104 protein-coding genes and 1 other RNA gene (2 of these 105 running past the window's edge) are annotated in these 115,343 nt (G+C 63.8%); 52 read left to right on the top strand and 53 right to left on the bottom strand.

What is annotated here, in order from left to right; all coding sequences use genetic code 11:
- Positions 1-409, top strand: the final stretch of a protein-coding gene (gene mgtE / locus H6955_05655; GenBank protein ID MCP5313019.1) for a magnesium transporter. The gene continues 1,031 nt to the left of window position 1, outside the view; 409 of the gene's 1,440 nt are visible here — the last part of the coding sequence; its start codon lies off the left edge, out of view; it ends in the stop codon at positions 407-409.
- 157 nt (positions 410-566) lie between these two features.
- Positions 567-1,259, top strand: a complete 693-nt coding sequence (locus H6955_05660) for an OmpA family protein (GenBank protein MCP5313020.1) — start codon at positions 567-569, stop codon at positions 1,257-1,259.
- 49 nt (positions 1,260-1,308) lie between these two features.
- Here the strand turns inward: H6955_05660 and H6955_05665 are convergent, their stop codons facing one another.
- The gene (locus tag H6955_05665; GenBank protein ID MCP5313021.1) at positions 1,309-2,781 is read right to left on the bottom strand and encodes a PLP-dependent aminotransferase family protein; all 1,473 of its coding nucleotides are present in this window, start codon (positions 2,779-2,781) and stop codon (positions 1,309-1,311) included.
- Between the two features lie 130 nt (positions 2,782-2,911).
- Between H6955_05665 and H6955_05670 the strand changes: the two genes are divergently transcribed.
- The gene (locus H6955_05670; protein ID MCP5313022.1) at positions 2,912-3,115 is read left to right on the top strand and encodes a DUF1127 domain-containing protein; all 204 of its coding nucleotides are present in this window, start codon (positions 2,912-2,914) and stop codon (positions 3,113-3,115) included.
- Positions 3,116-3,139: 24 nt separating this feature from the next.
- Here the strand turns inward: H6955_05670 and hypD are convergent, their stop codons facing one another.
- The 4 genes from hypD to H6955_05690 all read right to left on the bottom strand — a co-directional run bounded on the left by hypD (position 3,140) and on the right by H6955_05690 (position 6,334).
- A complete protein-coding gene (hypD, locus tag H6955_05675; GenBank protein ID MCP5313023.1) occupies positions 3,140-4,225 on the bottom strand; it encodes a hydrogenase formation protein HypD in 1,086 nt (361 codons plus the stop codon).
- A gap of 260 nt (positions 4,226-4,485) precedes the next feature.
- Positions 4,486-4,695 (bottom strand): DUF2061 domain-containing protein, encoded by a 210-nt coding sequence (locus H6955_05680; GenBank protein MCP5313024.1) that lies wholly within the window; start codon positions 4,693-4,695, stop codon positions 4,486-4,488.
- Positions 4,696-4,790: 95 nt separating this feature from the next.
- Positions 4,791-5,681 carry a DMT family transporter gene (locus H6955_05685; GenBank protein ID MCP5313025.1) on the bottom strand — a complete coding sequence of 297 codons (891 nt, stop codon included), beginning with the start codon at positions 5,679-5,681 and terminating at the stop codon, positions 4,791-4,793.
- Positions 5,682-5,707: 26 nt separating this feature from the next.
- Complete coding sequence (locus tag H6955_05690; protein MCP5313026.1) at positions 5,708-6,334, bottom strand: TetR/AcrR family transcriptional regulator; 627 nt, start codon at positions 6,332-6,334, stop codon at positions 5,708-5,710.
- 73 nt (positions 6,335-6,407) lie between these two features.
- On the opposite strand from H6955_05690, the gene H6955_05695 reads away from it, so the two are divergent.
- Complete coding sequence (locus H6955_05695; protein ID MCP5313027.1) at positions 6,408-7,055, top strand: AhpC/TSA family protein; 648 nt, start codon at positions 6,408-6,410, stop codon at positions 7,053-7,055.
- Between the two features lie 59 nt (positions 7,056-7,114).
- Here H6955_05695 and H6955_05700 read toward each other — a convergent pair whose 3' ends face one another.
- On the bottom strand, positions 7,115-9,001 hold the full coding sequence (locus H6955_05700; GenBank protein MCP5313028.1) for a DEAD/DEAH box helicase: 1,887 nt from the start codon (positions 8,999-9,001) through the stop codon (positions 7,115-7,117).
- Between the two features lie 145 nt (positions 9,002-9,146).
- Here H6955_05700 and H6955_05705 point away from each other — a divergent pair, with 145 nt between their 5' ends.
- The 3 genes from H6955_05705 to H6955_05715 all read left to right on the top strand — a co-directional run bounded on the left by H6955_05705 (position 9,147) and on the right by H6955_05715 (position 12,864).
- Positions 9,147-9,620 carry a hypothetical protein gene (locus H6955_05705; GenBank protein MCP5313029.1) on the top strand — a complete coding sequence of 158 codons (474 nt, stop codon included), beginning with the start codon at positions 9,147-9,149 and terminating at the stop codon, positions 9,618-9,620.
- Between the two features lie 93 nt (positions 9,621-9,713).
- Positions 9,714-10,895: a Na+/H+ antiporter NhaA gene (gene nhaA, locus H6955_05710; protein MCP5313030.1), complete on the top strand. Its 1,182-nt coding sequence runs from the start codon at positions 9,714-9,716 to the stop codon at positions 10,893-10,895.
- Between the two features lie 148 nt (positions 10,896-11,043).
- Positions 11,044-12,864 (top strand): hypothetical protein, encoded by a 1,821-nt coding sequence (locus H6955_05715; protein MCP5313031.1) that lies wholly within the window; start codon positions 11,044-11,046, stop codon positions 12,862-12,864.
- 60 nt (positions 12,865-12,924) lie between these two features.
- On the opposite strand, the gene H6955_05720 is transcribed toward H6955_05715, so the two are convergent.
- Entirely contained in the window at positions 12,925-13,263 is a 339-nt protein-coding gene (locus H6955_05720) for a hypothetical protein (GenBank protein MCP5313032.1), read from the bottom strand.
- Positions 13,260-14,693 carry a cation:proton antiporter gene (locus H6955_05725; protein ID MCP5313033.1) on the bottom strand — a complete coding sequence of 478 codons (1,434 nt, stop codon included), beginning with the start codon at positions 14,691-14,693 and terminating at the stop codon, positions 13,260-13,262. The genes H6955_05720 and H6955_05725 overlap by 4 nt, the downstream gene beginning before the upstream one ends.
- Positions 14,694-14,989: 296 nt before the next feature.
- On the opposite strand from H6955_05725, the gene H6955_05730 reads away from it, so the two are divergent.
- Positions 14,990-17,149 (top strand): YgiQ family radical SAM protein, encoded by a 2,160-nt coding sequence (locus H6955_05730; GenBank protein ID MCP5313034.1) that lies wholly within the window; start codon positions 14,990-14,992, stop codon positions 17,147-17,149.
- Between the two features lie 88 nt (positions 17,150-17,237).
- Positions 17,238-17,666 carry a CBS domain-containing protein gene (locus tag H6955_05735; protein ID MCP5313035.1) on the top strand — a complete coding sequence of 143 codons (429 nt, stop codon included), beginning with the start codon at positions 17,238-17,240 and terminating at the stop codon, positions 17,664-17,666.
- A 5-nt stretch (positions 17,667-17,671) separates the two neighbouring features.
- Here the strand turns inward: H6955_05735 and H6955_05740 are convergent, their stop codons facing one another.
- Together H6955_05740 and H6955_05745 are read right to left on the bottom strand one after the other, a co-directional pair.
- Positions 17,672-18,214, bottom strand: coding sequence for a hypothetical protein (locus H6955_05740; GenBank protein MCP5313036.1), 543 nt, complete (start codon positions 18,212-18,214; stop codon positions 17,672-17,674).
- 70 nt (positions 18,215-18,284) lie between these two features.
- Positions 18,285-19,136: an HDOD domain-containing protein gene (locus tag H6955_05745; GenBank protein ID MCP5313037.1), complete on the bottom strand. Its 852-nt coding sequence runs from the start codon at positions 19,134-19,136 to the stop codon at positions 18,285-18,287.
- Positions 19,137-19,326: 190 nt separating this feature from the next.
- Here H6955_05745 and H6955_05750 point away from each other — a divergent pair, with 190 nt between their 5' ends.
- From H6955_05750 to H6955_05765, 4 genes are all read left to right on the top strand, one after another.
- Positions 19,327-20,385: an efflux RND transporter periplasmic adaptor subunit gene (locus H6955_05750; GenBank protein ID MCP5313038.1), complete on the top strand. Its 1,059-nt coding sequence runs from the start codon at positions 19,327-19,329 to the stop codon at positions 20,383-20,385.
- Entirely contained in the window at positions 20,385-23,474 is a 3,090-nt protein-coding gene (locus tag H6955_05755; protein ID MCP5313039.1) for an efflux RND transporter permease subunit, read from the top strand. The genes H6955_05750 and H6955_05755 overlap by 1 nt, the downstream gene beginning before the upstream one ends.
- 181 nt (positions 23,475-23,655) lie before the next feature.
- On the top strand, positions 23,656-25,137 hold the full coding sequence (locus H6955_05760) for an FMN-binding glutamate synthase family protein (GenBank protein MCP5313040.1): 1,482 nt from the start codon (positions 23,656-23,658) through the stop codon (positions 25,135-25,137).
- Positions 25,138-26,373, top strand: a complete 1,236-nt coding sequence (locus H6955_05765) for a sodium:proton antiporter (GenBank protein ID MCP5313041.1) — start codon at positions 25,138-25,140, stop codon at positions 26,371-26,373.
- Here the strand turns inward: H6955_05765 and H6955_05770 are convergent.
- The 4 genes from H6955_05770 to H6955_05785 form a co-directional block, all read right to left on the bottom strand.
- Positions 26,370-26,705 carry a hypothetical protein gene (locus H6955_05770; GenBank protein ID MCP5313042.1) on the bottom strand — a complete coding sequence of 112 codons (336 nt, stop codon included), beginning with the start codon at positions 26,703-26,705 and terminating at the stop codon, positions 26,370-26,372. The genes H6955_05765 and H6955_05770 overlap by 4 nt on opposite strands.
- A gap of 5 nt (positions 26,706-26,710) precedes the next feature.
- A complete protein-coding gene (locus H6955_05775) occupies positions 26,711-28,540 on the bottom strand; it encodes a Na/Pi cotransporter family protein (GenBank protein MCP5313043.1) in 1,830 nt (609 codons plus the stop codon).
- Between the two features lie 59 nt (positions 28,541-28,599).
- Positions 28,600-30,861: a phosphoenolpyruvate--protein phosphotransferase gene (gene ptsP / locus H6955_05780; protein MCP5313044.1), complete on the bottom strand. Its 2,262-nt coding sequence runs from the start codon at positions 30,859-30,861 to the stop codon at positions 28,600-28,602.
- 137 nt (positions 30,862-30,998) lie between these two features.
- On the bottom strand, positions 30,999-31,604 hold the full coding sequence (locus H6955_05785; GenBank protein MCP5313045.1) for an RNA pyrophosphohydrolase: 606 nt from the start codon (positions 31,602-31,604) through the stop codon (positions 30,999-31,001).
- 70 nt (positions 31,605-31,674) lie between these two features.
- Here H6955_05785 and H6955_05790 point away from each other — a divergent pair, with 70 nt between their 5' ends.
- From H6955_05790 to H6955_05825, 8 genes are all read left to right on the top strand, one after another.
- On the top strand, positions 31,675-32,361 hold the full coding sequence (locus H6955_05790) for an HAD family hydrolase (GenBank protein MCP5313046.1): 687 nt from the start codon (positions 31,675-31,677) through the stop codon (positions 32,359-32,361).
- A 3-nt stretch (positions 32,362-32,364) separates the two neighbouring features.
- Positions 32,365-33,351 (top strand): iron ABC transporter permease, encoded by a 987-nt coding sequence (locus H6955_05795; protein ID MCP5313047.1) that lies wholly within the window; start codon positions 32,365-32,367, stop codon positions 33,349-33,351.
- Positions 33,348-34,136 (top strand): ABC transporter ATP-binding protein, encoded by a 789-nt coding sequence (locus tag H6955_05800; GenBank protein ID MCP5313048.1) that lies wholly within the window; start codon positions 33,348-33,350, stop codon positions 34,134-34,136. The genes H6955_05795 and H6955_05800 overlap by 4 nt, the downstream gene beginning before the upstream one ends.
- A gap of 49 nt (positions 34,137-34,185) precedes the next feature.
- Positions 34,186-34,401 (top strand): hypothetical protein, encoded by a 216-nt coding sequence (locus H6955_05805; GenBank protein MCP5313049.1) that lies wholly within the window; start codon positions 34,186-34,188, stop codon positions 34,399-34,401.
- A gap of 163 nt (positions 34,402-34,564) precedes the next feature.
- On the top strand, positions 34,565-35,059 hold the full coding sequence (locus H6955_05810; protein ID MCP5313050.1) for a helix-turn-helix domain-containing protein: 495 nt from the start codon (positions 34,565-34,567) through the stop codon (positions 35,057-35,059).
- Positions 35,060-35,217: 158 nt separating this feature from the next.
- Complete coding sequence (locus H6955_05815) at positions 35,218-35,616, top strand: hypothetical protein (GenBank protein ID MCP5313051.1); 399 nt, start codon at positions 35,218-35,220, stop codon at positions 35,614-35,616.
- A gap of 120 nt (positions 35,617-35,736) precedes the next feature.
- The gene (locus tag H6955_05820; protein ID MCP5313052.1) at positions 35,737-37,248 is read left to right on the top strand and encodes a gamma-glutamyltransferase; all 1,512 of its coding nucleotides are present in this window, start codon (positions 35,737-35,739) and stop codon (positions 37,246-37,248) included.
- Between the two features lie 41 nt (positions 37,249-37,289).
- Positions 37,290-38,612 carry an HD-GYP domain-containing protein gene (locus tag H6955_05825; GenBank protein MCP5313053.1) on the top strand — a complete coding sequence of 441 codons (1,323 nt, stop codon included), beginning with the start codon at positions 37,290-37,292 and terminating at the stop codon, positions 38,610-38,612.
- Positions 38,613-38,624: 12 nt separating this feature from the next.
- Here H6955_05825 and H6955_05830 read toward each other — a convergent pair whose 3' ends face one another.
- Positions 38,625-39,419: a hypothetical protein gene (locus H6955_05830; GenBank protein ID MCP5313054.1), complete on the bottom strand. Its 795-nt coding sequence runs from the start codon at positions 39,417-39,419 to the stop codon at positions 38,625-38,627.
- Between the two features lie 114 nt (positions 39,420-39,533).
- Complete coding sequence (clpB, locus tag H6955_05835) at positions 39,534-42,164, bottom strand: ATP-dependent chaperone ClpB (protein ID MCP5313055.1); 2,631 nt, start codon at positions 42,162-42,164, stop codon at positions 39,534-39,536.
- Between the two features lie 140 nt (positions 42,165-42,304).
- Here clpB and H6955_05840 point away from each other — a divergent pair, with 140 nt between their 5' ends.
- Positions 42,305-45,058, top strand: coding sequence for an MMPL family transporter (locus H6955_05840; GenBank protein MCP5313056.1), 2,754 nt, complete (start codon positions 42,305-42,307; stop codon positions 45,056-45,058).
- Positions 45,059-45,135: 77 nt separating this feature from the next.
- A complete protein-coding gene (locus H6955_05845; GenBank protein ID MCP5313057.1) occupies positions 45,136-45,903 on the top strand; it encodes a hypothetical protein in 768 nt (255 codons plus the stop codon).
- Between the two features lie 36 nt (positions 45,904-45,939).
- Here H6955_05845 and def read toward each other — a convergent pair whose 3' ends face one another.
- Genes def through rluD form a run of 4 tightly spaced genes read right to left on the bottom strand, consistent with a single transcriptional unit; the run spans position 45,940 to position 48,799 of the window.
- On the bottom strand, positions 45,940-46,467 hold the full coding sequence (gene def, locus H6955_05850; protein MCP5313058.1) for a peptide deformylase: 528 nt from the start codon (positions 46,465-46,467) through the stop codon (positions 45,940-45,942).
- An 8-nt stretch (positions 46,468-46,475) separates the two neighbouring features.
- A complete protein-coding gene (locus H6955_05855; protein MCP5313059.1) occupies positions 46,476-46,982 on the bottom strand; it encodes an amino acid-binding protein in 507 nt (168 codons plus the stop codon).
- Positions 46,983-47,019: 37 nt separating this feature from the next.
- Positions 47,020-47,757, bottom strand: a complete 738-nt coding sequence (gene pgeF, locus H6955_05860) for a peptidoglycan editing factor PgeF (protein ID MCP5313060.1) — start codon at positions 47,755-47,757, stop codon at positions 47,020-47,022.
- The gene (rluD, locus tag H6955_05865) at positions 47,741-48,799 is read right to left on the bottom strand and encodes a 23S rRNA pseudouridine(1911/1915/1917) synthase RluD (protein MCP5313061.1); all 1,059 of its coding nucleotides are present in this window, start codon (positions 48,797-48,799) and stop codon (positions 47,741-47,743) included. Before rluD ends, pgeF begins: the two co-directional genes overlap by 17 nt.
- 50 nt (positions 48,800-48,849) lie before the next feature.
- On the opposite strand from rluD, the gene H6955_05870 reads away from it, so the two are divergent.
- Positions 48,850-49,668, top strand: coding sequence for an outer membrane protein assembly factor BamD (locus H6955_05870; protein ID MCP5313062.1), 819 nt, complete (start codon positions 48,850-48,852; stop codon positions 49,666-49,668).
- A gap of 85 nt (positions 49,669-49,753) precedes the next feature.
- Here H6955_05870 and H6955_05875 read toward each other — a convergent pair whose 3' ends face one another.
- From H6955_05875 to sucC, 4 genes are all read right to left on the bottom strand, one after another.
- Entirely contained in the window at positions 49,754-50,092 is a 339-nt protein-coding gene (locus H6955_05875; protein MCP5313063.1) for a P-II family nitrogen regulator, read from the bottom strand.
- A 54-nt stretch (positions 50,093-50,146) separates the two neighbouring features.
- Complete coding sequence (locus H6955_05880) at positions 50,147-51,742, bottom strand: NAD+ synthase (protein ID MCP5313064.1); 1,596 nt, start codon at positions 51,740-51,742, stop codon at positions 50,147-50,149.
- 251 nt (positions 51,743-51,993) lie between these two features.
- Positions 51,994-52,863 (bottom strand): succinate--CoA ligase subunit alpha, encoded by an 870-nt coding sequence (gene sucD / locus H6955_05885; GenBank protein MCP5313065.1) that lies wholly within the window; start codon positions 52,861-52,863, stop codon positions 51,994-51,996.
- Positions 52,864-52,884: 21 nt separating this feature from the next.
- The gene (sucC, locus tag H6955_05890) at positions 52,885-54,045 is read right to left on the bottom strand and encodes an ADP-forming succinate--CoA ligase subunit beta (protein ID MCP5313066.1); all 1,161 of its coding nucleotides are present in this window, start codon (positions 54,043-54,045) and stop codon (positions 52,885-52,887) included.
- 139 nt (positions 54,046-54,184) lie between these two features.
- Here sucC and H6955_05895 point away from each other — a divergent pair, with 139 nt between their 5' ends.
- The 10 genes from H6955_05895 to yacG all read left to right on the top strand — a co-directional run bounded on the left by H6955_05895 (position 54,185) and on the right by yacG (position 64,289).
- Entirely contained in the window at positions 54,185-55,801 is a 1,617-nt protein-coding gene (locus H6955_05895) for a histidine kinase (protein MCP5313067.1), read from the top strand.
- Complete coding sequence (locus H6955_05900; GenBank protein MCP5313068.1) at positions 55,798-57,189, top strand: sigma-54-dependent Fis family transcriptional regulator; 1,392 nt, start codon at positions 55,798-55,800, stop codon at positions 57,187-57,189. The genes H6955_05895 and H6955_05900 overlap by 4 nt, the downstream gene beginning before the upstream one ends.
- Positions 57,190-57,500: 311 nt before the next feature.
- Entirely contained in the window at positions 57,501-57,941 is a 441-nt protein-coding gene (locus H6955_05905) for a prepilin-type N-terminal cleavage/methylation domain-containing protein (protein MCP5313069.1), read from the top strand.
- A 179-nt stretch (positions 57,942-58,120) separates the two neighbouring features.
- Positions 58,121-58,606: a prepilin-type N-terminal cleavage/methylation domain-containing protein gene (locus tag H6955_05910; protein MCP5313070.1), complete on the top strand. Its 486-nt coding sequence runs from the start codon at positions 58,121-58,123 to the stop codon at positions 58,604-58,606.
- Positions 58,607-58,771: 165 nt separating this feature from the next.
- The gene (pilB, locus tag H6955_05915) at positions 58,772-60,487 is read left to right on the top strand and encodes a type IV-A pilus assembly ATPase PilB (GenBank protein ID MCP5313071.1); all 1,716 of its coding nucleotides are present in this window, start codon (positions 58,772-58,774) and stop codon (positions 60,485-60,487) included.
- 12 nt (positions 60,488-60,499) lie between these two features.
- Positions 60,500-61,768, top strand: coding sequence for a type II secretion system F family protein (locus H6955_05920; protein MCP5313072.1), 1,269 nt, complete (start codon positions 60,500-60,502; stop codon positions 61,766-61,768).
- Positions 61,769-61,771: 3 nt separating this feature from the next.
- Entirely contained in the window at positions 61,772-62,647 is an 876-nt protein-coding gene (locus tag H6955_05925) for a prepilin peptidase (protein MCP5313073.1), read from the top strand.
- Positions 62,644-63,246, top strand: a complete 603-nt coding sequence (locus tag H6955_05930; GenBank protein MCP5313074.1) for a dephospho-CoA kinase — start codon at positions 62,644-62,646, stop codon at positions 63,244-63,246. Before H6955_05925 ends, H6955_05930 begins: the two co-directional genes overlap by 4 nt.
- A 72-nt stretch (positions 63,247-63,318) precedes the next feature.
- Positions 63,319-64,086 (top strand): cell division protein ZapD, encoded by a 768-nt coding sequence (gene zapD, locus H6955_05935; protein ID MCP5313075.1) that lies wholly within the window; start codon positions 63,319-63,321, stop codon positions 64,084-64,086.
- A gap of 17 nt (positions 64,087-64,103) precedes the next feature.
- Positions 64,104-64,289, top strand: a complete 186-nt coding sequence (gene yacG / locus H6955_05940) for a DNA gyrase inhibitor YacG (protein MCP5313076.1) — start codon at positions 64,104-64,106, stop codon at positions 64,287-64,289.
- Here yacG and H6955_05945 read toward each other — a convergent pair whose 3' ends face one another.
- The 5 genes from H6955_05945 to H6955_05965 all read right to left on the bottom strand — a co-directional run bounded on the left by H6955_05945 (position 64,290) and on the right by H6955_05965 (position 70,965).
- Positions 64,290-64,727 (bottom strand): hypothetical protein, encoded by a 438-nt coding sequence (locus tag H6955_05945; GenBank protein ID MCP5313077.1) that lies wholly within the window; start codon positions 64,725-64,727, stop codon positions 64,290-64,292.
- A complete protein-coding gene (locus H6955_05950; GenBank protein MCP5313078.1) occupies positions 64,711-65,667 on the bottom strand; it encodes a Nudix family hydrolase in 957 nt (318 codons plus the stop codon). Before H6955_05950 ends, H6955_05945 begins: the two co-directional genes overlap by 17 nt.
- Before the next feature lie 47 nt (positions 65,668-65,714).
- Positions 65,715-66,902, bottom strand: coding sequence for a bifunctional glutamate N-acetyltransferase/amino-acid acetyltransferase ArgJ (argJ, locus tag H6955_05955; protein ID MCP5313079.1), 1,188 nt, complete (start codon positions 66,900-66,902; stop codon positions 65,715-65,717).
- A gap of 106 nt (positions 66,903-67,008) precedes the next feature.
- Positions 67,009-69,813, bottom strand: a complete 2,805-nt coding sequence (secA, locus tag H6955_05960; GenBank protein MCP5313080.1) for a preprotein translocase subunit SecA — start codon at positions 69,811-69,813, stop codon at positions 67,009-67,011.
- Between the two features lie 129 nt (positions 69,814-69,942).
- Entirely contained in the window at positions 69,943-70,965 is a 1,023-nt protein-coding gene (locus tag H6955_05965; GenBank protein ID MCP5313081.1) for a M23 family metallopeptidase, read from the bottom strand.
- On the opposite strand from H6955_05965, the gene H6955_05970 reads away from it, so the two are divergent.
- Entirely contained in the window at positions 70,957-71,400 is a 444-nt protein-coding gene (locus H6955_05970; GenBank protein ID MCP5313082.1) for a DUF721 domain-containing protein, read from the top strand. The genes H6955_05965 and H6955_05970 overlap by 9 nt on opposite strands.
- Positions 71,401-71,407: 7 nt before the next feature.
- Here the strand turns inward: H6955_05970 and H6955_05975 are convergent, their stop codons facing one another.
- The 19 genes from H6955_05975 to rsmI form a co-directional block, all read right to left on the bottom strand.
- Positions 71,408-72,319, bottom strand: a complete 912-nt coding sequence (locus H6955_05975; protein MCP5313083.1) for a UDP-3-O-acyl-N-acetylglucosamine deacetylase — start codon at positions 72,317-72,319, stop codon at positions 71,408-71,410.
- A 197-nt stretch (positions 72,320-72,516) separates the two neighbouring features.
- Positions 72,517-73,689 (bottom strand): cell division protein FtsZ, encoded by a 1,173-nt coding sequence (gene ftsZ / locus H6955_05980; protein ID MCP5313084.1) that lies wholly within the window; start codon positions 73,687-73,689, stop codon positions 72,517-72,519.
- A 54-nt stretch (positions 73,690-73,743) separates the two neighbouring features.
- Positions 73,744-74,979 (bottom strand): cell division protein FtsA, encoded by a 1,236-nt coding sequence (gene ftsA, locus H6955_05985; GenBank protein MCP5313085.1) that lies wholly within the window; start codon positions 74,977-74,979, stop codon positions 73,744-73,746.
- Positions 74,979-75,785, bottom strand: coding sequence for an FtsQ-type POTRA domain-containing protein (locus tag H6955_05990; protein MCP5313086.1), 807 nt, complete (start codon positions 75,783-75,785; stop codon positions 74,979-74,981). Before H6955_05990 ends, ftsA begins: the two co-directional genes overlap by 1 nt.
- Positions 75,785-76,708, bottom strand: a complete 924-nt coding sequence (locus H6955_05995; protein MCP5313087.1) for a D-alanine--D-alanine ligase — start codon at positions 76,706-76,708, stop codon at positions 75,785-75,787. The genes H6955_05990 and H6955_05995 overlap by 1 nt, the downstream gene beginning before the upstream one ends.
- The gene (gene murB / locus H6955_06000) at positions 76,705-77,598 is read right to left on the bottom strand and encodes a UDP-N-acetylmuramate dehydrogenase (GenBank protein MCP5313088.1); all 894 of its coding nucleotides are present in this window, start codon (positions 77,596-77,598) and stop codon (positions 76,705-76,707) included. The genes H6955_05995 and murB overlap by 4 nt, the downstream gene beginning before the upstream one ends.
- 148 nt (positions 77,599-77,746) lie before the next feature.
- Entirely contained in the window at positions 77,747-79,177 is a 1,431-nt protein-coding gene (murC, locus tag H6955_06005; protein MCP5313089.1) for a UDP-N-acetylmuramate--L-alanine ligase, read from the bottom strand.
- Positions 79,174-80,244: an undecaprenyldiphospho-muramoylpentapeptide beta-N-acetylglucosaminyltransferase gene (murG, locus tag H6955_06010; protein MCP5313090.1), complete on the bottom strand. Its 1,071-nt coding sequence runs from the start codon at positions 80,242-80,244 to the stop codon at positions 79,174-79,176. The genes murC and murG overlap by 4 nt, the downstream gene beginning before the upstream one ends.
- A complete protein-coding gene (ftsW, locus tag H6955_06015) occupies positions 80,229-81,404 on the bottom strand; it encodes a putative lipid II flippase FtsW (protein MCP5313091.1) in 1,176 nt (391 codons plus the stop codon). The genes murG and ftsW overlap by 16 nt, the downstream gene beginning before the upstream one ends.
- Complete coding sequence (locus tag H6955_06020) at positions 81,401-82,759, bottom strand: UDP-N-acetylmuramoyl-L-alanine--D-glutamate ligase (protein ID MCP5313092.1); 1,359 nt, start codon at positions 82,757-82,759, stop codon at positions 81,401-81,403. Before H6955_06020 ends, ftsW begins: the two co-directional genes overlap by 4 nt.
- Before the next feature lie 8 nt (positions 82,760-82,767).
- The gene (locus H6955_06025) at positions 82,768-83,850 is read right to left on the bottom strand and encodes a phospho-N-acetylmuramoyl-pentapeptide-transferase (protein MCP5313093.1); all 1,083 of its coding nucleotides are present in this window, start codon (positions 83,848-83,850) and stop codon (positions 82,768-82,770) included.
- Positions 83,844-85,181: a UDP-N-acetylmuramoyl-tripeptide--D-alanyl-D-alanine ligase gene (locus tag H6955_06030; protein ID MCP5313094.1), complete on the bottom strand. Its 1,338-nt coding sequence runs from the start codon at positions 85,179-85,181 to the stop codon at positions 83,844-83,846. The genes H6955_06025 and H6955_06030 overlap by 7 nt, the downstream gene beginning before the upstream one ends.
- Positions 85,182-85,210: 29 nt before the next feature.
- Positions 85,211-86,704 (bottom strand): UDP-N-acetylmuramoyl-L-alanyl-D-glutamate--2,6-diaminopimelate ligase, encoded by a 1,494-nt coding sequence (locus tag H6955_06035; GenBank protein ID MCP5313095.1) that lies wholly within the window; start codon positions 86,702-86,704, stop codon positions 85,211-85,213.
- A gap of 26 nt (positions 86,705-86,730) precedes the next feature.
- Positions 86,731-88,491: a penicillin-binding protein 2 gene (locus H6955_06040; GenBank protein MCP5313096.1), complete on the bottom strand. Its 1,761-nt coding sequence runs from the start codon at positions 88,489-88,491 to the stop codon at positions 86,731-86,733.
- The gene (ftsL, locus tag H6955_06045) at positions 88,492-88,761 is read right to left on the bottom strand and encodes a cell division protein FtsL (GenBank protein MCP5313097.1); all 270 of its coding nucleotides are present in this window, start codon (positions 88,759-88,761) and stop codon (positions 88,492-88,494) included.
- On the bottom strand, positions 88,758-89,759 hold the full coding sequence (gene rsmH, locus H6955_06050) for a 16S rRNA (cytosine(1402)-N(4))-methyltransferase RsmH (protein ID MCP5313098.1): 1,002 nt from the start codon (positions 89,757-89,759) through the stop codon (positions 88,758-88,760). The genes ftsL and rsmH overlap by 4 nt, the downstream gene beginning before the upstream one ends.
- Positions 89,693-90,157: a division/cell wall cluster transcriptional repressor MraZ gene (gene mraZ / locus H6955_06055; protein ID MCP5313099.1), complete on the bottom strand. Its 465-nt coding sequence runs from the start codon at positions 90,155-90,157 to the stop codon at positions 89,693-89,695. Before mraZ ends, rsmH begins: the two co-directional genes overlap by 67 nt.
- Before the next feature lie 339 nt (positions 90,158-90,496).
- Positions 90,497-90,866: RNase P RNA component class A (gene rnpB / locus H6955_06060), an RNA gene on the bottom strand.
- A 42-nt stretch (positions 90,867-90,908) separates the two neighbouring features.
- A complete protein-coding gene (gene rsmI, locus H6955_06065; protein ID MCP5313100.1) occupies positions 90,909-91,787 on the bottom strand; it encodes a 16S rRNA (cytidine(1402)-2'-O)-methyltransferase in 879 nt (292 codons plus the stop codon).
- A gap of 21 nt (positions 91,788-91,808) precedes the next feature.
- On the opposite strand from rsmI, the gene H6955_06070 reads away from it, so the two are divergent.
- The 6 genes from H6955_06070 to nhaD all read left to right on the top strand — a co-directional run bounded on the left by H6955_06070 (position 91,809) and on the right by nhaD (position 98,267).
- The gene (locus tag H6955_06070) at positions 91,809-93,752 is read left to right on the top strand and encodes a penicillin-binding protein activator (protein ID MCP5313101.1); all 1,944 of its coding nucleotides are present in this window, start codon (positions 91,809-91,811) and stop codon (positions 93,750-93,752) included.
- The gene (locus tag H6955_06075; protein MCP5313102.1) at positions 93,752-94,099 is read left to right on the top strand and encodes a YraN family protein; all 348 of its coding nucleotides are present in this window, start codon (positions 93,752-93,754) and stop codon (positions 94,097-94,099) included. Before H6955_06070 ends, H6955_06075 begins: the two co-directional genes overlap by 1 nt.
- A 64-nt stretch (positions 94,100-94,163) precedes the next feature.
- Positions 94,164-94,751, top strand: coding sequence for an SIS domain-containing protein (locus tag H6955_06080; protein MCP5313103.1), 588 nt, complete (start codon positions 94,164-94,166; stop codon positions 94,749-94,751).
- A 6-nt stretch (positions 94,752-94,757) separates the two neighbouring features.
- Positions 94,758-95,351, top strand: a complete 594-nt coding sequence (locus H6955_06085) for a BON domain-containing protein (GenBank protein MCP5313104.1) — start codon at positions 94,758-94,760, stop codon at positions 95,349-95,351.
- Complete coding sequence (locus H6955_06090; protein ID MCP5313105.1) at positions 95,332-96,750, top strand: FAD-binding protein; 1,419 nt, start codon at positions 95,332-95,334, stop codon at positions 96,748-96,750. Before H6955_06085 ends, H6955_06090 begins: the two co-directional genes overlap by 20 nt.
- A gap of 95 nt (positions 96,751-96,845) precedes the next feature.
- The gene (gene nhaD / locus H6955_06095; protein ID MCP5313106.1) at positions 96,846-98,267 is read left to right on the top strand and encodes a sodium:proton antiporter NhaD; all 1,422 of its coding nucleotides are present in this window, start codon (positions 96,846-96,848) and stop codon (positions 98,265-98,267) included.
- Positions 98,268-98,333: 66 nt separating this feature from the next.
- Here nhaD and purE read toward each other — a convergent pair whose 3' ends face one another.
- Complete coding sequence (purE, locus tag H6955_06100; GenBank protein ID MCP5313107.1) at positions 98,334-98,834, bottom strand: 5-(carboxyamino)imidazole ribonucleotide mutase; 501 nt, start codon at positions 98,832-98,834, stop codon at positions 98,334-98,336.
- A complete protein-coding gene (gene purK / locus H6955_06105) occupies positions 98,831-99,988 on the bottom strand; it encodes a 5-(carboxyamino)imidazole ribonucleotide synthase (protein ID MCP5313108.1) in 1,158 nt (385 codons plus the stop codon). Before purK ends, purE begins: the two co-directional genes overlap by 4 nt.
- 387 nt (positions 99,989-100,375) lie before the next feature.
- Between purK and H6955_06110 the strand changes: the two genes are divergently transcribed.
- Together H6955_06110 and H6955_06115 are read left to right on the top strand one after the other, a co-directional pair.
- Positions 100,376-101,251 (top strand): phosphoribulokinase, encoded by an 876-nt coding sequence (locus H6955_06110; GenBank protein MCP5313109.1) that lies wholly within the window; start codon positions 100,376-100,378, stop codon positions 101,249-101,251.
- Positions 101,252-101,295: 44 nt separating this feature from the next.
- Positions 101,296-102,411: an FIST C-terminal domain-containing protein gene (locus tag H6955_06115; protein ID MCP5313110.1), complete on the top strand. Its 1,116-nt coding sequence runs from the start codon at positions 101,296-101,298 to the stop codon at positions 102,409-102,411.
- Between the two features lie 34 nt (positions 102,412-102,445).
- Here H6955_06115 and dxs read toward each other — a convergent pair whose 3' ends face one another.
- Positions 102,446-104,344 carry a 1-deoxy-D-xylulose-5-phosphate synthase gene (dxs, locus tag H6955_06120; GenBank protein ID MCP5313111.1) on the bottom strand — a complete coding sequence of 633 codons (1,899 nt, stop codon included), beginning with the start codon at positions 104,342-104,344 and terminating at the stop codon, positions 102,446-102,448.
- A gap of 211 nt (positions 104,345-104,555) precedes the next feature.
- Here dxs and H6955_06125 point away from each other — a divergent pair, with 211 nt between their 5' ends.
- Genes H6955_06125 through H6955_06140 form a run of 4 tightly spaced genes read left to right on the top strand, consistent with a single transcriptional unit; the run spans position 104,556 to position 107,807 of the window.
- A complete protein-coding gene (locus tag H6955_06125) occupies positions 104,556-105,326 on the top strand; it encodes a GNAT family N-acetyltransferase (GenBank protein MCP5313112.1) in 771 nt (256 codons plus the stop codon).
- 3 nt (positions 105,327-105,329) lie between these two features.
- Positions 105,330-106,148, top strand: a complete 819-nt coding sequence (locus H6955_06130; GenBank protein ID MCP5313113.1) for a 1-acyl-sn-glycerol-3-phosphate acyltransferase — start codon at positions 105,330-105,332, stop codon at positions 106,146-106,148.
- Between the two features lie 43 nt (positions 106,149-106,191).
- Positions 106,192-107,253, top strand: a complete 1,062-nt coding sequence (locus tag H6955_06135; GenBank protein MCP5313114.1) for an FAD-binding oxidoreductase — start codon at positions 106,192-106,194, stop codon at positions 107,251-107,253.
- Positions 107,250-107,807: a class I SAM-dependent methyltransferase gene (locus H6955_06140; GenBank protein ID MCP5313115.1), complete on the top strand. Its 558-nt coding sequence runs from the start codon at positions 107,250-107,252 to the stop codon at positions 107,805-107,807. The genes H6955_06135 and H6955_06140 overlap by 4 nt, the downstream gene beginning before the upstream one ends.
- Here H6955_06140 and H6955_06145 read toward each other — a convergent pair.
- A complete protein-coding gene (locus H6955_06145; protein ID MCP5313116.1) occupies positions 107,783-108,736 on the bottom strand; it encodes a LysR family transcriptional regulator in 954 nt (317 codons plus the stop codon). The two genes, H6955_06140 and H6955_06145, sit on opposite strands and share 25 nt — an antisense overlap.
- Positions 108,737-108,905: 169 nt before the next feature.
- On the opposite strand from H6955_06145, the gene H6955_06150 reads away from it, so the two are divergent.
- From H6955_06150 to H6955_06170, 5 genes are all read left to right on the top strand, one after another.
- Positions 108,906-110,324 carry a form I ribulose bisphosphate carboxylase large subunit gene (locus H6955_06150; protein ID MCP5313117.1) on the top strand — a complete coding sequence of 473 codons (1,419 nt, stop codon included), beginning with the start codon at positions 108,906-108,908 and terminating at the stop codon, positions 110,322-110,324.
- A gap of 72 nt (positions 110,325-110,396) precedes the next feature.
- A complete protein-coding gene (locus H6955_06155) occupies positions 110,397-110,753 on the top strand; it encodes a ribulose bisphosphate carboxylase small subunit (GenBank protein ID MCP5313118.1) in 357 nt (118 codons plus the stop codon).
- Between the two features lie 180 nt (positions 110,754-110,933).
- Entirely contained in the window at positions 110,934-111,740 is an 807-nt protein-coding gene (locus H6955_06160; protein MCP5313119.1) for a CbbQ/NirQ/NorQ/GpvN family protein, read from the top strand.
- 16 nt (positions 111,741-111,756) lie between these two features.
- Entirely contained in the window at positions 111,757-112,245 is a 489-nt protein-coding gene (locus H6955_06165) for a TIGR00645 family protein (protein MCP5313120.1), read from the top strand.
- A 13-nt stretch (positions 112,246-112,258) separates the two neighbouring features.
- Positions 112,259-114,649, top strand: a complete 2,391-nt coding sequence (locus H6955_06170; protein MCP5313121.1) for a nitric oxide reductase activation protein NorD — start codon at positions 112,259-112,261, stop codon at positions 114,647-114,649.
- Between the two features lie 310 nt (positions 114,650-114,959).
- Here H6955_06170 and H6955_06175 read toward each other — a convergent pair whose 3' ends face one another.
- On the bottom strand, positions 114,960-115,343 hold the end of the coding sequence (locus H6955_06175) for a GGDEF domain-containing protein (protein MCP5313122.1). 1,521 nt of this gene lie beyond the right edge of the window; only the last 384 of its 1,905 coding nucleotides appear in the window; its start codon lies beyond the right edge, outside the window — the gene reads right to left on this strand; its stop codon occupies positions 114,960-114,962.

The raw sequence follows: 115,343 nt of genomic DNA on the forward strand, positions 1-115,343 counted from the left end.
GCTGGCAGCGCTGATGCCGATCGTCGCTGCAGTCGGCGGCAACACCGGCAACCAGACCTTGGCCCTGGTGATACGGGGTCTGGCGTTGGGGAAGATCGACACAGGCACGTCCGGTCGGCTGCTGGTCAAGGAGACAGCGGTCGGATTGGTCAACGGCCTGCTATGGGGCGGGACCATGGCCCTGGTGACACTGGTCCTGTACCAGGATGTCGGCATCGCGACGATCATGTTCGTCGCGATGTTGCTGACGCTCACGCTGGCGGCGCTGGCAGGTGCGTTGATCCCCACGATGCTGCGCCGGTTTGGCCAGGACCCGGCCTACGGAAGTGCGATACTGGTCACAGGTTTCACCGACAGCCTCGGCTTCTTCGTGTTTCTCGGCCTCGCCGCCCACTTCCTGACGGCGTGACATGGTTGCGTGGCCAAAGCGGCATGGCAGATGATGATGGTGGGACTTGTGTGCGACCAAATCGGCGCGCCACCCGGTGCGGCGTTCAGCTCAGGTTCAGCCAGCGACAGGTCCAATATCGATAGGGCAGCGCGCCAGTTTTAAAGAGGATGCCAACATGAACAACCGCCTTCACCAGACACTGATCGCCTGCGCCGTCGCGGTCTCCCTCGGCGGCTGCGCGACCGACAGCGACCCGAACCAGCGCGCCAAGATCGGCGCGGTCGCCGGGGCCGTTGCCGGGGCCGTGCTCGGCCATCAACTCGACGACGACGCGGGACGCTACGTCGGCGCGGCCGTCGGCGCACTGGCCGGCGGTGCAGCCGGCCACTACATGGACAACCAACAGCGGGATTTCGAGAACTCCCTGGCCCGCGAGCGGGCCGCGAATCAACTCGAGATCGAGCGCATGCGTGACGACACGCTGAAACTGACACTCGATTCCGAGGTGTCATTCGACTTCGGCAAGGCGAACATCAAGTCTTCGTTCCGGCCGTCGCTCGACAAGCTCGCTCAGCTGCTGCTCAAGTACGATCGCACGGTAGTGCATATCGTCGGCCATACCGACAGCGTCGGATCCGATGCATTCAACCAGCAGCTCTCGGAGGAACGGGCCTACAGTGTCGCCGACTACCTGGCCTCGTACGGCGTACCCCGGCAACGGCTGCGCACCGAAGGTCGCGGTGAACGCGAGCCACGCGCGGACAACGCGACCGAGGCCGGTCGGCAGCTGAACCGCCGGGTCGAGGTGTTCGTCAAGCCGATCATCGAGGGCGAGGAGCAACGCGCCTACGAGCCGCCCAGCTACTGACAACCTCGCCGCCCTGGGCGGTGATGACCAGGGCCGGCTTGGTGACCGCTCAGTCCGACCTGTGATCGCCGCCGCCGGCGATCTCGGCGACCAGCTGACCGAGGCGTTCGACCGCGCGCTCGATCCGTGCGTCCCAGGGGTTGCCGCAGTTCACACGGATGAAGTTGCGAAACTTGCGTGTCGCCGAGAACATCATTCCCGGCATCACGCTGATCTGTTCCTGCAGCGCCCGGTTCACCAACTCGAACGCGTCGACCCCGCGCGGCAGTTCGACCCACAGCACGAAGCCGCCTTGCGGATCGCTGATGCGCGTCCCGGCCGGCAGGTGCCGGGCGAGCATGAAACGCATGGTCTCCACCTGTTGGCGATACTGACCGCGCAGGCGCGCCAGGTGGCGGTCATAGGCCCCGCTGCGGAGGTACTCACCGACCGCCATCTGCGGGAGGCTGCACATCGCCGAGGAGGTGGCCTGTTTCCACTCGATCAGTGCGTCCCGATGCCCCTCGGCGACCACCCAGCCGACCCGGTAACCCGGCGCGATGCTCTTCGAAAAAGACGAACAGGTCAGGACCAGGCCCCGCCGGTCATAGCACTTGGCGATCTTCGGGCGCTGTGCGGTGAAATGCAGATCGCCGTAGATGTCGTCATCGATCAACGGCACATTGGCCCGGTCCAGCATCTCGACGAGACGGCGTTTGTTCGCATCGGGCATCAACGACCCGAGCGGGTTGCCGAAGTTCAACACCGCCACCACGGCCTTGATCGGCATCGTGTCGAGCGCGTTCTCCAGGGCATCCAGGCACAATCCGGTTTGGGGATCGGTGTCGATCTCTACCGCCAACAGTCCCATGCGCTCGATCAGCCGCAGCACCGAGAAATAGCACGGCGACTCCACTGCGACGATGTCGCCGCGCCGGGTGACGGCCTGCAGGCTCAGGGCGAGCGCCTCGCTGCAGCCCGATGTCACAACGATGTCGTCCGGATCGACCGACAGGCCGAGATCAACATAGCGGCGAGCGATCTCCTTGCGCAGTTCGCTGTTGCCGGGAGGAAAGCAGTACGCGACGGCCTGTTCCGGCTGGCGCGTCAGCGCTCGCTGGGTGGCGCGCTGCAGGCCCTTGACGGGCAGCAGGCCGGTCGCCGGCACCGCCGCACCCAGCGGCACGACCCGGGGGTCGTTCGCGACGCTGAAGATCTCCTCGAACATCTCGCCGAAACGCACCTGGCGCGGTTGCCGGCTGACGGTGGTCCGGCGCGGGATCGGTGACGCCCCGCCTCGACCGAGTTGCCCGTCGACGTAGTAACCCGACTGCGGTCGCACACGCAGCACCCCGATCTGCTGCAGGCCCGTATACGCCTGGCTGACCGTCGAGATGCTGACCTTCAGCTGTCGGCTCAGGCCGCGCAGCGAGGGTACGCGGTCGCCCGGTTTGAGCGTGCCGTTTCCAACCAGATCCAAGATATGCCGTGATACGCGGTCGTACAGAAACCCCTCGCCCTCGGCATGCACTGAAACTGTCATCGGAGCCCCCAACTGTACTGGTTACATTCTCTATGCATTGTAACTGTTGGTGTAACAGTTGCCAGACTAGGCTCTCACTCAGGTCAATCCCGGATGCGGTCGACAGCCGGGCGACATGGGAGGAAAAGAGATGCTGACATCATTGGCAGAACGCCTGTGGATTCCACGCAAGGCACGGCATCTTGCGGAGTTTGCATCGCTGTTGGAGACCTGGCGTCAGAGGGCACGCCAACGGCGCGACCTCGCACGGCTCAACGAGCACCAGTTGCGCGACATCGGCATAAGCCTTGCGCAAGCGCAGCAGGAGGCGGGAAAGCCTTTCTGGAGGGAATGAGGGAGGGTCAGGCGTGACCTGGCGTCAGGCCGCCCACCCCATCGCAGAGCGCAGATAGCAGGTGCCGTCCTCGGATGCCATACAGGGCCCGTACGGCGACGCCGTCGCACAGCCCTTGTCGAAATTGGGGCAATCGACCGGCTCCTTGCGGCCGACCACCACGTCGGCACACTCGCAGCCGACCGGCAGCTCAGCGTGCTTCGCCTCGAGCTCGCCGCGATAGTCGGGATGTCGGTGATCGGCGTCGAACACGCGGTAGGCACTGCGCAATCGGTAGGCACTGTCCGGAACACGCCCGACACCGCGCCAGGTGCCTTCGGTCAGCTCGAACACACGGTCGAGCTGGTCACGCGCCATCAGGTTACCGTCGGCGCGGACCATCACCTTGTAGCGATTCTCGATCTTTGCCTCGCCCCTCAGGTGCTGCTCCAGCACGGCGTGCAGCGCGGTCAGCAGATTCGGGAGCGTATAACCGGCCACGACGGCCGGCAGGCGGTGCTTCTCGAGAATGCGCTCCCAATAGAGGGTCCCGGTGATCGCACACCGGTTGCCGGGCAGAATCAGACCGTCGAAGCCAAGCGGTTCGTGGGTCAGAATGCGTTCGAGCATGGGCTGTACGGTACGGCCACAGGCCAGAACGCTCAGATTGTCAGGCATCCCGTCGAGCATCAGCCCCGCCAGCGGCGCGAGCAGGGTCTCGAACCCGGCAACGAACAACACCATCTCTCGCTCGGGTTCGGCGCGCGCGGCGACCACCGCCTCGATCGGCGAGTTGATCATGCGCACGTCGGCACCGGCGTCTGCGGCCGCCTGCAACGAATGGGGGCCGTGCAGCTTCGAATGGAGCGGCAGGCGCATCACGTTGTCCCCGGCCAGGACCGTCACCGAGCGGCGATGGGCAAGCTGGATCGCTTGATAGAGATCGTTCTGCGGACAGATCGACGCGGCACAGCCGGGGCCGGCCAGCAGCTTGACGTGCTCGGGCAGTGCCTGACGTAGCCCTGAAATATTGATCAGCCGCTCGTGGTCGCACGAGAGATGCAGCACGCGCACCGGAGCGGAGAGCGGCAGATCACGCATCGCGTCGAGAAGCTGCTGGGGATTGTTCATGCTGGCTACCATGCCGCAATGCCCGAAGGCGCCTGATCAACGCGGCTTAGTGGATGATTGAAACGCGCCACTTCCGCGGCCTGGGTCTTGGCGCGTGGCGATACTTGGACGAATGCTGGACCAGTGGACATCGACGGGACAAGCCCGTCGACGCCGTACCTTTGAAAAATCGTGATCGAGACTGATCCAGATCAATTTTTGTGCGTCGCAACACTCCACCCGGTGTGGCCCGGCGGGTTAGCCAACACGGGCCCCGGTCACTAGGCGGCGACGATTCCCCGCGTACCCGGCCCGGTACCGCGCCGGTCCAACCGCTGCCATATGCGGTCGTGGAAATAAAACGCGACGGTATTGACTGCCGGTTCGATCAGGGCCACCGCTCCACCCACCACGATGTCGCCGGTCAGCAGGTAGGCGACGCCGAATGCGATGCTGAAGTGCATGACAGCAAAAGTGATGGTCTTCGTCATGGTCGTACTCCGACAGGATGCGTTGAAGTAAATAATAATTGTTCTCAACTTTATGCCGAATTCATTTAATTGAACCGCTTGATAGCTGTTATCTATCAATCAGCCCGGGCGGTATTTGTCTGGTCGAAGCGTGGCGCGGGCCGATTGGCGAGCGCGACCCCTGCGAGCACCAGCAGACCGCCGGCCAGCATCGCCCAGGTGACGGCCTCGCCGAGCAGCAGGGCGCCCCAGGCCACCGCAAACACCGGGATCAGGTAGGTGACGGTCAGCGTTCGCTGTGGGCCGACCTCGCGAATCAGCCGGAAATACAGCAGAAACGCCAGCGAGGTCGACAGTACCGCCAGCGCGATCACCGCGACGATCACGGTCGGCCCCGGCACCTGCGTGGGTGCGGTAAAGGGCACCAGCGGCAGCAACGCGGCAGCGGCACCCAGCTGGCTCCCGGTGACATTGACCAGGCCCGGCAACATGGTCAACCGACGCTTCGCCAGGTTCGCTGCGAACACGTAGGACACCGCTGCCGCCAGACCGGCCGCGGTCGGCAGCAGTGCGACCGGCGCCGCCGATTGCGGCAGGCCGATCAACACCACGACACCGGAAAATCCCAACATCACGCCGATGGCACGCAGTCGGTCGAGTGGCTGCTCGAACCACCACCAACCGATCACCGCACCGAAGATCGGGACCGTCGCGTTCAGGATCGAGGTCATGCCGGCACTCAGGTGGGTCGAGGTGTAGGCCAGCAGGGTGAACGGCAGCGCGGCGCTCAGACAGCCCATAAGCAACAACACGCGCCAATGGGCCCGCAACAGATGCAGCTGTCGTCGGCGCGCCAACATCGGCAGCAGCACCAGTCCGGCGAGCAACACCCGTATCGCGATCAGCCAGACGGGGCCGACCACCGGTGCAGCAACACGCATGAACAGAAAAGACCCACCCCACAGTGCGGCCAGCAGAAACAGCACCGGATAGAAAGGTGTGCGCATGAACCTGGGTGGATGGTCCGCGACGTTCAGCAGCGCAGCGCGCCGAGCGCCTCGTCGATGACGTCACGCGCACTCTGCCGGCTGGCACCGGTACCGCCAAGGACGCGCAGGCCCCAGAGCGTCGTCATCAGAAATTTCGCCGCCTTCGCCGGGGACTTCCCGGGGGCCAGCGCACCGTTCGCCTGCGCGCGTTCCAGTGCATTGCGGAAGATCGCCTCGACCTTGGCGAGATGCGACTTGACGCGCGCCTGGACCGCGGGATTCAGGCGACCCGCCTCGAGTACGGAGTTGACCAGCAGGCAGCCACGGCGCGCCTCCATGCCGCTGCCGACCGGCAACCCGGTGAACACGTCGCGGATGCCCTGCAGCGGGTCCTCGGCCGCCTCGATCGACGCCCGCATCTGTTCGCGACTCCGCTCGGCGTAGTGATCGAGGGCTTCCAGAAACAGCCCCTCTTTCGACCGGAACGCGGCGTACAGGCTTCCGGGCTGCAGCCGCGTCGCATCGACCAGTTGGCTCATGCTCGTCTCGCAAAAGCCGCGCTCCCAGAACACCGCGGTCGCGCGTTCCAGCACCTGCTCCCGATCGAAACTCACCGGCCTCGCCATCATCGCTCCGGGCAACCGCCACCAGACCAAGAGTATAGCCTGCACCGGCCGTACTTGAACGAACGATCAACAACTGCTACAAGTTATGGAACGATCACTCAATAAACCAGGAGTCCCAATGTCCAAACTGCATGAGGCCATCGCGGAGTACGAGACACAGAAGGCGCAGCGGGTGGCGCCGGCGGTGCTGCAGACCATGGCCGAGGCGACCCGGCAGCTGCGCGATGCCGGCGTCGCCGACAACAGCCTGCGCACAGGTGACCGCGCCCCGGATTTCGCACTGCCGAACCACCACGGCGAGACCCGGCGCCTGAGCCACCTGCTGCGGGACGCGACGGTCGTCTTGAGCTTCTACCGCGGCGGCTGGTGCCCGTACTGCAATATGGAACTGCACGCGCTGCAACAGGCGTTGCAGGCGATTCGTGCCAGCGGCGCCGAACTGGTCGCAGTGTCGCCCGAGTTGCCGGACAGGGTGGCCGACACCGAGGCCCGTCACGCGCTGACGTTCGACGTATTGAGCGATATCGGCAACCAGGTCGGCGAGGCGTTCGGTCTGGTGTTCGAACTGCCGGAACAACTGCGCCCGATCTACGCCAAGCTCGGCACCGACATCCCCGCCTACAATGGCGACCGGACCTTCAGTCTGCCGGTACCGGCGACCTACGTGATCGACCGCGACGGCGTCATCCGCTACCACTTCGTCGACGTCGACTACACCCGGCGCCTCGAACCGGATGACCTCTTGCGGGTACTGCGCGGCCAGTGAGCCTGGAAAGGGCCGGTGCCCCAACGCCACGGTGGCACCGGTGTGCGGCAGGATGGCGGCTAGCGAGACTTCTTGGGCGGCAGACGCCGGCGCAGGGGCTTGTCACCGGCCGGTTTTGACGGTTTCTTGCGGGCCGTCTTGGCGCCGGCAGGCTTTTTCGACGACGCCGGTTTGCCGTTCGCCTTGCCGACACCTGCGGCGGGGCGGCCTGGCGCACGCGGGCGTATCGCCTGCGGTCTGTCCGGATCGAAGTCCTTCAGGCGCTGGATCGCGAGCTGTCGCTGGCATACCCAGGTCTTTTGCAGATCTCGCAGTATCTCTGCCGGCATGCCGCCCGGCAGATCGACCGTCGTGAAATCGTCGTAGATCTCGATATGCCCGATATAGCGGCTTTCGAGTCCGGCCTCGTTGGCGATCGCGCCGACGATGTTGGCCGGTTTCACGCCATCGCGGTAACCGACCGCGAGACGGAAACGCTCCATCTCGACCTCGGGAAAGTCCTTCAGTGGCAATGCCTCGGTCGTCAGGGTCTTTGGCGGCCGGCGCGCCTCGTCGCGCGGACCGCGCCGCTCGTACTGATCCTGGCCACGGTGCGCGGCGTGACTGGACTGTGCTTGCTTTTCGGCCTTTGGATCGAGCAGCAAGGGCATGTCACCCTGGGCCAGCTTGGCGAGTGCCGCAGCTATCTGCAGTGGATCGAGATCGCTCTCCTGCTCCAGCTCGCTGACCAGGCGATAGTACTGCGCCAGATCCTGACTCTCGATGACTTCGCGGATACTGTCCTTGAAACGCTGGGTGCGTCGCGTGTTGATGTCCTGTACCGATGGCAGGTCCATCGCCTCGATCGGCTGACCGGTGGCCTTTTCGATCGCACGCAGCATGCGACGTTCGCGCGGCGCGACGAACAGAATCGCCTCGCCGGGTGCGCCGGCGCGTCCCGTGCGGCCGATGCGGTGCACGTACGACTCGGTGTCGTACGGGATATCGTAATTGACCACGTGCGTGACGCGCTTGACGTCCAGCCCCCGCGCCACGACGTCGGTCGCCACCAGCACGTCGGTCTTGCCGTCGCGCAGTCGCTCGACCGTGCGCTCGCGCTGCGCCTGGACGACGTCGCCATTGAGCGCCTCTGCGGCGAATCCGCGTGCACTGAGCTTCTCCGCCAGTTCGACCGTCTGGGTCTTGGTCCGGACGAACACGATCACCCCGTCGAACGGCTCGTGCTCGAGGATGCGGGTCAGGGCATCCAGCTTGTGCAGCCCTGCGATCGCCCAGAAACGTTGCCGGATGTTCTCGGCCGTGGTCGTCTTGGACGCGATCCTGACCAGCTGCGGGTCACGCAGATGGCGCTCGGCAACCGCCCGGATCTCGTTCGGCATGGTCGCCGAAAACAACGCGATCTGCCGCTCCGGCGGCGTGTGCTCGAGGATCCATTCGACATCGTCGATGAAACCCATGCGCAACATCTCGTCGGCCTCGTCGAGCACCAGCGACTGCAGGCGCGAGATGTCCAGCGTACCGCGCCGCATATGGTCCATGATCCGCCCGGGTGTACCGACCACCACCTGGACGCCACGCCTCAGCTGGTTGAGTTGCATCCCCATTCCCTGACCGCCGTAGATCGGCAGGACATGGAAACCGCTCATGAAGCGGGCGTAGGTCTGCATCGCCTCGGCGACCTGCAGGGCCAGTTCACGTGTCGGCGCCAACACCAGCAACTGCGGAAAATTGGCCGATGCATCGATGCGCGCCAGCAACGGCAGCGCAAACGCAGCGGTCTTGCCGGTGCCGGTCTGTGCCTGGCCTATCAGGTCGCTGCCGGCCAGGAGCGGGGGGATCGCCTGGGCCTGGATCGGTGACGGGGACTCGTACCCCACTTCGGACAATGCAGCCAGCAGGGGACCAGGTAGGCCCAGGGCGGCGAAATCGGTAATCTCAGCGGGCATGACGCGACCGGTGCGGGTTGGCGGACGCGGACTGCGTCCCGGGGGCGCGGATTATACGCAGACCCGCACGGCCGCGCCCGCCCTTTTCGCCCGCCCGCCAAGACGCAATGCCGGTCGGCGCCGCGGTTTGCGACAATCCCACGCCATGTTCGGACTCACCCTGCCTGATGCCGCCGCGGTGCTGTACCTTGTCTGGCGCGTGTTGCACGCGCGCAAGGTCGGTCTCGGCGACTCGCTGCACGGCCTATTGACCCTGGTGCTGCTGATCGCCCTGTTTCTGGGATTCCGGATCACACGCGAACTCCGCGAGCTGCTCGGCAACCTGGCGGACGCCATGCAAGCGATCCCCGGGCTGGGCTCCAAACTCGGCGTGATCGGTGGCGCCTGGTACCTCAGCCGACTGCTGCGCGAACAGACCGCGTATTGGATCGAACGCCGGGTCCCTGCCCACCTGCACCGCCGAACCACCGCACTGAGCGAGGCCCTGCGCGCCGGTTTGCTGACGGGTTTCATCGCGTGGATCGCGCAGGGCTGGTACGAGCCCGCGACATCGGACGTGCCGTACATCGTTCAGGCCCTGTGGATCGGTCGGTCCTGGACGGACGATCTGCTGCAATGATGGTGGCGCGCGCCATTCCCGCAGCCACTTGGGGCGGAAACCCGGCAGCGCATCGGGCATGATTAGCGATTCAGCCCCAGTGAGGAAGACCGAATGCTCAAGAGCCTCAGCGACTTTCTACGCCTCGAATCCGCCGGCGGGATACTGCTCGTCAGTGCCGCGATCCTCGCGATGCTGTTGGCCAATTCACCGCTTGCCGCGGGATACCAGTGGGTGCTCGACATGCCGGTCGAGATCCGCGTCGGCCCGCTGCACATCGCCAAGCCGCTGTTGTTGTGGGTCAACGACGGGCTCATGGCCGTGTTCTTCTTTCTCGTCGGCCTGGAATTGAAACGCGAGCTGCTCGATGGCGAGTTGTCGAAGCCGGGCAACGTCATGCTGCCGGCGGTCGGCGCCCTGGGCGGCATGCTGGTCCCCGCCGGGATCTACGCGGCCTTGAACTGGGACGACCCGATCGCACTCGGCGGTTGGGCGATTCCGGCCGCGACCGACATCGCGTTCGCGCTCGGGATACTGACGCTGCTGGGCAGCCGGGTACCCACCTCGCTGAAGGTGTTTCTGGTCTCGCTCGCGATCTTCGACGACATCGGCGCGATCATCATCATCGCACTGTTCTACACAGACGGGCTGTCCACCGCCGCTCTGTCCGTGGCCGCCGTCTCGATCGTCACGCTGCTGATCATGAATCGCCGCGGCGTGAGCGCCATTGTTCCGTATGTATTCGTCGGCCTGGTACTGTGGATCGCGGTGTTGAAGTCCGGCGTGCATGCAACGCTGGCGGGCGTGGTGCTCGCGATGTTCATCCCGATGCGCGACGCCGAGCAGCCGGACCGCTCACCGCTGCGTCAGCTGGAGCACGATCTGCATCCGGTCGTCGCATTCGTGATCCTGCCGATCTTTGCGTTCGCCAACTCGGGCATCAATCTGACCGGATTCAGCCCGGACTTTCTGGTACATCCGGTACCGCTCGGCGTCGCGACCGGTCTGTTCGTAGGCAAGCAGTTCGGCGTGTTCGGCTTTTGCTGGCTGACGATCAAACTCGGTCTTGCCCAGCTGCCGCGCGATGTCGGCTGGTTGGGCATGTACGGCATATCGCTGTTGTGCGGCGTCGGATTCACGATGAGTCTGTTCATTGGCAGCCTGGCGTTCGAGAGCCTCGGCCAGCGGGTATTCGACGAACGCATCGGGATCGTGATGGGATCGCTGGTCTCCGGCCTGATTGGTTACCTGGTGCTACGTCGTGCGTGTCGATTGAATGCCGCCGGCTGCCGATAGCCGCACCCCGGCCGACACTCGACGCTGCCTCGAGCCTGGCTCTCCCCGTGCCTCGGACGGTTGCGGCGAGCCTGATCGCGCGTGCCTCCGGCGGGCGCGTGACGCGTCCCGCGGCGGCAATCGGCCCGGTGTGGAATGAACGACGGCCGTGAGCCTGCAACCGAAAGTCACGCACTGGTTCGAGACCCTTACACCGCGCGAACAGACGGTGTATGCGCTCGAAGCACTGACCGCAACCGGCCAGGTCGAACTTGCCGGGGGCCTGGTCGACCGACCGCTGATCGATACCGTGGAGCTGCGTTCCACGGTGCGGCGGGCGGATCAACTGCTGCAACGCTACGCGACGATGTTGCCGGAGGTCGGCGCCGGTCGCCATCTGGTGACCGAAAGCCCGGAATCCAGCGCGCGCTCTGCACTGCTGATCGTGCGTCATTGGCTGGCGCAACAACTCTGCGCGACCCGACGCCTGCGCGCGTGCCAGCGACGACAGCAAAAGCTGGAGCTACTGCGCGAGTGCCTCGAAGCGATGGGCGATGCAGCCTCCGACCTGGCAGGATTCGTCGGCAGCGGACCGTTTCTGTTCAAGCGCATCTATGCCTTACCCGGCGATGCCCCGCTGCCCGAACCTTTCGCCTCCGCCAATTCGTATGCGGTATTTCGCGGGCCGCGCCATGTATTTCATGCGGTGGCCTGCCTACCCGAGCGGCGCACCGACTGCGAGCAGGTATTCCATACGCCCGGCAGTGAGGTCGTCGACCTGCCGGGTTGGTCGCATGCCCACTGGTCGAAACGAAATACCCTGATCGAACAACAGATCGACGGCCTTTCCGTCACGGCGATCGCGTTGCAGCGCACCCTGGAGGAACGCCTGCGTGATCCCTGGCTGAAGAAGGCGCTCGCCGATCTCGCGCTGCTGCGCTGGTACCTGGGACACACCCTGACCTTGAGTGCCGATGCCCGCCACTGCCATGTCACCGGATGGACGACCGCGGAATCGCCCGAAGTCCTGCAGCAGGCGCTGAAGCGTGCCGGGATCAACGCGAAGATCCTGTTCCGGCCGCTGCCGCCCGGCCAGGACGCTCCGGTGCACCTGAACAAGGGTGGACTTGCAACCCTGTTTCGTCAGTTCGTCGACATGCACGGCACGCCGGGTGGCGACGAGTTGGATCCCGCGCCACTGCTCGCGGTCATAGTGCCGCTGCTGTTCGGTTTCATGTTTCCGGATGTCGGACACGGCCTGGTGCTCGTGGCCGCCGGTACGGCATTGTGGAAACGAGAGCCACGGCTGCGCTGCCTGGTGCCGTGCGGTCTCGCAGCGACTGCGTTCGGCGCCTTGTTTGGCGAGACCTTCGGCCTGCGTGGACCGGTCCCGGGCGTACTGGGCGACATCCTGGAACGACCGCTGGAGCTGTTGCTTGCGTCACTGCTGCTCGGCGCGGCGATCATCCTGCTGGGGCTGGCGCTGTCGGCCATCGAGGCGCACTGGCGTGGAACCCTGCGCCGCTGGATGTGGCTGGATGCCGCGGTGCTGACGCTGTACCTGAGCCTGCTGATCGGCTTCGTCTACCCGGCGGCACTTTGGTTTGCCGGCATCGCACTGGGCTGGTACCTGATGGGTCTGATCCGTATCGAACGCCGACAGTTCTGGCAGGGGATCGGGCGCCTCGCGCAGAGCGCCCTCGAGCTGTCGATGAATACCCTTTCGTTCGCCCGCGTCGGAGCCTTTGCGCTCGCACATACCGCACTGTCGCACGCGGTGCTGGAGCTGGCCGCAATGCCCGACAACAAGGTCATGCAGATCGTACTACTGCTGTGCGGCCATCTGGCACTCATCGTGGTCGAGGCGCTGGTGGTGTTCGTGCAGACGACCCGGCTGGTGTTGTTTGAGTTCTTTACCCGCTTTCTGCGCGCAGACGGTCGACTGTTCCGTGCAAGCGCCACACCCGGCGACGTCCAACGGCGACCGTGATCGCCCAACGGCGAAGTGGATGCGCGTCTGGACTGCGGCGCATGCGCGCGGCAGGCCCGCTCAGCGGTGTGGGTGCTCGAAGAAGACGTAGGGTGTCGAATAGTCGCTGAATTCGAAATAGACCTTCTTCTCGCCCGGGTCCTTGTGCATATTGAGGTTCTCGTCGAACACGCCGTAGCCGAAGCGATAGGGCCTTGGATCGCTACCCTGTGTCGCCACCGCGGTACTCAGTTTGTCGACCTCGATGAACCGGCGCACGAGCTTGTCGCCCGCATAGATCTCCAGCACACCGTTGGTGCCGGTCCAGTTCTGGATCGCGCGGCCGAACTTGTTCTGCGTCTCCTGCGTGCACGCCGCCAGCACCAAGGTGGAAAACACCAGCACAGCCCATCGCGTCATCTCATCGACCCCGTCAAATTCGACACCTTGTGTACGCCACCGGAAACCTCGCGTCGCACCGACCATTTCAATGCCGAAGGCGCGATCACCGTGGTCACCACGACCATCAGCACGATCGAGGAAAACAACTGGCTGCTGATCACCCCGAGGGCCTTTCCTATGCTCGCGAAGATCAGGCCGACCTCGCCGCGCGGCAACATACCGAATCCGACCGCGAGATGGTTCAGGTCGCGGCCGGCGGCGTAACCGCTTGCCAGCTTACCGATGATGGCGGCGACTGTCAGCCCGGCGGCGAACAGCAACACGTCCGCGCTCAGGAAGCTCTCGAGTTTGACCTGCATACCGATCAGTACGAAGAAGATCGGCACCAGTATCGCCTCCAGCGGGGCCATCAGGCTCTTGATCGTCACCGCGCTGTGCGTGCACTCGGGTTCCCAGCCGCGGAAATAGCAGTCGTTCATGATCAGGCCGGCGGCGAAGGCCCCAATGATCGTCGCCAGGCCGACCAGGTCGGCAAACCAGGAAAGCCCCATGACGAAAATGAAACTGGCGAAGATCTTGGCCTCGACGAACTCCAGGCCGCGCATCGCGCCGATCAAGGCACGCAGCACGAAGGGACCACCGTACAGTGACGCGACGACGAACAGGCCGGACAGCGCCAGGACCTGTGCGACCGAGTACGCCTCGATGTTGCCGTTGACCGCGATGCCGGAGACGATCGCCAGCGAGACCAGCCCCAGGACGTCGTCGAAAATCGCCGCGCCGAGGATCACGCACGCCTCGCCAGACTGCAGCATGTCGAGTTCGCGCAGCACCCGCGCGGTGATCCCGACGCTGGTGGCGCCCAGGGTCGCTGCGATGAACAGCAGGACATCGAAGGAGCTTTCCGGCAGCGCGACCCACGACACGCCGAGACCGAGCACGAAGGGAGTCAGCATGCCGACCAGTGCGACGCGCAACGAAGGCATGCCGGCATGCTGCATCTCCTCGACGCTGCTCTCCAGACCGACCAGGAACAAAAGGAAGATGACGCCGTAACGCGAAAAGATGTCGATGGTATGGGCGATTGCCAGCAACTGGCCGCCATGCGGTCCCTCGATGATCTCGACCATCTTGTGCGCGACCACCGGGTCCGTGATGTGCTGCGCAGTCGCCTGCTCGAGCGGCACCCCGGTCAGCGTGAGGTCGACGATATCGAACAGCGCCGTGCCCTCGCGCAGCGCCAGGATGAAATCACCGCCGAGCAGGTAGACCAGGTTGCCCAGCGCAATGCCGATGATCAGTTCACCGAGCACCGACGGCTGACCGAGCCGGCGCGCGGCATACCGCCCGACAACCGCCAGCGCCAGTATCGCGGTAACACCGAGGATGACCGGGACGACCGGATCGGAATGCCCGGTTTGGGCCAGACCAATCCCGCTGAGTGCCAGCAGGACGAGGGCGATCAGCCCTCTGTGGCGGAACGCAATGCCACGCACGACACCACCCCTCACGCCGCCGAAGCGCCGGCGCAACGGGCTCGTTAGGCGCGGTGCGTCTCGACCGGCGTGCCCAGATCACGGCATCCCGCGACGGCATCGACACCCGTCGAGCCGGACCGAGATAACCGACATGCTCAGATTACCACAACCGCGCCGTAAAGCCCGATGAACGACGGGCGAATCATGCCCCCGCGGCGTGTAAGATGAGGACCCTGGCAATCGCCACCGGCACTACCCGCACCCGCATGATCGAGCCTGCTCCAGACCTGTTCGGTTACCGGCGCCATTGGGCGCACAAGTTCGGCCCTGCACCTTTCCTGCCGACCTCGCGCGCCGAGATGGAGCAGCTCGGCTGGGACAGCTGCGATGTGATCATCGTGACTGGCGACGCCTACGTCGACCATCCGAGTTTCGGCATGGCGGTGATCGGCCGGGTACTCGAGGCGCAGGGCTTCCGGGTCGGCATCATCGCCCAGCCGGACTGGACGACCGCGGACGATTTCGCTCGCCTCGGCCGGCCAAACCTGTATTTCGGCGTGACCGCCGGCAACATGGACTCGATGGTCAATCGCTACACCGCCGAACGCCGCCTGCGTTCCGACGACGCCTACACGCCGCACGGTGAAGGCGGCCGGCGGCCCGACCGCGCGGTGATCGTCTACGCGCAGCGCTGCCGCGAGGCCTTCCGCGACGTCCCGATCGTGATCGGCGGTATCGAAGCCAGCCTGCGCCGTATCGCACACTTCGATTATTGGCAGGAAAAGGTGCGGCGCTCGGTGCTGGTCGATGCCAAGGCGGACATGCTGCTGTACGGCAACGCCGAGCGTGCAATCGTCGAACTCAGTCATCGCCTGGCGAACGGCACGCCGATCGACCACGTCACCGACCTGCGCGGCACCGCCTTCATCCGTCGCGCACTCCCCGACGACTGGACGGTGATCGATTCCACCTCGCTGGACGAACCCGGCACCATCGAACCGCATCCGGACCCCTACCTCGATACCACGCGCGGCAAGGCAACGGCGACCACAGCATCGGCGGACGGACCGCCGGTGGTCACCTTGCACCACCGCCCGCGCCGCCTCGACCGAGGCCGCAGCGTCGTACGCCTGCCGGCATTCGAACAGGTACGCGACGATCCGGTGCTGTATGCACACGCATCCCGGATGCTGCATCTGGAATCGAACCCCGGCAACGCGCGCGCGCTGGTGCAGCGCCACGGCGACCGCGAGGTATGGATCAATCCACCGCCGATCCCGCTGCGTACGCCCGAACTCGACCGGGTGTTCGAGCTGCCCTATCAGCGGACGCCCCACCCCGCGTACGGCGACGCCAGGATCCCCGCGTACGAGATGATCCGGTTCTCGGTCAACATCATGCGTGGCTGTTTCGGTGGCTGTTCGTTCTGTTCGATCACCGAACACGAAGGACGCATCATCCAGAATCGCTCCGAACAGAGCATCCTGCGCGAGATCGGGGCGATCCGTGACCATACGCCGGGCTTCACCGGCGTGATCTCGGATCTCGGAGGACCGACCGCGAACATGTGGCGGCTGCACTGCAAGGACCCCGAGATCGAGGCCAGCTGCCGGCGCCTTTCTTGTGTCTTTCCGGGGATCTGCAGCAACCTGAAAACCGACCAGATGCCCCTGGTGCGCCTGTACCGCAAGGCGCGCGCGCTGCCCGGGATCAAGCGCGTGCTGATCGCCTCCGGTCTGCGGTACGACATCGCCGTCGAGACACCCGAATATGTCAAGGAACTGGTCACCCACCATGTCGGCGGCTATCTGAAGATCGCACCGGAACACACCGAACAGGGCCCGCTGTCGAAGATGATGAAACCCGGTATCGGTACCTATGAGCGTTTCAAGCAGCTGTTCGACAAATACTCACGCCAGGCCGGCAAGGAACAGTACCTGATCCCCTACTTCATCGCCGCACACCCGGGAACGACCGACGAGGACATGCTCAACCTCGCGCTATGGCTGAAAGCCAATGGTTTTCGTGCCGACCAGGTGCAGGCCTTCCTGCCGTCGCCGATGGCCATGGCGACAGCGATGTGGCACAGCGGGCGCAACCCGCTGAAGAAGATCACGCGCAGATCGGAGGCGGTGTATTCACCAAAGGGTCGGCGTCAGCGTCGCCTGCACAAGGCATTCCTGCGTTATCACGACGCGGAGAACTGGCCACTGCTGCGCGACGCACTGAAGGCGATGGGTCGCGAAGACCTGATCGGCAACGGCAAGCGCCACCTGGTTCCACGCTTCCAGCCCGCAGGTACCGGACAGCGCCCCGAAGGCGCGCGGGCGCCCGCGACCGGCACCGACAGGACCACGCGTTTCCGCACCCAACACACGCGAGGCTTGAAAAACCGCGCCAGCAGCCGAAAACGCAACAAGCACTGAGACATGCAACCGGCCGATGAGATCGCGTACCACACCGACACCGCGCTGACGGTGTTCGGCACTCATGGGCCGCGAGGAGGAACCCGCAATGCGCGTCAGTGACTTCATGACCCGCAAGGTGATGACCGCCACACCCGAAGATGGCATTCGCGAGACGTATTTCCGCATGCGCGAGGCGCGCGTTCGACACCTGCCGGTGCTCGACGGTGCGCAGCTGGTCGGCATCATCAGCGATCGCGACCTGCGTCGCCCCGACTGGGTCGACGAGGCCCCCGATCTGTCACACGACTATCAACTCGACGACAATCTGTCGGTCGGCGACCTGATGAGCCACAAACCGATCGCTGTCCACACCTACGACGAACTGCTTACCGCCTGCGCGCTGATCAATCAGCACGGTTTCGGTGCGCTACCCGTGCTGGACAAGGGTGGCCACCTGGTCGGGATCCTCAGCAAGGCCGATCTGGTGCGGGCGTTCGCACGTCACCTGCAGACGCACCACGAACATACCGGCTGAGCCGGTCAGCGTCGAATCTCGGCGATCTCCCCGAGTGCCGAGCGGATCTCGTCGATCGTCGGCGGATACAGGTCGGCGGGGACCGCGTAGACACCGAAGCAACTCATGCGCCGGACGTCCGGCTGAGCATCCGACGCCAGCCAGAAATGGTACCCATCGTAGTACGAGTTGCTGCCACCTCCACCGTCCATGCCACCCATCGCGACCAGCGAGGCCACGACAATCGGCTGACGCTGGACGACTTCCTGTACCGAACTCTGTACCTTGGTGATCACAAAGGTATCCGGCTCGATCGTGAAGCCATCGTGGTCGACGCGTCGCACCTCCAACGCGCAATGCGGTTTGTAGCTGTTGAAACCGCTGCCGGCGATGCCATCCTGCAGATAGATGCGCGCCTTGCCGGCGGGGACTTTCAGGGCCTGCTGCAGTACCAGCGTCCCACCCTGCATCTGCACAAAGCTGCCGCCAGCTTCCGTGCGCACACCGACGCTGCTCTGGCAGCCAGCGAGCACGCTCACGAGAAACACCGCTACACCGAGCTTCTTCATGGCCCCGCCCTCCGGTAGACCGTCCAATAGGATTAGACCCGGCATCTGAAAGGACGTTCCGCAGCAACCCCTATTCGGTCGACAACAGATCCAGCATCTCGCTGACGATGTCTTCGAAATCGGTCGAACTCACGCCGGCATAGGCCAACACCGCTTCACCGTGGTACTGCCATTCGGGATCGTCGCGTTTTCCCCAATAGCGCTGGTCGATATGCTCGGCCATCTTCAGCACCGCCAGCAGCATCCCGTTGCGCGAAAGCGCGCCACCGTTCTCGTTCAACAGCGCCGGAACGTCGTGATGACGCAGAATGAGCTCACCGATGTGTCCGGGCAACCCCCAGCTGCGCGATACCAAGTAGCCGACCACCGCGTGGTTGGTCCGAAATGCCGCGTCCTCGCAGGCCGTGACCGGCGGACCCGCGCACTGACCTGGACCGAGTCGCACGGCATAGTCCGCAAAACGCTCCATCATCAGCGGCACCCCGACGTCGTGAAACAGCCCCAGCATGTAGGCCTCGTCGGGCATCACGCCGGAGAACCACTGGGTCAATTTTGCGGCCACCATGCCGACGTTCACCGGTGACTCCCAGAAGTGCTCCGGGGCCGGGCCGCCAGCGGTTTCCATCGCGCGGCGCAGCGCCAGGCCGGCAACGATATTGCTGACATTCAATAACCCGAGCAGCGTGGTCGCGTGACGGATCGACTTGGCCGGGGCACGCAGGCCGAAAAACGGCGAATTCACGGTCTTCAGGACCAGCGCGGCCAGCCCCATGTCGCGCGATATCACCGCCGCCACCTCGTCGATCTCCGGTTCGTCGCGCTGCATCAGTTCGTGCAGTTCCATGAACACCGCCGGGGCGGCCGGGATGCGGATCGCCTGCAGAATCTCGCTGGTGGATTCGAAACTGAGTGGATGACTCACGCGGCGCTCCCGCTCCCGAATTGGACGACTCGACGAAGATCCGGCCGGTGGTCGGCGTCTCTCCCGTTCGACCCGCGTATCGGCAGTCCCCGTACCACCTTTACGGTCCCGGGGATGCCCGCTATGCGACGCCGACGGGCCGGCCGACCGGATCACCCAGCAAACGAGACTTTCGGCGTATCCTTGTGCAATGCGCCATTCATCCCGTCTCCTGCGCAGCGGCGCGGCCGTTCAGCGCACCCTGCTCGGACTCCTGGTCGCGCTGTCGACCCAGCAGCTGTATGCCGGGCCACCGGCCAACGTGCGTGCGGTACCGTTGTCCGAGCTGCTCACAATCCCGCAGTTCAGCGCCCCGGCCACCGTGGTTGCACGCAATCAACCGCAGATCGCGGCCGAGATCCAGGCGCGGGTGGTCGAGCTGCCGGCCGAGGTCGGAGACCGGGTTGGTGCAGGCGAAGTCCTGGCGCGCCTCGACTGCCGTCGTTACGAGTCCGCGCTCGCCCAGGCGCGTGCCGAGCTGGCGCGTGCACGGGCGCAGCGGCAGTTCGCCGACGAGCAGCTGCGCCGCGCGCGCAACCTGACCAAGAAACAGAGCATCAGCGAGGAACTGCTCGATCAACGACGCACCGACCTCGCGGCCGCCGATGCCGACAGCGCGGTGCAGGACGCGGCCGTCGCCCGCGCCGCGATTGACGTCGAGGACTGTGTGATACGGGCACCGTTCGCAGCCGTGGTCACGGCGCGTGCGGCCAGCATTGGCAGTCTGGCGACACCCGGAAACGTACTGTTCACACTGCTCCAGACCGACGGCCAGGAGGTCAGCGTCACGCTGCGCCACGACCAGGTGACGAGTCTGCTGGATGCCGGCGCACTGAACTTCGACAGCAACGGGACAACCTATCCCTTGCAGCTGCGCACCGTGTTGCCGGCCGCCGATCCGGTCGCCCGCACGCGCGAGGCGCGCCTGCGCTTCGCCGCCGAACCGGCACTGGCAGGCAGCGCCGGTCGCGTGGTCTGGGAAGGCAGGGAGCGCGAACTGCCGCCCGACTACCTGGTACGCCGCCAGGGCGAACTGGGCGTGTTCCTGCTCGAAGCCGATACCGCACGGTTCGTGCCCGTTGCGGGCGCCGAGAACGGCCGACCGGCGACCGTGCGGCTGCCGACCGACAGCCTGGTGGTCACCGACGGTCGGCAACGTCTGGCTGACGGGGACCCGGTACGTCGGATCGCGGCCGCGGAGGGCCCCTAGTGGGTTTCTACCGCGCGCTGCTGCAGAACCATGTCCTCGCCAACCTCACCTTCCTGCTGGTGATGGTGGTCGGTGGCCTGTCGTATCTCGCGATGCCCCGGCAACAGGACCCGACGATCAACTTCAACTGGATCGTGATCACCACGGTGCTGCCCGGCGCCTCCGCGGTCGACGTGGAAAAAAAGGTCACGGACCCGCTGGAAGACGCGCTGCGCAAGATCCAGGACGTCAAGTTCATGTCGTCGAACAGCCGCGAGTCGCTGTCCAGCATCCTGGTGCGTTTCGAGGACATCGACGCGCGTACCTTCGACAAGCGTATCGCCGACCTGCGCCGGGAGATCCAGAACAAGGAGGACGAACTCCCCGAGGCCGCCGAAGACTCGGAGATCCTCGAGATCACCAGCGCGAACGGCTTTCCGTCGGCCACCATCGCCGTGGTGGGCCAGGGAATGGACGAAAATCTGCGGCGCCAGGCTTACAACGTGCGCAAGGCACTGGAACGCATCGACGGCGTCGATCGGGTCGATGCCATCGGCCTCCCGGATCCCGAACTGCAGGTCCGCTTCGAGCCCGAGCAACTCGAGAACCTGCGCCTCACGCCCGGCCAGGTCGCCGACACCGTGGCGGCCTTCTTCCAGGACATCGCCGCGGGCGATGCACGACTCGGCACCCAGAGTTGGCTGGTGCGACTGGTTGGTTCCGACGCCGATCCGCAGGCGCTGGCGGCACGCACCGTGATCGGCAGCGACAGCGAGATCCGTCTCGGCGACGTGGCCCGGGTCGAGCGTGCACGCGCCGAGGCCACCACCCTGACCACCTACGCCGGCCACCCGGCGGTGCTGCTCGCAGTGTCCAAACAGCCGAACGTCAACACCCTCGAACTGGTCGAGCGCCTCAAGCGCTACCTCGACGGGCGCAACGCGCTGCGCGATGCCAGCGGGGTCGAACTGGTGCTGATCGACGACCAGACGACCCCGACCCGCAACGCCGTGCGCCTGATGCAGAACAACGCGCTGATCGGCCTGCTGCTGGTGCTGGTCGTGACCTGGCTGTTCCTCGGGTCGCGCATCGCGTTGCTCACCTCGATCGGTATCCCGTTCATCCTCGCCGGCACCTTCTGGGTATTGTCAGGAACCGGCGAGACGCTCAATGTCATGGTGCTGCTCGGCGTGGTGATAGTGCTCGGCATGCTGGTCGACGACGCGGTCGTCGTGGTCGAGGGTGTCTATTACCGCCTGCGCCACCGCGCCGAACCGATGCAGGCCTCGATCGACGCATTGCGCGAGGTGGCAGCCCCGGTCACCGCTGCAGTACTGACGACGATCGCCGCGTTCGCACCACTGATCCTGCTGCCAGGGATCCTCGGCGACTTCATGCGCGTCGTGCCGACCGTGGTCGTGATCGCGCTCAGCCTGTCGTTGCTGGAGGCGTTCTGGATGCTGCCGGCACACGTCGTCGCGTTCGGGGTCAACTTCGAGCGTCCCTCGCGCCTGCAGCGCTACCGTGAGCGTTTCACGCACTGGCTGCAGCTGCGCTATGTCGGTCTGCTGGTCAAGGCGCTGCGACACCGTTGGCTGACCCTGGTGGTTGTCTCAACGCTGTTCTTCGGCGCGATTGCCGCCCTGGCCACCGGCAAGGTGCGCATGGACTTCTTCGCCGCGGACACGATCCGTCTGTTCTACGTGAATGTGGAGATGCCGCCGGAGACCCCGCTACAGGAGACCCTGGACACGTTGCAGGAGGTCGAGCGCAAGGTGCGAGCCGGCATACGTGATGGCGAGGTCCGGGCGATGGTCGCCTATGCCGGCAGTATGTTTACTGAGACCGAGCAGCGCATCGGCGATCACCTCGGCCAGATCCTGGTCGGGCTCGAGCCCTATACGCCGGGACTGCGCACCGTCGAGCAGATGACCGAGGACCTGCGCGACGCCGTGGTCGGCGTACCCGGCCCGATCCGCGTATGGTTCCTGCGGCTGAGCGGCGGCCCCCCGACTGCGAAACCGATCAGCATCAAGGTACGGGGTGACGCGTACGACGACATCCGCGTGGCCGCGGATCAATTGAAGTCCATCATGCGTGGGATCGACGGTGTGAAAGACATCGAGGACGACGCCGACAAGGGTCGCTCCGAACTGGTCCTGGCATTCGACAACGATGCTGTGCGCCGCGCCGGCCTGAACCCGGCCGAGGTCGGCCGTTCGATACTGCTGCTGGTCGACGGCCAGGTGGTCAGCGAGATGCGCAACGCCGGCGAGAAGGTCGAGGTGCGCGTGCAGGGCGACGAATCGCGTTACCGCGACATCGCCGACGTCCTGCAGTTCCGCCTGCCGCTGTCCGGCGGTGGCAGCATCGCGCTCGCCGATCTGGTTTCGGCCGAACGCATTCAGGGACTCGGCAACATCCGTCACTACAACTTCCGCCGCGCTATCACGGTTGAGGCGGACATCGATGCCGAGGTCATCGACACGGTAACCGCCAATGCCCTGGTGACCGAACGTTGGGCGGAACAGCACGCGCGTTTTCCCAACATCGACCTCGATTATTCGGGCGAGCTCGACGATATCAACGAGAGTCTCGACTCGATCGCGATCCTGTTCGTCTTCGGTGTCGGTGTGATGTACGCGATTCTCGGTACCCAGTTCCGCAGCTACTGGCAGCCGCTGATGATCCTGTCGACCGTGCTCATGGCATTCACCGGGGTGACCTTCGGACTGCTCGTATCGGGTAATCCACTGAGTCTCTACACGCTGTACGGGGTGGTCGCGCTGGCCGGGATCGCGGTCAATGCCGCAATCGTCCTGATATCGGCCGGCAACCAACGGCTAGCCGCCGGTATGAGCGTGCTGCATGCGACCATCTATGCCGCGCGTCGGCGGGTGATCCCGATCCTGATCACCTCGTTGACGACGATCGCCGGGCTGTTCTCCCTGGCCACCGGTCTCGGCGGCAAATCACTGATCTGGGGCCCGGTGGCGACCGCGATCGTATGGGGCCTGGCGTTCTCCACACTGCTCACGCTGGTCGTGATCCCGCTGCTGTATCGGCTGTTCATGGGACGCAGCCGCCTGGCCCGGCCGGCGGCACACTGAGCGGGCAGGCAGCCGTGGCGCGTGGCGGTCGATGGCGCCGACTATGCTTGGGCTGGGGCAGGCGTGTAGCTGCGGATGTGATTCGCTGAACGGAAATCCTTCCGAGGCCGGTCCTGACAAGCAGGCGACAAGGGCGGAACACCCCATGCAACACATCTCCGAACGCCTCGGCGGCTTCCTGATGACCAGCCTGGAACTGCTTGCCGCGCTCTTCATCCTGGTGCTCGGAGCGCTCGCGCTCTGGGCAGTGGTCGCATACATCCTGGATGTCACCCAGACGCGCCACGCGATCCGCCGCAACTACCCGGTGATCGGACGTTTTCGCTATTTCTTCGAGCACCTGGGCGAGTTCTTCAGGCAATATTTCTTCGCGATGGACCGCGAAGAGCTGCCATTCAACCGCGCGCAACGCTCCTGGGTGTACCGCGCGGCAAAGGACCTCAACAACACGGTTGCCTTCGGTTCGACGCGTGATCTGCGGCGCCCCGGCACCATCCTGTTCGTCAACTGCGCGTTTCCGACCCTGGGCGAAGACGCCGTGCCACCCCGCCCGGTGACCATCGGGCCCGACTGCCGTCACCCCTACACCACGGCGTCGCTGTTCAACATCTCGGGTATGAGCTACGGCGCGATCTCGAAACCGGCGGTACTGGCGCTGTCACACGGTGCCAACAAGGCCGGTTGCTGGTTGAACACCGGTGAGGGCGGTCTGTCGCCGTATCACCTCGAGGGTGGTTGCGACATCGTGTTCCAGATCGGCACTGCGAAGAACGGCGTTCGCGACCTCGCTGGCAATCTCAACGATGAGCGCCTGCGCGAAGTCGCGGCGCGGCCGCAGGTCAAGATGTTCGAGATCAAACTCAGCCAGGGTGCCAAACCGGGCAAGGGCGGCATCCTGCCAGGTGCCAAGGTCACCGAAGAGATCGCGCAGATCCGCGGCGTGCGTGTCGGCGAGAGCGCGATCAGTCCGAACCGGCACCCGGACATTCGCGACAACGCCGCCCTGCTCGATATGATCGAACGGGTACGCGCCACCACCGGCAAGCCGACCGGGTGCAAAACCGTAATCGGCGCACCGGGCATGCTCGACGACCTGTTCGGCGAGATCTGCCGGCGCGGCAGCGCGTGCGCGCCCGACTTCATCACCATCGACGGCGCCGAGGGCGGTACCGGTGCCGCACCGATGCCGCTGATCGACGCAGTGGGCATGCCGCTGCGCGAGGCGCTACCGATCCTGGTCGACAAACTGATCGAGTATGGCCTGCGCGAGCGGGTCAAGGTGATTGCCTCTGGCAAGCTGATCAACCCGGAAGATGTCGCCTGGGCGCTGTGTGTCGGCGCCGATTTCGTCACCAGTGCGCGCGGTTTCATGTTTGCGCTGGGCTGTATCCAGGCACTGCAGTGCAACAAGAACACCTGCCCGACCGGGATCACCACCCACGACGCGCGATTGCAGCGCGGTCTCTATCCGCCCGAGAAAGCCGACCGCGTGGCCGCGTACGTACGCAACATGGTCAACGAGGTCGGCATCATCGCGCACGCCTGCGGTGTGCGGTCGCCGAGCGAGCTACACAGGCAACACGCGCGGGTCGTTCAGGACAACGGGCTGTCGATCGGCCTGGACGAATTGCACCCGGTTCCCACAGCGCGCAGCGACGCCTAGATGCCGATCAGCTCCACGATCATGCTGTTGGCCGGAATGCTGGTAACGGCATTGCTGCTGCGCCCAATCGCCGAGCGCCGTCGCCTGCCGTTCGCCGCGGTGCTGGTCGCGACCGGCTTTCTCGGCAGCGAGGTGTTGTTGCAGTTGGGCACCGACACCGGCGTGCGCCACGACTCATTCCACGATCTGGTGTTCTACGTTTTCCTGCCGCTATTGGTGTTCGAAGCCGCTTTCAAGATCGACGCGGCGCTGTTGCGGCGCAATCTTTTTGCGATCCTGCTGATGTCGATTCCACTGCTGTTGTTCTCCATTACGCTGAGCGCTGCATTGATCTACCTGGGGATCGGCGATGCGACGGGCTTCCCCTGGGTCGCGGCACTGCTGACCGGCGCGGTGCTCGCCGCGACCGATGCCTCTCCGGTCACGGTGCGCTTTCGTGCGCTCGGCGTGCCACGCCGGCTGCGCATCCTGATGGAGGGCGAGGACCTGTTCAACGATGCCACGGCCATCGTCGCATTCAGCATCGTTCTGTACATCGCGCTGCACCCGGAAGAGCAGATCGGCATCGACGATGCGCTGTTGGCATTCGTCGCGGTGTTCTTCGGCGGTATCCTCGTGGGCCTGCTGGTCGGTTTGTCTTCGCTGCTGTTGTCACGGCTGTTCGAAGACGCAGTACAACAGGCATTGATTTCGCTGATCGCCGCCTATACCGCCTTTCTGGTTGCCAACGAATACCTGCAGGTATCGGGTGTCATGGCCGTGTTGACCACCGGTCTGATCATGGGGCGGGTCATTCACAACGATTTCCAGGACCGACCCGGCGGCTTCGTCGACACGTTCTGGGGATTCAATGCCTACGTCGCCGAGGCACTGATGTTTCTGTTGATGGGCGTGACCGTGGGCCTGGAGATGTTCACCGAACGCTGGCTGGCGATTGTGATCGGAATCGCCGCGCTACTGATCGCGCGTGCGGCCGGTATGCTGGCTGTGCTGCCACTGATCAATCGCCTGCCTATGGTCGAACCCGTGCCACGGGCCTACCGTGAGGTACTGTTCCTCGGCAGCCTGCGTGGCGCGGTGGTACTCGCGCTGGGCCTGTCACTGCCGGTCGAACTTCCCTACTGGTGGACCATCCAGTCGATCGCATTCGGTGCCGTGATCTTCAGCCTGTTCGTACAGGCACCGATGGTCGAGCCCGTGCTGAAACGGCGCGGGCTGCTGAATGTCACCGACTAACCCGCATTGTCGGCAGGGCTGTCGGCGGTCGACGGTTCGGGCGGCTGTTCGGCCGTGTCCGCGGGTGGCGGCGCCTCTTCGGCCGCATCGCGTTCTGCCTTGAGCCGACGGTAGACCTCGGCCCCCTTCTGACGCTGCGCGCGCAGCACGTCGATCTTCTGCCGCAACCGCTGCCGCGCATCCTTGCCGCGCGTACGCTTGAGCTTGTCTTCCAGTTCTTCCTGTTTCTTCTTCAGCGCCTTGACGGTCTTGCGCAGCTTCTTCAGCTTGGTGTCCTGCGGTGGGCGACTCAGGAGTTTGCGAACCCTGGCCACCAGCTTGGTTGTTTTCATCTGGGTCATTCTCCGGTTTTGACCGATTGGTTCCTGTGGCGCATCTGTTCCGCCACCTGTTCGACTTCTTCAGGATTGAGAGAAATATCCGGCAGTTCTTCGTCGATGTTCGGCGAAGATGCCAGCAGACCTTGTGCCATGTCCAACAATCGCTCCATGATTTCATTGACATACAGGCTGTCATTCATCAGCGAGGTCGCCATCTGCGCCGAGATCGCCCCGTCACGAATCAGCGTATCGACGGCCTTGTGGCTGTAGCGATGGCTGTCCGCGATCTCCACTTTGATCGCGTCGAGTGACAACAGGGAGACATCGTCATGGTCTTCCTGGCGCAACACCTCGAGGTCGCGCAACAGCTCACCGATCCTCACACGGAAACGGTTGTATTCGCGCCGGATGTGCGGATTCGGCGACCTTGTGTAACGCACCAGGTTCTTGCGCAGGTGCTTCACCGCCTTGATGGCCGCGACGATATCGAGGTTTGCCTGCCACAGGCCCTGCAGCTTGGTCGCCTTCGCGGCCGGCATCCGAGCCGACGCGCGAGTATAGAACGCGATGTTGGCACTGTAGATGTCCTTCACCATCAGCTCGTACTGCTGGTCGATATCGACGTCGATCAGATCACCACGTGGTTCGATCAGCTCGTGGAGGTCGGCATCCGAGCTGATCATGGAACGGCGCAGATTGACGCCGTGCGCAATGATCGAGAATGCATTGTTGAACAGGTGGCGGGTCTCGCGCCGCAGGGCGGTCAGTGCGACGTCCGGAAACTCCAGCGAGGCGTCGCTCAGGTAGCGAGGCAGGTCTCGTTCACGGCGTTCACCCTTCATCACCCGGTTCAACATGCCAACCATGTGGGGTATGAACGGCGTGAACACCGCCAGCCCGAAGCCATTGAACAGCGTGTGAAACACTGCGAGCTTGAGCGTGTAATCGTTGGCCGGTATGCCGACCGCATCGCTGACGACCTCGACAGCGGCGACGAACACCTTGATGAACACCAATGCGATCAACCCGGTGCCAACATTGAAGACCAGGTGTGCGCCGGCGAGACGCCTGCCATCGACCGGCGCGCCCAGGGCGCCGAGCACGGCCGTTATGGTGGTACCCACATTGGCCCCGATCGCCAACGCGAGCGCATTCTCATAGGTGATCTGGCCGGCACCCAAGGCGGTGATGATCAACACCAGCGTAGCGTGGCTGGATTGCATCACGACCGTCGCCAGGGTGCCGAACAGACTGTACAGCAGCAGGCCGGCCACCCCGGCGACCGCGTATTCGGTGAGATCCAGTTGGTCGGCAAAACCCGCAAATCCCTCTTTCATGTAGTGGATGCCGAGAAACAGGAAGCCAAGCCCGGAGAGGATCCACCCGATTCCCTTCAGTGGCCGGGGTTTCTGGAAGATCAACAATATACCGAACACCAACAGCGGCAAGGCGTAGGCGGAGAGATTCACCTTGAGGCCGAATCCGGCGACGATCCACGCCCCTGTGGTGGTGCCGAGGTTTGCGCCGAAGATGATGCCGATCCCGCTGGCGAGACCGAGCAGCCCCGCGCTCAGGAAGCTGATCGTTATCACCGACACCAGCGACGACGACTGCATCAAGGTGGTCGTGACGACGCCAAACGTCAGACTCTTCCAGGTCTTGTCGGTGCTGACACGCAACAGATTCTCGAGTGTACCGCCGGTGAATGCGCGGAATCCCTCTTCCATGCACAGCATCCCGAACAGAAAGATCGCCACCCCTGCGGCAATGTCCTTGAACGTCGAACTGATCCAGAAGCCGTAGGCGAGTAGCGCGATGATGATCGGCAGTGTAAGGCGTCGGTACACAGGCTCAACCCGCCTCGCGGAGAAGGGTCGTTGTACGCGCCACGATCATGGCCTGCTAGTCAACGGCCAGGTCTGAACAGGCCGCCAAGTCCCATATCATCCAGTGCGCCCTCCATGAAGCGTCGCACCTGTTGTGCATCTTCCATGCGCAACGCGGCATGCAGCATCTGGCGCGCGCGCGACACACTGAAGCTGCGCACCACCCACTTCACTTTCATCAGACTACCGGCGCTCATGCTCAGGCTGTCGACCCCCAGACCCATCAACAGGACTGTCGCGAGCGGGTTGCCTGCCAGTTCACCACAGATACCCACCGGACGGTTGAACACGCGTACGCCGCGCACGACCTGTTCGAGCGCGCGCAACACCGCCGGGTGCAGATCGTCATACAGATCGCCGACACGCGGGTTGTTGCGATCGACGGCGAGAATGTACTGGGTCAGGTCGTTGGTTCCGACCGACACGAAGTCCACGCGCCGGGCCAACTCCTCGATCATATAGACCGCCGAAGGCACCTCGACCATGACACCGATGCGCGGCATCGCGACCGCGTAGCCTTCTTCGAGCAGCTCATCGTGTGCACGCTTGATCAGCATCTTGAGCTCATCGACCTCGGATACGCCGCTGATCATCGGCAGCATGATCTGCAGATTGTCCAGATCGACCGCGGCCCGCAGCATCGCGCGCACCTGCGTGATGAAGATCTCCGGATGCGACAGTGAGACACGCACACCGCGCCAGCCGAGAAACGGATTCTGCTCTTCGATCGGAAAGTACGGCAGCGGTTTGTCGCCGCCGATGTCGAGGGTTCGCAATATCACGGGACGCGGTGCAAAGGTCTCGAGTACCCGCCGGTAGTTCATCACCTGCACCGACTCGGCCGGAAACCGGTCGCGCACCATGAACGGCAGTTCGGTCCGATACAGGCCGATGCCGGCGAAATCGTCGGTGTTGGCGTTGTTGGTCTCATTGACCAGACCGGTGTTCAGAAACAGCGGAAACGCGACGCCATCGGTCGACTCGGCCGGCAGGCCGCGCAGGCTCTCCGCCTCGGCGGTCAGCTCACGCTCCTCCTGCGCCAGGCGTTCGTACTCGTTGCGTACCGCCAGTGACGGCGCGATATAGACCCGCCCGCGATAACCGTCGACGATGAGCTCGCGGTTTTCCATCCGCCCGACCGGCAGGTTGGTCACGCCCATCACCGCGGGGACGCCCATGGCCCGCGCCAGGATCGCGACATGCGAGGAACTCGAACCTGCCGCGGAGACCACGCCCACCAGACGATCCGCCGGCACCTCGGCGAGCTGCACCGCACTGACCTCTTCGCCGACCAGGATCGTCTCGCTGGGATACTCGACCGGCCGGGGACTGTCACTCTGCAGGTGCATCAGTATTCGCCGTCCGAGATCGCGAATGTCGGATGCCCGCTCGCGCAGGTAAACATCGTCCATGTTCTCGAACACCTGGGCATGCGCGGCGATGCTCTCCCGCAGCGCGCCGGGGGCCCATTGTCCAGCTTCGATCAGCTCGATCGTCTGCGTGACCAGGGTGTCGCTGCCGAGCATCAGCAACAAGGCATCGAACAACGCGTTGTCTTCGGCCGGGATCTCGTCGGCGAGACGTGCCTTGAGCCGGCGCAGGTCGTCCTCCACCGCAGACACCGCGGCGCGGAAAGAGGCGCACTCCACCGCGACGTCGTCGGCCTCGCGGTCGGGAATCGCATCGAGATCCGCGAGGCGGTAAGCGACGGCCCCGCGACCGATCGAGACACCGGTGCTGCCTGGCCGACCCTCGAGATAGCGCGATGCGCGCGACGGGGTGGTCAGCGTATCCAGTCCGCCACTGGCTTGGGCATAGGTGATCGCCCCGGCGAGTTGCGCAGCGAGGGTGAATACGAAGGTCACTTCGTCGTCGGTGAACTCGCGTTGCGCCTCCTGACGCACGACGAGCACCCCGAGCACCTTGCGATTCTGGATGATCGGCACGCCCAGAAACCCGTTGTAGAGAGTCTCGCCGGTCTCGGTGATACGCAGATAGCGCGGGTGCGCAGGGGCATCGCTCAGGTTGAGTGGTTCGGCGCGCTCGGCGACCAGCCCGACCAGACCGCGACCCAGGGGCAGCGATACCTTGCCCACGGCTTCCTGGCGGAGACCGTCGGTCGCGGCCAGTACATGCGCACGGGTATCGGGATCGGTGAGGTAGACCGAACAGACGTCGCAGTGGATCGCCTGTTTGACCAGCGTGACGATCAGGCTGAGGGTCTTTTCGAGGTCGGCGGCGGCATTGACCTCTTTGACGATGCGATGCAGGGTCTCAAGCATGGTCGTGGAGGTCCGCATCGTCCTGACACCGCACGCGACCGCGGTCGGGCGCCTGACCCGGCATCAATGCCCGGACCGCATCGAGGGGCCGACCACGCCCCGTGGGCTGAGCCTTACGCAAATATCCGCCTCGCCCACTAGCGACGCTGCTGGCGCAGAAAGTTGGCCTGCGGACGTGCCGGCGCGCCTTCGGGAAACAACAGCGGGGCCAGTTCTTCGAGCGCGCGCTGGTAGACACGCCGCTTGAAATAGATCACCTCGCGCACCGGTTGCCAGTACTTCACCCAACGCCAGCTGTCGAACTCGGGCTTGTCGGACGAATCGAGACAGAACTCGCTCTCGCGGCAATGCACGCGCAACAGGAACCAGCGCTGTTTCTGCCCGATGCACACCGGATGCGAGTGGCGACGGATGAAACGCTTCGGCAGACGATAGCGCAACCAATGGCTGGTCGAGCCGAGCAGATCGACATGCTCGGGCCGCAAACCCACCTCTTCGTGCAATTCGCGATACATCGCCTGTTCGGGCGTCTCGTCAGATTGAATGCCGCCCTGCGGGAACTGCCAGGCGTCCTGTCCTATCCGGCGACCCCAAAAAAGACGATTCTGCTCATTGCACAGGATGATCCCCACATTCGGCCGGAAACCGTCGGCATCTATCACGGAAAAAACCGTTAAATTTCGTATCAATTGCGCTCGATTGTTCCACAGTAGGCACAGCAGCCGCAAGCAGGGCCAAAGCATAAGCTATTGCTTATAAAGGAATTACTGTATAGTCGCCGGTCCGTGGAACCGGCCGACGAGGCGACAGCGCATGGCGCTCGCAATCTTTGACCTCGACAATACGCTGCTCGCTGGAGACTCCGACTACCTGTGGGGTCGATTCCTCGGCGAACTCGGCGTGGTCGATGCGGAGAGCTACGAGAGCGAGAACGAGAGATTCTACCGGGAATACCGCGAAGGCCGCCTGGACATCATGGAGTTTCTGGCGTTCTCGCTGCAGCCACTCAGCGAACATCCACGCACGGAGCTCGACGCCTGGCACGCCCGCTTCATGCGTGAAAAGATCGAGCCGTTGATCACGCCGGCCGCCGAACAGCTGGTCGATCGGCACCGCAAGGCCGGCGACACTCTGATGATCATCACCGCGACCAACGCGTTCGTCACCGCGCCGATCGCACGCCGCCTGGGGATCCCGCACCTGATCGCCACCGACCCGGAACAGCACAACGGACGCTACACCGGTCGGGTAAGCGGTATTCCGAGCTTCCGCGAGGGCAAGGTCGCACGCCTGCAGACCTGGCTGACCGCTCATGCCGCCAGGCTCGAAGAGGCCTGGTTCTACAGCGACTCGCACAACGACCTGCCGCTGCTCGAGCGGGTCGGCCATCCGGTCGCCGTGGATCCCGACGAGACCCTGGAACGCCACGCGCGCGAACACGGATGGCCGGTCATCAGCCTGCGCGGCGACGTCCCCGAGACCGGTCACCGGCACCTCTGAGCGGTGCGACATTCCGTTCTGCAGCGATACCGTCTGCCACTGATCGCACTGGCTTTCGCGGCCGCCAGCCTGCTCATCGGCCTATTGGTCGGCAGCGTGTGGATCGCGCCGGCCGAGGTGCTGCACCACCTGCTGCTCGACGACGGCAGCATCCCTGACCAGATCATCGACGATCTGCGGCTGCCGCGCACGCTCTGCGCATTCGCGGTTGGCGGGCTGCTGGCGCTGGCCGGGGCATTGATCCAGGTGCTGTTGCGCAACCCGCTCGGCGACCCCTATGTGCTCGGCCTGTCGGGAGGCGCTGCCAGTGCAGTGCTGCTGGCGATGCTGTTCGCTGTCCCCGCCACCTGGCATGCGCCGGCCGCCCTTGGCGGCGGACTGTTCAGTACCCTGCTGGTATTCGGCCTGGCCCATCGTGGCGATGACTGGCGCAGCGACCGACTGCTGTTGACCGGGATCGTGATCGCCGCCGGCTGGTCCGCGCTGATCAGTTTTGTGCTCAGCCTGAGCCCGGCGGCGCGCCTGCCAGGAATGCTGTTCTGGTTGATGGGAGACCTTGGTGAGGCGATTGCACCCACGTTGCCACTGGCGGTGCTGGCTGTCGGGCTTGCCCTCGCCCTGGCGCGCGCACGTGACCTGAACGTCGCCGCCCAGGGCATGCTGCAGGCTGCGGCGCTCGGCATCGACACACGCCGCCTGCGCCTCGAACTGTATTTCCTCGGCGCCCTGTGCACGGCCGCCGCTGTGACCACGGCGGGGGCGATCGGCTTCGTGGGCCTGGTCACCCCCCACCTGCTGAGGCGTCTCGGCGCCACCGACCACCGCGTGCTGCTGCCCAGTGCGGTACTGACCGGTGGCGGCCTGCTGGTGCTCGCCGACACGGCCGCACGCAGTCTGTTCAGTCCCCTGCAATTGCCGGTCGGTGTATTGACCGCGCTGCTCGGTGTCCCGGTCTTCCTGCTGCTCCTGCAGCGGCACAGGCCGGCATGAAGGCCTTGCTCGAAACCCGCGACCTCGAAATCCGCATCGCCGGCCACGCGGTATGCCAAGGCCTGCATTTGCAGGTGCACCGCGGCGAATCCTGGGCCCTGCTCGGTCCCAATGGCGCCGGCAAGACCACGCTGCTGCACGGATTGGCCGGGCTGCACGCATCCAGTCGTGGCAGCGTACTCCTCGATGGCGACCCGATCGGGCGGCTGAAGCCGCGCGAGCGGGCGCGCAGGGTCGCGCTGCTGTTACAGCACAGCAGCACCGGCTTCGGTGGTACGGCGTTGGACGCGGTGTTGAGCGGGCGCCATCCCCACCTTTCCGCCTTCGCGTGGGAAGGACCGGGAGACCTGGAAATCGCGCGCCGCGCGATGCAGGAACTCGCGCTGACCGGGGTTGCCGGGCGCTCGCTGGAGACCTTGTCGGGCGGCGAACTCCGCCGCGTGGAGATTGCCCGGCTCCTGGCGCAGCAATGTCCGTTGACGCTGCTCGACGAACCGCTCAACCATCTCGATCTGACACAGCAGACCCTTTGTCTCAACGTCTTGGCCGGTCGCAGCGTGACCCCCGAGCGGGGCATGCTGATGGTCGTGCACGACCTCAACATCGCATACCGCGCGTGCCGCCACTGGCTGCTCCTCGATGGCGCCGGTGGCTGGTACGCGGGACCGCGCGAACAGATGTCCGACTGTGCCCTGCTCAGTCGGGTGTTTCGCCATCCGATAGAGCGTATCGACACGGCCCGGGGCCCCCTGTTCATGCCGGAGCACGCACTTGCCGACGACTGAGGTGGCGGCTCCGTGACCCCGGGCGGGTCGCACTGCTACCATCTGCGGTATGGACAAACGGCGCGATCGCACCAATATCTACATCCTGCTGCTGGCGATCCTGGTGGCCGCAATCGCCGGCTACTACCTGCCAACCAAGCGACCCGAGACCGGCGCATCGATGACACCGAAGGAGTACATCGAACTGGTCGAGAAGAAGAAGGCGCAACGCCTGAAATATGCCGAAGAGGAAAAGATCCGGCAGAGCGAACAGACGCAACGTTGAGACGCAGGTCTCGTCGGGCGATCCACAAATTCCCCACGAAACGTCGGTTTTTCTGATCGGCGTCAATTGTTGACGACTTTGGTTTCAGAAGTGTCGACCGTTTCGTTGATACTGGGCACGACACAACATTCGGCGCGCACGATTCGTTGCCGGGAAAGTCGCCATGGATACATCCGAGATCGCCAAACTGCGCAACGCGGTGCGGCAACAGGTAAGCGCATCGCGCGAAAGGCGGTTCTGCTATCGCGCGCTATGTGTTTTGCTGATCGCAGAAGGACACCGCCCGAATCAGGTCGCCGACTGGCTCGGTGAGCACACGCGTACCCTGGAACGCTGGCGGAAGCGCTTTATCGACAACGGTCTCAACGGCCTGATGGACGAGACCAGCCCCGGTCGCCCCCCGAAGCTTTCCGGTGACGAATGGAAACGTCTGCAGGCCGATCTCGGGCAACCACCGAGCACGTTCGACCTCGACGGGCGCAAATGGCAGGGCAAGTTGTTGCAGACACACCTCGCCAAGCACTACGGCATCGATTTCAGCCTCAGGCAGTGCCAACGTCTGCTAAAACAGTATCGTCAGCGACCAAGCAATCTCGGGTTCAAGACAGGCGCGGCACAAAGCTATACTGCTGCTACCGAACGCGCTGGCACTGAGTGAAGTGTGCGGTGAGCGCCAGTGGCGCCGCGACTTCGAACCGGCCCGGCCTGAACGGCACCAATCAACGGTCAGTGCGATCTGAAAACATTCCCGTCTTACCGGGAAACCCTTGGTCATGACCACGTCGAAGACAATCCTTTAACAGGAGGAATTACTAGATGAATCGAATCCGTAAAACGCTGCTTGCAGGTCTGGTCGGCGCCACTGCCGTACTGGCCACTGCCAGCGCCAGCGCGTTCTGGGGCAACTGGGGCGGCGGCCCGTGGAACTGGGGCGGCTGGAACAACGGCTGGGGCAACGGCTGGGGCAATGGCTGGGGCAACAGCTGGGGCGGCAGCCCGTGGGGCTGGGGCGGCGGTTATCCGGGTTACGGCGGCTGGGGCGGCTACCCGGGTTACGGTGGCTGGGGCGGCTATCCCGGCTACGGCGGCTGGGGTGGCGGCTATCCGTACTACGGTGGCTACGGCTATGCGCCGTACTCCGGAGGCAGCTACGCCTATCCGAGCACCTCGACCTCGACCAGCAAGTCGACCACGAGCAAGTCCGACAAGAAGTAATCGGATTTCACTCGCATCCCAAAGCGCGCCTGCGGGCGCGCTTTTTGTTTGCCGGGTCGCAGGTTCCGAGGTCGCCGGTGCAGACGGCATAATGTCGTGAATGCCAGAGGACCATGCATCATGAAGGGGGCCATCGCCGCCGGACATCCGCAGACCGTCGAGGCAGCGATCGAGATGTTCGCGGCCGGCGGCAACGCGTTCGATGCGGCGCTTGCCGCGCTCGCCGCGGCCTGTGTGGTCGAACCGGTGCTCACGTCACTCGGCGGCGGCGGCTTCCTGCTCGCCAGGCGATCCAGTGGCCGCACACGTCTTTACGACTTTTTTGTGCAGACCCCGCGCGTGCGACGACCCGCTTCCGAATGCGAGTTCTACCCGGTGGTGGCGGACTTCGGAACCGCGCAACAGGAGTTCCACATCGGTGCCGGATCGATCGCGACGCCGGGCACCGTGCTCGGCCTGGTCGAGGTCCACCGCCAGCTCGGCAGCCTGCCGCTGCGTGAAATCCTGGCGCCGGCAGTCAGCTACGCGGCGCAGGGCGTAACCTTGAATGCGTTGCAGGCCTATATCTTCAGCGTGGTCGCGCCGATATATCGCGCCACGCCGGCCGCCGCGGCACTGTATGCCGGCGAGGCACTGCGCGGCGAAGGCGCACGCTTCCACCAACCCGCACTGGCCGACACCCTGGAATGGATCGCCGCCGAAGGTGCGGCACCCTTTTATCACGGTGAACTGGCTCAGCGGCTCGCCAGGCACAGTGCGGCGCACGGCGGCCACCTGTCACTCGACGACCTCGCAGGCTACCGCGTGATCGAGCGCGACCCATTGCGGCATCGGTACCGCGGCTACAAGGTGGCGACCAATCCGGCACCCTCTTCGGGCGGCGTATTGATCAACTTTGCGCTGACCGCGCTCGACGGTCAGGACCTGGCCGGCACCGGGTTCGGCAGTGTCGCCCACCTGAAGATGCTCGCCGATGTCATGGCCGCGACCAACGTCGCGCGCGATGACGGCATCATCGAGCGTTCCACTCAACATCGGCAGATCATGGAGGCCTACCGCGCGAGCATCGGCCGACACCCGGTCAACCGCCGCGGTACCACCCATATCAGCACCATCGACGCGTCCGGGAATGCCGCGTCGCTGACGTTGTCGAATGGCGAAGGCAGCGGTCAGCTGTTGCCGGACACCGGCGTGATGCTGAACAACATGCTCGGTGAAGAGGACCTGAACCCTTCGGGATTCAACCAATGGCCGTGCGACGTCCGCGTGAGTTCGATGATGGCCCCGACACTGGCCGAGGATAACCGGCACCTGGTCGCGATCGGTTCGGGCGGCTCCAACCGCCTGCGCACCGCGATCCTGCAGACGCTCAGCAATCTGATCGATTTCACGATGCCACCGGATTCGGCCGTGGAAGCGCCGCGCATCCATTTCGAGCGCGGACAGCTCGATATCGAACCCGGGTTCGGCGAAGCGGCGATCGACGGACTACGCGCCAGCTTCCCGAAACTGCGCGTCTGGGAAAACCAGAACCTGTTCTTCGGCGGCACCCATACGGTGCGCTGGGACGGTCGCGGTTTCAGCGGTGCCGGCGATCCACGCCGCGGCGGGGTCTTCGCCACGTCGCCCTGACCCGGAGGGCGGTTTTTCAGGCCTCACCGGAACCGGCCGCTATGTTCGCTGAGGAACACCACGGCACGGCCTCCACCTTGATCGAACAGAAACAGCCGACCCTGCGCTACAAGTCCTCGCGCAAGATGACCGTCCCGGTGGGCGACCTGCGCCTTGGCATGTATGTCGCCGAGCTTGACCGCCCCTGGCTGGGGACGCCATTCCTGTTTCAGGGTTTCACGATCGAAACCGAGCGCGAGCTCGAACTGCTGCGGGAATACTGCTCAAAGGTCACGATCGACGTCGAAAGCACGGTCGACTTCCAGATCAAAACCGGCAGTGGCGGCAAACCCGGCCCGCACACCCGGACGACGACGGTCAGCAAGCGATCCCAGGTCGTCGAACGCGAGATCACCCGCGCACAAACCGCCCACGCGGCGTCCAGCAAGGTCATTCGCGACATCATGGACGACGTCCGTCTCGGCAAGGCCGTGGATACCCCGGCGGCACGCGAAGCGGTCACCGAGTGCGTCGACAGTGTGATCGCCAACGCGGACGCGCTGGCCCTGCTGACGCGCATCCGTGAGAAGGACGAATACACCTCCCAGCATTCGCTCAGCGTGTCGATCCTGAGTGTGGCCCTGGGTCGGGAGATGGGTCACGGGCGCAAGGAGCTTATCGAGATCGGCTTGTGCGGCCTGCTGCACGATGTGGGCAAGGTGCTGGTCCCGGACGAGATCCTGGGCAAACCGGACCGTCTCTCGGCCGACGAGATGGAGGTGATGAAACAGCACACGACCTTTGGCCGCGACATTCTGCTGTCGAGTTCGGGGGCTCTGCTGAAAAGCGTGGATGTCGCGCATGCGCACCACGAACGCTTCGACGGCAGCGGCTATCCGCGCGGACTGGTCGAAGACCAGATCACCCCGGTCACCCGGATCGTCGCGATCGCGGACACCTTCGACGCGATCACCAGCGACCGCGTGTACGCGAATGCGCGTACCAACATGGACGCTTTCCGCATCCTCAGCCGCGGTCGCAGGACGCATTGGGACCCGAAACTCGTGATCCGCTTCGTCGAGGCGATCGGGATCTACCCTGCCGGCACGGCGGTCGAGCTGAGCAATCAGATGGTCGGTCTGGTGATCGAGAGCCACCCCACGCTCAAGCTGCGTCCCAAGCTGCTGGTCACCCATACGCCAAACGGCCCTCTCAAGCCGCCGATGATCGTCGATCTGGCGACGCGGATGCAGGACCAGTTCGGTAGAAAGCTGCAGATCAGCCGGGTGTTGCCACCGAGCAGCGCGAGCATCAGCCTGCATGAACTGCGCGCGCATGGCGTGCTCGAAAACCTGCACCAATTGCCGGAGTTCGGTCGCACCTGAGCAACGAGGCGATCAGCCTCGACGCCTCGAAGGCCCGCCGCGCAGGCGGTCGCTGTTCTGCCGCCACAGGTTGCGTGCGTGCCGCTGCAACGGGATCTCCAGGCGAAGCCCGAGGGTCTGCGCCGCCTCGAACAGTCCGACGCGCTCGATCGCCGGCACGGTCTCCGCGAAGGCGAACGCAAGGATGTTGCCGCCCTGCACGTGCGTCTGCACCACCTCTCCGTCGAACACGCCGTGCAGCGCCGCCGAGGCCTCGCGGTGCGCCGGATAATCGCTGGCCCAAAGATTGACGACCAAGACGCCACGTGCCGTGAGGCGCCCGCGGCACAGCTGCAGAAACTCCGCGGACGCCTGTTGCGGGTACATGCCGGTCGCCAGGTAGAGATCGGCGAATATCAGGTCGTGATATCCGCTGTCGACTGCCAGGAAATCCGCGGCGTCGCTGCACACCACATCGAAGCGGCGGTCGTCCGGCAGCCGGAAATAGGCGCGTGCGGCATCGATCACCGCGGCACGCTGTTCTATCCCGCGGATCCAGATACCGCGGTCGGCGGCGCGCAGCGCGCGCGCCAGGCTGCCGCCACCCAGGCCGAGCAGCAACGCGTCGCGCGGCCCATCGACCAGCAACAAGGCCAACAACATGGCCTGGGTGTAGACGTGTTGCAGACGCGCCGGTCGATCGAGATCGACACAACTCTGCTCGACCTGATTGCCGAACGTCAGATAACGCAGGCGCGCGTCCTGATACACGTGCACCTCGCCCTGCTCGTCGGCAACGCGAAAAATCAGTTCACCGAGGTCAGACACCGGGTAGCGATACCTTGAGCGCGGCATTCGGACGGGCGTGACGGGACGCCGGGACGGCGCCGTGCCGCTGTGTTCGTGACAGCGTTCGCGCCGCCATCTCCGCGGCCGCCACGCTCAGTCGACCAGTTCACCCTCGATCACCGCACCCTCGTCGTCGGTATCGACGTTGCTGCCACGCGAGAACGTCAGACCATCGTTGCTTACGTTCACGTGGATCACGTCGCCCGGGCCGAACACACCGGCCAGGATCTCCTGGGCCAGCGGGTTTTCCAGCTGTTGCTGGATCGCGCGTTTGAGCGGTCGTGCACCGTAGACCGGATCGAAACCCGCCTCGCCGAGGCGGTCCAGAGCGCCGCGGCTGACTTCCAACCCCATGTCGCGGTCGGCGAGCCGTTTGCGCAGGTAACCGATCTGCACCTCGGTGATCGCGCGGATCTGTTCCCGACCCAGCGGATGGAAGACCACAGCCTCGTCGACGCGGTTGATGAACTCGGGACGGAAATGTTGCCCGACCACCTCCATCACCGCCGCCTTCATCTGCTCGTACTTCTCCTCGCCGGCCAGCGTCTGGATGATGTCCGAACCCAGGTTCGACGTCATCACGATCACGGTATTGCGGAAGTCGACGGTACGCCCCTGGCCATCGGTCAGGCGACCGTCATCGAGGACCTGCAGCAATACGTTGAACACATCCGGGTGGGCCTTTTCGACTTCATCCATCAGGATCACGCTATAGGGCCGGCGGCGAACGGCCTCGGTCAGATAGCCGCCCTCCTCGTAGCCGACATAACCGGGCGGCGCCCCGATCAGACGCGCCACCGAGTGTTTTTCCATGAACTCCGACATGTCGATGCGGACCATCGCCTCTTCGGTGTCGAACAGGAACTCGGCCAGCGCCTTGCACAGTTCGGTCTTACCGACCCCGGTCGGGCCGAGAAACAGGAAAGAACCGTTCGGCCGGTTCGGGTCGGCAAGCCCGGCGCGCGAACGCCGGATCGCATTCGAGACCGCGGCGACCGCCTCGATCTGGCCGATAACGCGCCTGCCGATCACCGCCTCCATGCGCAGCAGCTTGTCTTTCTCGCCCTCGAGCATCTTGGAGACCGGGATGCCGGTCCATTTCGAGACGATCCCGGCGATCTCCTCGTCGCTGACCTTGTTACGCAGCAGATGGGTCTCCTGCATCTCCGCCTGGCTCGCCATGTCGAGTTGTCGCTCCAGTTCGGGGATACGGCCGTACTGCAGTTCGGACATGCGCTGCAGGTCACCGGCGCGGCGTGCGGTCTCGAACTCGAGCCGCGCCTGCTCCAGCGCTTCCTTGATGTGCGTCGTGCCCTGCACCGCGGCCTTCTCCGAGGTCCAGATCTCCTCGAGATCGGCAAACTCACGCTCGAGCTCGGCGATATCGCTCTCGAGCGCGGCGAGGCGCTTCTTCGAGGCCTCGTCGGACTCCTTCTTCAACGCCTCACGCTCGATCTTCAGCTGCACCAGCCGACGGTCGAGCTTGTCCATCTCCTCCGGCATCGAATCGATCTCCATACGGATCTGCGATGCGGCCTCGTCGATCAGATCGATGGCCTTGTCGGGAAGTTGCCGGTCGGTGATGTAACGGTGCGACAGGGTCGCCGCAGCGACGATTGCCGGATCGGTGATCTCCACACCGTGATGGACCTCGTAGCGTTCCTTGAGGCCACGCAGGATCGCGATCGTGTCCTCGACCGTCGGTTCGTCCACCAACACCTTCTGGAAACGCCGTTCCAGCGCGGCATCCTTTTCGATGTACTTGCGGTATTCATCGAGCGTGGTCGCGCCGATGCAGTGCAGTTCACCGCGCGCCAGTGCTGGCTTGAGCATGTTGCCGGCGTCCATCGCGCCTTCGGCCTTGCCGGCGCCGACCATCGTGTGGATCTCGTCGATGAACAGAATGATCTGGCCTTCTTGCTTGGCGAGGTCGTTGAGCACGGCTTTGAGGCGTTCCTCGAACTCACCGCGGAACTTGGCGCCGGCGATCAGCGCCCCCATGTCGAGCGACAGCAGGCGCTTGCTCTTCAGGCCCTCCGGCACCTCGCCGTTGATGATGCGCTGCGCCAGGCCCTCGACGATCGCGGTCTTGCCGACACCGGGCTCGCCGATCAAAACCGGGTTGTTCTTGGTCCGGCGCTGCAGCACCTGGATCGAGCGGCGGATCTCGTCGTCACGCCCGATTACCGGGTCGAGCTTGCCCTGTTCGGCGCGTTCGGTCAGGTCGATGGTGTACTTCTGCAACGCCTGACGCTGTTCCTCGGCGTTCGGGTCGTCGACCGACTGACCGCCGCGCACCTGCTCGATCGCCTTTTCGAGCGCGCCCTTGCTGCCACCGGCCTTGCGCACCAGGTCACCGATGGCGCCTTTGTCCTCGACCGCTGCGAGGATGAACAACTCCGAACTGATGTATTGGTCTTTGCGCTGCTGGGCAAGCTTGTCGGTCTGGTTCAGCAGGCGGCCGAGATCGTTCGAGATATGCACGTCTCCCGCCGCGCCTTGCACGGACGGCAGGCGGTCGAGCGCCTCGCCGACCGCCGAACGCAACTGGTTCACATTCACATCAGCCTGGGCCAGCAGGTGACGCACACTGCCCCCCTCCTGGTCGAGCAGCGCCATCAGAAGGTGAACCGGCTCGATGAACTGGTGGTCTCGCCCTACCGCGAGGCTTTGCGCGTCGGCCAGTGCCAACTGGAACTTGCTTGTCAGTCGGTCCATGCGCATGGGACAAAAACTCCGAAAAACTCTATGGTTAAGCCTCATATGGGGGGGCCGGCGGCTAAATCAAGGGACTTGCCCGCCAACTCCCGGCCGGCACCGAATGCCGGCTACAATCCGGCCGACTACCGCTTGGAACCCGTTGCATGCAGCACCTGTTGATCCAGTTCGCCCGTCGACCCTGGCTGTGGCTCACACTGCTGCTCATTGCGACGGTGATCGCCGCCAGCCAGGTCACCAAGCTGCGCGTAAAGGTGTCGTCCGACGAGATGCTGGTGATCAACGACCCCCAGCGAGCCTTCTACGAAGAGGTCAAGGCCGCGTTCGGCGAAGAAAAGATCGTGTTGCTCGTGGTCGAAGGCGAGCGACTGCTGACGCCCGAGCAACTCACTGTGTTGCAGCGTGTCATCAACGACCTCGAATCACTGCCGTTCGTTGCGCGTACCGAGAGCCTGTTCAGCGCACCGCATGTCAAGAGCGTCGAGGGTTACCTGGACAAGGAACCCTATCTCGCAAAGATTCCGGCAACCGCTGAAGAAGGCCAGGCGCTGTTGGCCGAAGCCCTGAAGAATCCGCTGATCCGGAACGTGCTGGTGTCCGCCGACGGCCACGCCATGGCGGTCGCGGTGGTGCTGAAGGAGAAGGACCGGGAATACGACGACGATGTCGTCACCAACGCGATCGACAAGGCCGTTGAACCGCTGCTGACAGTGTACGAACGCGCCTATCCGATCGGTTTCGCCCAGGTGCGTACCGAGATCGCCAGCCGCATCATCGAAGAACAGTACAAGCTGATGCCGCTGGCAGTCGGTGCACTGCTGCTCGTGTTGTTCGTGCTGCTGCGGCAGCTGCTGGACATCGTCACCCCCTTGATCACCGCGGGCGTCAGTATCATCTGGACGTTCGGGCTGATGGGCTGGCTCGGCGTGCCCATCAACGTCGTGACATCAACCATTCCCATCCTGTTGATCGTTGTCGGATCGACCGAAGACATCCATCTCCTCGCCGAGTTCCGGCATGCGCAACGGCGCGGAAACACCGTCGCGCGCGCATTGGCCCACATGGCACGCAAGATGGGGCGCACCGTGCTGCTCACCTTCGTGACCACCTATGCCGGATTCTTCTCGGTGGGCTTCAGTGGTATCGAGGTACTCAGCCAGTTTGGCCTGGTCGCCTCGACCGGCCTGCTCTTCAACTTCGTGGTCACAATTGTGTTCATCCCGGCCGCCCTCGCGATTGCCGGCCGCTGGCACATCGACGGACGCACCCGGATGTTCGACCGGCAGACCCAGGGATGGGCCGCCGCATACTGGCGCTTTCTCATCCGTCACCGCTGGCAGGCGTTCGCCTTGCTGACGCTGCTCGCCGCGATCGCAGCCACCGGCATCCCGCGCATCAAGGTCAATCACAATCCGACCGACAGCCTGGGCGAGGCTTCGGCTGTCGCACAGCACATCGAGCGCCTCAACGAAAAGTTCGCCGGGCTCGAGTCCTTCTCAGTGGTGATCGACTCCGGGATCCAGGACACTTTCCTGCACGCTCGCTACCTCGAAGACTTGGTCAAGGTGCAGGAATTCATCCAGGGAATCGACAGCGGCATGTCGGTGACGTCATTTGGAGACTACCTCACGCTGCTGAACAACGCGCTGCTCGAGAGTGACAAGGCCGGACTGCCGCGGACCAACGACGAGATCGCGGAACTGATGATCTTCCTCGACCATGACCGGGTAAAGGCGTACGTGACCGAGGATTACAGTCGAGCCCGCGTGCTGGTCCGACACAACAATGCGACCGCAGAACAACTCGGTGCCATTCTAAAACAGGTGCGTGGCTACCTCGACGAGCACCTCGACCGCGGACTCAGTGCCCGGATCACCGGAGACTCCATGCTGACGCTTTCAGCGACCAACAGCATGATCCTCGGTCAGCTGCAATCAGTCCTGCTGATCCTCACGTTCTTCGTGTTGATCGTCGCGTTCCTGTTTACCGATCTGCGTGTCGGCCTGCTGGCCGCGCTGCCCAATATCTTCCCGGTGATCATACTGTTCGGCGTTATGGGCTATGCGGAGATTCCGCTGAACATCGGCACGACCATGGCCGCAGCGATCGCGATCGGCATCGCGGTCGACGACACCTTGCATTTCATGCTGCGCTACAACCAGGAACTGCGCACATCGAAAAGTCAGAATCGCGCAATGCAGGCGACGATCTACGAAGAGGCATTGCCGGTCGTTTCGACATCCGTGGCGCTGGGTATCGGATTTCTCATCTTCGGGGGGTCGGGTTTTTCACCGGTCGCTCAGTTCGGCCAGTTGAGTGCCCTGGTGATACTGACCGCATTGCTCGCCGACTTCGTCATCACGCCGCTGGCCATCGGCTCTCTGCGGCTGGTCACTCTGTGGGAACTGCTGTCGGCACGGGTCCGCCACCAGATCATTCCGAGCAGTCCATTGTTCCGCGACATGCGGCCATGGCAGATCCGTAAGTTCGTGCTGTCGAGCACCCTGATCGAACTCCGGCCCGGCGATTACGTCTACCGCCTCAACGACGACAGCAATGCGCTATACCTTGTGATGAAAGGTGTGGTCGAGATAACGGTCCCCAGACGGACCGGCGGCGGTGCCGACCCGGTCGTGGACCAGTTCAGTGCCGGTCAGGTATTCGGCGATATTGCAATGTTGGCTGACGAACCGCGCAAGACGAACGCGATTGCGCTGACGCCGGCGACGTTGATGGAGCTGACGCGCGAGGCGATCTCGAATGTCACCTATTTTCACCCGTTTATCGCTTCGCGCCTGTTTATCAATCTGGCGAGCAACGTCAGCTGCCGCTGGGTGTCGTTCATCGAACGCGTGCGCAATCCACAGTTCGGTATGGCCGAGGAGGACGAAAAAAAATGAGCGCCTGGCCTTCAACAAGCAACAGACCACCACAGGAACCGCGGAGCCTGGGAAAAAAATGCTGGGTCGCGCTCTGTATGCTCGCGGGCATCGCCTGGCTCCGCCCGGCGGCGGGCGCGGACGACCTGCAACTTGAGGCCTATTTTGCGGAACCGATCACCGGTCGGCGGGTAAGCAGTTACGTCGCCGACCTCCCGGTGGATCGCTTTCAGCGGCGGCGTTTTTCGGTACCCGGCGAGTGCGGCGACGTGCTCGGCGCAATCCAGGGAGGTGCGACGTTCAAGGGCACGATCCTCGACCGCCGGCTATGGCAGAAGGTCGAAGCGGACTGCCGATATCACGAATTCCTGCACCGTCATCCGATGCAGGAGGTCGAAGACCACGTCTCCACGTATGACTTCATGAATGCGCGGTTGAGCGATATGCCGATTGCCCAATGCACTGTGGGTGCCGGTCCCGGCACCTACATCGGCTGTGAGCCCTGGACAGCTGCCGGCTTCAATATGCTGCATCAGTTCGCATTGATCCAGCCTATCGCCAACGCTCCGGACAAGACCCTGGTCGAATGCGTGTTGAACGACGGGTTGTTCTATGGGCAGATGTTCGTCGGTCCCGACGGGATCCTCTGCGACCCGGATGCGAGCGTTCCTAGCCTACGCCTGATTGGCGTGGATTTTGCCGACATCAACGGTGACCATATCCTCGACGCGGTGATGCGGTTCGTGCCCATCGGGCCGGGCGCAGCGCGCTCGCCGCTGATACTGCCCCTCACCCGCACCCAGGACTCCGGGCCATTTTCCATCCCGGAACTGTTGCCACCACCGCTACCGGCGTCCGACCTGTGAGCGGCTTGTCGACTGGCGCGGAACCGGCGGACAGGCTCAGCCGGACCCCCGGTCACCGCCTTTTTGATAGACCTTGCGCTTGAACAGGTCGGTGCGCCGGCTGACCACGCGGTCGACGAACAGCATACCGTCGAGGTGGTCGATCTCGTGCTGTATGGCACGCGCCTCGTAACCCTCCATGTCGAACTCCAGCTGCGCACCCTGCGGATCCTGGGCGACCAGACGGATACGGGTGGCGCGGATGACATTGCCGGTATAGTCGGGCACTGAAAGGCACCCCTCGCGCCCCATCTCGTGCCCCTCCCAATGCGTGATCTCGGGGTTCACCAGCACCAGGCGGCCATGGTTCGGTACCGGCTTGCGAGTCGTCGAGCAGTCGATGATCACCACCCTTTGAAATCGCCCGACCTGCGGCGCCGCAATGCCGACCGCGGCCGGACCATTGCGCCGGGTCTCTTCGAGGTCGTCGATGAAGGCGCGCAACTCATCGTCGAATACCGTGACCGGCTCGGAGACGTTTTTGAGCGCGGGTTCGGGCAACGTCAGTATTTCGAGGATAGCCACGGGCAGCCTCAGCCGATGTAGGTCTCAATGGCGTTCACGTTGACGTCCACGCCGTCCCGGCGCAACGCATCCAGCGACGCATCGATCGCCTCGACCGGCACATCGGCGACTCCGGATATCTGCATGATGTACACCGGTTTGGCGCGCGTGCCGGCAACGTCGGACTCCAGATCGAGGATGTTGAAGCCACACGCGGCCAGGGCAGCCGTGACTTGGGCGACGATCCCGGCACGATCGGCGCCGCTGACGGTGACCTGGATGTTCGGCAACACATGTTCGTGCAGGTGGGCACGGATCGGATCGACGTGAAGACACATCCCCTGCGCCTCGATAACGGGTTTCAGCCGGCCGCGCAGTTCATCTTCCCCGTGGATTCCAGAGACCATCATCATGATCGTGAAGTTGCCGCCGAGCCGCAGCATCGAGGTCTCTCCGAGATTCAGCCCCAGATCGAACAGCGCCTGGGTGACCGCGGCGACGATGCCCGGTTTGTCCTCGCCGATGAGCGTCAGCATGTACCAGTGGTTGTTCATGGGGTTCGCCTCGTGCCGTTCAAGGTTGCAGCCAGATCAGGCTGGCCATTCTGCCGGTAATGCCGTCGCGGCGGTAGGAGAAGAACCGTTGCGGCATACTGAAGGTGCAGAACCCGCCGCCGCTGACCCGCTCAATGCCGCAGCGGTGCAGGCGGAAGCTGGCCAAGCCGTACAGATCAGCGAGCCAGTGGCCCGCGCCGTGTGCCACGAAATGCGCCTCACTCGCCGGATCCTCGTCGACGAAGGCCACATGGACCTCGTCGCCGACCTCGAATACATCGGGCCCGATCGCCGGCCCCATCCAGGCGAGCAACTGCGCCGGGTCTTCGCCGAATGCGGCCACGGCCTGCTCGAGCACCCCGGCGAGCAGCCCGCGCCAACCGGCGTGCACGGCTGCCACCCGGGTACCTGAGGTGTTGCACAACAGCACCGGCAGGCAATCGGCCGTCAGCACCACGCACACCGCGCCACGCCGGTCTTCGAAGCAGGCATCGGCGCATTCCAACATAGCTCCGCGGCGCTTCACCGCAGTGCCGTGGACCTGGCGCAGCCATTGCGGTTCGGATGGCAACTGCAGGAAGCGCTGCAGCCGTTGGCGATTGCACGCCACGTCTGCCGGATCGTCTTCGACATGATCGGCCAGGTTGAGGCTGGCCCAGTCACCCCGGCTCACGCCACCGACACGCGTCGTGCAACAGGCCTTCACCCCTGACGGCGCGGTCCAGTCCGGGTAGATGCACTCAATCGTCGATGCCATCGTCATACCCATCGGGGCCCTCGTAAGCGTCCAGGGTCCCGCCGTCATCGGTGTCGTCGTAGTCGCGATCGTGCCAATGAACGCTCGCATCCTCGGCCAGGGCATCGATCACCGTGCGCATGTCCGCCGGTATCGGACAGCTGAAACGCAGTGCCCGACCGCTGATCGGGTGATTGAGATCCAGGCGCTTGGCATGCAGGGCCTGGCGATGAAAACCACGCAACACCTGTTTGAGCGCGTCCGACGCACCGCGCGGCAGCTGCAGACGTCCGCCGTAGACCGGGTCGCCGAACACCGGATGGCGCAGGTGCGCAAGGTGCACCCGGATCTGGTGGGTACGCCCGGTCTCGAGTACCACCTTTAGCAAGGTGTGTCCGCGGAAGTGTTCCAGTACGCGGAAATGGGTGACCGCGGGACGGCCGAGCGGATTCACCGCCATGCGCGTGCGCTGGGTCGGATGCCGGCCGATCGGCAGGTCGATCGTCCCTCCCGCGGGCATTCCGCCGACCACCAGGGCGCGGTATTCGCGGTGGATCTGGCGCGCGGACATCGCCTCGACCAGGCGTTTGTGCGCCGCCTGGGTCCGGCCGATGACCATCAGGCCGGTGGTGTCCTTGTCCAGCCGGTGCACGATACCGGCGCGCGGCAGCTCGGCCAGCGCGGGATCGTGGTGCAACAGCGCATTCTGAACGGTGCCGTCCGGGTTCCCGGCAGCCGGATGCACGACCAGCCCGGCCGGCTTGTCGATGACCAGCAGGTGCTGGTCCTCAAACACGATATTGAGCGGAATATCCTGCGCGACGCAGGCCACCTGCTGCTCGACCAAGGCACGCAACTGCAGCCGATCGCCCGGACCGACAGGATCGCGTGGGCGACGTTGCTGGCCATTGACGCTGACCCGGCCGTCACGCGTCCAGGCCTGCAATCGACTGCGCGAATAATCCGGGAACAGGCTGGCCAGCGCCTGGTCGAGGCGTACGCCGGCCAGGTCGTCGCCTACCGTCGCCTCGAGGATCTGCTCATGCGGTGTCTGATCAGGCAAGTCGCTTCCGGTATAATCGTCGGCCAGTTCGGAATCAGGGATTATCGCCCATGTTGCGCATGCGCTGGCCAATTTTGCTGTCTATCCTGCTACTGGGCGGCTGCTCGGCGTTCGAGGAAAAGGATGAGACCCTGACCTGGAGCCAGCAGAAGCTGTACACCGAAGCGACCGACGAGATGAACGGCGGCAACTATGAGCGGGCGATCAAGTACTACGAGATCCTCGAGTCACGCTATCCGTTCGGCAAGTATGCGCACCAGTCACAGATCAACCTCGCGTATGCGTACTACCGCTTTTCCGAACCGGAGTCCGCACTGGCCGCAGCCGACCGATTCATCAAGCTGCACCCCGGGCACCCGGCGACCGCCTACGCCTATTACTTGCGCGGGCTGATCAACTTCAACCGCAACATCGGCTTCATCGACCGTTTCGTACCGACCGACGCTTCGCAACGTGATCCCGGAGCGGCGCTCGATTCATACAACGACTTCGCTGAAGTCGTGAACAAATTCCCCGACAGCGATTACGCGCTCGATGCGGCGCAGCGCATGCTCTACCTGCGCAACAACCTCGCCTGGCACGAGGTGAACGTCGCCCGTTACTACATGAGGCGCGGGGCCTTTCTCGCCGCGGCCAACCGTGCCGAGTACGTGATACAGAACTATCAGCGTACGCCGGCGGTACGCGACGCGCTCGAGGTCATGATCGCGGCATACGGCAAGCTGGGCATGACTGAACTCGAGGACGATGCACGTCGCGTGCTCGCACTCAACGAAAACAACGGTAGCCTGATCGCCGACCCTCGCAAGACGGCAACCAAGTCTTGGGGCCGGCAACTGTGGGAGTACTTCGAACTCGATCAGAACTGAGCGCTGCAACGATCGGCCGGCCACACGGCGGGGCCTGCCAGTCGCTGGCAGGCCTGACAGGGAATCCGAACCGCGCCGAGCGCTTTCAGATGGCGTCGTTGTCCTGTTCGCCGGTACGGATCCGCACGACTTTTTCGACGCTGGTGACGAAGATCTTGCCATCGCCGATCTTGCCGGTGCGGGCAGCACTGGTGATCGCCTCGATGCACGCGTCCACCTGATCCTCGACAACCACGATCTCGATCTTCAGTTTCGGCAGGAAATCCACCACGTACTCGGCACCGCGATACAATTCGGTGTGCCCCTTCTGCCGGCCGAAACCCTTCACCTCGATCGCGGTCATGCCGGTCACTCCGATGTTGGACAGGCTCTCGCGTACGTCGTCCAGCTTGAACGGCTTGATGATGGCCTCGATCTTTTTCATGTGGTCCTCCTGCGGGATCCTGTTGTGCCTGACGCGCCTGGCGCGTCATTGTAGTCAGAATCCGTTGACGATGGGATAGCGGCGGTCGCGCCCGTAGGCGCGACGAGAGATCTTCACTCCCGGCGGCGCCTGACGACGCTTGTATTCGTTGCGATCGACCAGTCTGGCGACCCTCTCCACCACCGCGCGTTCATAACCCAGGGCGACGATCTCGGTCGGCGACTTGTCCTGCTCGACGTACAGCGCGAGTATGCCATCGAGCATCTCGTAGTCAGGCAGGCTGTCGCTGTCTTTCTGGTCCGCACGCAGCTCCGCAGACGGCGGACGATCAATCACCCGCTGCGGAATCACTTCGCCATCGCGGTTGCGCCATCGCGCCAGACGATAGACGAGGAGTTTGTGAACGTCTTTCAACGGTGCGAACCCCCCGGCCATGTCTCCGTACAGGGTTGCATAACCCACCGACATCTCACTCTTGTTGCCGGTAGTGAGCAACATGCAGCCGCGCTTGTTGCTGATCGCCATCAGTATGATCCCGCGACAACGCGCCTGGATATTCTCTTCGGTGATGTCGGGCTCGGCACCGGCGAAGGTTCCGGAAAGGATCTCGAGGAAGGCGTTGAAGGCCGGTTCGATCGAGATCGTCAGGTGTTCCACGCCGAGCCGCTGCGCCTGCAGCGCAGCGTCATCGTTGCTGATCGCCGCGGTGTAACGTGACGGCATTGCAACGGTCGTTACGTTGCCGGCGCCGAGTGCGTCCACCGCAATCGTCAAGGTGACCGCCGAATCGATGCCGCCGGAGAGGCCGAGCACGACCCGCGAAAACCCGTTCTTGTGCACGTAGTCGCGTACGCCCATTACCAGCGCCCGATACACCTGCTCATCTTCGTCGAGAAAAGCGGCAATCGCGCCGGACTGCGGCACGCCCTTTTCGAACGTCACCAAGGATTCGCTTTGTTCGAAGAAACCGGTCCTGTGCTTGATCGTGCCTCGCGCATCGACCACGAACGACCCGCCATCGAATACCAGTTCGTCCTGGCCGCCGACCAGGTTCACATACACGACCGAAACACCGAAGCGTGCCGCGCGCTTGGCGACCAGTTCCTCGCGCTCAGCGGCCTTGCCGCGATGGAAAGGGGATGCGTTGAGGTTCAGTAGCACCTGTGCGCCGGCGGATGCCGCACGTTGTACCGGCGTGTCAAACCACACGTCCTCGCAGATGGTCACGCCGAATCGCACGCCTCCCTGGTGAAACACCACGGCGTTCGCGCCAGGTTCAAAGTAGCGCCGCTCGTCGAACACGCTGTAATTCGGCAGCTGCATCTTGCGGTACTCCGCTTCCAGCACACCGTCGCGTAGCACGCCGGCGACGTTGTATCGAAGGCCATCGCGCATGGCGGGGTAGCCGACGACCAGGGTGATGCCAACGGCCGCCTCTGCGATATCGTGCAGCGCACGTGACACGCGCGCATCGCAGGCCGGTCGCAACAACAGGTCCTCAGGTGGATACGACGTCAGGGTGAGTTCGGGGAATACGACGATATCGGCCTGCCCCCGCAGCCGTTCGGCGCAATCGATCACCTGCCGGGCGTTGCCGGTGATATCGCCAACCAGCAGATTGATCTGTGCTAGTGCAACGGTGATGGACAACTTGTCTGGATCTCCTTTGAAACACCACTTCCGGACACCGCACACCCACAGCGGAAGCCGATGCCCATGACGCAATCCGCGCACGATGCTGGCAAGCGGTCGGTAGGTGGCGGCAGCGGGCGCATCGCAGCGACGCCGTCGCTATGCGGGCGGTTGCCACGTGGGCGGCGGATTCTCTAGCGTACACCAAGCGTGCGGAGAAAGAACATCAGCGCACCGTCGCTTTCGGACGCGACAAAAAAGCGGTGGGATCAGCCGAGCAACTCGGCCATGCGCGCGCCGATCTGTGCGGGCGAACGTACGATAGTAACACCGGCGGCGTCGAGCGCCGCGAACTTGCCCTCGGCAGTCCCCTTGCCGCCGCTGATGATCGCGCCGGCGTGCCCCATGCGCTTGCCGGGCGGGGCAGTAACACCGGCGATGTAGGCGACCACCGGTTTGGTCACCCTGTCGGCGATGAACTCCGCCGCATCCTCCTCGGCGCTGCCGCCGATCTCGCCGACCATCACGATGCCTTTGGTCTGCCGGTCTTTCTGGAACAGTTCGAGACAATCGATGAAGTTCATACCGTGGATCGGATCGCCGCCTATGCCGACACAGGTGCTCTGACCCAACCCCTGCCGAGTCGTCTGAAACACCGCCTCGTAGGTCAGGGTGCCGGAACGCGAGACAATGCCGATCTTGCCCTTCTTATGGATGGCGCCCGGCATGATGCCGATCTTGCACCCACCCGGCGTGATCACGCCCGGACAGTTCGGCCCGACGAGACGCACGTCGCTACCGGCCAGCGCGGCCCGCACCTTGAGCATGTCGAGCACCGGGATACCTTCAGTGATGCACACCACCACCTTTATACCCGCCTCCGCCGCCTCGAGTATCGCGTCCGCCGCGAACGCCGCCGGCACATAGATCATCGTCGCATCGGCGCCGGTTTCGGCGACCGCATCGTGCACCGTATCGAATACCGGCCGGTCGAGGTGCGTCTGCCCCCCCTTTCCGGGAGTCACCCCGCCAACGAGCCGGGTTCCGTAGGCGATCGCCTGCTGGGAATGGAAGGTGCCCTGTTTGCCGGTAAATCCCTGGCAGATCACCTTGGTGTTCTTGTTGACCAATATACTCATTGCATCCGCCTCGTTCGCTGTTCAGGCCGCCGCGGCGACGACCTTTTCGGCCGCCTCGGTCAGATCGGATGCGGTCTCGAGTGCCAGACCGCTTTCGTCGAGCAGCTTCAGCCCCTGTTCGGCATTGGTCCCCTCGAGGCGGATCACCACCGGGACCCCGATGCCAACCTCTCGCACCGCCGCGATGATGCCCTCGGCGATCAGATCACAACGCACGATGCCGCCGAAGATGTTCACGAGCACGGCCTTCACCTTGTCATCGGAAAGGATGATCTTGAAGGCCTCTGCGACGCGTTCCGCCGTGGTACCGCCGCCGACGTCGAGAAAGTTGGCCGGGGCACCGCCATGTAGCTGGACCAGGTCCATCGTCGCCATCGCCAATCCTGCACCGTTGACCATGCAGCCGATGTTGCCGTCCAGCGTGATGTAGTTCAGTTCATGCTCGGCTGCGGCCGCCTCGCGTGGATCCTCCTGGCTGACATCGCGCATCGCCTGCAGGTCCTTGTGGCGATACAGCGCATTGCCATCTAGGTTGATCTTCGCGTCGAGCGCGATCAGATTGCCGTCGGCGGTGACGACCAGCGGGTTGATCTCGACCAGGCTCGCGTCCTCCATGTGAAACAGCTTGATCAGGCCGAACAGAATCTTCTGGAACTGCTTCACCTGGTCGGCATCGAAACCGAGCGCGAAACCGAGGCGCCGGGCCTGGTAGGGCTGAACGCCCGCCGCCGGATCGATCAATGTCGTGATGATCTTTTCGGGTGTCTCTGCGGCAACCTCTTCGATGTTCATGCCGCCGGCGCGCGAGGCCATCACCAGTACGCGACGACTGGCGCGGTCGACCAGCGCACTCAGGTACAGCTCCGCCGCGATATCGGTGGGCTCCTCGACGAGGATGTAACTCACCGGCAGTCCGGCCGGACCGGTCTGCCTGGTCACGATGCGATTGGCCAGAATGCGCGCCGCTTCGCGCTCGACCTTTTCCGGGCTGTCAACCAGCACCACGCCGCCGGCCTTGCCGCGACCGCCGGTGTGCGCCTGCGCCTTCACCACCCAGCGCCCACCGCCCAGTTCCTCGGCCACCTGGCGCGCATCGCGCGCGTTGTCCACCGCATAGCCAAGCGGCACAGGGATGCCGTAACCGGCGAATAGCTTTTTGGACTGGAATTCGTGTAGGTTCACCACTCGTCTCCGTATGCGGACGGAAGGCCGCATTCTCGTGCAGAAAGGCGGCCAGCGCAAAATAACGGATCACTGTTGATTATTTGTCTCCGCCGCCGATACCCGATCGCGATGGCGCCCGATGCACATGAGCCGGCCGTTGGACAGACCTGACATCCCGCATATGCCCGCCGACGGGGGCGACGAGGGTTCGCACCTCGGCATCTACCTGATCTACCGGGTCGCACTCGGGGTCGCGCTGCTGTTGGTGTATTTCGGCATCGGACGCGGTCCGCTCGGAACCTTCCTGCCTCATGTGTTCACCGTCGCGATGCACCTCTACGTCGGGGTCGCGGTGGTGGGTCTGCTCCTCTACCTGCGCCAGGTCGGCGACACCGAAACCCAAGGCCAGATCGCGGTTTTCGTCGATATCGTGCTGATCACGGTGATGATGCATGCGAGCGGCGGCGTGACCTCGGGCCTGGGGATGCTGATCGCGGTATCGATCGCATTGGGCAGCCTGAGCATGGTTGGGCGCACCACGCTGTTGTTCGCAGCGCTGGCATCGTTGGCAGTGTTGACCGAGCGGATCTATTCGCATTTTACGCATGCCTTCCACGACACCGCCTATGCGCAGGCCGGTATGCTGGGGGCCTCGTTTTTCGCCCTGGCGCTGCTGGCGCACCGCCTCGGCAGGCGCGCGGCCGAGAGCGAGCGGTTGGCCCATCAGCGTGGTTCGGACCTGGCAAATCTCGCGCAGCTGAACGACTACGTGATCCAGCAGATGCGTGCCGGGATCATCGTGATCGACCAGGAGACGGTCATACAGGTGATGAACGAAGCGGCCTGGGTGTTGCTCGGCATGCCGGTCGCGATGCGCCATTACCCGCTCGAACAGGCCTCGCCGCCCCTGGCGCATCAGTTTGTGCAATGGCGCAGGCACCCGGATGTGCAGCGACCCGACTTTCGCGCCACCTCGGGCGGCCGCGACCTGCGCGCAAGCTTCACCCTGATCGGCGACACCCTTCCGCCGAGCACCTTGATCGTGCTCGAGGACACGGCGCGGCTGACCGCCGAAGTTCAGCAGCTCAAACTGGCATCGCTCGGACGGCTCACCGCTGGCATCGCACACGAAATTCGCAACCCGTTGGGCGCGATCAGCCATGCCGCACAACTGCTCGACGAATCGCCGGACCTGCCGCCGGCGGACAACCGCATGATCGAGATCATCCGCCACAACTCCCGGCGCGTGAACGAGGTGGTGGAGAACATCCTGAAGCTGTCGCGCCAGGACAATCCCCACCCCAAACCGCTGCAACTCGGACCCTGGCTGAGCGACCTGATTGACGAGATCCGCCAGTCGCACAGACTCGGTGCGATGCAGCTGGACGAGGAGATCGAACCGCCGGGGACCACGGTGTTTGCCGATCCGGGACAGCTGCGGCAGGTCGTGGAGGTGCTGTGCGACAACGCACTGCGCCACTTCGACCGGGAGCCGTCGCAGCTCAGGATGCGCCTGGTGGGCGGCATCACGGTGGAGTCCGGCGGGCCATTCCTGGAACTGCGCGACAACGGCCCCGGAATCGACAAGAAGGCCCAGACGAACCTGTTCGAGCCCTTTTTCACGACCCGCAACGAGGGCACCGGGCTGGGGCTGTATATCGCGCGCCAGCTGTGCGAAGCGAACCATATCCGCCTCGAATACCTGAGCCAGCCGACGGGCGGCAGCTGCTTTCGGCTAAGCTTTCCCGATCCGAGACGTGCGAAACCGCTATGACACGCCCCCTCGCCCTGATCATCGACGACGAACCGGACATCCGCGAACTGCTGGAGATCACGTTGGCTCGCATGGACGTGGACAGCCGGACCGCCGCCTCCGTGCAGGAGGCCATGGCCGAGCTGGCCGCACGCCGCTTCGACCTGTGCCTGGTCGATATGCGCCTGCCGGACGGCAGCGGCATCGATATTGTGCGACACGTCGCCAGCGACCACGCCGATACACCCATCGCGGTGATCACCGCGCACGGCAACATGCAGACCGCGGTCGAGTCGCTCAAGGCAGGGGCCTTCGACTTCGTCTCGAAACCGGTCGAACTGCCGGTCCTGCGGCGCCTGGTGCAGACCGCCTTGCGGCTGGACAAGGCGAGCGGCGATGGACCCGAGCGCCCCGCGGACGGTGAACTGCTTGGCAAGTCCCCGGCGATGCAGGAGATCCGCCGCCTGATCGAAAAACTGGCGCGCAACCAGGCACCGGTGTTCGTCAGCGGCGAATCGGGGACCGGCAAAGAACTCGCCGCACGTGCGATTCATGCACGCAGTCCCCGGGCCGAGCGTCCATTTGTCGCCGTCAACTGCGGCGCCATCCCCCAGGAGCTGATGGAGAGCGAGTTTTTTGGCCACGTGAAGGGCAGCTTTACCGGCGCGGTACGCGACAAACCCGGGCTTTTTCAGACCGCCGACGGCGGGACGCTGTTCTTAGACGAGGTCGCGGACCTACCGTTGTCGATGCAGGTCAAGCTACTGCGCGCGATTCAGGAGAAATCGGTGAGGCCAGTGGGCAGCGCGACCGAGGAGCCGGTCGACGTGCGGATCATCAGTGCGACCCACAAGGACCTGTCGGCCATGGTCGAGGGCGGCGATTTCCGCCAGGACCTGTTCTACCGCATCCACGTGATCGAATTGCCGATGTCGCCGCTGCGCACGCGCCGCGACGATATCCTGGTGATGATCGACCATATCCTGACGCGCCTGGCCCGCCGCAGCGGCGGCGTCAAACCGCGCCTGGATCGCGCCGCGCTCAAGGCGCTATACGAACACGACTATCCCGGGAACGTGCGCGAACTCGAGAACATCCTCGAACGCGCGACCGCATTGTGCGAGGACGACACGATCGCGGTCGACGACCTCGGTCTTGGCGAACGGCGCAACGGCGAACCGCGGACCGACGACGCCCCGCTCGCGGATGAAGGGCTCGAGGACTATTTGGCGCGCATCGAGCGCCAGACCATCATCCGCGCACTCGAGGCCACCCGCTGGAACCGCACCGCGGCCGCAAAGGCACTGGGGATCAGTTTCCGCGCCCTGCGCTACCGGCTGGACAAGCTTGGCCTCGAGATCGACGACGGCGTGGAGCGCAGTCCCGACGCCCCCCAGCCCCAGGACTGACGCGCCAGGGTAATGTCAATTGACGCATTTCGTCAGTATGTGACGCGTCACGTCATCCCTACCACGTCAGCAAACACGGCCAACACCCGCTCAATCTGGCCCTGAAGTCCCTGTCGGGGCGTTTAGCAACGCCAAGTTTATTTAAATCGCCAATAAATTGACTAACTACAAAGATGGCATAGCTTCTGCATTTCCCAGGGCACAGGCCCTTCCGGTGACACCGAAACCGAACCCGGGACAGGCCCTAAAGTTTAAAACCCTGCGGCCGTTAGGTGTGTGCGACCGCTGACCCAAACCAGGAGAGAAACGCAATGAAGAAGCAGTCAGGCTTTACCCTTATCGAACTCATGATCGTCGTCGCGATCATCGCGATCCTCGCTGCGATCGCAATCCCGGCGTACAACGAATATATCAAGGAGGCTCGGATCTCCAAAGTCACAGAGCACTACGACCGCGCTGTAAGCGTCGTTCGCGCCCACATGGCAAAAGTGGCCGCAAACAACGCCAGGGGCGGTAACATGGCGATGCCGGCCGATTCAGGCGAATGGATCGCCGTGATCGATCCTGATGGCAAGTCGACCGCACCGGAGAACGGCGGTGCAGGTTTCGTCGACGGCGCCGCCGTTGACGCCGATGGCTCGGTTGGCATCGCGGTTGCCAGTGGGGTCGTAACGATCGACCGTCCGCTGTACCCGTCAGACGGTTCCGGCGTCCAGGACACCACCACAACCATCGACCCAACCAACATCTGATCGCTGGGCTCGCCACTTGTCGGGAAGTCACTTTTGAAGTGACTTCCCGACGGCACGTTTGGCTCCCAGCCGTTGAGACTCTAACAAGCTTCCACCCCCCGCCGGGTAAAACAACAGTAGACTTAAAGCATCATCCCAACGACATCCAAACCGCCAGACCAGTTGGAGGCATCACGACAATGGGCGATCACTTGCGGATTGTTACCCGGTTGAGCAGAGCACAATTCAATGGTTACTCACTTGTCGAGTTGATGGTCACAATCGCCGTGATCAGTGTCATCGCGAGCATCGCCATACCGATGTACCGTTCGTACACCCTTGAAGGTCACTTCGCTACGCTGCAGACATCACTTGATGGACTGCGCACACCGATGGAAGAGTTTCGACTTGAAAACGGCAGCTATGGCACTGCCGGAAATCTTGTCGGAATTCAGAATATTGCCGCCCAGTACAACGGCTGCCCAACCTGTTCCGGTCGATTTAACTGGGAACCTGCAAACAAATCGAACGCATACAACTATACTGTGGCTGTCATCAGCAGTACGTCCTACGACGCGTGGGGTGTCTTTTCCGGGAACGCTGGAATATGGGTTCGCTGCGATGATCGATTTACCAACTGCTGCAACTCTGAGTCTGGCGGCGCAGCCACCGACGCCTGTCCTTGATCCGGACATCGAATTCTGGAAACAACCTAAAGTCGGCGGATTGCGAGCCGATGAATTGCTTGATTGCGCCACGCGTGACGACACGCGCGATCCGCAGCACACCAGAACTATAGGTTGGATGACGGAAGACTCGGATTTCTCAACATAAAGTTGGCCCGCACGACAATGGCAACCACCAGCCCAATCACGCGCCTCGGCGGCCTCGCCCGACGCTTGGTCCAGGATGGCCTCCTGACCGAAGAGCAGGCCGGCGCCGCGACCGAAACCGCCAGTTCTGCCAGTCTGCCACTGGTCTCGGTGCTGGTCCGTGATGGCTTGGTCACGTCGCGCGACGTCGCGCTTGCAGCATCCCTCGAATACGGTGTGCCGCTGTTCGACCTCGACGCCATCGACCCGTCCGCGATGCCGACCAACCTGGTCGAAGAGAAACTGATCCGCAAGCATCACGCGCTGCCACTGATCAAGCGCGGCAACCGTCTATTCCTTGGCGTCTCGGACCCCACGAACCATCACGGGCTGGACGAGATCAAATTCCATACCGGCCTCGCGACAGATGCGGTGCTGGTCGAGGAAGACAAACTCGCTTCGGCCATCGATCGGTCACTGGATGCGCAGAACACCGCAATCAGCGAGGCACTCGACGAGGACCTCGAGAACCTCGACATCAGTGCAGGTGACGAGGATTCCGACGAGAACGACTCCAACCTCGACATCGACGACGCACCGGTCGTGCGTTACGTCAACAAGATCCTGCTCGATGCGATCAACTCGGGGGCCTCAGATATCCATTTTGAACCTTACGAAAAACTGTATCGGATCCGCTTCCGCCAGGACGGCATGTTGCACGAAAAAGCAACGCCACCGGTCAACATCGCAGCGCGTCTGTCAGCGCGCCTGAAGGTGATGTCGCGCCTCAATATCGCCGAACGCCGTGTGCCTCAGGACGGGCGCATCAAGATGGTCCTGTCGCGCAACCGTTCGATCGATTTCCGTGTGAACACCTGCCCGACCTCGCACGGCGAGAAGATCGTACTGCGTATCCTCGATTCGTCGGCAGCGACGCTTGGCGTCGAGTCATTGGGCTTCGATGAGCAACAGAAGAAGCACTTCCTGCACGCGATCAAGAAACCGTACGGGATGATCCTGGTCACCGGCCCGACCGGTAGCGGTAAGACCGTGACGCTGTACACCGCGCTGAACATGTTGAACTCGCCCGAAGTCAACATCTCCACCGCCGAGGACCCGGTCGAGATCCAGGTTACCGGAATCAACCAGGTCAACGTCAACCCGAAGACCGGCTTGACGTTCGCCGAGGCGCTGCGCGCCTTCCTGCGTCAGGACCCGGACATCGTGATGGTCGGGGAGATCCGTGACCTCGAGACCGCGGAGATCGCGGTCAAGGCGGCGCAAACCGGCCACCTGGTGCTGTCCACGCTGCATACCAACGATGCGCCGCAGACGCTGACGCGTCTCGCCAATATGGGCGTACCGCCGTTCAACATAGCCTCGTCGGTCAATCTGATCATGGCGCAGCGACTCGCCAGGCGTCTGTGCGAACATTGCAAGGCAGTCGAGGACGTACCCCGCGACGCACTGATCGAGGAAGGCTTCACCGAGGAAGAAGTTCGCCAGGGAGTGACCGTGTACAAACCGGTCGGATGCGACAAATGCACCAAGGGCTACAAGGGGCGGGTCGGTATTTTCGAAGTGATGCCGGTCAGCGACGCGATGGGCAAAGTGATCATGGAGAACGGCAACGCAATCCAGATCCGCGACCTCGCGAAGTCCGAGGGACTGCAGGACCTGCGCGCCTCCGGATTGGCGAAGGTCAAAGCCGGGATTACCAGCCTCGAAGAGATCAACCGAGTAACCAAGGAATAGACGGGATAAAGTATGGCGACCAGAGCAGCAACGGCTACGGCAGCCAAAGCCAAGGCCCCAAAACCGGACAAGGCCCTTATATTCGTCTGGGAGGGTACCGACCGCAAAGGCAACCGGGTCAAAGGCGAGTCACGCGCCGCGAACATCGCGCTGGCGCGCGCCGACCTTCGACGCCAGGGCATAGCCCCGCTCAAGCTGCGCAAGAAAAGTTCGTCGTTTCTGAGCAATCGAAAGAAGAAGATCACCAGCAAGGACATCGCGATATTCTCGCGCCAACTCGCGACCATGATGTCGGCCGGCGTTCCGATGGTGCAGGCGTTCGACATCGTCGGCCGCGGCCACAACAATCCCTCGATGCAGGAACTGGTGCTGGCGATCAAGGCCGATGTCGAGGGCGGGACCTCGCTGACCGCATCGCTGCGCAAACACCCGCTGTACTTCGACGACCTGTTCTGCAACCTGGTCGAGGCTGGCGAACAGGCCGGGGTGCTCGAGACACTGCTCGACAAGATTGCGACCTACAAAGAGAAGACCGAGTCGCTGAAGGCGAAGATCAAGAAGGCGCTGTTCTACCCGACCGCGGTGATCACCGTCGCGATCCTGATCACAGCGATCATCATGATATTCGTCATTCCGCAGTTCAAAGAGCTGTTCTCAAGCTTCGGTGCCGACCTGCCCGCGTTCACCAAGATGGTCATCAACATATCGGACTTCGTCGCGGCATGGTGGTGGGCCATTCTAGTCACTGTGGTAGCTGGCGTTACGCTTGCCGCAAACATCTGGAAACGGTCGCCAAAGTTCCGCGAGACCCTAGACCGCCTGCTGTTAAAGGTGCCGGTGATCGGGATGATCATGCACAAAGCGGCCCTGGCACGCTTCTGCCGCACCACTGCGACCATGTTTACTGCGGGGGTACCATTGGTGGAGGCTTTGCAATCAGTCGCCGGGGCGACCGGCAGTACGGTGTACGGCAACGCGGTCCTGAAGATGCGCGACGACGTCGCAACCGGCCAGTCACTGACCCTGGCCATGCGTCAACAGGGCCTGTTTCCGCACATGGTGATCCAGATGGTGACAATCGGCGAGGAGTCCGGCGCGCTCGACGACATGCTCGCCAAAGTCGCCGACTTCTACGAGGAAGAAGTCGATAACGCGGTCGATGCACTGAGCAGTCTGTTGGAGCCGCTGATCATGGTGGTGTTGGGGACCGTGGTCGGCGGTCTGGTCGTCGCGTTGTACCTACCGATCTTCCAACTGGGATCGGTAGTAGCTGGCAGGTGAACATTGCTCTCCGGCGCAGTATTCGCAGCACTCGCGCCCCTCGCTGCGTTGCTGCTGGGCCTGGTGGTCGGCAGCTTTCTGAACGTGGTGATCCTGCGACTGCCACGGCATTTGCATGCGGAACTCGCCGGCGCATGCGCAGAACTTCGCGGTGAGCATGCGGAACCTGTCCAGAACCGCCTGTTCGGCCTGGACTTCCTCATTACTCCCGCCTCGACATGCCCACATTGCGGCCACGCAATCCGCGCCTGGGAGAACATCCCGATCATCAGCTACCTGCTGTTGCGTGGCCAATGCAGCAATTGTCATGCGTCGATCGGGCTGAGGTATCCGCTGGTTGAGGCGGTGACCGGTCTGCTCAGCCTGGTGGTTGCACTGCATTTCGGACCTCAGTCCGCAACGGCCGTTGCGCTGATCCTGGTTTGGGGACTGATCGCCCTGACAGTGATCGATCTCGATGAGCAGCTGTTGCCGGACAGCCTGACCCTCCCCTTGATGTGGCTCGGCCTGCTGGTCAACATCGACGGCATGTTCACCGATTTGGCGTCAGCGGTGATCGGCGCGGCAGCCGGGTACCTGGTGCTGTGGGTCGTGTTTCAGGTGTTTCGCCTGATCACCGGGCGCGAGGGCATGGGCTATGGCGATTTCAAACTACTGGCGGTGTTCGGTGCCTTCTTCGGCTGGCAGATGTTGCCGCAGGTCATCCTGTTGTCGTCACTGATCGGCGCCATCATCGGGATCACGCTGGTCATGTTCCGGGGTCGCGACCGGCAGATCCCGATACCGTTCGGGCCCTACCTCGCATTGGCGGGCTTTGTCGCACTTTTGTGGGGCGACGACATCAACCGCGCCTACCTGCAGCTCGCAGGATTCGCCTGAGCTTGCTCAAAATCGGACTGACTGGCGGCATCGGGAGCGGCAAATCCGCCGCGAGTGCCCGTTTCGCAGCACTTGGGGCCGAGGTCATCGACACCGACCGGCTGAGCCGCGAACTGGTCGAACCCGGACAACCGGCACTGCGCGAGATCATCGCTGCATTCGGCGAGGGCATGCTGGACACGCAAGGCCGCCTGGATCGGGGACTGCTGCGCGAGCGGGTGTTTGGCGATGCGGCGGCACGCAAACGCCTGGAGGAGATCCTGCATCCACGGATCCGCGACGCGATGCTGGCTCGCGCCGAAGATTCGACGGCGCCGTACGTCGTGTTCGTCATCCCGCTGCTGTTCGAGGCCGGCCAGCGAGCGCTGGTCGACCGGGTACTGGTAATCGATGTACCCGAGCCACTTCAGCGCGCCCGGGTCGCCGCCCGCGATGGCTTCGACGATGCGCAGATTGCGCAGATCCTCGCCGCCCAGGTCGATCGCGCGACGCGCCTGAGCGGTGCCGACGACGTGATCTGCAATGACGGCAGCATCGCCGAACTGCACGCCGCGGTGGATCGCCTGCATCACCAGTATTTGCGCCATGTCCTGAATTGACGGTTCTGTGCTTTACCGTGGCGTACGGCTGACCGACAATATTCGTTCATCCTGATCGTCAAGGACGCCGCATTGCCCGATACCACCCTTTTCGAGCATCCGTTGAACGAGAAATGCCGAACCTGGCTGCGCCTCTCGCACCTGTTCGAGCAGCTGGAGTTCCACCTTCCTCAGGGTGCCGAGTGGCATGCTCGGGCGGCGATGACTGCGCTGCTGGATATCGCAAACGTATTGTCACGCGCCGACATCAAGTCGGAACTGTTGAAGGAACTGGAGCGCTACCGCCTCTCCCTGTCTCGCATGGCCGACACGCCGGGGGTGGACAACGACCGCCTGGAACACATCGTGCAGAACCTGTACCAGACATGCCAGGGGGTACGCGAGGTCAGCGGTCAACTCGCACAGGCGTTACGCACTAACGAGTTCCTGAACAGTATCGTGCAACGCAGCAGCATCTCCGGTGGGTCGTTCGATTTCGATCTCCCGCAGTACCACTACTGGCTGAATATGCCGCAACACGAACGCTCGTTGCAGCTGGACGATTGGCGGCACGAAGTCAGCCCGGTGCAGGACGCGGTCGAGTTGCTGCTGACGCTGATCCGCAGCAGCGCGGTGCCGACCGAGGAACTGGCGGTGAACGGGTTTTACCAGAAGTCACTGCCCGGCAACACAACCGCCCAGCTGGTGCGCGTCGGCCTGCCGTCGGCCGGCGGTGTATTCGCAGAGATCAGCGGCGGCAAACACCGATTCAGCATCCGTTTCATGGACTGCGTCGATTGGCAGCATCCGACGCAGGTCGATCGCGATATCAGCTTCACGCTCAGCACCTGCACAATGTGACCAAAGGGGTTGTGCCGATGGAAGACCGCGTACTCGAGGTCGCCTGCCCTACCTGTGGAAAGTCGGTTCGCTGGACGGCGGGCAGCCGATGGCGGCCGTTCTGCAGCGAGCGATGCAAATTGATCGACCTGGGGGAATGGCTGGCCGAGGAACGCGCCATCCCCGGCGATCCCGCCGCCCCGGACTGGAACGAGGACGGCTGATCACTGGCGGAGTGGGAACTCGGCGACGGTCGCCGCCTCTCCGCTGGCCTGCAGCCGGATCCTGATCACCACGGTATCTTTCGGGATCGCGTCGAGCACCCAGTCGTCCGGCAAGACCGGCAACTCGCGCGTCGCCAGACGGTCCCCGCTCGGAGATATGAACTGCAGTTCGCGCACTGCGAGACTGTCGGCGTCGAAGCCGGCCGTTCGTAGCCGCAACCCCGCGCTCCCTGGCCCGAGCACCAGCGCGCGATCTCCACCGAGCGCCGCACACGGGGCTGTCGCGGGGCTGCAGGGCTGCTCGGTCGCGAGCAGTTGGATCGGGTCGGCACCCAACACACGGTGCGTCTTGCGGCCGATCTGTCCCCAGCTCAGCACCAATCCGACCGCGACAATCACGAAGAACAACCAGTAGCGACCCTCACGGCGCATCGGCATCGGCCCACAGACCACGGATTGCGGCGATACCCTGCCCACCATGCAGCCAGGCCTCATCGAGCAGGCCAGGGTGCATGCCACCCAGCGCATAGACCGGCAACGTGGCGGCGTTCGCCAGCTCGCCGAATCGCTCCCAGCCGAGGGGATCCGCGTCAGGATGACTGCGTGTAGGAAGCACCGGCGACAACAATGCGAAATCTGCCCCAATCAAGGCGGCATGCGCCAGATCGGCTGCGGTGTGGCAAGACGCGCCGAGCAAGAGTCCCGCGTCCAGCGGCCGCGTTTCATGCCGCAGCAATTCGCGGCTGCTGAGGTGCAGGCCGTCCGCGCCAATCGCGTCGGCCGTCTGCCAATCGCCGTTCAACAGCACCCGAGCAGAGTGCCGTCGGGCCAGTGCACAGGCATCACGCCCCAAAGCGAGCAACGCGTCATGATCGAGCCCGAACAGCCGGAGTTGCAGGAGCCGGACACCGTTCGCCAGGCTGGCGTCCAGCGCTGTCAGGAAGGCAGCGGGGTCGCGCACCTGGGGTGGGGTGATCGCATACAGCGATGGCAATTTCAGCGCGCTGACGATCGGCACGTCTGCCGCCGGCATCGGATAGTCTGGAAGCGCATCGGGCGCGACCCAGGCCAACGGTTGTCCCTCGCGCCCATGCGGCTCACCATCCCACGCGTCGACGCGATAGACATCGAGCATGACGCTGCGATCCGGATAATGGTGGGTGATGCGGATCAACGGCCGAGACGCAAGGATCTCGATGCCCAGTTCTTCGTCAAGCTCTCGGGCGAGTGCCGCGTCGACCGGCTCGCCGCCTTCGCGCTTGCCACCCGGAAATTCCCAGAGCCCACCCTGGTGGCTGTGCTGATGCCGTCTACTCAACAGCACCCGGCCTTCGGCATCGACCAACGCTGCGGCTACGACGTGGATCAAAGACGACATCGGCAACTCCGCCCGGCGGGGTCAATCGAGATCAGGCGAAAACCGTTTCAGCTGCGGTACTCGGCATTGATCTTGACGTAATCGTAAGAAAAATCGCAGGTCAATATTTCCGCTCCGACATCGCCGCGCGCGAGATCGATACGGATCGTGACTTCCTTGCGACTCATCACTGCCTGCCCCGCTTCCTCGGTATAGTCGGGATCACGTCCGCCATCACTGACGATGCACACATCGTCCAACCAGATGCGCAGGCTGTCGATATCCAGTCCGTTTACGCCGGAACGACCAACGGCCGCAAGAATGCGTCCCCAGTTAGGATCGGATGCAAACAGCGCGGTCTTGACCAATGGCGAGTGCGCGACCGTGTAAGCGACGGCACGCGCCTCTTCGCGGTCCCGTGCCGAATCGACATGGACGCGCACCAGCTTGGTCGCCCCTTCCCCGTCACGGATGATCATCTCCGCGAGCTCTGCGCACACCGAGCGAATGCCGGACGCCAGTTGCAGGGCATCGGCCGATCCGGGTTCGTCGACACCAATGCCCGATGCTCCGCTGGCGATCAGCACACAGGCATCGTTGGTCGAGGTATCGCCGTCGACGGTGATGCTGTTGAACGATTCATCGACCGCCGCGGTCAGGATCGACTGCAGCAGGCCCTGGGGCACACGCGCGTCGGTCGCGACATAAGCCAGCATCGTCGCCATATCCGGACAGATCATCCCGGAGCCCTTGGCAATCCCGGTAACGGTTACCGTACCCTTGGACAGCGAAATGCTGCGCGATACCAGTTTGGGGACCGTATCGGTGGTCATGATGGCGCGGGCCGCCCGTTCCCAGCTGTCTTCCGCCAACCCCGCCAGCAGACCGGGCACCGCCTGCGCAAAAGGGTTGATCGGCAGATCCTGGCCGATAACGCCGGTCGAAAACGGCAGGACCTGGCTCATCGCGCAGCCCGCCATACCGGCGAGCAGACGACAGGTCTCGCGCGCAGCACGCAGGCCCGTCGCCCCGGTACCTGCATTGGCGTTACCCGAATTGATCAACAGGTAACGAATCGCACCCTTGGCAAGATGCTCGCGTGCCACCGTAACCGGCGCCGCACAAAACGCATTGCGCGTGAATACCGCGGCACAGCTGCCACCTTCAGCCACCTCGACCAGCAGCAGATCATCGCGGCCTTTGTAGCGGATGCCGGCCGCGGCCACCGACAGTCTCACACCGGCGACGCTGCTCATATCCGATTCCTTGCACACCCCAGCCGGTATGCGATAGCCGAAAATACTGGCAGCCGGCGACCCGTTTCACCGTCGGCCATTCCGATACCCGCCAAGATTCGCTGGCTCAGCTCAGCTTGCCGTGGCAGTGCTTGTACTTTTTGCCGGAGCCGCACGGACAAGGATCGTTGCGTCCGATCTTGCGGTCGGGACGCACGAAAGGCTTCTTTTCCTCGGGCGCGACGGCGTCCGGCTGCTCAATGGGCGGCTCCGCACCGAACCCGTCGAACACCTCGTGCCTGAATTCAAACTCTGAGGGATCCGGAGCCTGCTCGGGGATACCTGGTGGCATCTGCAGTTGCAGGCGGCTCAGGATCTGCACCACTTCGAGCTTGATCGACTCGAGCATGCGAGAAAACATCTCGAATGCCTCGCGCTTGTATTCCTGTTTCGGGTTCTTCTGCGCATAGCCTCGCAGGTGTATCCCCTGGCGCAGGTAGTCCATCGCGGCGAGATGCTCTTTCCAGTGCGAGTCGAGAGTGAACAGCATCACCTCTTTCTCGATTCGCCGCATCTGTTCGGCTCCAGCCTGCTCTTCCTTGTCTCGATAGATCGCAACCAGCTCATCGAGGATTCGCTGACGCAGGGTCTCTTCGTGCAGGCTGTCGTCCTGGTCGAGCATCTCCTGCAACGGCAGATCCAGGCCGAAGTTCTCACGCAGCGCATCCGCCAGTCCCGGAACGTCCCATTGCTCTTCCAGGCTTTGCGGCGCGATGAAACCGTCGATCAACGCGTTCACCACGTCGTAACGCAGATTGGCGATGGTCTCGGATATGTCGTCGGTATCCATCAGGTCATCGCGTTGCTGATAGACGACCTTACGCTGATCGTTCGCGACATCGTCGTATTCGAGCAACTGTTTACGGATATCGAAGTTGCGCCCCTCCACCTTGCGCTGCGCGTTCTCGATCGCCTTGTTGACCCAGGGGTGCTCGATTGCCTCGCCCTCTTTCATCCCCAGTTTCTGCATCAGACCGGATACCCGCTCCGAGGCGAAGATCCGCATCAGGCTGTCTTCCAGCGACAGATAGAAACGCGACGACCCCGGATCACCCTGGCGACCCGATCGGCCACGCAACTGGTTGTCGATACGTCGCGACTCATGGCGTTCGGTACCGACCACGCGCAATCCACCCGCCGCCAGAACCTTCTCGTGCCGTTGCTGCCAATCCGTTTTCAGCGCAGCGATCTCCGATTCTCCGGCGTCTTCACCGATCTGTCCGATCTCGACCTCGAGATTGCCCCCAAGCACGATGTCGGTCCCTCGACCGGCCATGTTGGTTGCAATCGTCACTGCACTCGGACGTCCGGCTTCGGCAACGGTCTGCGCTTCACGCTCGTGTTGCTTGGCATTCAGCACCTGATGCTCGATCTTGGCCTGAGTGAGCATGTTGGAGACAAGCTCGGAGACCTCGATCGATGCGGTCCCGACCAGCACCGGCTGGCCACGCTTCACGCAGTCGCGAACGTCTTCGACGATGGCCTCGTACTTCTCACGCTGTGTCAGGTAGACCAGGTCGGTCTGGTCGTCACGGACCATCGGTCTGTTGGTGGGAATGACAACCACCTCGAGGCCGTAGATCTGCTGGAACTCGAATGCCTCGGTGTCCGCGGTGCCGGTCATACCGGACAGCTTGTCGTACAAACGGAAATAGTTCTGGAAGGTGATCGAGGCGAGGGTCTGGTTCTCCTGCTGGATATTCAACCCCTCTTTGGCCTCAACTGCCTGATGCAGGCCATCCGACCAACGCCGACCGGGCATGGTGCGGCCGGTGAACTCGTCGACGATGATCACCTGTCCGTCACGAACGATGTACTCGACGTTACGGTGGAACAGGGCATGCGCACGCAAGGCCGCCATCACGTGATGCATCAGCATGATGTTCGAGGGGTCGTAAAGGCTTTCGCCCTCGGCGAGCAGGCCGGCATCGCTCAGCATCTGCTCGACCTTCTCGTGTCCCTGATCACTGAGAAACACCTGGCGTGACTTTTCATCGACGGAATAATCGCCAGGACCGAAATCCGGTTTGCCTTCGTCGTTGGTGATCGGATCCTGGCGCGTCAACTGACCGGGGATACCGTTGACCTGACGGTACAACTCGGAGCTGTCTTCGGCAGGGCCGGAAATAATCAGTGGTGTACGCGCCTCGTCGATCAGGATCGAGTCGACCTCGTCAACCACCGCGAAAAAGCGGCGTTGGGCGCGCTGAGCGGCAGCGAATGCCATGTTGTCGCGCAGGTAGTCGAAGCCAAACTCATTGTTGGTACCGTAGGTGATATCGCAGGCATAGGCTTGCGCCCGCGTCACGGGCCGCAAGTGGGTAAAGCCACCGGTGTCGCCGCGGTAATCCAGGTCCAGCTGGTACGAGGAACTGTCCGGCCCCATGCCACCCGACGAATTGATCACGCCGGTCGTCATGCCGAGAAATTGGTACAGGCGCCCCATCCAGCCGGCGTCGCGCCGGGCCAGATAATCGTTCACCGTCACGACATGCACGCCCTTGCCTTCGAGGGCATTGAGGTACACAGCCAGCGTGGCGACCAGGGTCTTGCCCTCACCGGTGCGCATTTCGGCGATCTTGCCCTGATGCAGCACCATTCCACCGATCATCTGCACATCGAAATGCCGCATGCCCAATACACGCCGGCCGGCCTCGCGGACCACCGCAAACGCCTCGCTCAACAATGCATCGGTAGAGGTACCTTCGGCGATCCGCTGGCGAAACTCGGTGGTTTTGGCGACAAGTTCCTCGTCGCTCAATGCCTGCATCGCCGGCTCAAGCGCATTGATCTGTTCGACAGACTTCAGCATGCGCTTTACCAGGCGTTCGTTTCGGCTACCGAAGATCTTTTTAACCAGCTTGTTGAGCATGAACCTGCGACCTTCCCGGACGGACGAGAATCGAAGGCCGGAATAATAACCCAAACAGGTCACCAGACGGCCGTGGACAAAAGAAAAAACCCGCTCGAAGCGGGTTTACACAAGCGTTGCGCACGTCAGTTATTTGCTGCGTACGTACCGCAGGGGATCGACGATTTTGCCGTTCTTGTGCACCTCGAAATGCACATGTGGGCCGCTTGAACGGCCGGTGCTGCCGAGTAGCGCGACGGTCTGGCCCTTGCTGACCACTTCGCCTTCTTTGACGAGAACCTCTTTGTTGTGCCCATACAGCGTCGAGTAACCGTCAGCGTGCTTGATCTCGACCACATTGCCGTAACCGGCGGCCTTTTTCGCACGCGTTACGACACCGGAAGCCACCGCCACCACCTCTGATCCACGCTTGCCCGCAAAATCCAATCCGCGGTGATAGGTCTTTTTGCCGGTGAACGGGTCGGTGCGCTTGCCGAAACCCGACGACATCCAACCCTTTTTGACCGGCCGACCCGACGGCACGATTTCGGCCATCAGCTCGCGACTCATCAACACCTGTTCGAGCGCCGTCAGCTTGTCCTCGCGGTCTGTCAGCAAGGCCGAGATACGCTCCATATCCGTGCTCAGGTCACCCAATTGCTGCATGTCGCCGGGCAGCGAGTCGTCGATGCCACCCATCGGTGGCTGCGCAGAGAAATCGAATTCGTCGCGATCGAGCTTGCCAACCTCGACCAGGCGGTCACCGAGCGCGTCGATGCGCATCAGGTGGGCCTGCAACTCGGCGATCTTCAGCGCCAAGGCGTCGAGATGGGCGCGCTGGTCGGCTTTGGCATTTGCAATCACCCGCCGCTCGGCGTCGAGTAGGGCACGCACCTCGGCGGCGGTCTCGTCCCCGTCGACCCGATTACCGTATTGCGTACCCAGCTCGAATCCCGCCCAAAGCGTTAACGCCGTCACAGCGATGAACGCCAATCCCATGATCGTGGCGGCGCGAGGCACGCAAATATCGAGACTTCCGGTACGCTTACAAAAGTCGGAAAGAAGGATGATCTTCATCGTCGGTTTTCCTGAAGCCTGGAAGCTTATCGACCTTTGGAGGTCTACCCTTAAACCAATGACTCTGTGCCGGGAGAACCATGTGACATGGCCCACAGCCCCAAGTCGGTTCGCCGCCTGCTTAAAGACAAACCAACACTGAAAACGCTCGAACTCGAGATCAGCGCGCAAAAAGCCCTGCTCGCCGAGGTCCGTCGGGCGCTCCCCTCAGACCTCGCCGGACACTGCATCGCGGCCCGGTTGCAAGGGCCGACACTGGTGTTGCACACCGATTCACCGGCCTGGGCGACGCGCCTGCGCTTTCTCGCGAACGAACTTCGGAGTTTACTGCAACCCCGGCATCGCGTGTTGCGCGAAATCAAAATCCGACTGCTGCCACCGCACAATCCACCGGACCGGCGACGATTTAAGGCACGCAAATCCCGTTTTGGCGCCGCCATCGTGCTCGAATGCGCCAAGGATACGGATCAACCACAACTGCGCGAGGCGCTTGAGCGACTCGGCCGACGTTTGCAAGAAACGCCGTCGTGAGGCCCGCTCAGGAGACGTGCGCAGGCTTCATGTACGAAATGGGTGCCTGCTCGGCATCGGCGAAAGTCACCTCTTCCCACGCTTCGGGCTGTGCGATCAGTGCCTTGAGCAACCGGTTGTTCAACTCGTGACCGGATTTATAGCCGTTGAAAGCCCCGATCAGGCTGTGTCCGAGCAGGTACAGGTCGCCAATGGCGTCGAGGATCTTGTGTTTGACGAATTCGTCCTCGTAACGCAGGCCATCTTCGTTGAGCACGCGGAAATCGTCCACCACGATGGCGTTGTCCATGCTACCGCCGAGTGCCAGCCCTTTCTCCCGCAAGGTCTCGATATCGCGCAGGAAGCCAAAGGTGCGGGCTCGGCTGACCTCTTTCACGAACGACGTCGACGAGAAGTCGATGACCGAACGACGTCGGTCCTCGCTCATTGCCGGGTGATCGAAGTCGATGCCGAAACTGACCTTGAACCCCTTGAAAGGCTCGAATCGCGCGACCTTGTCGCCGTCACGTACCTCGACCGGGCTCTTGATACGAATGAACTTTTTGGCGACGTTCTGCTCTTCGACACCGGCCGACTGGATCAGGAACACGAAGGGCCCGGCGCTGCCGTCCATGATCGGTACTTCGGGGGCGCTCACATCGACATAGGCGTTGTCGATGCCCAGACCGGCGAACGCCGACAGCAGATGCTCGACGGTTGAGATCCGCACCCCGTCCTTGACCAGGGTGGTCGACAGGCGCGTATCACCGACATTTTCAGCCTTGGCCGGGATGTCGACCGGGGAATCCAGGTCGACACGCCGGAACACGATGCCGGTATCGGGGGCCGCCGGGCGCAGTGTCAGATAGACCTTTTGCCCGGTATGCAGTCCGACCCCGGTGGCGCGGATCACGTTCTTAAGGGTGCGTTGCCTTATCATCAGGTTCGGGTCTCCGAGTCAAAATTCCTTGTTTTTTCAGCTATTTAGCTTACTACATCGTGGAATTTCGACGACGCAGTATCTGAGTGATCCCCCGGCACCAACTTAGGGAATACCCTTATTCTCACTATTTATGACCGACATATCAAGCAAAAATGTCAATGTCGTTCCTCAAAGAACGCGCGATCTCCCACCGCTCAATCTGCCTGACGACGCAGGAAAGCGGGGATATCCAGGTACTCCATGTCCTTGCTTGCCGCCTTGACGAAGTCATTGGCAGTCTTCGAACTGCGCCGGACGTGCGGCGGGACTTCGAGCGAATTGTAATCGGTTTTTTCCGCTTCAACCGCGTCGTTGCTGACCAGACGGACCGGCTTGATATCCACCTCCGGTGCTTTGACCACGGCCACGGGCTCCTCGCCCAGCCCGGTGGCAACCACGGTCACCCGCATCTCGTCGACCATTTCCGGATCGATCACGGTGCCGACCACCACGGTCGCATCGTCGCGCGCGAACTCCTTGACGGTGTTGCCGACTTCATCGAATTCGCCAATCGCCAGGTCCAGCCCCGCGGTGATATTAACCAAAATTCCGCGCGCTCCGGAAAGATGGATATCCTCGAGCAGCGGACTGCGGATCGCCAGTTCGGCCGCCTCGCGGGCCCGGTGCTCACCGTTGGCGCGTCCGGTGCCCATCATCGCCACGCCCATTTCCGACATGACGGTGCGGACGTCGGCGAAATCGACGTTGATCAGGCCGGGCTTGGTAATCAACTCCGCGATCCCCTGCACCGCGTTGAGCAACACGTCGTTGGCCGCCTTGAACGCGTCCAGCAGCGAGGTGGTCTTGCCGAGCACCGCGAGCAGCTTTTCGTTGGGGATCGTGATCACCGAATCGACATGCTGAGACAGGCGGGCAATGCCCTCCTCGGCGATTCGCATGCGCTTGCCGCCTTCGAATGCAAACGGTTTCGTGACCACGGCCACGGTCAGAATGCCGAGTTCCTTGGCCGCCTCGGCGACCACCGGTGCCGCTCCGGTCCCGGTGCCGCCGCCCATGCCAGCGGTGATGAACACCATGTCGGCACCTTCGAGCGCCTCGCAGATCCGGTCACGATCTTCCATCGCCGCATCGAAGCCCCGGTCGGGATTGGCCCCGGCACCAAGACCGCGGGTGACGTTGGAGCCCAGCTGCAACGCCGTGCGCACCTCGGTGTTCTTCAGCGCCTGCGCATCCGTATTCGCACAGATGAATTCCACACCCTCGATGTTGGAACGCAACATATGATTGACCGCGTTGCCGCCGCCACCGCCGACGCCAACGACTTTGATTACCGCGCTCTGGCTGTCCACATCCATCAATTCGAACATTTCATTCTCCTCCCGGTACCGGCCCGCCCTTGAAGGGATCCAGGTCCGGTTTGATCAAAAGTTCCCCTGAAACCAGCTTTTCATCCGGTTCCAGACCGATTTGAGCCCCCCGCCACCGACACTCTCGGGCACCCGCGCCACCCGGTTGCGATGGCCAAACAACAGCAATCCCACGCCGGTGGCGTGAATCGGATTGCGTACAACGTCCACCAGGCCGGTGACGTACTGCGGAATTCCGAGCCGCACCGGCATGTGAAATACCTCCTCCGCCAGGTCGATCAGACCCTCCATCTTTGCGCTGCCGCCGGTCATCACGACCCCGCCGGCGACCAGATCCTCGTACCCGGAACGCCGCAACTCCGCCTGTATCAGCGTCAGTAGTTCCTCGTAACGTGGTTCGACGACCTCGGCGAGGGTCTGACGCGACAAGCGTCGCGGCGGCCGATCACCGATGCTCGGCACCTCGATGGTCTCGTCCGGACTGGCCAGCTGAGTCAAGGCGCAGGCGTACTTGAGCTTGATCTCCTCGGCGTGTTGGGTGGGCGTCCGCAGCGCGACCGCGATGTCGTTCGTCACCTGATCGCCGGCGATCGGAATCACCGCGGTATGCCGAATCGAACCACCCGTGAACACGGCGATATCGGTGGTACCACCGCCGATGTCGACCAGGCACACGCCCAAGTCCTTCTCATCGTCCTCGAGCACCGAGTAACTCGAAGCCAGCTGTTCGAGGATGAGGTCCTCCACCTCAAGCCCGCAGCGACGCACACACTTGATGATGTTCTGCGCCGCGCTCACCGCGCCGGTCACCATGTGTACGCGGGCCTCGAGGCGAACGCCGGACATCCCGACCGGGTCGTGGATGCCCTCCTGGTTATCGATGATGAATTCCTGGGGCAGGATATGCAGGATCTTCTGGTCAGCGGGAATCGCCACCGCGCGCGCCGCGTCGATCACCCGCTCGACGTCGGCGTGCGACACCTCGCCGTCCTTGATCGGAACGATGCCGTGCGAGTTCAGGCTCGAAACATGGCTTCCCGCGATACCCGCGTAAACCGAATCAATCTCGACGCCCGCCATCAGTTCAGCCTCTTCGACGGCGCGCTGAATCGACTGCACGGTCGACTCGATGTTCACCACCACGCCCTTCTTCAGGCCGCGTGATGGATGCGAGCCGATACCGATAATTTCGATCTCGTTGTCCTGTCTCACCTCGCCGACAATCGCGACAACCTTGGAGGTACCGATGTCGAGCCCGACGATGACGTTCTTGTCACTGCGTTTGACCATCAAACCTTTCCCCGTGGCTGCGCTGCATCAGCCACTGACGCATCACCGGCATCCGTCTGCCAGCGCACTGCGAATCCATGTGAGTAGCGCATGTCGACGCGCTCCGGAACCCGCTGCTGCTCTGCGACCAGACTGGGATACACGCGCAGGAATTGCGCCAACCGGTTCTCGGTGTCTTCGCGTCCGAGTGATACCGTCAGCCCGCCGTCAAATCGCAACCACCAGTGGCGGCGCTCGTCGAGTTCCAGCGCATCGAGCTGCAGGCCGCGCGCGCGCGCGGCCGGAACCACCGACTGCAGGAACGCGACCACTCGGCGCTCGCTGCCGGACGGCCCCCGCAGACGAACGAGTGCCGAGTACGGACCGAGTTCACCCGGCTGGAACACCTCGCCGGCCACATTGATCAGCGCAGCATCGCCCCAACGCGCCAGCGGGACCTGCTCGGTCACCGCCATGCGGAGTTTGTCCGGCCAGACGCGCCGGATGCTGACGTCGGCGACCCACGGCATCGCGAGTACCGCGTCCCGCAAGCTGTGCATATCGCAGGTGAAGAAACCACCGTCGATCGTCGCCGCCACGGTGTGCTGGATCTCTGCCTGGTCAAGTTGCTGGAACTCGCCGTTGACCTCGATGACCCGCAAAGGCAAACGTCCCGGTTCGAGCAGGGACCGATAGCCGAAGCTGCCGGCCGCCGCGACCAGGGCCAGCGAGATCGCGCCGAGCAGCACCTTTGGCCAGCGACGCGATGCGGTGGTGTCCGCGGCACTGCGCGGCTTGGCGCGGGATTTTTTCGGCGCTGCCGCCATCAACGTGTCTCCAAAGTCTGCGCGAGAATGCGCCACACCAGTTCATCGAATTCGATGCCCACCGCTTTCGCGGCCATCGGAACCAGACTGTGACCGGTCATACCCGGCACGGTGTTCAGTTCGATCACCCAGGGCCGCCCGTCCTGGTCTGTCAATATGTCCACCCGCCCCCAGCCACTGGCACCCACGGCATCGAATGCCTGCAGCGCCAGTCGCTGCAGCTCGGCCTCGGCCTGCGCATCCAGACCGCAGGGGATCAGATAGCGTGTGTCGTCGGCGACATACTTGGCGTCGTAGTCGTAGAACGCGTGCGTGGTCTCGAGCTTGATCAGCGGCAACACCTCACGGCCGAGGACCGCTGCGGTATATTCCGCGCCTGTAATCCAGCGCTCGGCCATGACATGGCTTTGATATTGCGCGGCTCCGACCCATGCGGCATGCAGTTGCTCGGCATCGTCGGCGCGTGACATGCCGATGCTCGAACCCTCGAGCGCCGGCTTGACCATCAACGGATACCCCAACTCACCGGCCGCCACGAGGTCGGCTTCGGATCGGATCAGCGCAAAACCCGGCGTGGGCAGCCCGAGCGCCTGCAGCAGCAACTTGGTGCGGTACTTGTCCATGGCGATTGCGGAAGCCATTACGCCGCTACCGGTGTAAGGAAGTCCCAGGATCTCCAATGCTCCCTGGATCACGCCGTCCTCGCCGCCACGGCCGTGCAAGACATTGAACACCCGGTCGTAACGGCCCGCACCGAGTACCGTCAGGATGTCTCGATCGACATCGATACCATGCGCGTCGATGCCGCGCCGCCGCAGGCCATCGAGCACCGCCTTGCCGCTGACCAACGAGACCTCGCGCTCGGCCGCCCAACCGCCCATCAACACCGCCACCCTGCCGAACGTCGCTGCATCGATACTCATACCGCGTCTCCCACGACATGCACCTCGGTGCGCAGCAGAACGCCCTCGCACTGCGCCACCCGACTGCGCACGTGCTCGATCAATGCCTCGATGTCGGCCGCGCTCGCGGCACCGGTATTGATGATGAAGTTGGCGTGCTTGGTGGACACCTCTGCGCCACCGATGCGGTAGCCCTTGAGTCCGCATGCTTCGATCAGGCGCGCCGCATGATCGCCGGGAGGGTTGCGAAAGGTCGAACCGCAGCTCGGTTGACCAATCGGCTGGGTCGCGGCACGCCGATCGAGCAGGGCACGAATCGCTGCCTGTTCGGCCTCGCCGTCACCTTCTGTCAGCTGCAGCGTGCAACCGACAAACCACTCCTCGCCCGGTGCGACGACCTCGCGATAACCGATGCGGTACTCCGCCGGATACCGCGTGTGCAAGCTGCCGCTGCGATCAATCACCGTGACCGAATCGACGATCGGCCAGGTCTCGCCGCCGAATGCGCCGGCATTCATCGCCAGCGCACCGCCCATGGTGCCGGGAATACCGGCGAGAAACGCGGCACCCACCAGATCTGCGCGGGCACACTCGCGGGCCACCTTGGCGCAGGTGGCGCCGGCCTCCGCAGACACGCGCACCCCCTCGACACGGATGCTGTTCAGGCAACCCTGCAGCAGAATCACGGTTCCGCGGAAGCCCGCGTCACGGATCAGCAGATTGCTGCCCAGACCCAACCACAGCAAAGGTTCGTCGGCCGGCAGGGATCGCAGGAACAGGCCCAGGTCGGCGGCGTCCGCGGGCAGGTACATCTGCCGCGCAGGCCCACCGACCCGCCAGGTGTTGTAACGCCTGAGCGGTTCGTCGCGGCGCAGCTCGCCGCGCAGCGTCGGCTGCCGGGTCATGACCATCATCGCCTGTCCTCCGTACTGGCCGGAGGAATACGCGATGGCTGGCGCGACGGCTCGACTTTGCCGAGCGCCCGCAGATGCGCCTGCACACGTCCGGTCAGGCCCTCGCCACAACCCATGCACAGCCGGCGCGCTCCACTCGTTTGCGTCACGGACATAGCGCCTCCGCCATGTTGGCCGCAACCGCACCGATGTTGCCGGCGCCCATGGTCACGACGATATCGCCGTCGGCAACGATGTCCGCAAGGATCTGTGGCAGGTCCTCGACCTGCTCGACAAAGATGGGATCGACCTGGCCGCGGGCGCGTATCGCACGGCTGAGCGCACGTCCATCCGCACCGGCGATCGGGGCCTCGCCAGCCGCGTAGACCTCGGCCAGCACCAGTACGTCGACGCTCGAGAGCACGGCGACGAAGTCGTCGAATGCATCGTGTGTGCGGGTATAGCGATGAGGCTGGAACGCCAGGACGACACGCTGTTGCGGCCAACCCGAACGAACGGCCTCCAGGGTGGCCGACAGCTCGCGCGGGTGATGACCATAGTCGTCGACCAGCATCACCTCGCGGCCGCCGATACGACAGCCGCTGCGCGCCTGGAAGCGCCGACCAATCCCCTGGAATGCGGCCAGCGCGGCCTGTATCGCCGGCACTTCGACACCGAGTTCCTGCGCGACGGCGATCGCCGCGAGTGCGTTCAGGACATTGTGCCTGCCCGGCATGTTGAGGCGCACCGGAAATGGTGCCGCACCGGAACGCTGCACGCTGAACTCGGTAGTCATCGCCTGCTGACGGATGTCCGTTGCTCGAATATCGGCCTCTTCGGAAGTGCCGTAGGTGACCACTTTGCGCGTCACCTCCGGCAACAACTCGCACACATTGGCGTCATCGACACACAGCACAGCCTGACCGTAAAAAGGTAGGTGATGCAGGAACTCCAGGAACGCGGCGCGTAAACGACCGAAGTCGTTGCCATAGGTCCCCATATGGTCTTCGTCGACATTCGTTACCACCGCCAGCATCGGCTGCAGAAACAGGAACGACGCATCGCTCTCGTCGGCCTCTGCAACCAGCACCTCGCCCTCGCCCAGATGCGCATTGCTGCCGCGCGCATTCAGGCGTCCTCCGATCACGTAGGTAGGGTCGAGTCCACCCTCGATCAGCAGGCTCGCGATCAGGCTGGTGGTTGTGGTCTTGCCGTGTGTTCCGGCGACCGCAATGCCGTAACGGAACCGCATGATCTCGGCCAGCATCTCAGCGCGTGGCACCACCGGAATGCGCCGCTCACGTGCCGCACCGACCTCCGGATTGTCGTCCTTCACCGCACTCGAGATCACAACGGCGTCGGCGTCGGCGACGAACTCGGCGGAGTGGCCGATGTGAATGCGGGCGCCCTGCTCGGCAAGCCGCAGGGTCGCCGCGTTTTGCTTGATATCGGAGCCCGACACGATGTAACCCAGATTCAGCATCACCTGCGCAATCCCATTCATGCCGGCGCCGCCGATACCGACGAAGTGCAGGCGGCGCATCCGACCCATGGTCTCGGCGGCATAGCGCGGACTGGTCACGGGCAGTTCACTCATGCCGCCAACTCCTCGCACGCATCGGCGACCTGTCGGGTTGCATCGCGCCGGGCATGCTCATAGGCACGCAGCGCCATCGCGTGCAATGTCGCACGATCGGCAAGCAGTTCCTTCAGCACAAAGGCCAACGACTGTGCACTCATCTCCTGCTGCGGCAACAGACGCGCGGCGCCCGCATCGGTGAGAAAACGGGCATTGACCGTCTGGTGGTCGTCCACCGCGTACGGAAACGGCACCAGGATCGCTGGAACACCGGCCGCGGTCAGCTCGGAGACGGTCAGCGCGCCGGAACGACAGATCACCAGGTCGGCCCATCCGTATGCCTCGGCCATATCGAACAGAAATTCGCTGACATCTGCATCGACTGCATGCAGCGCGTAGCCTCTTTCGGTCTCTGTGGCCTTGCCACGACCGGCCTGATGGCGCACCAGTGGACGCTGCGCGCGATCGAGCAGTGCCATGGCCTCGGGCACTGTCTCGTTCAGTGCCTGGGCGCCCAACGAACCACCCATTACCAGCAAGTGCAGCGGCCGGTCCGCGGTGATCGGCTGCGGTTCTGGTAGCGCAACGATCTCCTGGCGGATCGGATTGCCGGTCACCCGTGCACCGACGGTGACCGGGAAGCTGCACGGAAAGGCCTCCAGCACGCGCGTCGCGATGCGAGCCAGCAAACGGTTGGTCAATCCCGGGATTGCGTTTTGCTCGTGCACGACCAGGGGCGTACTGCGCAGGCGACACACCAGGCCACCCGGACCTGTGACGAATCCGCCCATGCCCAGCACGACCTGAGGCTGGCGCCGCCGTAGCACCCCCCACGCCTGGCCCATCGCGCGCAGCAGCCGGAACGGTGCGAGCAGTCGGTCGCGCGCGCCCTGCCCTCGCAGACGATAGGCCGCGATCACATCGAGTTCGAAGCCATGCACCGGCACGATCCGTGACTCAAAGCTGTCCGGCGTGCCCAGCCAGCTGATCTGCCAGCCGCGCGCGGCGAGTTCCTGTGCCACCGCCAGAGCCGGGTATACATGCCCGCCGGTGCCACCGGCCATGATCGTTATACGCGCTGCCACTGACCCTCCCTGCCGTCTCCGGCGGTCCGGTTCTCGTAGCGGATGCGCAGTAGCATGCCGACAGCGATGCAGCATACGATCAGACTGTTGCTTCCGTAGCTCAGAAACGGCAGCGTCAGGCCCTTGGTCGGCAACAGGCCGACGTTCACGCCGATATTGATGAACGCCTGCATGCCCAGCCACAAGCCCAGCCCGTAGGCCACATAGGCGGCATAACGGTCGCCGCGGGCCTCGGCGCGCGCACCGATTGCGTAACTGCGCCAGATGATCAGGCCGAACATGCAGATCACCAGGAGGGTACCGACAAGCCCGAACTCCTCACCGATCACCGCCATCACAAAGTCGGTATGCGCCTCGGGCAGGTAGAACTGTTTCTGAATGCCGTTGCCAAGCCCCACACCGGTCCATTCACCGCGACCGAAGGCGATGAGCGCTTGGGACAACTGGTAGCCGGAGTCCTCGGCATGCTCCCAGGGATTCAAAAAGCTCGTGACGCGCTGCAGACGATAGGGAGAGATCAGCACCAGTCCGACCAGTGCCACAGTGGCTGTCGCCAGCATCAGCGCGAACTGCCACAGCGGCGCGCCGCCAAGGAACAGCATCATGAATGCCGTCATCAACAGCACCGCGGTGGTGCCGAAGTCCGGCTGCAGCATCAGCAGGGTACACGCGAGTACCAACAGCAGGATCGGCTTGATCGTGCCCCACACGGAATGCGCAACCTCGACCTGCCGACGCACCAGATAACCAGCGATATACAACACAATGAACAGCTTCATGAACTCGGAGGTCTGCAGGCTCAGCGGCCCGGCGGCGACCCAGCGCAGTGCTCCATTCGCCTCACGCCCAAGGCCCGGCACGTACACCAGCAACAGCAGCGCAATACCGATGAAATACAACACGGTACTCCAACGCTGCCACCAGGCCGTCGGTGTGCGATATACCAGCCAGCCCGCGGCGGCACCGAGTGTCAGCGCAATCAGATGCCGATTGACGTAACGCAGCAGGTCGCCGTTATGCTCACCCAGGTGCATCGATGCCGACGCCACCATCACGATTCCGAAGCTGAGAAGCACCAGCACCGCACCGACCAGCACCGCATCCATGCCCGGCATGCGTAAAGCGACGACGCCCCGGCTACGCGCCATGCTGGTGCTCATGCTCGCCTCCTCACGGCCTGCATGAACAGCTCACCGCGCTGTGCGAATCCGCTGTACATATCGAAACTCGCGCAGCCGGGAGACAGCAGCACGCGGTCCCCCGGACGCGCCAGCGCAGCCGCCTTGTTCACGGCATCATCCATGTCCGAGGCATTGATCTTGTCCATACCTTCCGGCACGACTGCGGCGATCACCGGTGCATCGCGTCCGATCAGCACCACTGCGCGGGCGCATTCTCCCATCACAGGACCCAAGGCTGAAAAGTCGGCGCCTTTGCAGTCGCCGCCGGCGATCAACACGGTACGCGATGCGTCGCCACGGTCCAGCCCGCGCAGCGCGGCGACACAGGCGCCGACATTGGTGCCCTTGCTGTCGTTGTACCAGGCGACACCTTGTTGCTCGGCAACGAACTGCGTGCGATGTGGAAGCCCTGGAAACCCGCGCAGCACCTCAAGCATCGCGGTGAGATCGAGACCCAGAGCACTGCCCATCGCCAGCGCGGCCAGTGCATTCGCACGATTGTGAAGACCGGGGATCTTCAATTCGCGGGTCGCGAGCAGGGGCTGTTCACCGCGGCACAGGTATTCCGTGCCGTCGATCGAACAGACACCGAACATCTTGACACTCTCCGCTTCACCGAGCGTGAAATACCAGGCATCGTCCGAACCCGACATCGCCGCGACCACCGGGTCGTCGGCGTTGTAGATGCCGACTCCCGCACCCTGCAATACGCGCGCCTTGGCGGCCGCGTACTCATCGAAGCTCGCGTATCGATCCATGTGGTCCATGCTGACGTTCAGCACTGTGGCCACGGCGGCCTGCAGAGAATGGGTGGTCTCGAGTTGGAAACTCGACAATTCCAGCACGTACAGTTCCACCGCATCGTCGAGCAGTTCCAGCGCCGGCGTACCGATGTTGCCACCAACCGCCACCCGGATACCGCTCGCCTTAACCATTTCGCCCAGCAGCGTCGTCACAGTGCTCTTGCCATTCGAGCCGGTGACCGCAACAACCGGGGCATGCGCGTTGCGTACGAACAGCTCGATGTCGCCGATCACCGGCACACCGCGCCGACGGGCTGCTTCGATCTGCGGGATATTCACGGATACGCCGGGGCTGACCACGATGCGCTCGACACTGTCGAACAGGCGCTCGTCGAATGGACCGAGAAACACCGCGATATCCGGCAACTCGGCGTTCAGCGCAGCCAATCCCGGCGGTTGGCTGCGGCTGTCGACGACAGCCACCTCGATGCCCTGCGCACTCAGGTAGCGGGCGCACGACAGGCCGGTGGCACCAAGCCCTACGATCAAGGTCTTGCCGGTCGACTGCTCGTGCTGTATCGCCTGCGCCATCGCTCGTTTCACCGAAGTTTCAGGCTGGCGAGACCCACCAGCACCAGGATGACGGTTATGATCCAGAAGCGCACGATCACGCGTGGTTCCGGCCAGCCCTTGAGTTCGAAATGGTGGTGTATCGGCGCCATACGGAAGATACGCCGACCGGTCAGCTTGAAAGAAGCCACCTGCAACATTACCGAGACTGTCTCGACTACGAATACCCCGCCCATGATGAACAACGTGACTTCCTGGCGGACTGCGACCGCCAGGGTGCCGAGTGCCGCGCCCAGCGCGAGTGCGCCGACATCGCCCATGAACACCTGGGCGGGATAGGCGTTGAACCAGAGAAAACCAAGACCCGCACCTACCAGGGCGCCGCACAGCACAGCCAGTTCGCCGACCCCGGGTAGATGCGGTATCAACAGATATTCGGCGATTCGCGCGTGACCGGAGGTGTACGCGAAGACACCGAGTGCACCGGCCACCAGCACGGTCGGCAGGATCGCCAGTCCGTCCAGGCCATCGGTGAGATTCACCGCATTCGACGAGCCTACGATCACCAGGTAGGCCCACAGCACGAACCAGCCACCCAGGTCGACGACCACGTCCTTGAGAAACGGGATCAGCAGCTGGGTCTCGGTTGGCAGGTTTGCCGCGGCATACAGCGCCACTGCGGCCGCCAGTCCAAACAGCGACTGCCAGAGATATTTCCAGCGCGCCGGAAGACCGCGCGAATCCTTCAGCACCAATTTGCGATAGTCGTCCCACAGACCGACCGCACCAAACGCGAGGGTGGTCAGCAGCACGGTCCATACATAGCGATTGCCGAGGTCCGCCCACAACAGAGTGGCGACCGCGACCGCTACCAGGATCAGGGCCCCACCCATGGTCGGAGTGCCCGATTTCGAAAGGTGCGTCTGTGGTCCGTCGTCGCGCACCATCTGACCGATCTTGTAGCGGCTCAACCGGCGGATCATCGCCGGTCCGACCATGAACGAGATCACCAGTGCGGTCAGCACCGCGAGGATGGTCCGCAGAGTGATGTAGCGGAATACCAGGAAGCCGCTGTCGAACTGCGCGAGATAGTCGGCCAGCGTAATCAGCATGCCGCCTCCGTCGCACGCAGCGCATCGACGACCCGGTCCATGCGTGCCGACCGCGATCCCTTGATCAGCAGGCTGTCGTCAGGCGACAGGTCCGCCGTCAATGTCTCGATCAGGGATTCACGCTCCGCGAAGTGACGGTGTTCGCCGGTAAACAATTCGCCGGCATGCCCACTCAGGGCCCCGACGGTGAACAGTCGGTCGATGCCGGCCTCCGAGGCCAATCCGCCCAGCTGGCGATGCAGTTCGTGCGCCGAATCACCCAGCTCGGCGAGGTCGCCGAGCACCAGCGTGCGGCGTCCGGGCGCAGCGGCGAGTACGCGCAGCGCGGCCGCAACCGAATCGGGATTGGCGTTGTAGCTGTCGTCGATCAAGCGTGCGCCGTCGATGCCCGGCAGCGGGCACAAGCGACCGGGGACCGGTGCCAGACCGGCCAATGCCTTCACCGCATCGTCGAGATCCGCACCTGCGGCGAGACCCGCCGCGACCGCGGCGAGTGCATTCATGCGATTGTGCTCGCCGGCCAGTGGCAGGCGGAGTTCTACCTCGCCGTGGTCGCAGCGCACCGGGAAGCGCGCTTCGAAGCGATTGCCGTGCCACTGCACCACGTAAGCGTCTCGTGGGCTCGATACATCCGCCGGCTGCACGACCCCGAACGTGCGCTGCGTGAGGTCGTGTCCCAGATCTCGCCAAAGTCCGGCGAACGCATCGTCGGCGTTGAACACGAAGGTACCGTCGGCAGCGAGGCCGCGGATGATCTCGGCCTTCGCACGCGCCACGCCTTCGAGACTTCCGAAGCCCTCGAGGTGGGCCCGGCCTGCATTGTTCAACACCGCCACATCCGGACACGCCAGGCCGGCGAGATATTCGATCTCGCCCGGGTGGTTCGCACCGAGTTCGATCACCGCATAGGGTTCGTCGCGTAAACGGCTGAGCGTCAGGGGGACGCCGATCGCGTTGTTCAGATTACCGCGGGTGGCCAGCACCCCGCCGCGTCGTGCCAGGATCGCGGCGATCATTTCTTTGAGCGTAGTCTTCCCGTTGCTGCCGGTCACTGCGACCACCCGAACCGCATGGCGCTGCCGCCACTGCCGTCCGAGTTCGCCAAGACCGAGCAAGGTATCGCTGACCTCGACAAGCGCCAGCGGCGTATCGGCCGCATGCTCGACCATCGCGCCGGCAGCACCGCCGGCATGGGCAGTCGCGAGATAGTCGTGACCATCGAAATTCGGACCGCGCAACGCGACGAACAACTCGCCGGTGCGCAGCGTGCGGCTGTCGGTACTGACACCGTCAAAACGCGCGTCTGCGCCGCGCAGTGTGCCGTTGAGCATATCGGCGAGTTCCGACAATGCCAACACGCTCACGCCGCACCTCCGTGCAACGCGGTGTGCACCTGCTCGATGTCGCTGAACGGGCGCCGCCGGCCGTCCGTTTCCTGGTAGTCCTCGTGCCCCTTGCCGGCAACCAGCACCAGGTCGTTGGGGCCGGCCGCCGCGATGCTCGTCTGGATCGCGCGTGCCCGGTCGTGTTCCACGAGGATGCCGTCCTGTGCGCTCATCCCCGCGAGGATCTCGTCGACGATCTGTCCAGGCGGCTCCGAACGCGGGTTGTCGTCGGTCAATACCACCCGATCCGCGAGACGTTGCGCGATCTCACCCATCTGCGGCCGCTTGCCACGGTCGCGATCGCCACCACAGCCAAACACACAGATCAGGCGCCCGCTGGTGTGCGCCCGCAGACTGTTCAACACGTTTTCGAGCGCGTCCGGCGTGTGCGCATAGTCGACGACCACGCGCGGTTTGTTCGGCGCCAGAAACACCATCATGCGGCCGGCAACCGGCATCACCTGTTTGAGGGCCGCGACCGCGCTCGCGGGCGGCATGTCCCAGGCCAGCAGCACCGCCAGCGCGAGGGCCAGATTTTCACCGTTGAACCGCCCGAGCAAATGGCTCGACAGCTCGCCCGGCCCCCAGCTCGAATCGAACAGCACCCGCAGACCGTCTGCGCGCGTCTCGATGTCGCGCAGCAACAGGTACCTGTCACCCAGCCGGACCACACCCGAACTGCTGCCGACCGCTATCGTATAGGTACGCTCACGTACCTCTGCGGCCAACCTCGCACCGACCGGGTCGTCGGTATTGATCACCGCGAGGCTCAGGCCGGCACCCCGGAACAGGCGCGCCTTGGCATCCGCATACGCCTGCATGTCACCGTGGTAGTCCTGGTGATCGCGGCTCAGATTGGTGAATACCGCGGTGTGGAACGGCACTCCCGCGACCCGGTCCTGGTGCAGCGCATGGGACGAGACCTCCATCGCCACCGCACGTGCACCGCGCGCGAACAACCCGCCGAGCGTTGCGTGCAGATTGACCGTGTCCAGGGTCGTATGGGTCGACGGCTGCAGTTCGCCCGGGAAACCGTTGCCGACCGTGCCGAGCACCGCAGCCGGCACGCGCGTCGAAAGGGCCTGGGCAAGAAAATGCGTGACGCTGGTTTTGCCATTGGTCCCGGTGACGCCGATCACCCGCATGGCGTGCGCCGCCTGCCCGAAGAATCGCGCAGCGATCTCACCGGCCTGGCGTCGCAGCCCGGGTAGCGCGATCACCGGCACCTCGGTCGACAGACGTGCGATGCGGTCGCGATCCCAGGCACCGCCAGGTTCAGCGATCACCGCCGCGGCACCGCGACGCCGTGCGTCGTCGAAGTGATCCAGGGCATGCCCACGCGACCCCTGAAGCGCCAGCCAGAGGCCGTGCCGCTCGATCTCGCGACTGTCCAGCGCCAGGGAGCCGACGAGCTGATGCCGTGCCCAGTCGATAGCCGACAGGCCGGGCACCAGGTCGGCCAGCAACATGCTCTTCTGGTCGATACGGTGCGGCATCATCTAGCCGCCCCCGCGTGGGCCAGGCGCAGCGCCGGATCGATCCCGCCGTCGGGTTCAATGTTGAGTAGACGCAGTGTCTCGCCCATCACCGCGGAGAACACCGGGCCGGCGACCTGGCCGCCATAGTATTTTTCGCCACGGGGTTCGTTGATGATGACGACCACTGCTATACGCGGTTGACCGGCCGGCGCCATACCGGCGAACAGCGACAGGTAGCGGTCGTCGTTGTAGCCGTTGGCACCAAACTTCTTTACCGTACCGGTCTTGCCGGCGACCCGGTAACCGGGCACGGCAGCTTCCGGTGCGGTGCCATCCGACGAGGCGACCGCCTCGAGCATCCGGCGCACACTGGCGCTGGTCGCCGCACCGAATACCCGCCGACCGGCGGCGGGCGCCTCACGCTTCAGCAGCGTCGCCGGAATCGACACCCCGTCATTGGCGAGCGCAGCATACGCCTGGGCGAGTTGCAGTGCCGTGACCGAGATACCGTAACCGAACGACAAGGTGGCCTGATCGATCCGCGCCCAACGCCGGAAATCGTTCAACTGCCCGGCGACCGCCCCCGGAAACCCGACTGCGGGGCTTTGCCCGAAACCGAGGTGATCCATCACCCGCCACAGCGTCTGCTTGTCCATGGACAATGCGATCTTGCCGGCCCCGACGTTGCTCGAGCGGCTGAGCACGGTCGCGATATCGATCACACCGTTGTTGTGGTGATCCTTGACCTGCGCCGCACCCACATGGAAGTAGCCGGGAGAGGTGTCGATGGTCGAGTCGGCACGGATCACGCCTGCATCCAGTGCCGCAGCGACAGTAAAGGGCTTCATCGTCGAGCCGGGTTCGAACAGGTCGGTCAGCGCGCGGTTGCGCAGTCGCCCACCGCGGTTCGATCGGCTGCCATTCGGGTTGAACGACGGCTGGTTCACCATCGCCAGGATCTCGCCGGAGCGCACATCGAGCATCACCAGCGACCCGGACACGGCACGGTGCCGCTTCACGGCCGCCTTGAGTTCACGGTAGGCAATGAACTGCAGGCGCTGATCGATACTCAGCGCAAGGTGGTCGCCGGCACGCGGACTGCGGATGTTCTCTACGTCGTCGACGACCTGTCGCCGGCCATCACGCAGTACCAGCTTTTCACCGGGCTCGCCGCGCAACTCCTTGTCGAACTGGAGTTCCAGCCCTTCCTGGCCGGCATCCTCGACATCGGTGAATCCGATCACGTGCGCAAACACCTCGCCGGCCGGATAGTAGCGCTTGTATTCACGCTCGACATGCACGCCGCGGATACCGTGCGCCTTGACGACGTCCGTCACATGCGTTGCCTCGGAAGGAGGCACGCGCCGCTTGAGGTAGACGAATTGCCTCCCGGCATACTGCGCCAAACGGCTGCGCAACTGGTCTGGATCCATCCCCAATGCACGTGCCAGCGCCGCTGTCTGCTGTGGATCACCGCCAAGTTCGCGCGGGTTCGCGGCAATGGAATCGACCGGTGTACTGAGCGCCAGGACGTCGCCGCGCCGGTCGGTGATAAGGCCGCGATGCGCCGGCACCTCGACGCGCGCGAGGTAGCGGTCGGCCCCCTCCGACTGGAGGAAGTCCTTTTCCAGGATCTGCTGGTCGACGGCGCGCCAGACCAGCGCAACACCCGCGAACGCGAAAACCGCCAGCACGGTGTAGCGGCGACCGGCATAGCTCGGCAGCGCCTTCTCCTCACGCCGCACCTGACGGGCCCGTTTGTCGCGACGCGCTGCCATCTACTTGACCACCACGACCTGTTCGGCCGTCGGCGCATGCATCTGCAGGCGCTCGCCGGCGATCGTCATCACCCTTCCCAGGGCGCCACTGGTCGCCAGTTCCAACTGCAGACGTCCCCATTCGATGTCAGCCTGGTCCCGCATCGCGCGCGCCTGCTGCAACTCGACGAACAGCGAGCGCGACGCCAGTTTCGCGTACACGACCGAGATACCGCTTACGATTACCGCGACGACCAGGATCACCAGCCAGAACGCCTGTGCGCGGGTCATGCGAGCACCTCGGCGACGCGCAACACCGCACTGCGCGCACGCGGGTTACGTGCGATCTCCGCAGCCGATGCCTGCTGTGATTTGCCGACGACGCGTATCCGCCCGACGGTCTCGACGTGTTGCACCGGCAGGTGCTTCGGCAACCTGGGACCGCGCGCCGCATCGCGCATGAAGCGCTTGACGATGCGGTCTTCGAGCGAGTGAAAACTGATCACCACCAGGCGGGCCCCGCGGGCGAGAACATCCAGGGAATCACGCAGGCACAGCTGCAGGTCCTCGAGTTCACGGTTCAGGAAGATCCGAATCGCCTGGAAGGTGCGCGTGGCCGGGTGCTTGTGGCGCTCTTTGACCGGGCACGCCTGTTCGACCAACTCCGCCAGTTCGCGCGTGCTGCCGATCGGCGCCAGCTGGCGACGCGCCACCAGCGCCCTGGCGATGCGCCGTGCGAAACGCTCCTCGCCGTAAAGGTGCAGCACATCGGCGATCTCGGCCTCGTCGGCATGCGCCAGCCAGTCGGCCGCGCGTCGCCCGCTTGTCTGGTCCATGCGCATGTCGAGCGGACCGTCGCCGAGAAAGCTGAACCCGCGTTGCGGATCGTCGATCTGCGGCGACGACACGCCCAGATCCAGCAACAAACCGTCGACCCGCCCGGTAAGGCCGCGCTCGGCGGCCACTGCGGCCAGTGCGGCGAAGCTGCCGTGCACTATGCTGAAACGATGATCATTGGAGAAACGTTCGCGCGCCACCAACACCGCGTGTTCATCCTTATCGAATGCGAGCAACCGGCCATCCGCGTTGAGTTCGCCCAGGATCCGCGCACTGTGTCCGCCGCGCCCGAAGGTACCGTCGACGTAGATGCCATCGGGGCGGATCTTGAGTGCGGTGACAGCCTCTTCGAGCAGCACCGGTACGTGTTCAGCCGGCGCAGGGCTCACAAGCGGAACCCCTTCAGCTCCTCCGGCAGACCATTCGAACCCGGTGCCACTGCCGTCAACCATTGTTCGCGGTTGCCGCTCCAGACATCGGCATCCCAGATCTCGATCTTGTTTGCCTGGCCGACCAGCGCGACCTTCTTACCCAGGCCCGCGAACTCGCGCTGCTCGGCGGAAAGCAGAATGCGCCCCTGGGCGTCCAGCTCATGCTCGGACGCATAACCCACCATCAGTCGCTGCATCGCGCGGATCATCGGGTGCATGGAGTCGCGCCGCGAGAGCTCGCGCGCGACCTCGAACCATTCGTTTTCGGGGTACAGCAGCAGACAGCGTTCCTTGTCATCCGGGTTGACCGTCACAACCACCCGCGAGGCACAGCACTGCGCCAGCGCATCGCGGTACTTGGCCGGTACCGCCAGGCGCCCCTTGGCGTCGAGATTGAGCGTGCTGACCCCCAAAAACACGGCTGCGCCGTCTCCTCCTTAGCATGGGTGATCGCCCCCCAATTCCCCACGATCTCCCACTTGAAGTGGAATATTAGGTCCCTATCCCCACACGGTCAAGCGCGTTTAGGAGAAAAATGCTTAAACCTCAGTGACTTAGATGCCCGAGAGCAAGGATCGGAAACGGTCAGGAAAACAGGCTCCTAACCGGTCGAGTTAAAGTGAAATATCAAGAATGGCGTGGTTTGCCCGGGTCGCGAAGGAACGTGATTCCCGTCACGGGCGATCGACACGGCAGGCGGGTGCGGCGAACGGCCGGGGCGCCGCCGTCGGGACTTCCCCGGCCTGCATCAAAAAGGGTGTTGGAGTCGGCCGATAAGCCGGGTTCTGTCGAGGACGATCATTCATCTGGGACGCCCGTCTCCGGACGCCTCGTGCGACCTACCCGGAGACACCTGCGGGCCGCAGGTCGCCAGAGGCGCGTCTCCCTATTTGGTCTTGCTCCGGAGGGGGTTTGCCGTGCCGTTTGCGTTGCCGCAAACGCGGTGCGCTCTTACCGCACCCTTTCACCCTTGCCTGGCACCGAAACAGGTCCGGCACCATAGGCGGTTTGCTTTCTGTTGCACTTTCCGTCGACTCGCGTCGCCCAGGCGTTACCTGGCCTCCTGCCCTGTGGAGCCCGGACTTTCCTCCGCCGCCTTACGGCGACCGCGATCGTCTGGCCGACTCCACGTCACACAGTAGGCCAAGCGCACCGCGCGCACAAGCGCACCTAGCCGCCGCTCAATTCGAGCGCGCGTCGGTAAAGTGCATTCTTCTTGCCGCCGGTAAGCCGCGCCGCCAGGCCCGCCGCCTGCCGCACCGGCAGCTCGGCCAGCAGCACGCGCAGCACATCATCAACCTGCAGTCCCGGCGGCACCTCGTCCTGAGGCACACCGGCAATGAGGATCACGATCTCGCCGAGACGCTGGTGTCCGTCGTCCGCGACCCAGCCGGAAAGCTCGGCGAGCGATGCCGCGCGCACGGTCTCGTGCATCTTGGTCAGTTCGCGCGCAAAGACCGCGGGGCGGTCACCTCCGAAGACCTGCTGCATGTCGCGCAGGGTGTCAACGATGCGGTGCGACGACTCGTAGAACACCATGGTCGCACTGGCGTGACGCAGGCGTTCCAGCTGCGCGATCCGGGCGGCCGCGCGGCGCGGTAGAAACCCCTCGAAACAGAACCGGTCGGTCGGCAGTCCGGACACCGACAGCGCCGCGAGCAGGGCGCTCGCCCCGGGCACCGGGATCACCGGAATCGCGTGCGCACGGCACGCCCTGACGAGCGGAAAACCGGGATCGCTGATCAAAGGCGTACCGGCATCGGACACCAGCGCCAACGACTCGCCGGCCTGCAACGAAGACAGTACACGCGATACCGCGTCCAGCTCATTGTGCTCATGCAGCGCGATCATCGGCTTGACGATGCCGTAGTGATCCAAGAGGCGACGGCTGTGCCGCGTGTCTTCGGCGGCGATCCGATCGACACTGCGCAACACCTGGAGCGCACGCAGCGTGACGTCATCGAGGTTACCGATCGGCGTCGCGACGACATACAGCTTACCCGACGTGTTTGACACCTCTAGATGCACCTTTGATACTCGGGTACCCATCCTGATCGCACCCCGTGTTCCATGCAAGCCGCCACCCTGTTCCGCTCCCTCCTGATCCTGTTCTGGCTCGCGCTCGCATTCGGTTGCGCGCAGACGCCGCCGCGCCCGGCCGGCCCGACAGCGTCGGACCCGGACGTGATCCGCGCCGGCGAATTGTTGGCGGCCGGCCAGTACCTGCGTGCGATGGATGCCTATCGCCAGCTGGTCGCGCGCAGCGTCACGCCGCAGCAACGCGCCGGATTCCTGATCAGCGTAGCGGACGCGGCACGTCTCGGCGGCGACTGGGACAGCGTGCGTGCGACCTTGGAGGAACTCGCCGCGTTGCCGCTCGATGCCGACCAGGTGTTGCTACTGCACCTGCTCCAGACCGAGGTATTGCTGCAGGAACGACGCGCTGAAGACGCGCTGGCAGCACTCGGTAACGCGCCACCGGAGACGACGCCGAGCGGTGTACAGATCCGGTATTTCGACGATCTCGCGGCTGCCTACCGGCAGCTCGGCAACCTGCTGGAGACCGCCAATGCGCTGCAGGCCGTCGACGCGCTGCAGAGCGATCCCAACGAGCGCCTGCAGACACAGACCGAGATCCTGCGTTCGCTCGCGCTGTTGAACGAGCAGATATTGACCTCGTTGCAACCTTCCCCGCCGGGAACCGCCGGAGGCTGGATGGAACTGGCGCTGCTGGTCAAGCGGTACGGTCACGAACCGGCCGAACTGAACACACGTTTTGCAGCGTGGCGCCAACAGTTCCCGGACCATCCCGCCCTACCGGAGTTGCTGGTCAGTTATCGCGACCAGTTGCAGGGCCAGATGCAGCAGTTCTCACATATCGCCGTGCTGCTGCCGCAGTCCGGACCGCTGGCCGGGGTCGCGGCAGCGATACGCGACGGGATCGTGATCAGCCTGTTCGAGATCCCGTCGACACGCCGCCCCGAATTGCGCTTCTATGACGCGAGTGACGAGGCCGGGATCTGGCCCTTGTACAACGAAGCCGTGGCCGCGGGCGCCGAAATAGTGATCGGTCCCTTGCAGAAGGAGTCGGTCGCGCAGCTACTGCGCGCCGGCGAACTGCCGGTCCCGGTGCTCGCTTTGAACCAGGTCGAGATCGAGACCAGGCCGACCTCGAACCTGTTCATGTATTCACTGTCGCCGGAGGACGAGGCCCGCCAGGTCGCCGAGCGCATCTGGCTGGACGGCCATCGTCATCCGGTAGTCCTGGTTCCACAGGGCAGCTGGGGCGAACGCGTCGCGACGGCGTTCGAGGCACGCTGGTCGAGTCTCGGCGGGCTTGTCGCAGGTGTGACGCAATACGACGAACAGAGTCACGACTATACCGGTCCGATCACCCAGGTGCTGCAGCTCGACCAGAGCGCCGAACGCCATCGTCAGCTGCAGGGCATACTGGGACGCAAGCTGGAGTTCGAACCCAGCCGCCGCGCCGATGCCGACGCGGTGTTCATGGCGGCACGGCCGGTGCAGGCGCAAGGCATGCGCCCGCAATTGCAGTTCCACCATGCAGCCGATCTGCCGGTATACGCGACATCACACGCTTGGCTGGGCGCGCTGGCACCGAACCAGGTCGAGGACATGAAAGGCATACTGCTGGCCGATATCCCCTGGTTGGTGACCGCCAGCGGCGGCGGCGAGACCGACCGCGCCAGCGTTGCGCAGGTCCTCCCGAACAGCGGCACCGCCTATGCGCGACTGTACGCGATGGGCATGGACGCACTGCGCCTGGTACCGCATCTGCGACGCCTGCAGAGCAGCCGTTACGAGGCCCTGGACGGCAGTACCGGCAGCCTGTACATGGACGAGTTGAACCAGATCCATCGGCAGCTGGTTTGGGTCAGGCTCGACGCCGAACCCGAGATCCTGGGCTTTGCGCCACGCATGGATCTACAGGGCGACGCCCTCTCGGGCGAACCCACGGTCCAGGCGATCGATGGCAGCGTCACCAGACCCTGATGGGAAACACGCAGCAGCGCGGCCGGGATGCCGAGGATCGCGCTGCGGCATTGCTGTCACGACACGGCCTGCGCCTGATGCAGCGCAACTACCGCTGCCGCGGTGGCGAGATCGATCTGGTGATGCGGGACGGCGAACTGCTGGTGTTCGTCGAGGTACGTTTCCGCAACAGCGTCGCATTCGGCGGCGCACTGGTCAGCATCGACCAGCGCAAACGCCGGCGATTGCTCAACGCGGCCAATCATTTCATCGTGAACAGCGGTTGGCAGGGACCGTGCCGCTTCGACGTCGTCGGCTTCGACGGCGACCGCGAGGCACACTGGATCCGCGACGCCTTTCCCGCATGAGATCGACCCGGCGCGTCGGTCGTGCGACACTGTGCACTGTGCTTTCGATCAGCCCAGCTCGTCAGTGAATCCAATCACGCGCGTTGCCAGCATGTTCGCCGAGAGCGCGCAATTGAGCGCAAGCGCCGCCAGTGTGCAGGCCGCGCCGATCGCGCGCGCGGCCAGTCGGATCGTCTCCAGTCTGTTGGGCGGCGGCAAGGTGTTGAGCTGTGGAAACGGCAGCTCCGCTGCCGATGCACAATACTTTGCCGCGCAGATGCAACATCGCTTCGAACGGGAACGGCCAGGGCTACCGGCGATCGCGCTGAACTCCGATGCAGCGATCCTCACCGCGATCGCGCTCGACGACGGCTTCAGCGAAATTTTCAGCAAACAGGTGGGAGCACTGGGACAACCCGGTGACATCCTGCTGACGCTGAGCATCAACGGCACTGCGAGCAACATGGTCGGTGCGATCACGGCCGCGCGGGAGCGACAGATGCGCGTGATCGCGGTCACAGGACGCGACGGCGGCGAGGTCGCCGCGCGCCTCGACGCACAAGATGTCGAGATCCGCACACCCGCGGTGGAAGCGGCGCGGATACTCGAGAATCATCGGCTCGTGATTCATTGCCTGTGTGACCTCATCGATCTTGAACTGATAGGTGGTTAAGCCGAAATGAACGCAAAGAAGTTGTTTGCACGAAATGCATCCATCCTGCTCCTGGCATTCACGCTGTCCGGCTGTGGCGCAGTCGTGGTCGGCGGCGTCGTGACCGGAGCCGCAGTGGTCCATGACCGCCGTACGACCGGCACCCTGGTCGAGGATCAGGAGATTTTCCTCCGCGCTATCACGATCCGCCAGCAGGACGAGGAACTGAAGCGGCTCAGCAACATCAATGTCGACGTCTACAACCTGCAGGTGTTGCTCACCGGACAGGCCGAGAACGCGCAGATCGTCGAGGGTTTCCGTCAGCGCGTCGCGGCCATCCCCAGGGTCAGGACCGTGTTCAACGAGGTGACGATCGGCGCCGAGAACACCTGGGGTGAGGCGACCGCGGACGCCTACCTGACGTCGCGCGTCAAGGTTGCACTGTTCGACGTCGGCATCGAGGGGTTCGACCCGGTGCGGGTCAAGGTGACCAGTTCGCAGGGCACCGTCTACCTGATGGGGCTGCTGAGCGCGCGCGAGGCCGACGCGGTGACCGAGAAGGTACGGTTCGTCAGTGGCGTCAAGCGCGTAGTGAAACTGTTTGAGTACCTCGACCAGTAATCCCGGCGATGCACCGGCCCTGCCGGAGGCCCTGCGCCACGCACTGACCGGTCTGTTCGCGAGCGGCGAGTTGCTGACCGATGCCGGCGATTGTTGGGCCTACGGCTACGACAACAGCCGTCGACAGGCGGTGCCACAGGCGGTCTGCTTCGCCCGCGACGCCGGGCAGATCGCTGCGCTCGTGAAACTCTGTCGGGAACACCGGGTGCCCATCGTGACGCGCGGGCGCGGCACAGGCACCACCGGCGCCACGGTGCCGATGCGCGGCGGCATCGTACTGTCGATGGAACACATGCGTGATCACCTTACGATCGATCCGGCGAATCGCGTCGCCCGGGTGTCGCCCGGATTCACCAACCAGGAACTCCAACGCGCGGCGGCCGAACACGGGTTCTTCTGGCCTCCCGACCCCACCAGTGCCGCAGTCTGCACGATCGGCGGAAATCTCGCGTACAACTCGGCCGGGCCCCGCGCCGTCAAGTACGGGACGCCTCGCGAAAACACGCTAGGCCTCCGTGCCGTCACAGGTCAGGGCGAGCTGTTGAAGACCGGTGGGGCAACCACCAAAGGCGTGGTGGGATATGACCTGACACGGCTCCTGATCGGCTCCGAGGGCACCCTGGCGATCATCACCGAGGCGCTGCTCAAGCTGACCCCGGTCGCCGAGGCAAAACGCACCCTGCAGGCGGTGTACCGCGACATCGGTGCCGCGGCCTCCGCGGTATCGCGCATCATGGCGCAGCCGGTCACGCCTTGTGCGCTGGAATTCATGGACGGTGCGGCCATCGATATGGTGCGCGACGTATCGGAGATCGATCTGCCACACGATGCCGGTGCCTTGCTGATGATCGAGGTCGATGGTCCGCTGCAGGGGATCGCCGCGAGCGTCGCGCAGGTCTCGGACGCGGCGATGGGCGATGGCTGCCTGCGCATCGAGGCCGCCGACAGCGAGGCGGACGTCGCGCGCCTGTGGCGTACTCGCCAGGCACTGTCGCCTGCACTACGCAACATCGCGCCGAAAAAGATCAACGAGGATGTCGTGGTGCCGGTGTCGCAGATCCCGACACTGATCAACGGACTCGCGGCCCTGTCACGCCGATTCGGCATCCCGATCGTCAACTTCGGTCATGCCGGCAACGGCAACATCCACGTCAACCTGCTGATCGATCCCGACGATCCGGCGCAGATGGCAGCCGCCACCCCCTGCCTGGACGAGGTGTTCGACCTGGTACTCTCGCTCGACGGCAGCCTGTCCGGCGAGCACGGCATCGGTTGGGTGAAGCGCGAGTTCGTGGATCGCGAACTGGACGCCGCGCACCTGCGCCTGATGGCAGCGATCAAACGCCAGTTCGATCCCGACAACATCCTCAATCCCGGCGTCGGTATGCCCGACCTTTGAGGGCCCTGTTCAGGGTTGGCGCGGTCGCCCCAAGCCATTAAATATTTGGGCGAATCGGCCGCTGCTGTAACGAGTTTTATGACACGGAGCGCGTGATGACCCTCTGGATGCGATTGTTGGCCACGGTGCCGTTGTTCTTCCCCGGCCTGCTGTGGGCCTCCGGTGCCGGCGACCAGGCACTCGATCTGACGGAGCACTGGGTGGGATACGCCGCCCTGGCCATATTTGGCCTGTCCTATGTGCTGGTGATGGCGGAGGAATTCACCCATCTGCGCAAGTCCAAGCCGGTGATACTGGCGGCGGGGATCATCTGGGCCTTGATCGCCGTGGTCTACCACACCCATGGCATCGACCATGCCGCGGAAAACGCGGTACGGCACAACCTGCTGGAATACGCCGAGCTGATGCTTTTCCTGCTGGTCGCGATGACCTACATCAACGCAATGGACGAACGCCGGGTGTTCGAAGCACTGCGTTCCTGGCTGGTCAAGAAAGGCTTCGGTTTTCGCCAGTTGTTCTGGATCACCGGCCTGCTCGCGTTCTTCATTTCACCGATCGCCGACAACCTGACCACGGCACTGCTGATGTGCGCGGTGGTGCTCGCAGTCGGCGGCGAGAACACCAAGTTCGTGCTGATCGCCTGTATCAACATCGTCGTCGCGGCGAACGCAGGCGGGGCCTTCAGTCCGTTTGGCGATATCACGACGCTGATGGTCTGGCAGAAGCAGATCCAGACGCCCCAGGGGGTGATCGATTTCTGGTCGTTCTTCGCCCTGTTCGTCCCGGCGGTGGTCAATTGGCTGGTGCCGGCGGCGATCATGTCGTTTGCAGTCCCCAACGAGCAGCCACACGGCGGCGGCGACGGAGTCCGAATGCGGCGTGGTGCCAAACGGATCATCGGCCTGTTCCTCTTAACCATCGCGACCGCCGTCGCGTACCACAACTTCATGCACATGCCGCCGGTGATCGGTATGTTGACGGGCCTCGCCTACCTGCAGTTTTTCGGTTACTACCTCAAGAAGACCCACCGTCGCGGCGAACCGGGGGTCGACGAGGACCAGTTCGGCGACCCGGTCGCGTTCGACATCTTCAACAAGGTGGCACGTGCCGAGTGGGACACCTTGCTGTTTTTCTACGGCGTGGTGCTGTGTGTCGGCGGCCTCGGATTCATCGGCTACCTCGCGGTCGCATCGGAGGTGATGTATGTCGACTGGGGTGCGACCAATGCCAACATTGCGGTCGGTGTGCTGTCGGCGATCGTCGACAACATACCTGTGATGTTCGCGGTGCTCACGATGATGCCGGACATGTCCGCAGGCCAGTGGCTGCTGGTCACGCTGACCGCGGGCGTCGGTGGTTCGCTGCTGTCGATCGGGTCGGCCGCCGGAGTCGCCCTGATGGGCCAGGCGCGCGGCAAATACACCTTCTTCGGTCACCTGAAGTGGGCGCCGGTCATTGCATTGGGGTACGCCGCGAGCATCGCGACCCACATGTGGATCAACAGCGGCAGTTTCTGAGCCGGGACACCCGACGCAGCAGGCCGGCCCAGGTCGATACCGCACCCTGCGTCGGGTGACTCGGGGCTATTCCGCCTGTCGATCCGCCATCTGCGCAACCTTGCCCATCACCATCGACTCCAGATCGCGCTTGTATTGTGCGACGCGGTCGAGCAACGCCGGGTCGGCGACGCCCAGGATCTGCGCGGCCAGGATCCCGGCATTCTTCGCGCCGTTGATCGCGACGGTCGCCACCGGCACGCCGGCCGGCATCTGCACGATCGACAGCAACGAATCCTGACCGCTCAAGGCGGATGTCTTCACCGGCACGCCGATCACCGGCAGCTCGGTGAGCGCCGCCGCCATGCCCGGCAGATGCGCAGCGCCGCCCGCTCCGGCGATGATCACACCGATACCGCGTGCCCGCGCCCCTTGTGCATAGTCGTACAGCCGCGCAGGCGTACGGTGCGCGGACACGATCGTCATCTCGTAGGGCACACCGAATTCGTTCAGGATGGAGGCAGCATCCTGCATGACCGGCAGGTCCGAATCGCTGCCCATGATGATACCCACGCGTGGCTGTGTCATAACCGCTTGTCCCCCAGAATCCTGATCTGCTGTTTGACCCGGTGCGCCTTTTCGCACGCGGCGTCGATCGAATCGTCGATCACCGTGATATGGCCCATCTTGCGACCCGGCTTGGTCACCGCCTTGCCGTAAATATGCACACAGACGCCGGGGATCGCGAGGACCGCGGCTAGGCCCGCGATCAGCGGGCGGCCCTGGTAGCCCGGCTCACCGAGCAGGTTCACCATGGTCGCCGGGGTCAGCTGCCGTGTATCGCCCAGCGGCAGGCCGAGGATCGCACGCAGGTGCTGCTCGAACTGGTCGGTGACACAGGCCTCGATCGTATGGTGACCGGAGTTGTGGGTGCGCGGTGCGACCTCGTTGACCAGCAGGTCGCCGTCACGGGTCAGAAACATCTCGATACCGAAGACGCCGATCCCGTCCATCGCCTCGACGGTGCGCACTGCCAATGCCTCGGCGCGACGCGCGGTCTCGGGCGGCACACCGGCCGGTGCGACCAGGAAATCGAGTACGTTGTCTTGCGCATGAAAACGCATCTCCACGGTCGGGTAGGCGCGGCACTCACCGTGCACATTGCGCGCAACCATCACCGCGAGTTCCTTCTCGGCAACCACGAACCGCTCGACGAAGCTCGCGACCGGCAGGTGATCGGCGAAGCCGGTCGCGTCCTGCATCACCACGACGCCCCGACCGTCATAGCCACCACGGCGCGCCTTCTGCACCAACGGATAGCCGAAATCGGCAAATATCGCCGTGTCCGGCGAAGGCGTCGCGACAAACTCGGAGGTCGGTATACCGGCATCGCGCAGAAAGCACTTCTGGCTGTACTTGTCCTGGATGGTCGCGAGCAACTGCGGGCGCGGAAATATCCGGTGCCCTTCGGCCTCGAGTTGGACCAGGGTCTCGGTCTCGATGTCCTCCAATTCGAAGGTGACCACGTCGCATGACTCGGCCAGTTCGCGCACCTTCGCCGGGTCGCTGTAGTCCCCGACGATCTGATGTCCCGCCACCTGGCCGGCCGGTGACCCCTGCAATGGATCCAGCACGACACAGGTGCAGCCGAGCCGTTTCGCGGCCTTGACCAACATTCGCCCGAGTTGGCCACCGCCGATCAGCCCGATGCGCGCCACCGGATAAGGAAAAATGTCGTCCATCGACCTCGCCAGTAATACAAAACGCCTTCGACCCGGGACCACCTGGGTCCCTGGCACTTGAGGTTAAGGATCGTCGCCGCCGGGACAAAGCCGACGGCCGCCGTGTGCGGGACCGGCCTGCCGCACCCCCCTGGGCCGCCGCACTACCGGACGCGAGGGCGCAAGGATACCGCGGAATCGCCGTTGTCGCCGCCACATCCGACCCCTGCCGGTCGTCCGATTCGAATCGCAGGCGACAACCGGGCGCTGTGATATAGTCCCGCGCAGCATTAAATTAGGAACTGCTGAATAAGCGGATCAAAGGCCGTCGCAGCGGCCGACCGCGGGAACTGCGGTTTCCTCGACGCTAACCCAAATCATCAAAACACAAGCTTTCAGGGGGGCAGCATGTCCAAGCAACATCCCGTCGTTGCGGTTACCGGTTCGTCCGGTGCCGGCACCACCACCGTCAAACGGGCCTTCGAACACATCTTCATCCGCGAGGGAATCAACGCCGCCGTCGTCGAGGGCGACAGCTTTCACCGCTACGAGCGCGCCGAGATGAAGGTGAAGATGACCGAAGAGAGCCTGAGTCACTTCGGTCCGGCGGCGAACCGCTTCGACAAGCTCGAGGAACTGTTCAAGACCTACGGTATGACCGGTTCCGGCGAGAAGCGTTACTACCTGCACAACGAAGAGGAAGCGGCGGAACACAATGGCCGCCTGGGCACCGACAAGCAACCCGGTGAATTCACCCCCTGGGAACCGATCCCCGAAGGGACGGACCTGCTGTTCTACGAGGGCCTGCACGGTCTGGTCGTGACCGACCAGAACAACGTCGCCGAACACGTCGACCTCGGTATCGGCGTGGTGCCGATCGTCAACCTGGAGTGGATCCAGAAGATCCACCGCGACAACGCCGAACGCGGCTACTCGCCCGAGGCCGTGGTGGACACGATCATGCGGCGCATGCCCGACTACATCAATCACATAACGCCACAGTTCTCACGTACCGACATCAACTTCCAACGCGTCTCGCTGGTCGACACCTCGAACCCCTTCATCGCCCGCGACATCCCGACGCCCGATGAGAGCTTCGTGGTGATCCGCTTCGCCGATCCGAAAAAGTTCAACATCAACTTCCAGTACCTGCTTTCGATGATCAACGGCTCGTTCATGTCACGCCGCAACAGCATCGTCGTGCCGGGTGGCAAGATGGGTTTCGCCATGGAGGTGATCTTCGGCCCGATCATCGACCAGATGATGGACGAGCGAGGGCTCTGACGGCCCCGGGGTGGCGGGGTCTTCCCGCCACCGGCCATATCGCGATGCCGCATTTTCAAAGCGTCCATGTCAGCGGTGCGGAATGGCGCGAGCTGTGCGATCAGGCACTCGATCAGCTCGCCGGGAACCGCGGCGCGCAGCTCGCGTTTCTTTACCTGGCCGACGAGTTGGCGGCCGACACCGACCGGATCGTCGACTACCTGCGCGCCCACAGTGGCATCACCCATTGGGTCGGTTGCGTCGGCCTGGGTCTGTGCAGCAACGCAACCGAGACCTATGACGAACCCGCCCTCGCCCTCTTGGTCACCCCGTTCAACGAAGACGATTTCCGCATCATCCCGACCCTGGACGACGCCATCGATGACTGGCTGGCCGCCACCCGTGACTGGCGGGAGCGCAACCTGGCATCGGTCGCGGTGGTACACGGCGATCCGACCAGCACACGCCTGCCGGCGATACTGGTCGAGCTGACCGAGGGCCTGCAGGGTGGTTTTCTGGTCGGGGGGATTGCATCGGCGCAAAACCTGCCGGCACAGATCGCCGACCGTGCGGCCAACGGTGGCCTGTCGGGGGTGCTGTTCAGCGGGCGCGTGGCGATCAGCACCGGCCTCAGCCAGGGATGCAGCCTGATCGGCGAGCGTCACCGCATCACACGCTGTCAGCGCAACATCATCGAAACGATCGACGAACGTCCAGCGCTCGAGGTATTGAAGGAGGACATCGGCGAGATCCTGGCGCACGATCTGCGTCGGATCGGCGGATACATCTTCGCCGCGCTGCCGGTCAGCGGATCCGATACCGGCGACTACCTGGTGCGCAACCTGGTCGGGATCGACCCTGACCAGGGGCTGCTCGCGATCGGCGAGCTGGTCGAACCCGGGCGCGAGATCCAGTTCGCGCGGCGCGACGCCGAGACCGCCCGGGCTGATCTCGCACAGATGATCGAGGGGCTCAAGCGGCGCCTGCCCGGTCCGCCGCGCGCGGCGCTGTATCACTCCTGTCTCGGGCGTGGCCGTAACCTGTTCGGCGAAGATTCCGCGGAGCTGCGGCTGATACGCGACCATCTGGGCGACCTGCCGTTGGCCGGTTTCTACGCCAACGGCGAGATCTCGCACCATCGACTGTACGGTTACACTGGGGTATTGACGCTGTTCAGTTGAGATCCCGGTCGGGCCGGCCGCGCGCAATACCGCGTCAACCGCGTGCGGCGAGCGCGTGTTGCTCCAGGTTGGCCAGCGCGGTGCGTACCCGCTCTTCGATCTGCGCCGGAGAGAGCCCTGCCATCTCGAGCTGTTCAGCCTGGGTCGCCTGCTCGATGAAGCGGTCAGGCAGGCCGAGGTTGAGCACGTGGGTCGCGATCCCGGCCTCCTGCAAGGACTCGTTGACCGCCGAACCCGCACCACCCTGCACCACGTTTTCCTCGAGCGTCACCAGCAACCGGTGTGAGGTGGCGACGCGCAACACCATCTGTTCATCGAGTGGTTTGACGAATCGCATGTTGATCAGGCTCGCGCCAATCCGTTCGGCGACCTGCCGCGCGCCGTCCAGCAAGGTACCGAACACCAGGAATGCGACCTCGCTGCCGCTGCGCACCAGCTGTGCCTTACCCCACTCCACGGTGTCGAGCGTGCCGCCGACGTCCGCGCCGACGCCCGTGCCGCGCGGGTAGCGCACCAGCGCCGGGCCGGGATGCTCGAATGCGGTGTGCAGCATACTGCGGCATTCCGCCTCGTCGCTCGGCGCCAGGATCGCCATGTTCGGAATGCAGCGCGCGTAGCTGAGGTCGAAACTCCCCGCATGGGTCGCCCCGTCGGCACCGACCTGGCCCGCCCTATCGACCGCGAAGGTCACGTCCAGATTCTGCAGCGCCACATCGTGCAACAACTGGTCGTAGGCACGTTGCAAAAACGTCGAGTAGATCGCGACGACCGGCTTCAGACCGTCGCAGGCCATGCCCGCGGCAAAGGTGACCGCATGTTGCTCGGCGATGCCGACATCGAAATAGCGCCTCGGGAAACGTTCCGCGAATTCCACCAGGCCGGACCCCTCACACATCGCGGGGGTGATCGCGACCAGCCGTGGATCGCGCTCGGCGGCGTCGCAGAGCCACTCGGCAAACACCTGGGTGAAGCTCTTGCCACCGGACTTCTCGGCCATCTTGCCGGTAGAGGGATTGAACGGCGTCACCCCGTGATACACGCACGGGTCACCTTCGGCCGGGGCATAGCCGCGGCCCTTCTGGGTGACGACGTGCAGAAAGCGCGGTCCGCGCATCGCCTTCATGTTGCGCAGCGTGCTGACCAGCAGGCCGACATCGTGGCCGTCGATCGGCCCGATATAGTTGAAACCGAGCTCTTCGAACAGGGTACCGGGCATCACCATGCCCTTCATGTGTTCTTCCCAGCGATGCACCAGGTCTTTCATCCCGGGCAGACCGCTCAACACGTGTTTGCCGCCCTCGCGCACCCGGTTGTAGAACCGGCTCGACAACACCCGGGCAAGGTAGTTGCTGATCGCACCCACCGGTTGCGAGATCGACATGTCGTTGTCGTTGAGGATTACCAGCAGATCGAGGTCCAACGCCCCGGCATGGTTCAGAGCCTCGAACGCCATCCCCGCCGACAGCGCGCCGTCACCGATGACCGCGATGTGTTCGCGCTGCTCGCCGGCCGCCTGCGCGGCCACTGCCATACCGAGCGCCGCGCTGATCGAGGTACTCGAATGGCCGGCGCCGAAGGCGTCGTAAGCGGATTCGTCACGCTTCAGAAATCCCGACAACCCATCCTTCTGACGGAGCGTGTGCATGCGCTCCTTGCGCCCGGTCAGAATCTTGTGCGGATAGGCCTGGTGGCCGACATCCCAGACCAGCCGATCATTCGGCGTGTTGAAGACATAGTGCAGCGCCACGGTGAGTTCGACGACACCGAGCCCCGCCGCCAGGTGACCGCCGGTCCGTGAGACGGTATTGACCAGAAAACGCCGCACCTCGGCTGCCAACGCCGGCAACTCGCCGGCGCCCAGCGCCCGCAGCTCGTGCGGCGAATCGATCGCATCCAGCAGGGTGTAAGGGGCACCGGGCGGCGTGTGCGGCATGGCGAGCGGACCAGGCGGAAAAAACGTTTTGTATTCTACCGCACCACCCGGCATCGCAACGCGGCCATTTGCAGCACCGATACCGCGCATGCCTCGTCGACACCGCCATCACGGCATGTCCCGCAATCAACCCGTCACGCGCGTGACAACACCCTGTAATGCGCCGGGCTTAGCGTGTCCATGCAATGAAATATTGTTTGGATTCAACATCATGAGCGCTGTACCCCAACTCGATACGCGGCGCGAGAAAAGCCGCCTGTACTGGGAGATCGCCACCACCATTGACGACATCCGCGCCTCGCAGGCCCTGCGTTACCGGGTATTCGCCGGCGAACTCGGCGCGCAACTCCACGGCGCAGATCCCGGAATCGACGACGATCGCTTCGATGCCTACTGCCAACACCTGCTCGTGCGCGACACCGCTACCGGGCGGGTGATCGGGTCGACACGGCTGCTGCTCGATGGGCAGGCGGCCAAGGCCGGCGGCTTCTACTCGGCAACCGAGTTCGACCTTGCGCAGGTGCTGGCGCTGCCCGGTGTGCGCCTGGAGGTGGGCCGCACCTGTATCGAGCCGGGTTACCGGCAGGGTGCCGCGATCGCCGTGTTGTGGGCGGGCCTTGCCGAGTTCGTCAGGGTCAACCGGGTCGACATGCTGTTCGGGTGCGCCAGCATCGAGATGCACGACGGCGGGGCGCAGGCACATGCGATCATGCGGCGCGTGCGTGAGCACGCGATGAACGATCCGGCATGCCGGGTGGTACCGCGGAACCCGCTGCCCACTCCCTCCACCGACCGGACACACGCGGTCACCGCACCCTTGCCACCGCTGCTGAAGGCCTACTTCCGCCTCGGTGCACGCGCCTGCGGCGAACCCTGTTACGATCCGGACTTCAACTGTGCGGATGTCCTGGTACTGGTCAAGGTGCACGAGATCGATGCTTCTTATACGCGACACTTCCTCGATCGGGTGATGCAGGACTGAACGATGCCGAGACTGCGCACGGCGCGACGCCTGCTGCTCCTGCTTGTCCATGTCCTGATCGGCGCCCTGCTGACACCCTTGGTGCTGAGCCGAAGGACCGGTGGCGCACTGCGCACCCATCCGCGGGTCACGTCGTGGTGGCACAACCGCCTGGCGGATATCCTCGGGGTGACGATCACGGTCTCCGGCCCCCGCCCGCAACCCCCGGCGTTGCTCGCGAGCAACCATATCTCCTGGTTGGACATCGTCGTGCTCGGCGGACTCACCCCTACGGACTTCCTGTCCAAGGACGAGGTGCGCCGATGGCCGGTGATCGGCTGGCTGGCGGCACGCTCCGGCACCCTGTTCATCCGTCGCGGCAACGGTGACGCCGGATCGATCAGCGCGCAGATCGCACAGCGGTTGCGGGAGGACGGCCTGCTGACGCTGTTTCCGGAAGGCACCACGACCGACGGACGCGAGCTACGCCCATTTTTCTCACGCCTGTTCGCCGCGGCCATCGATACCGGCACGGACGTGGTTCCGGTCACATTGCGTTACCACGTCGACGGGGCCTTCGACCCGTTCGCGCCCTACACCGACGACCAGACCCTGCTGGACAACCTGCGTGCACTGATACGGCGCGAACGCACCGAGGTGCACGTGGTATTCGGCATACCGATCACGCTCGCCGGACACACCCGTCGGCAGGTTGCCGAACTGGCGCGCGACGCGATCCTGAATGCGCTGCGCAGCGACGGACAGATTCCGCTGAGGCACCGGGCGCCTGCCGCGTCGGGACCCGGCGATGCCGATCTGGACACTGCGCCGGGTCGCACTTGAGCACCAACCTGGACCGGCGCGGCCGGCGTGCGACAATGATCGAATGTCGTCCGCGCCGATTGACACACTCATCATTGGTCAGGGGCTGGCCGGCAGTGCGCTGGCCTGGCGGCTGCACGACCTCGGCGAACGGGTCTGCGTCATCGACGACGGTCACCACAGCGCCTCGTCGACGGTCGCCGCCGGGCTGATCAACCCGCTCGCCGGGATGCGCTTCACCCTGCGTCCCGAGGTCCCCGACTGGCTGGCCGCGGCCGAGCGTTGGTACCGGGAACTGGCGACGGCCTTCGGCCGGACCTTCTACCACCCTTTGCCGATGCTGCGGCTGTTCCGTTCCGTCGAACAACGGCGGTTTTATGGACGTCTCCTGGACGACCCGCGCGCCCAGGGGCTGATCGGCCAGTCGTTCGCCGCCGATGGCTGCCCGGAGTCCGTGGCCGCCCCGTTCGGCGGGTTCCACCAGCAGCGCACCGGCTACGTCGACCTCCCCTTGCTGCTCGGCACACTGCGTGACTGGCTGCGCGCGATGGAGGCGCTGCACGAGTTCGCGCTGCCGCCGGAAGCGATCCGCCTGACCCCCGACGGCGTGGTGGCGAGCGATATCCACGCCCGGCGCCTGGTGTTCTGCGACGGGGCGCGGCTGGCCGAAAACCCGTGGTTCCGCGACCTGCCGCTGCGCCCGGGCAAGGGCCAGATCCTGAACCTGGACGGTGACACCTGGCGACCCCGGCACATCGTCAACGGGGCGCATTGGCTGGTCCCGCTCGCCGATGGCGAGCTGCGCTTCGGCGCCACCCACGAGCACGACGCGCTCGACCGCCGGACGACGCCGGCGGGACGACAGGCGCTGCTGGACGGCTTCGCGGCCCTGCGTCCACACAGGCCCGCGCCACGGGTGCTGGCGCATCAGGCCGGCGTCCGGCCGGGGACCGCCGATCGCCAGGCGTTCCTCGGCGCACACCCGCAACATGCGCAGCTCTGGGTGTTCAACGGCTTCGGCGCTCGCGGGGCACTGGCGATCCCCTGGTATGCGCAGTGCCTCGCGGACCACCTGCTGCTCGGTCGCGCATTGCCCGCCGAGGCCGACATCCGGCGTTTCGCATGAGCGGAAGGCGGCTGACCGAGGTCGCGCACGCTGCACTCGCTGCAGTACTCGCCGACGGTGCCCGGGCGATCGACGCCACTGTCGGCAATGGCCATGACACGCTGTTCCTGGCGTCTCGCGTCGGCCCGGGTGGTCGGGTGATCGGATTCGATGTGCAGCCCCGTGCCATCGACGCCGCTGCCGCGAGGCTCGGGGCGGCCGGTGTCGGCAAGGTGGTCACGCTGCACCATGCCGGGCACGAACAGATGCTGACGCGGATACCGGCCGAATGGTGTGGCACGGTGGCTGCGATCACGTTCAACCTCGGCTACCTGCCGGGCGGTGACAAGTCGTGGGTTACGCAACCGGCCAGCACCGTCGACGCACTGCAACAGGCGGCATCGGTGCTGCGCCGTGGGGGACTGCTGTCCGTGATGGTGTATCACGGCCACCCCGGGGCCGCCGCCGAGGCCCGGGCGGTCGAGGAATGGATCACGGGACTGGACGCGGCCTACCGCGTGACCTGCCACCGCTCGCCGGGACCTACCCTCTACCTCGTCGAACGATTGCTCTGAAGCGGGGCCGGCGCGTCCCATTCGCCGGTGTGCATCAGCTGCGCGGCTTCCTCGCCCTGCATGAAATCGAAGAACGCCTGGGCTACCGGAGGCAGTCGCTTGCCACGGCAGGTGACCAGGTACCAATGCCGCTGTATGGGGAAACCCTCGACATCGAGGATCACCAGCCGACCCGCCTCGAGTTCGAGTTCCAGCGTATGGATCGAGACGATGCCCAGCCCGAGACCGGCCTCGACAGCGTGTTTGATCGCCGAGTTCGAGGTCATCTCCATGCCGGTCCGCAGTTGCATGCCGCGCTCCTGGAAAAAGCGCTCCATCGCAATCCGGGTGCCCGACTGCAGCTCGCGCGCGACGAACACCTCGTCTTGCAGCCGCGTCAGCGGAATCCGCCGTTCAGCGGCCAGCGCATGCTCCGGGGGCGCAATGATCACCAGCGGGTTCGCCATGAACGGGGTCGCGTCGAGGTCGAGCTCCTCCGGCGGCTTGCCCATGATCACCAGATCGGTCTCGTTGTTGGCGAGCTGGTCGAGCAGGGTCTTGCGGTTGGTCACGTCGAGCGAGAAGGTGGTCCCCGGAAAACGCCGTGAGAACGCCGCCAGCAGGCGGGTCGCGAAATAGTTGGCCGTGGTCGCGACACTGATGCGCAGATGGCCGGTCTGCACCCCTTTGAGCGCCTCGATGACCTCATCGAGTTCCTGCAACTGGCGGCCCACCGCCTGGGCACAGTGAAAAAACTCGCGACCGGCCTCGGTCAGATGGATCTGTTTACCCAGCTTCTCGAACAACGGCAGACCCGCGGCCTCCTCGAGTTGGCGTATCTGCATAGACACCGCCGGCTGGCTCAGATGCAACTCCTCGGCGGCACGCGTATAGCTCAAGTGGCGTGCAACCGCCTGAAAAACCTCGAGTTGGCGCAGCGTCAGGTGCATAAGACCTATATTATGCGATCTATCAGTATTATTGACTAGCAATTATAGGTCGGCGCTCTATACTCCCCCAACCCCATAACAGGACCGGCTAATAAACCTCGGCCGGACCGGGGCCCGAGTACCGGCCCGACCGGGCATGGATCAACACCGAAACAGAGGGTTTTAGGCAATGGCCAAGAAATACGACGCGGGTGTAAAAGAGTACCGCGAGACATACTGGATGCCCGACTACACGCCGAAGGACACCGATATCCTGGCGTGTTTCAAAGTGACCCCGCAGCCGGGCGTACCGCGCGAAGAAGTTGCCGCCGCCGTGGCCGCAGAATCCTCGACCGGCACCTGGACCACCGTCTGGACCGACCTGCTGACCGATCTGGACTATTACAAGGGCCGCGCCTACGCGATCGAAGACGTGCCGGGCGACGATACCTGCTTCTACGCCTTCGTAGCCTACCCGATCGACCTGTTCGAGGAAGGCTCGGTCGTCAACGTCATGACCTCGCTGGTCGGTAACGTGTTCGGCTTCAAGGCGCTGCGTGCACTGCGTCTGGAAGACATCCGCTTCCCGGTCGCCTACGTCATGACCTGTAATGGCCCGCCCCAGGGTATCCAGGTCGAACGCGACCTGCTGAACAAATACGGCCGTCCGCTGCTCGGCTGCACCATCAAGCCGAAACTGGGCCTGTCCGCCAAGAACTACGGCCGCGCCTGTTACGAAGGCCTGCGCGGCGGCCTGGACTTCACCAAGGACGACGAGAACGTCAACTCTCAGCCGTTCATGCGCTGGAGACACCGTTTCGACTTCGTCATGGAGGCCATTCACAAGGCCGAGGCCGAGACCGGCGAGCGCAAGGGCCACTACCTGAACGTGACCGCGCCGACCGCTGATGAAATGATGCGCCGTGCCGAGTATGCGAAAGAGATCGGCGCGCCGATCATCATGCACGACTACATCACCGGCGGCTGGGCGGCCAATACGCAGCTGGCGCAGTGGTGCCAGAACAACGGCATGCTGCTGCATATCCACCGCGCCATGCACGCGGTGCTCGACCGTAACCCGCACCACGGTATCCACTTCCGCGTCCTGACGAAGATCCTGCGTCTGTCCGGTGGTGACCACCTGCACTCCGGTACCGTTGTCGGCAAGCTGGAAGGCGACCGCGACGCGACCCTGGGCTGGATCGACATCATGCGCGACAGCTACATCAAAGAAGACCGTTCGCGCGGCATCTTCTTCGACCAGGACTGGGGCGCAATGCCGGGCGTTCTGCCGGTCGCATCCGGTGGTATCCACGTCTGGCACATGCCGGCGCTGGTCGCCATCTTCGGCGACGACTCCGTACTGCAGTTCGGCGGCGGCACCCTGGGCCATCCGTGGGGCAACGCTGCCGGCGCAGCCGCAAACCGCGTTGCGGTCGAGGCCTGCGTCGAAGCCCGTAACCAGGGCCGTGAGATCGAAAAGGAAGGTAAAGACATCCTGACCAATGCGGCCAAGTCCAGCCCGGAACTGAAAGCCGCGATGGAAACCTGGAAAGAGATCAAGTTCGAGTTCGACACCGTCGACAAGCTGGACGTTTCCCACAAGTGATGGCCAGCAGCCCCCGCCTCGACGGGCGGGGGTCTCGAGCAACGAATTCGAATTTTTTAGAGGTATAGACCAATGAGTGAAATGCAGGACTACGCTTCGAGCCTGGCCGATGTGAGCAGCCGCAAGTTCGAAACCTTCTCTTACCTGCCGTCGATGAACGCTGACCAGATCCGCAAGCAGATCGAGTTCATCGTGTCCAAGGGCTGGAACCCGTCCATCGAGCACACCGAGCCGCAAAACGCGTCCGGCAGCTACTGGTACATGTGGAAACTGCCGATGTTCGGTGAGACCGACGTCGACGCCATCCTGGCCGAGTGCGAGGCGTGCCACAAAGCACACCCGAACAATCACGTTCGCCTGCTGGGCCTGGACAACTACGCCCAGTGCGCCGGTGCATCCATGGTCATCTACCGTGGCAAGCCGGTCTAAGTACTGATCCCAGCGATCGGTCAGGGAAGCCCCCGCCCTTTACGGGGCGGGGGCTTTTCGTTTCACGAGTCATCAGCCCAGAGTGGCGCACAGACCCGCACTCGCCGCCATTCCGGCCTGATCATTCGAACCGGGAACCGTACCGTTCCCCGTACAAGCTGATATCTAAGGATCCAGACCATGAGCGACTTCGACCGCGACCAGTACCTCATCACCAACGAGCCTTACTACCACCCCATCCAGAACGAGGTGGCGATGTACGAGGCCGCCTACGCCGCCCGGATGCCGGTGATGCTCAAGGGCCCCACGGGTTGCGGCAAGTCGCGCTTCGTCGAATACATGGCCTGGAAGCTCGGCAAGCCGCTGATCACGGTGGCCTGTAACGAGGACATGACCGCCTCCGACCTGGTCGGTCGTTTCCTTCTCGACATCAACGGCACCAAATGGCAGGACGGTCCGCTGACGGTCGCCGCACGCATCGGCGCGATCTGTTACCTCGACGAGGTCGTCGAGGCCCGCCAGGACACCACTGTCGTGATCCACCCGCTGACCGACCACCGCCGAGAACTCCCGCTGGAGAAAAAGGGCGAACTCGTCCGTGCCCATCCGGACTTCCAGATCGTGATCTCGTACAACCCCGGTTACCAGTCGCTGATGAAAGACCTCAAACAATCGACCAAACAGCGCTTCGGTGGCATGGACTTCAACTACCCGGCGACCGAGATCGAGACCGAGATCGTCGCCCACGAGGGCAAGGTCGACCAGGCGATCGCGGAAAAGCTGGTGCAGATCGCGCAGCGCTCCCGCAATCTCAAGGGACACGGTCTCGACGAGGGCATGTCGACCCGTCTGCTGGTATATGCAGCGCAACTGGTCGGCAAGGGCATCGAGCCGATAGCCGCCTGCCAGATGGCGCTGGTCACACCGTTGACCGATGATCCGGACATGCGCGACACGCTGAAAGCGGCGATCAATACCTATTTCTGACGCCTGGCACACGCCCATGGAAAAGATGTTCGAGAACCTGTTGTATTCGAGCCGCTGGCTGCTGGCGCCGATCTACATCGGACTGAGCCTTGCGCTGCTGGCGATCGGTGTGAAGTTCTTCCAGGAGGTGCTGCACATACTCCCGCATGTGCTGGAGACATCGGAGGCGGACCTGGTGCTGGTGGTGCTCAGCCTGGTCGATATCGCACTGGTTGGCGGCCTGCTGGTCATGGTGATGCTCAGCGGTTATGAGAATTTCGTATCGCGCATCGACATCAGGGAAGGCGCCGAAAAACTCGACTGGCTCGGCAAACTGGACTCCGGCTCGCTGAAACAGAAGGTGGCCGCCTCGATCGTTGCCATATCGTCCATCCATCTGCTGAAGGCCTTCATGAACGCGCAGCACATCGAGAACGACAAGCTGATGTGGTACGTCATCATCCACCTCACGTTCGTCGTCTCGGCGTTGGGCATGACCCTGGCAGACCGCATGAACCAACACTGAACCGGGGCCTCGCATGTCGGTAGATTTCTCGGAATACGTCACCTGTCTCGACAAGGAAGATCACGAGCACATCGAGGCACTCGAATCCTCGTACCACGAGGCGCAGCGGGTCATGTCGCCACGCGGCCTGCAGAATTACCTCGAGGGCATGCGCGCCTTCTGCACCCTGGGTCGTGGCCAGGACCTGGTGCTGACCTATGTGCAGGAGATGCCGGGCGTAGCCAGGGAGGTCGGCGAAGACATCATCCCGGACATCGTCGAGGGCATGATGAAGCTGGCTTCGCATACTTCCGGCAGCGTGATCACGCTGATCGTTGCCAACCTGCCTTTGGCGGCGTCCCGTCTCGGCGATGCCGAAGTGATGCGCGGATTCCTCAAGCTGCTGCATCAGATGACCGGCAAGGCCCCGCGCGGGCTGCGGCCGATGATGGAAAACCTCGACGAACTGTTGTCCAAGCTGACCCTGGGCGGCCTGCGTCGCTGGGTGATGTTCGGCGCACAGGCCCACCAGCGCGACCTCGACGGCCAACTCGCCTATTTCGCACTGAAGACCGAGTCGTCGAAGGCGATCCTCAAGTCCGAGCGTCGCGGCACCCTGTTCGTCAACAACCAACGCAAGCTCAACTTCTACCTGCGCGCGCTGTGGGCGCGCTCGTTCTTCATGCGCCCGACTGCCGGGGACTTTGAATCGCGCCAGGGTATCCGGCCGCATATCGAGCACTTCCAGATCCACGTGCCGGACGCTTTCGACCCGTTCCGCGGCATCGACGGCATGGAGATCTACCGCGCCACCGTTGCACACTGTGCCGCCCATATGGTGTACACGCGCGAGCCGATCTCCGCCGAACAGTTGTCCCAGGCACAGATGCGCATGATCGAGCTGTTCGAGGATGCGCGCGTCGAATACCTTGCCTACCGTGAGTTCCCCGGCCTGCGCAAGCTGTGGCTGCAGTTCTTCACGGCGCAGCCAGACAAAGATGACGACTTCGGTCAGCCGCACGAGACCATGGACCTGATGATGCGCACCACCCGTGCCATCATGGACCGCGACTATCGTGACGAGATCGATGTCATCAACCAGGTGGCCGACGACTTCGTCATGAAGCTGGAAGAAGATCCGTACAGTCCGCGCCTTGCGTGGATGGCCGGCGTCGACTTCTACAATCGCATTGTCGAGATCGCAAAGATCCCGAGCGTGCGCATTCTCTCCGAATGGCCGATCCCCTACCGCGACGATAACCGTTACTTCTGGGACTTCTCCGAAAACATGTTCGAGACGCAGGGCATCGACTACCTGCCGAGTTCCCAGCAGACCGTGCGCAAATACGTCAGCGTCATGGAGATGGTCAACGAGATCGACTCCGAGATGAAGGACGACAATCCGCAAGAGGTCTGGGTGCTCGACACGGAGTTGTTCCCCTACGAGGACGACCTGGAGACCACCCAGAGCTACAACCAGTCCGAAGGCGTCGAGCCGGTCTCGGATCCTTACCATTACAACGAGTGGGATTACCACGTGCAGCTCGCGCGTCCGGACTGGGCGACCGTGATAGAGCGCAAACAGGGCAAGGGGGCTCCGGAGGTCATGGATGAGATCCTGACCAAGCACAAGCCGATCGCATCGCGCATCCGCCACATCATCGATGCGCTGCAGCCCCAGGGCATCGTACGCCGGCGCGGCTACGAGGAAGGCGAGGAACTGGATCTGAACGCCGCCGTGCGCGCGATGATCGATATCCGCCGCGGCATCATGCCGGACCCCAGAATCAACATCCGCATAACCCGGCATATCCGCGATCTGTCGATCGTGCTGTTGCTCGACCTGTCGGAGTCGACCAATGAGAAGATCGGCGACATCGCCGAAGGTGAAAAAGGCTACGACGACCAGCCCAGCATCCTCGACCTGACACGCGAGTCCGCCGGCCTGCTGGCCTGGGCGATCGACTCGATCGGCGACAACTTCGCCGTGCACGGCTTCGCCTCGGACGGCCGCCACGACGTACAGTACTACCGCTTCAAGGATTTTGAGCAGCACTACGACGACGAGGCGAAGTCGCGCATGGCCGGCATGAAGGGCAACCTCTCGACGCGTATGGGAGCGGCGCTGCGCCACGCCGGATGGCACCTGACCCAACAGAATGCCCAGAAGCGACTGGTATTGCTGGTCACCGACGGTGAACCGGCGGATATCGACGAGCGCGACCCGCAGTACCTGCGCCACGATGCCAAGAAGGCGGTCGAGGATCTCGCGATGCAGGGGATCTACACCTATTGCCTGACCCTCGATCCGAACGCCGACCGCTACGTGGCCCGCATCTTCGGTGAGAACAACTATTCGATCGTCGACAACGTGGAGCGGTTGCCGGAGCGTCTGCCCAACGTGTTCGCCGCACTGACCGGTTAGGCCATCCGTGGCGCGGCTCCAGCCGTTTGATTCAGCCCCGGCCCTGCCCGCCCTGGCAGGGCGTTCGCACCGCTGCGTCATGCCGCCGGCATGACGGTCGGCACTCACCCCAACGTGTTCGCGGCGTTGACCGGTTAGGCCATCCCTGGCGCGGCTCCAGCCGTTTGATTCAGCCCCGGCCCTGCCCGCCCTGGCAGGGCGTTCGCACCGCTGCGTCATGCCACCGGCATGACGGTCGGCACTCACCCCAACGTGTTCGCCGCATTGACGGGAAAGTCGGTCACCGCGCACGGAACCCGTCCACCCCGGCTCACCTGAGCACGTCTTTCAACGGCACCGGTGAACCGATCCAGAAGCCCTGCTGGTAGTCCACGCCGATCTCGGAGAGCATCTCGGACATTGCGCTCGATTCGACATACTCAGCGACCGTCCGGATGCCCATCACCCTGGCGATATCATGCACCGAGCGCACGATCGCCCGGCTCACCGGATCCACCAGCACCTCGCGAATCAGCAGGCCATCGATCTTCAGCAGGTCGACGGGCAGGTCGCGCAGGTTCAGGTAGGACGCATGACCACTGCCGAAATCGTCCAGCGCGAAGTGACAACCGATCTCACGCAGCGTGCGCATGAAGCGTTGCGCGGCCTCTATATCCGAGATCGCCGCGGTCTCGGTAAGCTCGAAGCAGACCCG

This window comes from Chromatiaceae bacterium (genome assembly GCA_024235395.1).
In the GTDB taxonomy this organism is placed as follows: Bacteria; Pseudomonadota; Gammaproteobacteria; order Chromatiales; family Chromatiaceae; genus Thiosocius.

What these genes read in the sequence shown, in the direction of transcription:
- H6955_05660 (MCP5313020.1), top strand. Translation starts at nt 567, where the DNA reads ATGAACAACCGCCTTCACCAGACACTGATCGCCTGCGCCGTCGCGGTC.
- H6955_05665 (MCP5313021.1), bottom strand. Translation starts at nt 2,781, where the DNA reads ATGACAGTTTCAGTGCATGCCGAGGGCGAGGGGTTTCTGTACGACCGC.
- H6955_05670 (MCP5313022.1), top strand. Translation starts at nt 2,912, where the DNA reads ATGCTGACATCATTGGCAGAACGCCTGTGGATTCCACGCAAGGCACGG.
- hypD (MCP5313023.1), bottom strand. Translation starts at nt 4,225, where the DNA reads ATGAACAATCCCCAGCAGCTTCTCGACGCGATGCGTGATCTGCCGCTC.
- H6955_05680 (MCP5313024.1), bottom strand. Translation starts at nt 4,695, where the DNA reads ATGACGAAGACCATCACTTTTGCTGTCATGCACTTCAGCATCGCATTC.
- H6955_05685 (MCP5313025.1), bottom strand. Translation starts at nt 5,681, where the DNA reads ATGCGCACACCTTTCTATCCGGTGCTGTTTCTGCTGGCCGCACTGTGG.
- H6955_05695 (MCP5313027.1), top strand. Translation starts at nt 6,408, where the DNA reads ATGTCCAAACTGCATGAGGCCATCGCGGAGTACGAGACACAGAAGGCG.
- H6955_05700 (MCP5313028.1), bottom strand. Translation starts at nt 9,001, where the DNA reads ATGCCCGCTGAGATTACCGATTTCGCCGCCCTGGGCCTACCTGGTCCC.
- H6955_05705 (MCP5313029.1), top strand. Translation starts at nt 9,147, where the DNA reads ATGTTCGGACTCACCCTGCCTGATGCCGCCGCGGTGCTGTACCTTGTC.
- nhaA (MCP5313030.1), top strand. Translation starts at nt 9,714, where the DNA reads ATGCTCAAGAGCCTCAGCGACTTTCTACGCCTCGAATCCGCCGGCGGG.
- H6955_05720 (MCP5313032.1), bottom strand. Translation starts at nt 13,263, where the DNA reads ATGACGCGATGGGCTGTGCTGGTGTTTTCCACCTTGGTGCTGGCGGCG.
- H6955_05730 (MCP5313034.1), top strand. Translation starts at nt 14,990, where the DNA reads ATGATCGAGCCTGCTCCAGACCTGTTCGGTTACCGGCGCCATTGGGCG.
- H6955_05735 (MCP5313035.1), top strand. Translation starts at nt 17,238, where the DNA reads ATGCGCGTCAGTGACTTCATGACCCGCAAGGTGATGACCGCCACACCC.
- H6955_05740 (MCP5313036.1), bottom strand. Translation starts at nt 18,214, where the DNA reads ATGAAGAAGCTCGGTGTAGCGGTGTTTCTCGTGAGCGTGCTCGCTGGC.
- H6955_05750 (MCP5313038.1), top strand. Translation starts at nt 19,327, where the DNA reads ATGCGCCATTCATCCCGTCTCCTGCGCAGCGGCGCGGCCGTTCAGCGC.
- H6955_05760 (MCP5313040.1), top strand. Translation starts at nt 23,656, where the DNA reads ATGACCAGCCTGGAACTGCTTGCCGCGCTCTTCATCCTGGTGCTCGGA.
- H6955_05765 (MCP5313041.1), top strand. Translation starts at nt 25,138, where the DNA reads ATGCCGATCAGCTCCACGATCATGCTGTTGGCCGGAATGCTGGTAACG.
- H6955_05770 (MCP5313042.1), bottom strand. Translation starts at nt 26,705, where the DNA reads ATGAAAACAACCAAGCTGGTGGCCAGGGTTCGCAAACTCCTGAGTCGC.
- ptsP (MCP5313044.1), bottom strand. Translation starts at nt 30,861, where the DNA reads ATGCTTGAGACCCTGCATCGCATCGTCAAAGAGGTCAATGCCGCCGCC.
- H6955_05785 (MCP5313045.1), bottom strand. Translation starts at nt 31,604, where the DNA reads ATGCTTTGGCCCTGCTTGCGGCTGCTGTGCCTACTGTGGAACAATCGA.
- H6955_05790 (MCP5313046.1), top strand. Translation starts at nt 31,675, where the DNA reads ATGGCGCTCGCAATCTTTGACCTCGACAATACGCTGCTCGCTGGAGAC.
- H6955_05800 (MCP5313048.1), top strand. Translation starts at nt 33,348, where the DNA reads ATGAAGGCCTTGCTCGAAACCCGCGACCTCGAAATCCGCATCGCCGGC.
- H6955_05805 (MCP5313049.1), top strand. Translation starts at nt 34,186, where the DNA reads ATGGACAAACGGCGCGATCGCACCAATATCTACATCCTGCTGCTGGCG.
- H6955_05810 (MCP5313050.1), top strand. Translation starts at nt 34,565, where the DNA reads ATGGATACATCCGAGATCGCCAAACTGCGCAACGCGGTGCGGCAACAG.
- H6955_05815 (MCP5313051.1), top strand. Translation starts at nt 35,218, where the DNA reads ATGAATCGAATCCGTAAAACGCTGCTTGCAGGTCTGGTCGGCGCCACT.
- H6955_05820 (MCP5313052.1), top strand. Translation starts at nt 35,737, where the DNA reads ATGAAGGGGGCCATCGCCGCCGGACATCCGCAGACCGTCGAGGCAGCG.
- H6955_05825 (MCP5313053.1), top strand. Translation starts at nt 37,290, where the DNA reads ATGTTCGCTGAGGAACACCACGGCACGGCCTCCACCTTGATCGAACAG.
- clpB (MCP5313055.1), bottom strand. Translation starts at nt 42,164, where the DNA reads ATGCGCATGGACCGACTGACAAGCAAGTTCCAGTTGGCACTGGCCGAC.
- H6955_05840 (MCP5313056.1), top strand. Translation starts at nt 42,305, where the DNA reads ATGCAGCACCTGTTGATCCAGTTCGCCCGTCGACCCTGGCTGTGGCTC.
- H6955_05845 (MCP5313057.1), top strand. Translation starts at nt 45,136, where the DNA reads ATGCTCGCGGGCATCGCCTGGCTCCGCCCGGCGGCGGGCGCGGACGAC.
- H6955_05855 (MCP5313059.1), bottom strand. Translation starts at nt 46,982, where the DNA reads ATGCTGACGCTCATCGGCGAGGACAAACCGGGCATCGTCGCCGCGGTC.
- pgeF (MCP5313060.1), bottom strand. Translation starts at nt 47,757, where the DNA reads ATGGCATCGACGATTGAGTGCATCTACCCGGACTGGACCGCGCCGTCA.
- H6955_05870 (MCP5313062.1), top strand. Translation starts at nt 48,850, where the DNA reads ATGTTGCGCATGCGCTGGCCAATTTTGCTGTCTATCCTGCTACTGGGC.
- H6955_05875 (MCP5313063.1), bottom strand. Translation starts at nt 50,092, where the DNA reads ATGAAAAAGATCGAGGCCATCATCAAGCCGTTCAAGCTGGACGACGTA.
- sucD (MCP5313065.1), bottom strand. Translation starts at nt 52,863, where the DNA reads ATGAGTATATTGGTCAACAAGAACACCAAGGTGATCTGCCAGGGATTT.
- H6955_05900 (MCP5313068.1), top strand. Translation starts at nt 55,798, where the DNA reads ATGACACGCCCCCTCGCCCTGATCATCGACGACGAACCGGACATCCGC.
- H6955_05905 (MCP5313069.1), top strand. Translation starts at nt 57,501, where the DNA reads ATGAAGAAGCAGTCAGGCTTTACCCTTATCGAACTCATGATCGTCGTC.
- H6955_05910 (MCP5313070.1), top strand. Translation starts at nt 58,121, where the DNA reads ATGGGCGATCACTTGCGGATTGTTACCCGGTTGAGCAGAGCACAATTC.
- pilB (MCP5313071.1), top strand. Translation starts at nt 58,772, where the DNA reads ATGGCAACCACCAGCCCAATCACGCGCCTCGGCGGCCTCGCCCGACGC.
- H6955_05920 (MCP5313072.1), top strand. Translation starts at nt 60,500, where the DNA reads ATGGCGACCAGAGCAGCAACGGCTACGGCAGCCAAAGCCAAGGCCCCA.
- yacG (MCP5313076.1), top strand. Translation starts at nt 64,104, where the DNA reads ATGGAAGACCGCGTACTCGAGGTCGCCTGCCCTACCTGTGGAAAGTCG.
- H6955_05945 (MCP5313077.1), bottom strand. Translation starts at nt 64,727, where the DNA reads ATGCCGATGCGCCGTGAGGGTCGCTACTGGTTGTTCTTCGTGATTGTC.
- H6955_05950 (MCP5313078.1), bottom strand. Translation starts at nt 65,667, where the DNA reads ATGTCGTCTTTGATCCACGTCGTAGCCGCAGCGTTGGTCGATGCCGAA.
- argJ (MCP5313079.1), bottom strand. Translation starts at nt 66,902, where the DNA reads ATGAGCAGCGTCGCCGGTGTGAGACTGTCGGTGGCCGCGGCCGGCATC.
- secA (MCP5313080.1), bottom strand. Translation starts at nt 69,813, where the DNA reads ATGCTCAACAAGCTGGTTAAAAAGATCTTCGGTAGCCGAAACGAACGC.
- H6955_05970 (MCP5313082.1), top strand. Translation starts at nt 70,957, where the DNA reads ATGGCCCACAGCCCCAAGTCGGTTCGCCGCCTGCTTAAAGACAAACCA.
- H6955_05975 (MCP5313083.1), bottom strand. Translation starts at nt 72,319, where the DNA reads ATGATAAGGCAACGCACCCTTAAGAACGTGATCCGCGCCACCGGGGTC.
- ftsZ (MCP5313084.1), bottom strand. Translation starts at nt 73,689, where the DNA reads ATGTTCGAATTGATGGATGTGGACAGCCAGAGCGCGGTAATCAAAGTC.
- ftsA (MCP5313085.1), bottom strand. Translation starts at nt 74,979, where the DNA reads ATGGTCAAACGCAGTGACAAGAACGTCATCGTCGGGCTCGACATCGGT.
- H6955_05990 (MCP5313086.1), bottom strand. Translation starts at nt 75,785, where the DNA reads ATGGCGGCAGCGCCGAAAAAATCCCGCGCCAAGCCGCGCAGTGCCGCG.
- H6955_05995 (MCP5313087.1), bottom strand. Translation starts at nt 76,708, where the DNA reads ATGAGTATCGATGCAGCGACGTTCGGCAGGGTGGCGGTGTTGATGGGC.
- murB (MCP5313088.1), bottom strand. Translation starts at nt 77,598, where the DNA reads ATGGTCATGACCCGGCAGCCGACGCTGCGCGGCGAGCTGCGCCGCGAC.
- murC (MCP5313089.1), bottom strand. Translation starts at nt 79,177, where the DNA reads ATGAGTGAACTGCCCGTGACCAGTCCGCGCTATGCCGCCGAGACCATG.
- ftsW (MCP5313091.1), bottom strand. Translation starts at nt 81,404, where the DNA reads ATGAGCACCAGCATGGCGCGTAGCCGGGGCGTCGTCGCTTTACGCATG.
- H6955_06020 (MCP5313092.1), bottom strand. Translation starts at nt 82,759, where the DNA reads ATGGCGCAGGCGATACAGCACGAGCAGTCGACCGGCAAGACCTTGATC.
- H6955_06025 (MCP5313093.1), bottom strand. Translation starts at nt 83,850, where the DNA reads ATGCTGATTACGCTGGCCGACTATCTCGCGCAGTTCGACAGCGGCTTC.
- H6955_06030 (MCP5313094.1), bottom strand. Translation starts at nt 85,181, where the DNA reads ATGCTCAACGGCACACTGCGCGGCGCAGACGCGCGTTTTGACGGTGTC.
- H6955_06035 (MCP5313095.1), bottom strand. Translation starts at nt 86,704, where the DNA reads ATGTTGCTGGCCGACCTGGTGCCCGGCCTGTCGGCTATCGACTGGGCA.
- H6955_06040 (MCP5313096.1), bottom strand. Translation starts at nt 88,491, where the DNA reads ATGGCAGCGCGTCGCGACAAACGGGCCCGTCAGGTGCGGCGTGAGGAG.
- ftsL (MCP5313097.1), bottom strand. Translation starts at nt 88,761, where the DNA reads ATGACCCGCGCACAGGCGTTCTGGCTGGTGATCCTGGTCGTCGCGGTA.
- rsmH (MCP5313098.1), bottom strand. Translation starts at nt 89,759, where the DNA reads ATGGTTGACGGCAGTGGCACCGGGTTCGAATGGTCTGCCGGAGGAGCT.
- rsmI (MCP5313100.1), bottom strand. Translation starts at nt 91,787, where the DNA reads ATGGGTACCCGAGTATCAAAGGTGCATCTAGAGGTGTCAAACACGTCG.
- H6955_06070 (MCP5313101.1), top strand. Translation starts at nt 91,809, where the DNA reads ATGCAAGCCGCCACCCTGTTCCGCTCCCTCCTGATCCTGTTCTGGCTC.
- H6955_06075 (MCP5313102.1), top strand. Translation starts at nt 93,752, where the DNA reads ATGGGAAACACGCAGCAGCGCGGCCGGGATGCCGAGGATCGCGCTGCG.
- H6955_06085 (MCP5313104.1), top strand. Translation starts at nt 94,758, where the DNA reads ATGAACGCAAAGAAGTTGTTTGCACGAAATGCATCCATCCTGCTCCTG.
- nhaD (MCP5313106.1), top strand. Translation starts at nt 96,846, where the DNA reads ATGACCCTCTGGATGCGATTGTTGGCCACGGTGCCGTTGTTCTTCCCC.
- purE (MCP5313107.1), bottom strand. Translation starts at nt 98,834, where the DNA reads ATGACACAGCCACGCGTGGGTATCATCATGGGCAGCGATTCGGACCTG.
- purK (MCP5313108.1), bottom strand. Translation starts at nt 99,988, where the DNA reads ATGGACGACATTTTTCCTTATCCGGTGGCGCGCATCGGGCTGATCGGC.
- H6955_06110 (MCP5313109.1), top strand. Translation starts at nt 100,376, where the DNA reads ATGTCCAAGCAACATCCCGTCGTTGCGGTTACCGGTTCGTCCGGTGCC.
- H6955_06115 (MCP5313110.1), top strand. Translation starts at nt 101,296, where the DNA reads ATGCCGCATTTTCAAAGCGTCCATGTCAGCGGTGCGGAATGGCGCGAG.
- dxs (MCP5313111.1), bottom strand. Translation starts at nt 104,344, where the DNA reads ATGCCGCACACGCCGCCCGGTGCCCCTTACACCCTGCTGGATGCGATC.
- H6955_06125 (MCP5313112.1), top strand. Translation starts at nt 104,556, where the DNA reads ATGAGCGCTGTACCCCAACTCGATACGCGGCGCGAGAAAAGCCGCCTG.
- H6955_06130 (MCP5313113.1), top strand. Translation starts at nt 105,330, where the DNA reads ATGCCGAGACTGCGCACGGCGCGACGCCTGCTGCTCCTGCTTGTCCAT.
- H6955_06135 (MCP5313114.1), top strand. Translation starts at nt 106,192, where the DNA reads ATGTCGTCCGCGCCGATTGACACACTCATCATTGGTCAGGGGCTGGCC.
- H6955_06140 (MCP5313115.1), top strand. Translation starts at nt 107,250, where the DNA reads ATGAGCGGAAGGCGGCTGACCGAGGTCGCGCACGCTGCACTCGCTGCA.
- H6955_06145 (MCP5313116.1), bottom strand. Translation starts at nt 108,736, where the DNA reads ATGCACCTGACGCTGCGCCAACTCGAGGTTTTTCAGGCGGTTGCACGC.
- H6955_06150 (MCP5313117.1), top strand. Translation starts at nt 108,906, where the DNA reads ATGGCCAAGAAATACGACGCGGGTGTAAAAGAGTACCGCGAGACATAC.
- H6955_06155 (MCP5313118.1), top strand. Translation starts at nt 110,397, where the DNA reads ATGAGTGAAATGCAGGACTACGCTTCGAGCCTGGCCGATGTGAGCAGC.
- H6955_06160 (MCP5313119.1), top strand. Translation starts at nt 110,934, where the DNA reads ATGAGCGACTTCGACCGCGACCAGTACCTCATCACCAACGAGCCTTAC.
- H6955_06165 (MCP5313120.1), top strand. Translation starts at nt 111,757, where the DNA reads ATGGAAAAGATGTTCGAGAACCTGTTGTATTCGAGCCGCTGGCTGCTG.
- H6955_06170 (MCP5313121.1), top strand. Translation starts at nt 112,259, where the DNA reads ATGTCGGTAGATTTCTCGGAATACGTCACCTGTCTCGACAAGGAAGAT.